The 103950-nt window shown below is 72.6% G+C and carries 87 protein-coding genes and 6 pseudogenes (1 of these 93 running past the window's edge); 41 read left to right on the top strand and 52 right to left on the bottom strand.

Features of this window, described 5'->3' with window-relative positions:
* The 6 genes in view from ACFZDK_RS42210 to ACFZDK_RS42235 are tightly spaced (at most 3 nt apart) and all read left to right on the top strand, a layout consistent with a single transcriptional unit that may run on beyond the window.
* On the top strand, positions 1-5784 hold the 3' portion of the coding sequence (locus ACFZDK_RS42210) for an SDR family oxidoreductase (protein WP_390980900.1). It extends 1038 nt beyond the left edge of the window; the window shows 5784 of its 6822 coding nt (coding positions 1039-6822); its start codon lies off the left edge, out of view; the stop codon is at positions 5782-5784.
* 1 nt (position 5785) lies between these two features.
* Positions 5786-10438 carry a beta-ketoacyl synthase N-terminal-like domain-containing protein gene (locus tag ACFZDK_RS42215; protein ID WP_390980902.1) on the top strand — a complete coding sequence of 1551 codons (4653 nt, stop codon included), beginning with the start codon at positions 5786-5788 and terminating at the stop codon, positions 10436-10438.
* Positions 10435-10752, top strand: a complete 318-nt coding sequence (locus ACFZDK_RS42220) for an acyl carrier protein (RefSeq protein WP_359226744.1) — start codon at positions 10435-10437, stop codon at positions 10750-10752. The genes ACFZDK_RS42215 and ACFZDK_RS42220 overlap by 4 nt, the downstream gene beginning before the upstream one ends.
* Positions 10753-10755: 3 nt before the next feature.
* Positions 10756-11571, top strand: coding sequence for an alpha/beta fold hydrolase (locus tag ACFZDK_RS42225; protein WP_390980905.1), 816 nt, complete (start codon positions 10756-10758; stop codon positions 11569-11571).
* A complete protein-coding gene (locus ACFZDK_RS42230) occupies positions 11568-12734 on the top strand; it encodes a nucleotide disphospho-sugar-binding domain-containing protein (protein ID WP_390980907.1) in 1167 nt (388 codons plus the stop codon). The genes ACFZDK_RS42225 and ACFZDK_RS42230 overlap by 4 nt, the downstream gene beginning before the upstream one ends.
* The gene (locus ACFZDK_RS42235; RefSeq protein WP_390980909.1) at positions 12731-13786 is read left to right on the top strand and encodes a methyltransferase domain-containing protein; all 1056 of its coding nucleotides are present in this window, start codon (positions 12731-12733) and stop codon (positions 13784-13786) included. Before ACFZDK_RS42230 ends, ACFZDK_RS42235 begins: the two co-directional genes overlap by 4 nt.
* A 7-nt stretch (positions 13787-13793) precedes the next feature.
* Here the strand turns inward: ACFZDK_RS42235 and ACFZDK_RS42240 are convergent, their stop codons facing one another.
* Complete coding sequence (locus tag ACFZDK_RS42240; protein WP_390980911.1) at positions 13794-14786, bottom strand: lysylphosphatidylglycerol synthase domain-containing protein; 993 nt, start codon at positions 14784-14786, stop codon at positions 13794-13796.
* Between the two features lie 202 nt (positions 14787-14988).
* On the opposite strand from ACFZDK_RS42240, the gene ACFZDK_RS42245 reads away from it, so the two are divergent.
* Entirely contained in the window at positions 14989-15633 is a 645-nt protein-coding gene (locus tag ACFZDK_RS42245; protein ID WP_390981061.1) for a VTT domain-containing protein, read from the top strand.
* 90 nt (positions 15634-15723) lie between these two features.
* Here ACFZDK_RS42245 and ACFZDK_RS42250 read toward each other — a convergent pair whose 3' ends face one another.
* Positions 15724-16251 (bottom strand): DapH/DapD/GlmU-related protein, encoded by a 528-nt coding sequence (locus ACFZDK_RS42250; protein WP_390980913.1) that lies wholly within the window; start codon positions 16249-16251, stop codon positions 15724-15726.
* 109 nt (positions 16252-16360) lie between these two features.
* Here ACFZDK_RS42250 and ACFZDK_RS42255 point away from each other — a divergent pair, with 109 nt between their 5' ends.
* Positions 16361-17125, top strand: a complete 765-nt coding sequence (locus tag ACFZDK_RS42255) for a DapH/DapD/GlmU-related protein (RefSeq protein ID WP_390980915.1) — start codon at positions 16361-16363, stop codon at positions 17123-17125.
* A 1-nt stretch (position 17126) separates the two neighbouring features.
* Here the strand turns inward: ACFZDK_RS42255 and ACFZDK_RS42260 are convergent, their stop codons facing one another.
* Positions 17127-17984, bottom strand: a complete 858-nt coding sequence (locus ACFZDK_RS42260) for an EamA family transporter (protein WP_390980917.1) — start codon at positions 17982-17984, stop codon at positions 17127-17129.
* Positions 17985-18099: 115 nt separating this feature from the next.
* Between ACFZDK_RS42260 and ACFZDK_RS42265 the strand changes: the two genes are divergently transcribed.
* Together ACFZDK_RS42265 and ACFZDK_RS42270 are read left to right on the top strand one after the other, a co-directional pair.
* A complete protein-coding gene (locus tag ACFZDK_RS42265) occupies positions 18100-18672 on the top strand; it encodes a cupin domain-containing protein (RefSeq protein WP_390980919.1) in 573 nt (190 codons plus the stop codon).
* 30 nt (positions 18673-18702) lie between these two features.
* A complete protein-coding gene (locus ACFZDK_RS42270) occupies positions 18703-19257 on the top strand; it encodes a YbaK/EbsC family protein (RefSeq protein ID WP_390981063.1) in 555 nt (184 codons plus the stop codon).
* Here ACFZDK_RS42270 and ACFZDK_RS42275 read toward each other — a convergent pair.
* A complete protein-coding gene (locus ACFZDK_RS42275) occupies positions 19254-20381 on the bottom strand; it encodes a cation diffusion facilitator family transporter (RefSeq protein ID WP_390980921.1) in 1128 nt (375 codons plus the stop codon). The two genes, ACFZDK_RS42270 and ACFZDK_RS42275, sit on opposite strands and share 4 nt — an antisense overlap.
* A gap of 62 nt (positions 20382-20443) precedes the next feature.
* Between ACFZDK_RS42275 and ACFZDK_RS42280 the strand changes: the two genes are divergently transcribed.
* Positions 20444-20821 (top strand): metalloregulator ArsR/SmtB family transcription factor, encoded by a 378-nt coding sequence (locus tag ACFZDK_RS42280; protein ID WP_390980923.1) that lies wholly within the window; start codon positions 20444-20446, stop codon positions 20819-20821.
* 136 nt (positions 20822-20957) lie between these two features.
* On the opposite strand, the pseudogene ACFZDK_RS42285 reads toward ACFZDK_RS42280, so the two are convergent.
* A pseudogene (locus tag ACFZDK_RS42285) lies at positions 20958-21272 on the bottom strand (MarR family transcriptional regulator); the annotation flags it as partial.
* Between ACFZDK_RS42285 and ACFZDK_RS42290 the strand changes: the two are divergent.
* A complete protein-coding gene (locus tag ACFZDK_RS42290) occupies positions 21256-21483 on the top strand; it encodes a hypothetical protein (RefSeq protein WP_390980925.1) in 228 nt (75 codons plus the stop codon). The pseudogene ACFZDK_RS42285 and the gene ACFZDK_RS42290 sit on opposite strands and share 17 nt — an antisense overlap.
* Complete coding sequence (locus ACFZDK_RS42295; RefSeq protein WP_390980927.1) at positions 21453-21851, top strand: MFS transporter; 399 nt, start codon at positions 21453-21455, stop codon at positions 21849-21851. Before ACFZDK_RS42290 ends, ACFZDK_RS42295 begins: the two co-directional genes overlap by 31 nt.
* Before the next feature lie 4 nt (positions 21852-21855).
* Here ACFZDK_RS42295 and ACFZDK_RS42300 read toward each other — a convergent pair whose 3' ends face one another.
* From ACFZDK_RS42300 to ACFZDK_RS42310, 3 genes are all read right to left on the bottom strand, one after another.
* Positions 21856-23079 carry a 4-hydroxybenzoate 3-monooxygenase gene (locus ACFZDK_RS42300; protein ID WP_390980929.1) on the bottom strand — a complete coding sequence of 408 codons (1224 nt, stop codon included), beginning with the start codon at positions 23077-23079 and terminating at the stop codon, positions 21856-21858.
* 75 nt (positions 23080-23154) lie between these two features.
* The gene (locus ACFZDK_RS42305; RefSeq protein ID WP_390980931.1) at positions 23155-24792 is read right to left on the bottom strand and encodes an amino acid permease; all 1638 of its coding nucleotides are present in this window, start codon (positions 24790-24792) and stop codon (positions 23155-23157) included.
* Between the two features lie 218 nt (positions 24793-25010).
* Complete coding sequence (locus ACFZDK_RS42310) at positions 25011-25424, bottom strand: CoA-binding protein (protein ID WP_390980933.1); 414 nt, start codon at positions 25422-25424, stop codon at positions 25011-25013.
* A 166-nt stretch (positions 25425-25590) separates the two neighbouring features.
* Here ACFZDK_RS42310 and ACFZDK_RS42315 point away from each other — a divergent pair, with 166 nt between their 5' ends.
* The 5 genes from ACFZDK_RS42315 (at position 25591) to ACFZDK_RS42335 (ending at position 31774) form a co-directional block, all read left to right on the top strand.
* Entirely contained in the window at positions 25591-26322 is a 732-nt protein-coding gene (locus ACFZDK_RS42315) for a hypothetical protein (RefSeq protein ID WP_390980935.1), read from the top strand.
* Complete coding sequence (locus ACFZDK_RS42320) at positions 26319-26858, top strand: histidine phosphatase family protein (protein ID WP_390980937.1); 540 nt, start codon at positions 26319-26321, stop codon at positions 26856-26858. The genes ACFZDK_RS42315 and ACFZDK_RS42320 overlap by 4 nt, the downstream gene beginning before the upstream one ends.
* Before the next feature lie 26 nt (positions 26859-26884).
* Positions 26885-27511, top strand: coding sequence for a YigZ family protein (locus ACFZDK_RS42325; RefSeq protein WP_390980939.1), 627 nt, complete (start codon positions 26885-26887; stop codon positions 27509-27511).
* Positions 27512-27641: 130 nt separating this feature from the next.
* Entirely contained in the window at positions 27642-28787 is a 1146-nt protein-coding gene (locus ACFZDK_RS42330; protein WP_390980941.1) for an exonuclease SbcCD subunit D C-terminal domain-containing protein, read from the top strand.
* Positions 28784-31774 carry an AAA family ATPase gene (locus ACFZDK_RS42335; RefSeq protein ID WP_390980943.1) on the top strand — a complete coding sequence of 997 codons (2991 nt, stop codon included), beginning with the start codon at positions 28784-28786 and terminating at the stop codon, positions 31772-31774. The genes ACFZDK_RS42330 and ACFZDK_RS42335 overlap by 4 nt, the downstream gene beginning before the upstream one ends.
* Before the next feature lie 43 nt (positions 31775-31817).
* Here the strand turns inward: ACFZDK_RS42335 and ACFZDK_RS42340 are convergent, their stop codons facing one another.
* The gene (locus ACFZDK_RS42340; protein ID WP_390980945.1) at positions 31818-32264 is read right to left on the bottom strand and encodes a winged helix-turn-helix transcriptional regulator; all 447 of its coding nucleotides are present in this window, start codon (positions 32262-32264) and stop codon (positions 31818-31820) included.
* Positions 32265-32400: 136 nt separating this feature from the next.
* On the opposite strand from ACFZDK_RS42340, the gene ACFZDK_RS42345 reads away from it, so the two are divergent.
* Both ACFZDK_RS42345 and ACFZDK_RS42350 read left to right on the top strand, forming a co-directional pair.
* On the top strand, positions 32401-32874 hold the full coding sequence (locus ACFZDK_RS42345; RefSeq protein ID WP_390980947.1) for a rhodanese-like domain-containing protein: 474 nt from the start codon (positions 32401-32403) through the stop codon (positions 32872-32874).
* 47 nt (positions 32875-32921) lie between these two features.
* Positions 32922-33437: an Imm21 family immunity protein gene (locus tag ACFZDK_RS42350; RefSeq protein ID WP_390980949.1), complete on the top strand. Its 516-nt coding sequence runs from the start codon at positions 32922-32924 to the stop codon at positions 33435-33437.
* 7 nt (positions 33438-33444) lie between these two features.
* On the opposite strand, the gene ACFZDK_RS42355 is transcribed toward ACFZDK_RS42350, so the two are convergent.
* The 4 genes from ACFZDK_RS42355 to ACFZDK_RS42370 all read right to left on the bottom strand — a co-directional run bounded on the left by ACFZDK_RS42355 (position 33445) and on the right by ACFZDK_RS42370 (position 37209).
* Positions 33445-34674 carry a cytochrome P450 gene (locus ACFZDK_RS42355; protein ID WP_390980951.1) on the bottom strand — a complete coding sequence of 410 codons (1230 nt, stop codon included), beginning with the start codon at positions 34672-34674 and terminating at the stop codon, positions 33445-33447.
* Between the two features lie 33 nt (positions 34675-34707).
* Complete coding sequence (locus ACFZDK_RS42360) at positions 34708-36102, bottom strand: FAD-dependent oxidoreductase (RefSeq protein ID WP_390980953.1); 1395 nt, start codon at positions 36100-36102, stop codon at positions 34708-34710.
* Positions 36089-36316, bottom strand: coding sequence for a ferredoxin (locus ACFZDK_RS42365; RefSeq protein ID WP_359219634.1), 228 nt, complete (start codon positions 36314-36316; stop codon positions 36089-36091). The genes ACFZDK_RS42360 and ACFZDK_RS42365 overlap by 14 nt, the downstream gene beginning before the upstream one ends.
* A 212-nt stretch (positions 36317-36528) precedes the next feature.
* Positions 36529-37209, bottom strand: coding sequence for a hypothetical protein (locus ACFZDK_RS42370; RefSeq protein ID WP_390980955.1), 681 nt, complete (start codon positions 37207-37209; stop codon positions 36529-36531).
* A gap of 204 nt (positions 37210-37413) precedes the next feature.
* Between ACFZDK_RS42370 and ACFZDK_RS42375 the strand changes: the two genes are divergently transcribed.
* On the top strand, positions 37414-38220 hold the full coding sequence (locus ACFZDK_RS42375) for an SDR family oxidoreductase (protein WP_390980957.1): 807 nt from the start codon (positions 37414-37416) through the stop codon (positions 38218-38220).
* A 15-nt stretch (positions 38221-38235) separates the two neighbouring features.
* Here the strand turns inward: ACFZDK_RS42375 and ACFZDK_RS42380 are convergent, their stop codons facing one another.
* Both ACFZDK_RS42380 and ACFZDK_RS42385 read right to left on the bottom strand, forming a co-directional pair.
* Entirely contained in the window at positions 38236-39924 is a 1689-nt protein-coding gene (locus ACFZDK_RS42380; protein ID WP_390980959.1) for a DUF885 family protein, read from the bottom strand.
* A 33-nt stretch (positions 39925-39957) separates the two neighbouring features.
* Positions 39958-40449, bottom strand: a complete 492-nt coding sequence (locus ACFZDK_RS42385; protein ID WP_390980961.1) for an AsnC family transcriptional regulator — start codon at positions 40447-40449, stop codon at positions 39958-39960.
* A 59-nt stretch (positions 40450-40508) separates the two neighbouring features.
* Between ACFZDK_RS42385 and ACFZDK_RS42390 the strand changes: the two genes are divergently transcribed.
* Positions 40509-41666: a PLP-dependent transferase gene (locus ACFZDK_RS42390; protein ID WP_390980963.1), complete on the top strand. Its 1158-nt coding sequence runs from the start codon at positions 40509-40511 to the stop codon at positions 41664-41666.
* Positions 41667-41766: 100 nt separating this feature from the next.
* On the opposite strand, the gene ACFZDK_RS42395 is transcribed toward ACFZDK_RS42390, so the two are convergent.
* From ACFZDK_RS42395 to ACFZDK_RS42415, 5 genes are all read right to left on the bottom strand, one after another.
* On the bottom strand, positions 41767-43137 hold the full coding sequence (locus tag ACFZDK_RS42395; protein WP_390981065.1) for a GNAT family N-acetyltransferase: 1371 nt from the start codon (positions 43135-43137) through the stop codon (positions 41767-41769).
* Between the two features lie 150 nt (positions 43138-43287).
* Positions 43288-45951 carry a DUF6493 family protein gene (locus ACFZDK_RS42400; protein WP_390980965.1) on the bottom strand — a complete coding sequence of 888 codons (2664 nt, stop codon included), beginning with the start codon at positions 45949-45951 and terminating at the stop codon, positions 43288-43290.
* Positions 45948-47381, bottom strand: a complete 1434-nt coding sequence (locus tag ACFZDK_RS42405) for an SWIM zinc finger family protein (RefSeq protein WP_390980967.1) — start codon at positions 47379-47381, stop codon at positions 45948-45950. The genes ACFZDK_RS42400 and ACFZDK_RS42405 overlap by 4 nt, the downstream gene beginning before the upstream one ends.
* Positions 47382-47522: 141 nt before the next feature.
* Complete coding sequence (locus tag ACFZDK_RS42410; protein WP_390980969.1) at positions 47523-49103, bottom strand: alkaline phosphatase D family protein; 1581 nt, start codon at positions 49101-49103, stop codon at positions 47523-47525.
* 106 nt (positions 49104-49209) lie between these two features.
* Entirely contained in the window at positions 49210-50640 is a 1431-nt protein-coding gene (locus ACFZDK_RS42415) for an aminotransferase class I/II-fold pyridoxal phosphate-dependent enzyme (protein ID WP_390980971.1), read from the bottom strand.
* Between the two features lie 47 nt (positions 50641-50687).
* Here ACFZDK_RS42415 and ACFZDK_RS42420 point away from each other — a divergent pair.
* Positions 50688-51587, top strand: a pseudogene (locus tag ACFZDK_RS42420) (EamA family transporter); the annotation flags it as partial.
* 441 nt (positions 51588-52028) lie between these two features.
* Here the strand turns inward: ACFZDK_RS42420 and ACFZDK_RS42425 are convergent.
* Together ACFZDK_RS42425 and ACFZDK_RS42430 are read right to left on the bottom strand one after the other, a co-directional pair.
* Entirely contained in the window at positions 52029-52859 is an 831-nt protein-coding gene (locus ACFZDK_RS42425; RefSeq protein ID WP_390980973.1) for an alpha/beta fold hydrolase, read from the bottom strand.
* A 133-nt stretch (positions 52860-52992) separates the two neighbouring features.
* Positions 52993-53640, bottom strand: coding sequence for an NAD(P)-binding domain-containing protein (locus tag ACFZDK_RS42430; RefSeq protein WP_390980975.1), 648 nt, complete (start codon positions 53638-53640; stop codon positions 52993-52995).
* A gap of 121 nt (positions 53641-53761) precedes the next feature.
* On the opposite strand from ACFZDK_RS42430, the gene ACFZDK_RS42435 reads away from it, so the two are divergent.
* Positions 53762-54646 carry an RNA polymerase sigma-70 factor gene (locus ACFZDK_RS42435; protein WP_390980977.1) on the top strand — a complete coding sequence of 295 codons (885 nt, stop codon included), beginning with the start codon at positions 53762-53764 and terminating at the stop codon, positions 54644-54646.
* A 240-nt stretch (positions 54647-54886) separates the two neighbouring features.
* Complete coding sequence (locus tag ACFZDK_RS42440) at positions 54887-55648, top strand: UTRA domain-containing protein (RefSeq protein WP_390980979.1); 762 nt, start codon at positions 54887-54889, stop codon at positions 55646-55648.
* Between the two features lie 171 nt (positions 55649-55819).
* Here the strand turns inward: ACFZDK_RS42440 and ACFZDK_RS42445 are convergent, their stop codons facing one another.
* From ACFZDK_RS42445 to ACFZDK_RS42455, 3 genes are all read right to left on the bottom strand, one after another.
* On the bottom strand, positions 55820-56977 hold the full coding sequence (locus tag ACFZDK_RS42445; RefSeq protein ID WP_390981067.1) for an ROK family protein: 1158 nt from the start codon (positions 56975-56977) through the stop codon (positions 55820-55822).
* 101 nt (positions 56978-57078) lie between these two features.
* The gene (locus ACFZDK_RS42450) at positions 57079-57729 is read right to left on the bottom strand and encodes a response regulator (protein ID WP_390980981.1); all 651 of its coding nucleotides are present in this window, start codon (positions 57727-57729) and stop codon (positions 57079-57081) included.
* A gap of 14 nt (positions 57730-57743) precedes the next feature.
* The gene (locus ACFZDK_RS42455; protein ID WP_390980983.1) at positions 57744-58898 is read right to left on the bottom strand and encodes a histidine kinase; all 1155 of its coding nucleotides are present in this window, start codon (positions 58896-58898) and stop codon (positions 57744-57746) included.
* 109 nt (positions 58899-59007) lie between these two features.
* Between ACFZDK_RS42455 and ACFZDK_RS42460 the strand changes: the two genes are divergently transcribed.
* Positions 59008-59931 carry an ATP-binding cassette domain-containing protein gene (locus ACFZDK_RS42460; protein ID WP_390980985.1) on the top strand — a complete coding sequence of 308 codons (924 nt, stop codon included), beginning with the start codon at positions 59008-59010 and terminating at the stop codon, positions 59929-59931.
* Positions 59932-59933: 2 nt separating this feature from the next.
* Complete coding sequence (locus ACFZDK_RS42465) at positions 59934-60647, top strand: ABC transporter permease (protein WP_390980987.1); 714 nt, start codon at positions 59934-59936, stop codon at positions 60645-60647.
* 33 nt (positions 60648-60680) lie between these two features.
* Here ACFZDK_RS42465 and mug read toward each other — a convergent pair whose 3' ends face one another.
* The 8 genes from mug to ACFZDK_RS42505 form a co-directional block, all read right to left on the bottom strand.
* Positions 60681-61226 (bottom strand): G/U mismatch-specific DNA glycosylase, encoded by a 546-nt coding sequence (gene mug / locus ACFZDK_RS42470; protein ID WP_359219632.1) that lies wholly within the window; start codon positions 61224-61226, stop codon positions 60681-60683.
* Positions 61223-62665 carry an adenylosuccinate lyase gene (purB, locus tag ACFZDK_RS42475; RefSeq protein ID WP_390980989.1) on the bottom strand — a complete coding sequence of 481 codons (1443 nt, stop codon included), beginning with the start codon at positions 62663-62665 and terminating at the stop codon, positions 61223-61225. Before purB ends, mug begins: the two co-directional genes overlap by 4 nt.
* An 82-nt stretch (positions 62666-62747) precedes the next feature.
* A complete protein-coding gene (locus tag ACFZDK_RS42480) occupies positions 62748-63479 on the bottom strand; it encodes an FCD domain-containing protein (RefSeq protein WP_390980991.1) in 732 nt (243 codons plus the stop codon).
* An 80-nt stretch (positions 63480-63559) separates the two neighbouring features.
* On the bottom strand, positions 63560-65047 hold the full coding sequence (locus ACFZDK_RS42485) for an aldehyde dehydrogenase family protein (RefSeq protein ID WP_390980993.1): 1488 nt from the start codon (positions 65045-65047) through the stop codon (positions 63560-63562).
* 86 nt (positions 65048-65133) lie between these two features.
* Positions 65134-65904: an alpha/beta fold hydrolase gene (locus tag ACFZDK_RS42490; protein WP_390980995.1), complete on the bottom strand. Its 771-nt coding sequence runs from the start codon at positions 65902-65904 to the stop codon at positions 65134-65136.
* Position 65905: 1 nt separating this feature from the next.
* Positions 65906-66457, bottom strand: a complete 552-nt coding sequence (locus tag ACFZDK_RS42495; RefSeq protein ID WP_390980997.1) for an amino acid synthesis family protein — start codon at positions 66455-66457, stop codon at positions 65906-65908.
* Positions 66454-67056 (bottom strand): amino acid synthesis family protein, encoded by a 603-nt coding sequence (locus ACFZDK_RS42500; protein ID WP_390980999.1) that lies wholly within the window; start codon positions 67054-67056, stop codon positions 66454-66456. The genes ACFZDK_RS42495 and ACFZDK_RS42500 overlap by 4 nt, the downstream gene beginning before the upstream one ends.
* The gene (locus ACFZDK_RS42505; protein ID WP_390981001.1) at positions 67053-68177 is read right to left on the bottom strand and encodes an LLM class flavin-dependent oxidoreductase; all 1125 of its coding nucleotides are present in this window, start codon (positions 68175-68177) and stop codon (positions 67053-67055) included. Before ACFZDK_RS42505 ends, ACFZDK_RS42500 begins: the two co-directional genes overlap by 4 nt.
* 210 nt (positions 68178-68387) lie before the next feature.
* On the opposite strand from ACFZDK_RS42505, the gene ACFZDK_RS42510 reads away from it, so the two are divergent.
* The 8 genes from ACFZDK_RS42510 (at position 68388) to ACFZDK_RS42545 (ending at position 76937) form a co-directional block, all read left to right on the top strand.
* Positions 68388-69305: a flavin reductase gene (locus ACFZDK_RS42510; protein WP_390981003.1), complete on the top strand. Its 918-nt coding sequence runs from the start codon at positions 68388-68390 to the stop codon at positions 69303-69305.
* A 32-nt stretch (positions 69306-69337) separates the two neighbouring features.
* Positions 69338-70762 (top strand): cytosine permease, encoded by a 1425-nt coding sequence (locus ACFZDK_RS42515; protein WP_390981005.1) that lies wholly within the window; start codon positions 69338-69340, stop codon positions 70760-70762.
* Positions 70763-70918: 156 nt separating this feature from the next.
* Entirely contained in the window at positions 70919-72226 is a 1308-nt protein-coding gene (gene glnT / locus ACFZDK_RS42520; protein ID WP_390981007.1) for a type III glutamate--ammonia ligase, read from the top strand.
* 11 nt (positions 72227-72237) lie between these two features.
* Positions 72238-73095, top strand: coding sequence for a glutamine amidotransferase (locus ACFZDK_RS42525; RefSeq protein ID WP_390981009.1), 858 nt, complete (start codon positions 72238-72240; stop codon positions 73093-73095).
* Positions 73083-73757, top strand: a complete 675-nt coding sequence (locus tag ACFZDK_RS42530) for a glutamate synthase (RefSeq protein WP_390981011.1) — start codon at positions 73083-73085, stop codon at positions 73755-73757. Before ACFZDK_RS42525 ends, ACFZDK_RS42530 begins: the two co-directional genes overlap by 13 nt.
* A gap of 121 nt (positions 73758-73878) precedes the next feature.
* The gene (locus tag ACFZDK_RS42535) at positions 73879-75198 is read left to right on the top strand and encodes a glutamate synthase-related protein (RefSeq protein WP_390981013.1); all 1320 of its coding nucleotides are present in this window, start codon (positions 73879-73881) and stop codon (positions 75196-75198) included.
* Positions 75195-76286: an FAD-dependent oxidoreductase gene (locus ACFZDK_RS42540; protein ID WP_390981015.1), complete on the top strand. Its 1092-nt coding sequence runs from the start codon at positions 75195-75197 to the stop codon at positions 76284-76286. Before ACFZDK_RS42535 ends, ACFZDK_RS42540 begins: the two co-directional genes overlap by 4 nt.
* Positions 76287-76367: 81 nt before the next feature.
* Positions 76368-76937 (top strand): helix-turn-helix domain-containing protein, encoded by a 570-nt coding sequence (locus ACFZDK_RS42545; RefSeq protein WP_390981070.1) that lies wholly within the window; start codon positions 76368-76370, stop codon positions 76935-76937.
* Positions 76938-77010: 73 nt separating this feature from the next.
* Here ACFZDK_RS42545 and ACFZDK_RS42550 read toward each other — a convergent pair whose 3' ends face one another.
* Both ACFZDK_RS42550 and ACFZDK_RS42555 read right to left on the bottom strand, forming a co-directional pair.
* Entirely contained in the window at positions 77011-77589 is a 579-nt protein-coding gene (locus ACFZDK_RS42550; RefSeq protein WP_390981017.1) for a hypothetical protein, read from the bottom strand.
* Positions 77590-78506: 917 nt separating this feature from the next.
* Positions 78507-78713: pseudogene (locus ACFZDK_RS42555) on the bottom strand (IS256 family transposase); the annotation flags it as partial.
* A 723-nt stretch (positions 78714-79436) separates the two neighbouring features.
* Here ACFZDK_RS42555 and ACFZDK_RS42560 point away from each other — a divergent pair.
* A complete protein-coding gene (locus tag ACFZDK_RS42560; RefSeq protein WP_390981019.1) occupies positions 79437-80756 on the top strand; it encodes a S8 family serine peptidase in 1320 nt (439 codons plus the stop codon).
* Complete coding sequence (locus tag ACFZDK_RS42565) at positions 80753-81001, top strand: hypothetical protein (protein WP_390981021.1); 249 nt, start codon at positions 80753-80755, stop codon at positions 80999-81001. The genes ACFZDK_RS42560 and ACFZDK_RS42565 overlap by 4 nt, the downstream gene beginning before the upstream one ends.
* A 265-nt stretch (positions 81002-81266) precedes the next feature.
* Here ACFZDK_RS42565 and ACFZDK_RS42570 read toward each other — a convergent pair whose 3' ends face one another.
* The 7 genes from ACFZDK_RS42570 to ACFZDK_RS42600 all read right to left on the bottom strand — a co-directional run bounded on the left by ACFZDK_RS42570 (position 81267) and on the right by ACFZDK_RS42600 (position 89683).
* Positions 81267-82115, bottom strand: coding sequence for an SGNH/GDSL hydrolase family protein (locus tag ACFZDK_RS42570; protein ID WP_390981023.1), 849 nt, complete (start codon positions 82113-82115; stop codon positions 81267-81269).
* A gap of 319 nt (positions 82116-82434) precedes the next feature.
* Positions 82435-83448, bottom strand: a complete 1014-nt coding sequence (locus tag ACFZDK_RS42575) for a CNNM domain-containing protein (RefSeq protein WP_390981025.1) — start codon at positions 83446-83448, stop codon at positions 82435-82437.
* Positions 83445-84779: a CNNM domain-containing protein gene (locus ACFZDK_RS42580; RefSeq protein ID WP_390981027.1), complete on the bottom strand. Its 1335-nt coding sequence runs from the start codon at positions 84777-84779 to the stop codon at positions 83445-83447. The genes ACFZDK_RS42575 and ACFZDK_RS42580 overlap by 4 nt, the downstream gene beginning before the upstream one ends.
* A 163-nt stretch (positions 84780-84942) precedes the next feature.
* Entirely contained in the window at positions 84943-85377 is a 435-nt protein-coding gene (locus ACFZDK_RS42585) for a GNAT family N-acetyltransferase (protein ID WP_390981029.1), read from the bottom strand.
* A 44-nt stretch (positions 85378-85421) separates the two neighbouring features.
* Positions 85422-86276 carry a TIGR03621 family F420-dependent LLM class oxidoreductase gene (locus ACFZDK_RS42590; protein ID WP_390981031.1) on the bottom strand — a complete coding sequence of 285 codons (855 nt, stop codon included), beginning with the start codon at positions 86274-86276 and terminating at the stop codon, positions 85422-85424.
* A gap of 46 nt (positions 86277-86322) precedes the next feature.
* Entirely contained in the window at positions 86323-88890 is a 2568-nt protein-coding gene (locus ACFZDK_RS42595; protein ID WP_390981033.1) for an FtsX-like permease family protein, read from the bottom strand.
* 4 nt (positions 88891-88894) lie between these two features.
* Positions 88895-89683: an ATP-binding cassette domain-containing protein gene (locus tag ACFZDK_RS42600; RefSeq protein ID WP_390981035.1), complete on the bottom strand. Its 789-nt coding sequence runs from the start codon at positions 89681-89683 to the stop codon at positions 88895-88897.
* Between the two features lie 129 nt (positions 89684-89812).
* Here ACFZDK_RS42600 and ACFZDK_RS42605 point away from each other — a divergent pair, with 129 nt between their 5' ends.
* Positions 89813-90064 (top strand): toxin-antitoxin system HicB family antitoxin, encoded by a 252-nt coding sequence (locus ACFZDK_RS42605; RefSeq protein WP_390981037.1) that lies wholly within the window; start codon positions 89813-89815, stop codon positions 90062-90064.
* A gap of 4 nt (positions 90065-90068) precedes the next feature.
* Complete coding sequence (locus ACFZDK_RS42610) at positions 90069-90443, top strand: fic family toxin-antitoxin system, toxin component (RefSeq protein WP_390981039.1); 375 nt, start codon at positions 90069-90071, stop codon at positions 90441-90443.
* Here ACFZDK_RS42610 and ACFZDK_RS42615 read toward each other — a convergent pair whose 3' ends face one another.
* Together ACFZDK_RS42615 and ACFZDK_RS42620 are read right to left on the bottom strand one after the other, a co-directional pair.
* Positions 90444-91127: a methyltransferase domain-containing protein gene (locus ACFZDK_RS42615; RefSeq protein ID WP_390981041.1), complete on the bottom strand. Its 684-nt coding sequence runs from the start codon at positions 91125-91127 to the stop codon at positions 90444-90446.
* Positions 91128-91208: 81 nt separating this feature from the next.
* Complete coding sequence (locus ACFZDK_RS42620) at positions 91209-91895, bottom strand: triacylglycerol lipase (protein WP_359219533.1); 687 nt, start codon at positions 91893-91895, stop codon at positions 91209-91211.
* Between the two features lie 116 nt (positions 91896-92011).
* Between ACFZDK_RS42620 and ACFZDK_RS42625 the strand changes: the two genes are divergently transcribed.
* A complete protein-coding gene (locus ACFZDK_RS42625; RefSeq protein WP_390981044.1) occupies positions 92012-94186 on the top strand; it encodes a LuxR C-terminal-related transcriptional regulator in 2175 nt (724 codons plus the stop codon).
* A gap of 106 nt (positions 94187-94292) precedes the next feature.
* Here the strand turns inward: ACFZDK_RS42625 and bioD are convergent, their stop codons facing one another.
* From bioD to ACFZDK_RS42660, 7 genes and pseudogenes are all read right to left on the bottom strand, one after another.
* Positions 94293-95009, bottom strand: a complete 717-nt coding sequence (bioD, locus tag ACFZDK_RS42630; RefSeq protein ID WP_390981072.1) for a dethiobiotin synthase — start codon at positions 95007-95009, stop codon at positions 94293-94295.
* Positions 95010-95011: 2 nt separating this feature from the next.
* The gene (locus ACFZDK_RS42635) at positions 95012-96292 is read right to left on the bottom strand and encodes an adenosylmethionine--8-amino-7-oxononanoate transaminase (RefSeq protein ID WP_390981046.1); all 1281 of its coding nucleotides are present in this window, start codon (positions 96290-96292) and stop codon (positions 95012-95014) included.
* A complete protein-coding gene (bioB, locus tag ACFZDK_RS42640; RefSeq protein ID WP_390981048.1) occupies positions 96285-97466 on the bottom strand; it encodes a biotin synthase BioB in 1182 nt (393 codons plus the stop codon). Before bioB ends, ACFZDK_RS42635 begins: the two co-directional genes overlap by 8 nt.
* A 452-nt stretch (positions 97467-97918) precedes the next feature.
* Complete coding sequence (locus ACFZDK_RS42645) at positions 97919-98839, bottom strand: IS3 family transposase (protein ID WP_390981050.1); 921 nt, start codon at positions 98837-98839, stop codon at positions 97919-97921.
* A complete protein-coding gene (locus ACFZDK_RS42650; protein WP_390981052.1) occupies positions 98836-99144 on the bottom strand; it encodes a transposase in 309 nt (102 codons plus the stop codon). The genes ACFZDK_RS42645 and ACFZDK_RS42650 overlap by 4 nt, the downstream gene beginning before the upstream one ends.
* Positions 99145-99216: 72 nt before the next feature.
* Positions 99217-99498, bottom strand: a pseudogene (locus tag ACFZDK_RS42655) (IS1380 family transposase); the annotation flags it as partial.
* Between the two features lie 215 nt (positions 99499-99713).
* Positions 99714-102404 (bottom strand): RICIN domain-containing protein, encoded by a 2691-nt coding sequence (locus ACFZDK_RS42660; protein WP_390981055.1) that lies wholly within the window; start codon positions 102402-102404, stop codon positions 99714-99716.
* 375 nt (positions 102405-102779) lie between these two features.
* Here ACFZDK_RS42660 and ACFZDK_RS42665 point away from each other — a divergent pair.
* Positions 102780-103430, top strand: a pseudogene (locus ACFZDK_RS42665) (IS5 family transposase); the annotation flags it as partial.
* A gap of 282 nt (positions 103431-103712) precedes the next feature.
* On the opposite strand, the pseudogene ACFZDK_RS42670 reads toward ACFZDK_RS42665, so the two are convergent.
* Positions 103713-103950: pseudogene (locus ACFZDK_RS42670) on the bottom strand (hypothetical protein); the annotation flags it as partial.

Here is a 103950-nt window from a genome sequence, read left to right on the forward strand (position 1 = left end):
CTGACCGAGGCCGAGGCCGTGCTCGACGGCCGGCCCTGGGGCGTCGGCGTGCTCGGCTTCGCCCCCGAAGAGCTCAGGAACGCCCAGCTCGACGCCGTACGGGAACTGCGGCCCAGCCACGCGATCGTCGCGGGCGGCCGGCCCGCCCAGGCCGAGGCGCTGGAGCAGGCAGGGATCAGCACCTTCCTGCACGTGCCCTCGCCGGGCCTGCTGCGGCAGTTCCTGGAGGCCGGGGCCCGGAAGTTCGTCTTCGAGGGCTCCGAGTGCGGCGGCCACGTCGGACCGCGCGCGAGCTTCCCGCTCTGGGAGGCCCAGCTCGCCGTCCTGGAGGACTTCCCGGACGTCGAGAGCCTGGAGGTGTTCTTCGCGGGCGGCGTCCACGACGCACGCTCGGCCGCCATGGTCGCCGCGCTCGCCGCGCCCCTCACCGCCCGGGGCGCGGCCGTCGGCCTGCTCATGGGCACCGCCTACCTCTTCACCGAGGAGGCGGTGGACCAGGGGGCCATCCAGCCCCTCTTCCAGCGCCAGGTCCAGGCGGCCTCCGCCACCGCGCTCCTGGAGACCGCGCCCGGCCACGCCACCCGCTGTGTGCCCAGCCCGTTCACCCTCGACTACCACAAGCGGGAAGCCGAGTTGCGGGCCGCCGGAGTGCCCGACCGGCGGCTGTGGGAGGAACTGGAGCGGCTCAACGTCGGCCGGCTGCGCATCGCCAGCAAGGGCGTCGAGCGCACCGACGGCGGCGAGTTGGCGCGCGTTGATGAGGAACGCCAGCTCGACGAAGGGATGTTCATGGCCGGAGAGGTCGCCGTGCTGCGCTCGGCGACCACCACGGTGGCGGCCCTGCACCGCGCGGTGACCGACGGCGCGGCCGACTTCCTGGCGGAGCGGTCTGCGGTGGAGCAGCGGCCGGAACCGCCCGCGCCCGCCCCGCTGGACATCGCCGTCGTCGGCATGGCCTGCATGTTCCCGCAGGCCCCCGACCTCGCCACCTTCTGGGCGAACGTGGTCGCAGGGCACGACGCGGTCACCGAGGTCCCGCCCGAGCGCTGGGACCCGGCCGTCCACCACGCCGACGGCAGCACCACCTCCAAGTGGGGCGGCTTCCTGCCGCCGATCCCCTTCGACCCGCTGAGCTACGGCATCCCGCCCGCCTCCCTCGGCCATATCGAACCCGTCCAGCTGCTCGCCCTGGAGGCGGCGCGACGGGCGCTCGACGACGCCGGATACGGCGAGCGGGGACGGCGGTTCGACCGCTCGCGCACCTCCGTGGTCTTCGGCGCCGAGGCGGGCAGCGACCTCTCCAACGCGGGCACGCTGCGGGCCGTGCTGCCCTCCTACTACGGCAAGGTGCCCGAGGGGCTGGAGGAGCAGCTGCCCCGGCTCACCGAGGACTCGTTCCCGGGCATGCTCGCCAACGTCATCTCGGGGCGGATCGCCAACCGCCTGGACCTGGGTGGCGCCAACTTCACCGTGGACGCGGCCTGCGCCTCCTCGCTGGCCGCCGTCGACGTCGCCTGCAAGGAACTCACCGCCGGCACCAGCGACGTGGTGCTGTGCGGCGGCGCCGACCTGCACAACGGCATCAACGACTACGTCCTGTTCTCCTCGGTGCACGCCCTCTCACCCACCGGCCGCTCCCGCGCCTTCGACGGCTCCGCCGACGGCATCGCGCTCGGCGAGGGCGTGGCCTGTGTCGTCCTCAAGCGCCTGGCCGACGCCGAACGCGACGGCGACCGAATCTACGGTGTGATCAAGGGCCTCGGCTCGTCCAGCGACGGCCGCTCCCTGGGCCTGACCGCGCCCCGCCCCGAGGGCCAGCGTGCCGCGCTGCTCCGCGCGTACCGCAACGCCGGCATCTCCCCGGCGCGGGTCGGCCTGGTCGAGGCGCACGGCACCGGGACCGTCGTCGGCGACCGCACCGAACTCACCATTCTCAGCGAGGTGTTCGCGGAGGCGGGCGCGGAGAACGGCAGTTGCGCGCTGGGCTCGGTGAAGTCCCAGATCGGGCACACCAAATGCGCCGCCGGACTCGCCGGACTGATCAAGACCACCCTGGCCCTGCACACCGGCGTCAAGCCGCCCACCCTGCACCTGGAGCGGCCCAACCCGGCCTGGACCGAGGACGACAGCCCGTTCGCCTTCCACACCGAGGCCCGCCCCTGGGCGGCCCCGGCCGCCGAACGGGTCGCCGGGGTCAGCGCGTTCGGCTTCGGCGGCACCAACTTCCACGTGGTCCTGGAGGCGTACGACGGCGCCGTACCGACCGAACAGGGTCTGGACACCTGGCCCGCCGAGCTGTTCCTGTTCCGGGGCCGCGACGAGAAGGCCGCCCACCGGGGCGTCGAGGAGATCCTGCGGGCGGCCGAGTCCGGCTCCTGGCGGTTGCGCGACCTGGCGCTGGCCGCGGCCCGTCGTTCGGACGCCTCACCCGAGCCGGTGCGGGCCGCGGTGGTGGCGGAGGACGTGGCCGGGCTGGCCGGGCAGTTGCGGCGGGTCCTGGCGGGGGAGCGGGACCCGCGCGCCGGGATCCACCTGGCCGGTGCGGAGCAGGACGTGCACGCCAAGGTCGCGTTCCTCTTTCCCGGCCAGGGCAGCCAGCGGCCCGGCATGCTCGCCGACGTCCTCATCGCCTTCCCCGAACTCCAGCACTACCTGCAGCTCGGCCGGGCCCACGCCGACGCCCTCTACCCGCCCACCGCCTTCGACGACACCACCCGCGAGCGCCACCGGGCCGCCCTCACCGACACCCGGGCCGCCCAGCCCGCCCTCGGCATCACCGGCCTCGCCGCGCACGCCCTGCTCACGGCGGCCGGCATCCGCCCCGACATGGCCGCCGGACACAGCTACGGCGAACTCGTCGCCCTCAGCGCGGCCGGCGCCCTCACCCCCGAGACCCTCCTGGACCTCAGCGCCGAACGCGCGGCCGCGATCCTGGCCGCCGCGGGCGACGAACCCGGCACCATGGCCGCCGTGTCCGCCGGAGCGCGGGACGTCGAGCGGGCGCTGCGCGCGGCCGGAGCCCCGGACGCCGTGGTCCTCGCCAACCACAACTCGCCGCAACAGACGGTGATCTCGGGCCCGACCGAGGAAGTCACCGAAGCGGTACGGCTGTTGCGCGAGGCCGGACTCGGCGCCAAGCGGATCCCGGTGGCCTGCGCCTTCCACAGCCCGGTCGTGGCCGGGGCGGGCGACCGGTTCGCGGAGGTCCTGGCGGACACGGCCGTACGACCGCCCGAATTCCCGGTGTGGTCCAACCGCACGGCCGCCCCCTACCGGCCGGACGCCGACGAGGTGCGTGCCGAACTCGCCGCCCAGATCGGCTCGCCCGTCGCCTTCGCCGCCCAGATCGAGGCGATGTACGAGGCCGGGGCCCGGGTCTTCGTCGAGGCCGGACCCGGCACCGTCCTCACCCGGCTCGTCGGGCAGATCCTCGGCGACCGCCCGCACACCACCGTGGCCTGCGAGCCCCGCGCCGACAGCGGACTGCGCGGCTGGCTCGACGCGTTCGCCCGGCTGGCCGTGGCCGGCATGCCGGTACGCACCGCCTGGCTGCTGCACGGCCGCGACGCCGTGGACGCGCTCCGGACCCCGGCGCCGAAACGGCCCGGCTGGACGGTCGACGGACAGCTCGTGCGCACCGCCGCCGGAGACCTCCTGCCCGGTGCCCTGGCACCGGCCCGACGAGTCGTGGAGACGACGACTGTGACGAACCAGCCGCACGGCGCCCCGGCCGACCGGGACGCGCTGATCTCCGAGTTCCTGCGCACCAGCCGGGAGATGATCGCCGCCCAGCGCGATGTGCTGCTCACCTACTTCGGGGCGACCCAGGTGCCGGCGGCTCCGGTGCTGCTGCAGCAGCTGCCGCCCGCCGAGGTGGTCGTACCGCAGCCGCAGCCGCAGCCGCAGCCGCAGCCGCTGCCTGCCGCCCCCGTGGCGGAGGCCGGGCCCGAACCCGAGGAGACCACCGACGTCGAGCGGGTCGTCCTGGAGATCATCAGCGAACGCACCGGATACCCCGTCGACATGATCGAGCCCGACCTCGATCTGGAGGCGGACCTGAGCATCGACTCGATCAAACGGGCCGAGATCGCGGGGGAGCTGGCCAAACGGCTCGGGATCGCGGGCGGGGCGGAGACCCTGGACGACAGCGAGCTGGAGGAGCTGGCCAAGGCGCGGACGGCGGCCGCCGTGACGGGGTGGCTGACGGCGCGGGTCGGCGGGCCCGCCACCGAACCGGAGAAGCCCGTCACCGGTGCGGCTCCGGTCGCGGCGGAGCCCCTGGGCGCTGCGGCCCCCGTCGCGGCGGAGGAACCCCGCACCGGAGTGGCCCCCAAGCGCTTCGAGTTGCGGCCCGTCGCCCTGGCGCAGCCGGACCCGGCGGCCGATCCGGCCGCCGTCCTGTCCGGGAAGCGGTTCCTGCTCCTCGGGGAGAACGCACGGCTGGCGGAACGGCTCGCCGGGTACGGGGCCGAGGCCGTGACCGTCGACGCGGACCAGCTGCTCGGCGCGGCGGACGGGACCGTGGACGGGGTGCTGTACCTGGGCGCCCTGTCCGGCGGCGACACCTCCGTGCTGCCGGACGCCTTCCCCGTGCTGCGGGCGGCCCTGGCCAGCGGTCCGCGCTGGCTGCTGGCCGCCCGGCCCGCCGACGGCGAGGACGCGGCGCGCTCCGCCGGGCTGCACGGCCTGTTCCGTACCGTCGCCCGGGAGTACCCGGACACGGTCGCCCGGGTGGTGACCCTCGGGGACGTGGCACCGGACGCCGTCGCCGACGCGCTGATCGCGGAACTGCTCGCCCCGGAACCGGTCCCCGTCGTGCTGCGCACGGCCGCCGGACGGCAGGGGCTCGAACTGGCCGAGGTCCCGCTGGGCGCGCTCGCCGGCACCGGTGCCGGACCGGCCGGGGAGGGGGCCGCCGAGGCCGCCGCGCTCGGCCTGGACCGGGACTCGGTGGTGCTGCTGGTCGGCGGGGCGCGGGGCATCACCGCGACGTTCGCGGCCGGTCTCGCCGCCGCCTGCCGCTGCCGGATCGAGCTGCTCGGCCGGACCCCCGCGCCCACCGGCCCGGAGGCCCCGGACACCGCCCCCGCCCGCACCCCCGCCGAACTCCGCGCGGCCCTCGCCGCCCGCGGTGGACTCAAGCCCGCCGAGGTGGGCCGCGAGGCCGAACTGATCCTCGCTCAGCGGGAGATCACCGCCACCCTGGACGAACTCGCCGCCCTCGGCAGCGAGGCCCGCTACCACGCCGTGGACTTCCGTGACCGGGACGCCGCGCTCCAGGCGGTCAAGGAGATCCATGCCGACCACGGACGCCTGGACGGGGTCGTGTTCGCGGCCGGGGTGATCGAGGACCGGCTGATCGCCGAGAAGACCCCGGAGTCCTTCCAGCGGGTGTACGGGACCAAGACGGCCGGTGCCACGACTCTGCTCGCCGCGCTGGAGGAACTCCCCAACGGCCCCGGTTTCGCCGTGCTGTTCGGCAGCATCTCGGCCGTCCTCGGCAACCGCGGGCAGGCCGACTACGCCGCCGCCAACGACGCCCTGGAGAGCCTCGGCGCCGGCTGGGCGGAGCGCACCGGCAACCGGGCGCTGACCGTGCACTGGGGGCCCTGGGCACCCACCGGCGGCCACACCGGCATGGTCAGCCCCGAGCTCGGGCGCGAGTACGCGCGCCGCGGGGTCAGGCTGATCGACCCGGAGGAGGGCACCGCCGCGCTGCTGCGGGAGCTCGCCTGGGGCGAGCCGTCCGCGCGGGCCGTCGTCTACACCGCCTCGGGCTGGTGACATGACCGACGACCGTCAGACACCGGTCGCGATCGTGGGCATGGCGGTGCTGCTCCCCGGCGCCGCGGGCCTCGACGCGTACTGGAGAAATCTGCGCGACGGCGTGGACGCCATCGGCGAGGTGCCGGAAGGGCGCTGGGACGCGGACTACTACCGGCCGGGCTCCGCGACCGGGCCCGCCGTCCCCGACCAGGTCTACTGCCGGCGTGGCGGCTTCGTGGACGGCCTCGCCGAGGTCGAGGTCACCCGGTACGGGATCATGCCGAACTCCGTCGACGGCACCGAACCCGACCAGCTGATCGCCCTCGACGTGGCCGCCGCCGCGATCGCCGACGCCGGCGGCGAGGAACGGCTGCCCGAACGGCACCGGATCGGCGTGGTGCTGGGCCGGGGCGGCTACCTCACCCCCGGCCTGGTCCGGCTCGACCAGCGGGTCCGGACCGCCGGACAACTCGTGCGCACCCTGGGCGAGTTGGTGCCCGACCTCACCCCCGGCCAACTGGCCCGGGTCCGGGAGGCGTTCACCGAGCGGCTCGGCCCGGCCAGCCCCGAGTCGGCGATCGGCCTGGTGCCCAACCTCGCCGCCTCCCGCATCGCCAACCGCCTCGACCTGCGCGGCCCCGCCTACACCGTGGACGCGGCCTGCGCCTCCTCGCTCGTCGCCGTCGACCAGGCCGTCACCGAACTCACCGCCGGGCGGTGCGACCTGATGCTCGCCGGGGGAGTGCACCACTGCCACGACATCACCCTGTGGAGCGTGTTCTCCCAGCTGCGCGCCCTCTCCCCGAGTGAGCGCATCCGCCCCTTCCACCGCGACGCCGACGGCATCCTGATCGGCGAGGGCACCGGAGTCGTCGTCCTCAAGCGCCTCGCCGACGCCGAACGGGACGGCGACCGCGTCTACGCCGTGATCCGGGGCACCGGGGTGGCCAGCGACGGCCGCAGGGCCGGACTCGTCAACCCCGACCCCGGCGGCCAGGCCCATGCCGTACGCCAGGCCTGGCGGGCCGCCGGACTCGACCCCGCCGCACCGCACTCGGTCGGCCTCCTGGAGGCGCACGGCACCGCGACCCCGGCCGGCGACACGGCCGAACTCACCACCCTCGCGGAGGTGTTCGGGCCCAGCGGATCCAACGGGCTCAGTGACGAGCGCGCCGTACTGGGCTCGGTGAAGTCGATGATCGGCCACACCATGCCGGCCGCCGGAGTCGCGGGCCTGGTGAAGGCGGCCCTCGCCCTGCACCACGCCACCCTGCTGCCCACCCTGCACTGCGACGACCCGCACCCGGCCCTCGCCGCCACCCGCTTCCGCACCCTGGACCGGGCCGAACCCTGGGAGACCACCCCCGAACGGCCGGTCCGCAGGGCCGGGGTGAACGCCTTCGGGTTCGGCGGGATCAACGCGCACGTGGTGCTGGAGGAGGCACCGCGCGGGCAGCAGGCCACCCGTCCCGCCCGCGTCCAGGCCACCGAGCCCGAGCGCATCCTGCTGCTCGCCGCCGACAGCGCCGACGGCCTCGCCGAGCTGCTGGACACCTCCGACTCCGCCCTCCTCGCCGCCGGTCTCGACCCCGTCGGCACCCACCCGGAGGCGGGCCCGGTCCGGCTCGGCGTCGTCGACCCCACCGGCCGACGGCTCGCCCTCGCCCGCCGCGCCGTCGGCAAGGGCCGGGCCTGGCAGGGCCGCAACGACGTGTGGTTCCGGCCCGTCCCGCTGCTGCGCACCGGCGGACTGGCCTTCGTCTTCCCGGGTCTGGAAGGCGAGTTCACTCCCCGCGTCGACGACATCGCCGCGCATTTCGGCCTCCCCACCGTCGCCGGGCCCGTCGCACAGGGCGTGCGGGTCGGTGACGTAGGCCGTCATGGGTTCGGTGTCGTCGGCGTGGGGCGGCTGCTCGACAAGGCGCTCCGCCGGATGGGCGTGGTCCCGGACGCCGTCGCCGGGCACAGCGTCGGCGAGTGGACGGCGATGGCGGTCGCCGGGCTCTACTCGGGCGAGCAGGTCGACGCGTTCATGGGCGAGTTCGACCCCGACGCGGTCACCGTCCCCGGCCTCGCCTTCGCCGCGATCGGCGCCCCCGCCGACCGGGTCCTCGCCGCACTCGACGACGACTGGGCGGACGCCGGGATCGTCCTCTCCCACGACAACGCGCCGGGCCAGTCCATGGTCTGTGGCCCCGACCGGGCCGTGGAGGGCTTCGTCCGCGCCTTCCGCGCCGACGGTGTCCTGTGCCAGGTGCTGCCGTTCCGGTCCGGCTTCCACACGCCGATGCTGGAGCCGTACCTGACCCCCATCAAGGAGGCCGCCGAGCGCTTCCGGCTGCACCGGCCGACCGTCCCGGTCTGGTCCGGCACCACCGCGGCGCCCTTCCCGGAGGCCGAGTCGGCGGTGCGGGAGCTGTTCGTCCGGCACCTGCTGGAGCCCGTCCGCTTCCGGCAGCTGGTCGAGGCCCTCTACACCGCCGGGCACCGCACCTTCGTGCAGACCGGCCCCGGCCAACTGGCCTCCCTCATCGGCGACATCCTCGGCGACCGCGACCACCTGGCCGTCGCCGCCAACTCCCCGCACCGCTCCGGCATGGCCCAACTCCGGCGCGTGGCCACCGCGTTGTGGACGGCGGGCGGCACGGTGGCCCCGGCGGTGCCGGTGGCGGCGAGCGGCGCGACCACGGCCGTACGACACCGCCCGCCCGTCCGTCTGGACCTCGGCGGCGCGCTGGTGTCCCTGGACGGGCCGGTTCTCGCCGCACTCCGTGCCGAGCTGGGCGGCGGAGCGCGGGGCACGGCGACGCCGGTCCCCCGGCACGCCGCCGCGGGCTCGTCCCCGCTCGACGACCTCGCCGTACGCATCCCGGCCGCCGCCGAACTGAGCGCGCTCCTGCGCGACACCGCCGACACGGCGGCCGCCGTACTCGGCGCGATGCGCACGACATCCGCGGCTCCGGCCAGGACTCCCGTGCCGTCGGCCGCGATTCCCGTGCCGCCGGACACGGCACCCGTGCCGTCGGCCGTGAGATCCGGGCCTCCGGCCACGTCGTCCCGCACCCCCACCCCGCCCCCCGGCCCCCGCCCCCACGTCCCGGCCGCCGCAGCCCCACCATCCCGCGCCGGCACCCTGCGGGTGTCCCCCGAGGCGATGCCCCACCTCCTCGACCACTGCTTCTTCCCGCAGCGCCCCGACTGGCCGGACGTCGAGGACCGTTGGCCGGTGGTCCCCGCCACCACGATCGTCCGGCACATGACGGACGCGGCGGAGGAGGCCACCGGTCTGCGGGCGGTGGCCGTGCACCGGGCCCGCTTCGACCGCTGGCTCACCGCCACCCCCGCCGTCGACGTCCCGGTCACCGTCACCCCCGAGGGACCCGGCCGGGTCTCCGTCACCTTCGGCCCCACCGCCCGTGCGGTCGTCGAACTCGCCCCGGGATACGCGCCACCCTCCGCCGCCCCCGCGCGCCCCCCGGCCCCCGAACGCACCCCCGACCACACCGCCGCCCAGCTCTACTCCGAGCGCTGGATGTTCCACGGCCCGGCGTTCCAGGGCGTCACCGAGCTCACCGCGATCGGCGACCGGCACGTCCGCGGAGTGATCACCACGCCCGCCGCCCCGGGCGCGCTCCTCGACAACGTCGGCCAGATCCTCGGCTACTGGATCATGGCCACCCGCACCGAGCGGACCGTCGTCTTCCCCGTGCAGATGCGGGAGATGCGCTTCCACGGCCCGCACCCGGCCCCCGGCACCGAGGTCGGCTGCCTGGTGCGGATCACCTCGCTCACCGACACCGTCCTCGAGGCGGACGTGGAGCTCACCGTCGACGACCGGCTCTGGGCGAGCATCGGCGGCTGGCAGGACCGCCGCTTCGACAACGACCCGCAGACCCGCCCCGTCGAGCGCTTCCCCGAGCGCAACACCCTCTCCGAGGCCCGGCCCGGCGGCTGGGTACTGCTCCACGAACGCTGGCCGGACCTGGCCTCCCGTGAGCTGATCATGCGCAACTCGCTGGGCGGGGCGGAGCGTTCGGAGTACGCCGAGCGCCCGCCGCGCGGCCGCCGGCAGTGGCTGCTCGGCCGGATCGCCGCCAAGGACGCGGTACGGCAGTGGCTCTGGCAGCACGGCGAGGGCCCCGTCTTCCCGGCCGAACTGCGGGTCCGCAACGACGCGTCGGGCCGCCCGTACGTGGTCGGCGTGCACGGCCGCGCGCTGCCCGCCCTGGACGTCTCCCTCGCCCACCGGGCCGAGGCGGCCGTGGCGATCGTACGGCCGCACACCCCGGGACCCGGCCCGGGCATCGACCTCGAAGAGGTCACCGAACGCGACCCGGCCACCCTGGAGGCGGCGCTCGGCGCGGACGAACTCCGGCTGCTGCGCACGCTCTCCACGGGCGGGACCGGCGCGCTGTGGTTCACCCGGTTCTGGGCCGCCAAGGAGGCCGTCGCCAAGGCGGAGGGCACCGGATTCGACGGCCGGCCCAGGGACTTCGCCGTCCTGGAGGCGGCCCCGGACGGCAGCCTGCTGCTGGTCTCGGGCCGGCTGGAACGCGCCTACCCGGTGCACTGCGCGCCGGTCCGCAATCCCCCCGCACTGCCGGACCGCGACTACGTCGTGGCCTGGACGACCGGACCGGCAGCCGCAGACCCAGAGGAGGACCCGCGATGAACCCCACCGAGCCCGAAGTCCGCGCCGACGAGGAGGCGGTGCTCGCCGATCTCGGCCGGATGCTCCGCACCCTGCTGGAGGAGTACGGCGACGACGACGCCGAGATCGGCATGAGCACCACCTTCAACCGCGACCTGGAGCTGGAGAGCATCGACCTGGTCACCCTCGCCGGGCTGCTCGAGGAGCGGTACGGCAAGCGGGTCAACTTCGCCGAGTTCCTGGCCGGGATGGAGTTCGACGAGATCATCGAGCTGACCGTCGGCCGGCTCGTCGAGTACGTCGTGTGGAGCCTCAAGGCCACGGAGGCGGGCTGAGCCATGGCGATCGTCGACACCGGAGACGTCCGGCTGCACGTGCAGAGAATGGGCCCGGCGGAGGGCCGGGTCCCCGTCGCCACCGTGGTCCTCGTCCACGGACTGCTCACCGACAGCCTGGCCAGCTACTACTTCACCGTGGCCCCCGCCTTCGCCGCCTCCGGCCTCGACGTGGTCATGTACGACCTGCGGGGCCACGGCCGCAGCGGCCGTCCGCCCGGCGGCTACACCCTCGACCACAACATCGACGACCTGGAGGCCCTGCTCGACCACCTGTCGATCACCGGCCCGGTCCACCTCGTCGGCAACTCCTACGGCGGCACCATCGCCTTCGGCTACGCGGCCCGCCACCCCGGGCGCACGGCCAGCCTGACCCTCATCGAGTCCGAACCGGCGACCGCCGCCTGGGCCGCGAAACTCGGCGGCATCCTGCACCGGGTGGTCACCGAGCTCGCCCACAACGAGTCGGACGCGATCGCCTGGATCACCGCCCACCGCAGCCACAACACCGCCCGCCTGGCCAAGGGGGCGGCCCGGCTCGCCCGCGAGACCAGCCTCGGCCGGGACATCCCCGCCAGCCGGGTCCTCACCGAGGAGCAGATCAGCGCCGTTCGCTGCCCGGTCCTCGGGGTGTACGGCGGCGACTCGGACCTCGTGGAGGCGGTGCCGCTGAAGGAGGCGCTGCTGGCGGACTACCGGTCCGTGGTGCTGCCGGGGCACGAGCACTCCGTGCTGGTCGAGGCGTCCGGCACGGTCGGCGGCCACATCCTGGAGCTGATCCACTCGGTCGGCTCGGCGCGGACGGCCGGGGTCCGGTGAGCGGCTTCCTGTTCGTCGTCCCGCCGCTGGTCGGGCACATCAACCCGGCCGTCGGCGTCGCCGCCGAACTCACCGCGCGCGGGCACCGGGTGGCCTGGGTCTGCCCGGACGCCGGCCTGGTGCACCGGCTCGCGGGACCGGAGGCCACGGTGTTCCCGTGCGCGGGCGCCGTGGAGGGCGAACGCCCCGCCGACCTGCGGGGCGCGGAGGCGCTGAGGTTCCTGTGGGAGTGGTTCCTGGTGCCGCTCGCCGACGCGATGGCGCCCGGGGTCCGGGACGCCGCCGACGCCTTCCGCCCCGACGTCGTCGTCGCCGACCAGCAGGCCTTCGCCGGCGCCCTGGTGGCCGAGCGGCTCGGCCTGCCCTGGGCGACCTCGGCGACCACGTCCGCCGAGTTCGGCGGGGCGTACGACGGCATCCCCAAGGTCGCCGAGTGGCTCCGGGCCCGCCTGGCCGAACTGCGTGAGCGCATCGGGGACCCGGCGGGCAGCGCCGACCCGCGCTTCTCGCCGCGGCTGACGCTCGCCTTCACCACCCCCGAGCTGGCGGGCAGCACCGACCGTCCGGCGATCCGGTACGTCGGCCCGTCGATCTCCGCCCGCCCGGCCGCCGACGGCTTCCCCTGGGACTGGCTGGACCCGGGCCGGGAGCGGGTCCTCGTCTCCCTGGGCACCGCCAACGCGGACGCGGGCGCGCGGTTCCTGGCCGAGTGCGTGAGCGCCGTACGCGACCGGGCCGACCGGGTCCAGGCGCTGGTCGCCGACCCCGGTGCCACCCTGCCGCCCGCACTCGACGACAAAGACGTCCTCGTGCTCCCCTCGCTGCCCCAACTCCCGCTCCTGGAACGGGTCGACGCGGTCGTCTGCCACGCCGGGCACAACACCGTGTGCGAGGCGCTGTGGCACGGCGTCCCGCTGGTCGTCGCCCCGATCCGCGACGACCAGCCGGTGATCGCCGGGCAGGTCGTCGACGCGGGCGCGGGCATCCGGGTCAGGTTCGGCCGGGTCACCGCCGACCGGCTGGGCGAGGCCCTCGACACCGTCCTGTACGAACCCGCCCACCGCACGGCCGCGGCCCGGATCCGCGCCGCCTTCCGCGCGGCGGGCGGCGCGCCGGCCGCGGCGGCCCACCTGGAAGCCCTGGCAGCCGAGGAGACCCGATGAGCAAGCAGAGTGAGATCGAGGCGCTGCGCTCCGCCTACCAGCGGGCCCTGGCCGAGGGAACCGACCGCTTCTTCGAGCCCCGGCGCACCTCCTGCCCCTGGTGCGGCTCCGACCGGCTCACCACCCGGCTGCGCACCACCGACCTGCTCCAGCACAAGCCCGGCGCCTTCGCCCTCGACCGCTGCCAGGACTGCGGGCACACCTTCCAGAACCCGCGCCTGAACGAGGCCGGCCTGGAGTTCTACTACCGCGACTTCTACGACGGCCTCGGCGAGCAGAAGATGAGCGGCACCTTCGGCGGCCGCACCAAGATGTACCAGGGCCGCGCCGAGTCGATGGTCCCGCACGATCCGACCCCCAAGAACTGGCTCGACGTCGGCACCGGCCACGGCCACTTCTGCGAGGCCGCCCGCGAGGTGCTGCCCGGCACCGCCTTCGACGGCCTCGACTTCACCGACGGCGTCGAACTCGCCGCCCGCGAGGGCCGCGTGGAGCACGCCTACCGCGGTGCCTTCCCCGACCTGGCCGCCGACCTCACCGCCCGCTACGACGTGGTCAGCATGTTCCACTACCTGGAGCACAGCACCGACCCGGACCGCGAACTGCGCGCCGCCCACGAGACGGTACGCCCCGGCGGCCACCTCCTCATCGAGGTCCCGGACCCCGAGAGCCGCTACGCCCGCCTCCTGGGCCGCTGGTGGCTCCCGTGGCTCCAGCCGCAGCACCTGCACTTCGTCCCGGCCGCCAACCTCCGCGCCCGCCTCACCGAACTCGGCTTCACCGTCGTCGCCGAACAGCACGCCGAGGCCCACGACCCCGTCGACCTGCTGGCGGCCGTCTGGCTCGCCCTGGACCACACCGCCCCGCGCGAGGACGCCCCCTGGCTGCCGAAACCGCCCGGCACCCTCCAGAAGACACTCCGCGCCACGCTGCTCATCGCGGGCATCCCGGCCCTGATCGCGGGCACCCTCCTGGACCGCTTCGCGGTCCGGCCCCTCTCACACCGCCTCCGCGTCTCCAACGCCTACCGCATCGTCGCCCGCCGCGACTGAAGCGGCCTCACAGCACCTTCGCCCGGATCATCGCCGACAGCACCAGGGCGCCCGGCAGCAGCGGCACCCAGTCGGTCAGCACGCGGTAGCCGATCACGGTCGCGGTGGCCACCGCCAGCGGGGAGCCGAACGCGGCCAGCGTGAACACCAGCGCCGCGTCCACCGCGACCCCGCCGGGCACCGGCACGGCACCGCCGGCCGTGCCCGCCGCCAGATACGCCAGCGTCACGTCCGTCCACGACAGCCCCAGCCCCAGCGCCTCCCCGGTGCAGGCCAGCACGCTCGCCTGCACCAGCGGCATCGCCGTGGCCCCGCCCCACAGGGCCAGCACCCGGGCGGGCCGCGCGTGCACCGTCCGCGCGTCGGTGAACGCCGACCGCACCAGCCCGGTCACCGGCCGCCGCAGCGGTCGCACGACGGCCATCGCCACGCCCGTCAGGGTGAGCACCGCGGCGACGGGGATCAGCACCACACCGTCCGGGAGCAGCTCGCCCAGCCGCCGCCAGGCGGACGAGGACAGCAGGAACACGATCAGCACGACCGCCTTCGCGCCCGACTTGGCCACCGAGTACAGCGCGACCGAGGCGGTGGCCCGCTCCAGGGGGACACCCCGGGTACGCAGGAACCGCACGGTGACGGCGTGCGCGCCGAGCCCGGCGGGCAGCGCGTGGTTGGCGGCGCCGGCGGCGAACTGCGAGGCCAGCAGCAGCCCGGGTGGCAGCCGGTCGGACACGGCGCCCTGCCGCATGCAGGCGGCCACCACCCAGGTCAGGCAGGTGAAGGCGCCCGCGGCCAGCAGCCACGCCGGTTCGGCGTGCGCGAGCCGGGTGACGCCCTCGTACAACAGCGACTGGTTGGTCAGCCCCCAGATCGCCGCGATGAGCAGCGGGGACAGACACAGGGCGAGCCGGAGCGGCCGGCCCGCCATCGAGGGCGCCCGCAGCGGACGCACGGGCGGCGCGTCGGGGCAGGGCGGGGACAGTGAGGACAGTGAGGACACGGGGACGTTGTCCTTCCACAGGGGGCCCGTGGTGGGGAGCCACGAGCGAGCGAGACCGCCGGGGAGCCTTCCCGTCCCGTATGACACCCGGATGTCCGAAAACCGAAGGCGGGAGGGCGGGTGGGTGCCACGGGCGCTGTGGTACCCCGCCGACCCGGTAGCCTTCCTGGGGAAGGAGCACGCGACAGGGGAGGAACCGGCGGTGCACGTCCAGGAATGGCTCGACTCGGTACCGGCGGTCGCCGTCTACGCAGTGGTGGCGCTGGTCATCGGGCTGGAGAGCCTGGGCATCCCGCTGCCCGGCGAGATCGTCCTGGTCTCCGCCGCGCTGCTCTCCTCCCAGCACTCGGGCGTCAACCCGTTCGTCCTCGGCGCCTGCGCCACCGCGGGCGCGGTGATCGGCGACTCCATCGGCTACGCGATCGGCCGCAAGGGCGGCCGGCCCCTCCTCGCCTGGCTCGGCGCGAAGTTCCCGAGACACTTCAGCGAGGGCCACGTGGCCACCGCCGAGCGCTCCTTCGAGAAGTGGGGCATGTGGGCCGTCTTCTTCGGCCGCTTCATCGCCCTCCTCCGCATCTTCGCGGGCCCCCTGGCAGGCGTCCTCCACATGCCCTACTGGAAGTTCCTCACCGCCAACCTCCTCGGCGGCATCTGCTGGGCCGGCGGCACGACAGCGGTCGTCTACTACGTCGGTATCGTCGCCGAGGACTGGCTGAAGAGGTTCTCGTACGTGGGCCTGGCAGCAGCCGTCCTCTTCGGCCTGGCCTCCATGCTGATCGTCCGCCGCAAGGCCAAGAAGGTCCAGGTCACGGAGAAGGAAGCCGAACCTGTAAGCGCCGGTGAGTAGACCCACCCAAGGGGCGCGGGGCGGTATCGATGTGCGGCTACCGCCGCGTGGGCGCGACAAGCCCCCACGCACCCGCACCCGCCACCCCGCCTACTCATGCACCCCGCGATGCGCCTTACCCAACTCCGCATACAAGGTCCCGTTGAGGGTCACCCCCTGCCGTTCCTCCTCGCTCAACTCCCGCCGCACCTTCGCCGGCACCCCCGCCACCAACGACCCCGCCGGCACCACCATCCCCTGCGGCACCAACGCCTGCGCCGCCACCAGCGATCCCGCCCCGATCACCGCCCCGTTCAACACGGTCGCCCCCATCCCGATGAGGCAGTCGTCCTCCACCGTCGCCCCGTGCACCACGGCGTTGTGCCCGATCGACACCCGCTCCCCGATCCGCACCGGAAACCCCGGATCCGCATGCAGCGTGGCGTTGTCCTGCACATTCGCCTGCGCCCCCACGGTGATCGTCTCGACATCCCCCCGGATCACCGCGCCGTACCAGACACTCGCCCCGGCCTTCAGCGTCACGTCCCCGATCACCGACGCGGTCGGCGCCACGAACACCTCGTCCTCGATCCTCGGCTCGCGCCCGCCGATCCCCACGATCAGCGCCTTGTGCGTCATCACGGTCTCCCGTCGTCGTCGATGTCCCCGCAACCTACGCCACCGGCTGGGGCGAAGATCACAGCGGCCCGCCCTCTCGCCGACGGCCCCCGCTGAGTACCGTGACCCCGTGCCGAAGCCCAAGAACACGTTCTCGTCCTGGCGCCGCCGCCTCGCCCAACGCGCGGTGCACGCGGCCTGGTCCTGGGCCCAGCGCGCCGGTTCGGTCACGGCCGAGCACCCGGCAGGGCTCCGTTTCGGCGCCCTCGGCGAAGCCACCCGCCTCGCCTTCCCGCTCGGCACGGTCTTCGGCGAGCCGTGGATCCACCTCGGCTCGCACTGCATCGTCGGCGAGCAGGTCACCCTCACCGCGGGCCTGATGCCCGACCTCGACCTCGGCCCCGACCCGATCCTGCGCATCGGCGACGGGGTGGTCCTCGGCCGCGGCAGCCACGTCATCGCGGACACCACGGTCACCATCGGCAGCGACTGCTACTTCGGCCCGTACGTCTACGTCACCTCCACCAACCACTCCTACGACGACCCGCACGAGCCCATCGGCCGGCAGTGGCCCCGCATGGAGCCCGTGGAGATCGGCCCGGGCTGCTGGATCGGCACCGGCGCGGTGATCTTGCCGGGCGCGCGGATCGGCCGCAACGTGGTGGTGGCGGCCGGCGCGGTGGTCCGGGGCACGGTGCCCGACCACGCCGTGGTGGCGGGCGCCCCGGCCCGGGTCGTACGGCGCTGGACCCCCGAGACCGGCTGGCAGCCGCCGCTGCGCACCCCCGCGCCGGTGCCGATCCCGGACGGCACGACGCCGGAGCAGCTCCGTGCGCTGGCCGAGCTGGACGAGGAGGGTGTGGCGAGGCTCGCCGCGCTGGAGCCCGAGGGCTGACTCAGCCGGTGGCCAGCAGCAGGGTTCCCACCAGCGCCAGCCCCGCCCCCGCCGCCTGGACGGCCCGCAGGCGCTCGCTGAGGAAGCCGCGGGCGGCGAGCGCGGTGACCACGGGGTAGAGCGAGGCGAGCACCGCGGCGACGGTGACCGGGCCGTGCTGGGCGGCGACCGAGTACGTGCCGTTGGCCGCGACGTCGGCGAGACCGACGAAGCCCAGCGCCGGGAGCGTGGACCGGTCGAAGCCGCCCGCCGGCAGCGCGGGCGTGCCCTTGCGCACGGACAGCCACAGGGCCGCGCCGCCCGTCGCGACGCTCGTCAGGCGCTGGACGAACAGGGCCAGGAAGAGGCCGGTGACGTTGGTCGACGCCTCCGTGATCAGCGCGAAGACCGTGCCGAAGCCGCCCGCCGAGACCAGGGTGAGCAGGATCGTCCGGCGCTGGACGGGCGCACCGCGCAACTGCGGGCCGCCCGCGAGCACGACCCCGCTGACGGCGACCGCGATGCCCGCGACCTGTATCAGCCCCGGACGCTCGCCGAGAAACAGCCCGACGCCGACCGGTACCGCGACGCTCAGCGTGGCCAGCGGGGAGACCACGCCCATCGGGCCCAGGGCGAGGGCCTTGTAGAAGGAGAACAGCGCCACCGGCCCCACCAGCCCCGCCGCGAACGCGAACCACAGCCGGGGCCCGGCCTCGCTCCAGCCGCCGGTGGCGAGAACGATCACGCCGAGGACCACCGCCGCGATGCCCTGCGACACCACGACCACCGTGAGCGCCGGGGCACGTCGTGTCAGCAGCCCGCCGCCGAAGTCGGCCAGTCCCCACAGGAGACTGGTGGTCAGGGCGAAGAATGCTGTCACGGCCCGCCTCGCAGTACAGTTCGGTGAACGATCAGGTGCACCCCACCGTAGTTCACCAAGCTGAACTCTGTCATTCAGAATATTGGACCGCGATGCTCTCGACGATGGACGGAACGTGTCGGACCTCGACCTGCTGACCCAGTCCCTGGCCCGCAATGTCAAGCACTGGCGCTCGGTGCGCGGCTTCACCCTCGACGTGCTCGCGGCCCGGGCCGGGGTCAGCCGGGGCATGCTCATCCAGATCGAGCAGGCCCGCACCAACCCGAGCATCGGCACGGTCGTCAAGATCGGCGACGCGCTCGGCATCAGCATCACGACGCTGCTCGACTACGAGCAGGGCCCGAAGGTCCAGATCGTCCCCGTCGAGAAGGCCGTGCGGCTCTGGCACACCGAGGCGGGCAGCTTCAACCGGCTGCTCGCGGGCACCGAGGCGCCCGGCCCGCTGGAGATGTGGGACTGGCGTCTGATGCCGGGCGAGAGCAGCCCCTCGGAGCCGCACCCCACCGGCACGGTGGAGATCGTCCATGTCACCGCCGGTGAACTGACCCTCACCGTCGACGGGGTCGACTACCGGGTGCCGACGGGCGCCAGCGCCTCCTTCGAGGCGAACACGGCCCATGTGTACGGCAACACCGGGGACGTGCCGATGGAGATGGTGATGACCGTCTCCGTCCCGCCCGTGCCCTGAGCCGCCCGTGCCGGGCTGTTAGCGTGCGGACTGCGCGCCCCCATCGGAGACTTCGACACCGCCACCCCCGCCCCCGACTGCCTCGACGAGCTGACGGCCCCGGTCGCCGACGCCGTCCGCCACTGGAGTGGTGCCGTCCCCGCCGACCAGATCGTCTACGTCGAGACGGACCCGCAGTGGGCGGACACCGCGGTCTTCGTCGAGCACTACGGGCGCGAGCTGCTGGAGCAGTCCGCGAACTGCGTGGTCGTGGCCGGCAAGCGCGGCGGCGAGAGCACGCTCGCCGCCTGCCTGGTGCTGTCCACGACCAAGGTCGACGTCAACGGCGTCGTACGCCGCCAACTCGGCGCCCGCAAGGCCTCGTTCGCCCCGATGGACCTGGCGACCGGCGAGACCGGCATGGAGTACGGCGGCATCACCCCGATCGGACTCCCGCGCGACTGGCCCCTGTTGGTCGATTCGGCCGTCGTCGACCTGCCCTGGGCCCTGGTCGGCAGCGGCCGCCGCCGCGGCAAACTCCTGGTCCCCGGCAAGGCGTTCGCCCAGCTTCCCGGCGCGGTGGTGCTCGACGGGCTGGGTGCCTAGGACGACACGAGGTGGTGCGCCAGCGCCAGGTGCGGGTCCGCCTCGCCCGGCGCCGGTGTCGGATCCGCGTGCACCAGGGCCGCCGTCAGCCGCGGTACGGCGTGCAGCAGCGCGTGTTCCGCCTCGACGGCGATGGCGTGTGCCTGCCGTACGGTCGCCTCGCCGTCGACCACGACCGCGACCTCGGCGCGCAGCCGGTGCCCGATCCAGCGCAGCCGCAGCTCGCCCACCGCGCGCACCCCGGGCACCTCGCCCAGCGCCCGCTCGGCCCGGTCCACCAGCTCCGGGTCCACGGCGTCCATCACCCGCCGGAACACCTCGCGGGCCGCGTCCCGCAGCACCAGCGCGATCGCGGCCGTGATCGCCAACCCCACGATCGGGTCGGCGAGTTGCCAGCCGAGGGCCGCGCCGCCGGCCCCCAGCAGCACGGCCAGCGAGGTGAATCCGTCGGTGCGGGCGTGCAGTCCGTCGGCCACCAGCGCGGCCGAGCCGATCTCCCGGCCCACCCTGATCCGGTACCGGGCCACCCACTCGTTCCCGGCGAACCCGACCAGCGCGGCCACCGCCACCGCCGGGACGTGGGTGACGGGCCGCGGATCCAGCAGCCGGTCCACCGCCGTCCACGCGGCGAAGAGCGCCGACGCGGTGATCGTCAGCACGATCGCGATCCCGGCGAGGTCCTCGGCCCGCCCGTAGCCGTAGGTGAAGCGGCGGTTGGCGGCCCGCCGCCCGAGCGCGAAGGCGATGCCCAGCGGTACGGCGGTCAGCGCGTCGGCCGCGTTGTGCACCGTGTCCCCGAGCAGCGCGACCGAGCCGGACAGCACCACGACCACCGCCTGGACGAGCGCCGTGGCCCCGAGCACGGCCAGCGAGACCCAGAGCGCCCGCATGCCCCGTGCCGAGGCCTCAAGGGCGGGGTCGAGCTTGTCGGCCGTCTCGTGGGAGTGGGGCGTGAGGAGGTGGGTGAGGCGATGGCGCAGGCCGCCGGACGGGGAGCGGGGGTGTCCGTGCCCGTGCCCGTGCCGGCGTCCGTGGTCGTGCTGGTGGCCGTGGTCATGGCCGTGGGCGGGCTCACCGTGCCGGTCGTCCGCGTGTGCGTGTTCGTGATGGTGCCGGTCGCTCATGCGGCTCCCCTCTCCGTGCGCGGGACGTGGACATGCGACGCCCTCCACGCCATTATGTGCGTATGAGCGCACGCATGCACCTATCACCTGCGCATCATGCGCATCCGCGCACCCCGGGCGAGGAACAGTTCGCGCTCGCCGCCGAACTCCTCGCCCTGCTCGGCGACCGCACCCGGCTGACCCTGCTGCACGCCCTGACCACGGGGGAGGCCGACGTCAGCACCCTCACCGAGGTGTGCGGAGCCGCGCGGCCCGCCGTCAGCCAGCACCTGGCCCGGCTGCGGCTCGCGGGTCTGGTGGGCACGCGCAAGGAGGGGCGCCGGGTGGTCTACTCGCTGCGCCACGGCCATCTGCGCCTGCTGGTCGAGGAGGCGCTGAAGGTGGCGGACCACCGGCTGACCGAGACCGCCGCCGACAGGCCCACCGAAGCAGGGAGTTGAGCTTCTCCAGCAGGGCGAGCAGCTCGTCGGGATCACCGGTCGCCGCCGCGAGGGCCGGTCCCAAGGGCGCCTCCCGGACGGCCTTCATCCGCCCGGACGGCTCGCCGGCCGGGCTCAGCAGGGTGCGGCGGCCGTCGCGCGGGTCGGGTTCGGCCACGGCCGCTTGGGCGCTGCGCAGCCGGGCCACGCAGTTGGAGACCTGGCTCTGTGCCAGACCGGTGCGCTTGGCGATCTCGGTGACGGTGGTCCGGGGGTGGTCCCGCAGGTCGGCGGTCACGATCAGCACCGTGCCCGTGCTGGTCGGGTGCTCGCCGATGCCGTCGGTGGGGACGGCGGACTCCGCGAGCTTCTGGAGCCGGTGGCCCAGCAGGTAGGGCAACCCCTGGGCCGTCCTGGCCACCCTCTCCTTCGGGTTCTTCATGACCTTGCTCGACATGACGATCGTCAACATCGCGATCCCGGACGTGATGAGCGATCTGCGCACCGGACTCGACCAGGTGATGTGGACCGTCGGCGGCTACACCCTCGTCCTGACGGCGCTGCTGGTGACGGCCGCCCGGCTCGGGGACACGCGGGGGCAGCGGACGCCGTTCCCCGTCGGGGTCGCGGTGTTCACCGCGGCGAGCGCGGTGTGCGGGCCGGCCGGCGGGACGGGGTGCTGATCGCCGCGCGGCTGGTGCAGGGGCTCGGGGCGGCGCTGCTCACCCCGCAGACCATGGCCCTGGTGATGGCCGTCTTCCCGGCCGAGCGGCGCGGCACCGCACTCGGCGTCCGGGGCTCGGTCGCCGGGGTGGCGACCCTGTCCGGACCGACCCTCGGCGGGCCGCTGGTCAGCACGGTCGGCTGGCGCCGGGTCTCCTTCGTGAACGTCCCGATCGGGCTGCTGGTCCTCGCCCTGACCTTCCTGCTGGTGCACGACCTGCGCACCGGCCGCGCCCACCGGCTCGACCTGCCCGGCGTCCTGCTCGCCCTCGCCGGTACGGCCCTCTTCGCGACCCGCACCGCGACCCCGGCCGCCGTGCCGGCGTGACCGGTCAGAACGCGGCGGCCGAACCGAGGTACTGCTCGGCGAAGGCCGTCGCCGCCGCGGGGGAGGTGAACAGCCTGCGCAGCCGGGCCAGGCTGGTGCCCGCGAGGAACGGGTCGCCGGAAGCGGTGCCGTGGTAGATGCCGGACAGGAACTGGGAGAACTCCTGGTAGTCCCAGACCCGGCGCAGCGAGGCGTGGGAGTAGCCGTCCAGTCCGGAGTCGTCGTCCTTCGTGACGTGCGCGGCGAGCGCGTCGCCCAGCAGGAAGGCGTCGTGCAGGGCGAGGTTCATGCCCTTGGCGGCGATCGGCGCCGTCAGGTGCCCGGCGTCGCCGGCCAGGAAGAGACGGCCGAACACCAGGGGTTCGACCACGTAGTCGTGCATGTCCAGCACGCGCTTCTCGATCAGCCGCCCCTCGTGCAGCGGGGGTGCGTCGGTCGCGCCGAGGCGGGCGCGCAGCTCGGTCCAGACCCGGTCGTGCGGCCAGTTCTCCGGGTCGTCGCCCGGCGGGCACTGCAGGTAGTAGCGGGTGACCTCGGGGCTGCGCGCCATGTGCCCGGCGAAACCGTTCGGATGGACGCCGAACAGTACACAGTCCGAGGACGGCGGCGCCTCGGCGAGCAGCGCCAGCCACCCGATGCCGTAGTCCTGCCGCGACACCCGCACCCGCCCCTCGGGGATCGCGTCCCGGGTCACCCCGCGCGCCCCGTCGCAGCCCGCGACGAACTCGCAGCGCAGGACGTGCCGCTCGCCGGTGTCGGGGTCGGTGTACGACACGGCGGGCCGGTCGCTCTCCACGTCGTGCAGCGTGACGTCCCGCACCCCGAACCTGATGTCCCCGCCGCGGACGTCGGCGTACTCCCGGACCAGGTCCGTCACCAGCAACGGCTGCGGATAGACGTAGTGGTGACGATCCGTCAGTTCGTGGTAGTCGAACCGGAAGCGCTCGCCGGCGAAGCGGAACTCGCACACGGAGTGCGTCTGCGCCCGGGCCAGCAGGTTCTCGGCCAGCCCGCGCTGCTCCAGGCCGCGCACCGCCCATTCCTCGATCACCCCGGCGCGCGGCCGGGTCTCGATGAACTGCCTGCTCTCGGTCTCCAGGACCACACAGTCGACGGCGGCGGCCCGCAGGATGTTCCCGACGGTCAGCCCGGCGGGTCCGGCGCCCACGACGACGACCGTACGGCGTTCCTCGGGACCGGAGTTGAGGTGGAGGGAGGGGTGAGTCACCCCCGCATTATGACGGTGTCCCGTCAGCCACGGCAGTGCCGACGTGGCTGACGGGACGTAGGGGGGAGGAGCGGGTCAGTGCGCGGGGGCGTCGGTGACCACGACCTCGTCGATGCTGCGCTCGATGTCCTCGGCCGAGGACGAGGTCGCCTTGGCCCAGTAGTAGACGACCGTCGAGAAGACGGCGATGACCGCGATGTCCCACCACAGCGGGAGGTTGCCCTGGCCGCCGAAGCCGCCCTGCCAGGAGATCACGCCCATGCCCAGCAGGTAGACGGGCAGCCACTGCGCGGCCCTGAAGTCCAGCCGGGGCGCGTCCGGCAGGTTCTTGCCGTGCGCGTAGACGGCGTAGCCGCCGAGCAGCAGGTAGCCGAGCACGATCGCCAGGCCGAGCCGCCACAGGGTGTCCCACCCGGCCCAGTAGATGATCAGGTTGGCGACCACGAACGACAGCGGCGAGATCACCTTGCCGCCGGGCAGCCGGTACGGGCGCTCCAGGCGCGGCAGCTTGTCGGCGAAGACGCCGTACGCCAGCGGGGCACCCGCGTACATCAGCACGCTCGCGGAGGTGATGAAGCCGACCAGCTTGTGCCAGCTCGGGAACGGCAGGAAGCAGATCACGCCGGTCACGAACGACATGATGAGGCCGAACCACGGCACACCGCGCGCGTCGGTCTTCGTGAAGATCTTCGGCGCGTAGCCGTTCTTCGCCAGACCGTAGGAGACGCGTGAGGTGGCGGTGGTGTAGATCAGGCCGGTGCCGCCGGGGGAGATGATCGCGTCGAGATAGAGGATCCACGCCAGCCAGCCGAGACCCACCAGGGTCGCGAGACCGGCCCACGGGCCGTCGTCGCCCGTGTAGTGCAGGTGACCCCAGCCGTGCGCGAAGGAGCTGTGCGGCAGCGCGGCGATGAACACCACCTGGAGCAGGACGTAGATGACGGCGCCGATCGCCACCGAACCGAGCGTGGCGCGCGGCAGGTCCCGCTTGGGGTTGCGGCTCTCGCCCGCCAGCTGGATGGCCTGCTCGAAACCGAGCAGCGCGAAGATGATGCCGCTGGTGCTGATCGCGGCCAGCACGCCCTTGGCGCCGAACGGCGCGAAGCCCTCCGAGTGGAAGTTGGCGGGGTGGAAGTTGGTCGCGGCCATGACGAAGATCGCGCCCAGTGGGACGGCGATCTTCCACCAGGTCGCGGCGCTGTTGGTGTGCGCGAGCGCCCGTACGCCGAAGAAGTTCACCCCGACGAAGACCGCCATGAGCACGATCGCCACCAGCAGGCCGCTGGTCGTCAGGGTCTTGTCGGCGTGCTGGAAGTGCCGGGCCCACGACCAGTGGCCGGCGTAGCCGATCATCGCCTCGACCTCGATCGGCGCCACGGTCGCGGCCTGCAGCCAGGAGAACCAGCCGAAGGACATGCCGGCCAGGCCGCCGAACGCGTAGTGCGGGTAGCGGGCCGTACCGCCCGCCACCGGGAACATGCCGCCGAGCTCGGCGTGCACCAGGGCCAGCAGCACGATCGCCACCGCGCCGATCACCCACGAGATGATCGCCGAAGGGCCTGCCTGCATGACCGCGTCGTGCGCGCCGTACAGCCAGCCGGACCCGATGATCGAGCCCACCGAAGCCCACATCAGGCCGATCAGCCCGACGTTCCGCCTCAGACCGCCCGAAGGTGTGATGTCCTCCGTCGCGGCTTTCTCGACACTCACCATGTCAAGTGGCCTCTCATTTTCTGAACGCAGATTTAACGAGCAAGAGGCCATAAGTTAAGGGCGAGTGCCGGACGGACTGAAGCGTGTTGCCCAAAACTTGACCCTCGATCTTTCCTGTCTTGGCCAAAGCTTTTACACAGGTCAGTGAGGGTCACAGAATGTCCGTATTCAGTTGAGAAATGTGAGAAGAGGGTAAGACAGGCAAGCTCAAATAAAGCTCAAATCCGCTTCAGTCCCGGAATTTCGATCGCCGGGCACCGGTCCATCACCATGTCCAGCCCCGCCGCCCGCACCCGCTCGTACGCCGCCTCGTCGACCACCCCGAGCTGGAACCACACCGCCTTCGCACCCTTCGCCACCGCCTCGTCCGCGACCGGACCGGCCAGCTCGCCGTTGACGAAGACGTCCACCACGTCGACGTCGAAGGGGATGTCCGCCAGTGAGGCGTAGCCCTGCTCGCCGTGTACCGTCTCCGCCCTGGGGTGCACCGGCACGATCCGCTTGCCGAACCGCTGCAGCACCTGCGCCACCCCGTACGCCGCACGTCCCCGGTTGGATGACAGTCCGACCACCGCCCAGGTGTCACCCGTCTCGGTCAGGATCCTGCGGACCGTCGCTTCGTCGCCGTACACCGTCGGCCTCCTTGACTGGGGGGGGGAACGTCCGCCCTCGCCAACAGCACCCGCCGGACCCTGATTCCCCGGCCCGCGCGGCAGGGGGTGTCGCATGTCCCGCCACGGTGACCGGAATCGTCGCAAGGTGCCTGCGTACGGCTCTCCGCGCGCCTACGCTCAGCTCGTGCTGCGCATCCTCGACGCCAAGACCGGTGAGACCGTCCCCGCCGCCCCCGCCCGCCGTGCCCTGACCCGGGTCGAGGCACACGTCTCCGGGCACGACCTGACGGCGTTGCGGGTCCTGCTCACCACCGACCTGCTCCTGCGCGCCCTGGAGATCGGCGGCACCCCGGTCCTGCCCCTGCTCACCGCCGCTCACCACCAGGCGGAGCTGCACGCCGCCGCCACCGCCCTCGGCATCCGCCCCTTCGAGGACGGCCGGGACCTCGCCTCGGGACTGGGCGAGGCCCAGGTCGTCCACGTGGCGGCGGAGGGCGTCACCGTGTCCGGCGCCGGGGTGGCCGTCGCCGTCGCCCCGGCGAGCGGCCCCGACGCCGACGTCCTGGGCGGGCTCGCCGACCCCGCCGCCCTCCGGCTCGCCCTGCTCGACGCCCCGCGCGGCACGGCCGTGCACCTCGGCGCCGGAGCCCTGGACGCGGCCGCCGGGCGGCTCGGCCGGCTGCGCCAGTCGGTGGCCCACTGGGCGCGCAGCCCCTCGCGGCCGGTGCCCGAGAAGGTGCGGGGACGCCTGCGGGAGGCCTGGGAGGACGACCTCGACGTGCCCGCGGTGCTCGGCGTCCTGCACTGGATGGAGAGCCAGCCCGAGATCCCCGACGGCGCCCGCTTCGAGACCTGCGCCCACGCCGACCGGCTGCTCGCCCTCGAACTCACCCGCGAGCTCGGGAGGCTCGGGTGATCGCCCAGGCGGGCGCCGGCCCGCTGCGCCGTCTGGTCGTCCTGCGGCACGCCAAGTCCGCCTGGCCCGAGGGCGTCCCCGACCGGCTGCGCCCGCTCGCGGCCCGTGGCCGCCGCGACGCGCCCGCCGCCGGCCGCGCCCTCGCCGAGTCCGACTGCCTGCCCGACCTCGCCGTGTGCTCCACCGCCGTCCGCGCCCGCCAGACCTGGGAGCTCGCCTCCGGCCAGTGGGGCACCCCGCCCCCGGTCCGCTACGACTCGCGGGTCTACGCCGCCGATGTCCCCGACCTGCTGGAGGTCGTCCACGAGGTCCCGGCCGAGGTGGAGACCCTGCTGCTGGTCGGGCACAACCCGGGTCTGGAAGAACTGGTCCTGGACCTGGCCGGCGACGGCCTCGACGACACACTGGAGCAGGTGCGGAAGAAGTTCCCGACCTCGGCGATCGCGGTACTGGCCTGGCACGGGACGGAGTGGGCGGCACTGGCACCGGGGACGGCGCTGCTGACGGAGGTGACGGTGGCCAGGGGGAAGGAGTAGCCCACGGGTGCGCATAGGCTGGGCGGATGCAGGACGAGTACCGCACAGTCGCCCGCGCGGGCACGCACGAGACCGAGGTCAACCGCTCCCGCTTCCTGTGCACCCTCGCCCCCGCGGCCACCGAGCAGGAGGCCCAGGACTTCGTCGCCGCGGTCCGCAAGGAGTACGCCGACGCCACCCACAACTGCTGGGCCTACGTCATCGGCGCCGACGCCTCCACCCAGAAGGCCGGCGACGACGGCGAACCCGGCGGCACCGCCGGCGCCCCCATGCTCCAGATGCTGCTCCGCCGTGACATGCGCTACGTCGTCGCCGTCGTCACCCGCTACTACGGAGGCGTCAAGCTCGGCGCCGGCGGCCTCATCCGCGCCTACGGCGGGGCGGTCGGCGAAGCCCTCGACACCCTCGGCACCCTCACCCGCCGCCGCTTCCGGCTGGCCACGGTCACCGTCGACCACCAGCGGGCCGGCAAGCTCCAGAACGACCTCCGCGCCACCGGCCGCGAGGTGCGCGACGTCCGCTACACCGAGGCGGTCACCATCGAGATCGCCCTCCCCGACGCCGACGTGGACACCTTCCGCACCTGGCTCGCCGACACGACGGCGGGCACCGCACGCCTCGAACTGGGCGGGGAGGCCTACGGGGACGCGTGACGATCCGAGGTACGTGATGGTTCAGAGGGCGATATGCGTTAGCGTGGCAGGCGTTGACCACGGGCCCTGTGCTGGTTCGTGCCGGTGATACAGGTGCAATAGGGGCAAACGTGCAGGACAGGGTGATCTCATGAAAATCCTGCACACCTCCGACTGGCATCTCGGCCGGGCCTTCCACCGCGTGAGTATGCTCGGCGCCCAGGCCGAGTTCATCGGCCACCTCGTGACGACCGTGCGGGAGCACGCCGTCGACGCCGTGGTCGTGGCGGGGGACGTGTACGACCGTGCGGTCCCGCCGCTGGCCGCGGTCGAGCTCTTCGACGACGCGCTGCACCGGCTGGCCGACCTGGGCGTGCCCACGGTGATGATCTCCGGCAACCACGACTCGGCGCGGCGCCTCGGGGTCGGCGCCGGGCTCATCGACCGCGCGGGCATCCACCTGCGTACCGAACCGTCGGCGGTGGCCATGCCGGTCGTGCTCGCCGACGCCCACGGCGACGTGGCCTTCTACGGTCTGCCGTATCTCGAACCCGCCCTGGTGAAGGACGAGTTCGCGGTCGAGAAGGCCGGTCACGAGGCGGTGCTGGCCGCGGCCATGGACCGGGTCCGCGCCGACCTCGCCGCCCGCGCCCCCGGCACCCGCTCCGTGGTCCTCGCGCACGCCTTCGTCACCGGCGGCGAGGCCAGCGACAGCGAGCGGGACATCACCGTCGGCGGGGTGGCCGCCGTCCCGGCCGGTGTCTTCGACGGCGTCGACTACACGGCCCTGGGCCATCTGCACGGCTGCCAGACCATCACCGAGCGCGTCCGCTACTCCGGCTCCCCGCTGGCGTATTCCTTCTCCGAGACCGACCACCGCAAGAGCATGTGGCTCGTCGACCTCGCCGCCGACGGCGCCGTCACCGCCGAGCGCCTCGACTGCCCGGTGCCGCGCCCGCTGGCCCGCGTCCGCGGCACCCTGGAGGAGCTGCTCGCCGACCCCGCGCTGACCCGGCACGAGGACGCCTGGATCGAGGCCACCCTCACCGACGGGGTCCGGCCCGCCGACCCCATGGCCCGCCTCACCGAGCGCTTCCCGCACACGCTCAGCCTGGTCTTCGCCCCCGACCCCGCCTCGGACGACCCCGACGTCTCCTACGCCCGCCGCCTGGCCGGCCGTACCGACCGGCAGATCGCCGAGGACTTCGTCGCCCATGTCCGCGGCGCGGGCCCCGACGAACGCGAACTGACCGTGCTGGGCGAGGCGTTCGACGCGGTGCGGGAGGTCGCCCAGTGAGGCTCCACCGGCTCGACGTCACCGCCTTCGGACCCTTCGGCGGCACCCAGAGCGTCGACTTCGACGCCCTCTCCGCCGCCGGGCTCTTCCTCCTGCACGGCCCGACCGGCGCCGGGAAGACCTCCGTCCTGGACGCCGTCTGCTACGCGCTCTACGGCACCGTCCCCGGCGCCCGCCAGACCGGCCAGGGACTCACCCTGCGCAGCGATCACGCCGAGGCGACCGCCCGCACCGAGGTCCGCCTCGAACTCACCGTCGCCGGACGCCGGTTGGAGATCACCCGGCAGCCGCCCTGGGAGCGGCCCAAGAAACGGGGCGCGGGTACCACCCTCGACAAGGCCCAGACCTGGCTGCGCGAGTACGACGCGACGGCGGGCGTCTGGAAGGACCTCAGCCGGTCGCACCAGGAGGTCGGCGAGGAGATCACCCAGCTGCTCGGCATGAGCCGGGAGCAGTTCTGCCAGGTCGTCCTCCTGCCCCAGGGCGACTTCGCCCGCTTCCTGCGCGCCGACGCCGGGGCCCGAGGCCAGCTGCTCGGGCGGCTCTTCGACACCCAGCGCTTCGCCGAGGTCGAGAAGCGCCTCGCGGAGCGCCGCCGGGCGACCGAGGCCCGGGTGCGGGACGGGGACTCCGCGCTGCTGGCCGACGCGCACCGGATGCAGCAGGAAGCCGGCGACGCGATGGAGCTGCCGGAACTGACCCCGGGCGAACCGGGGCTGGCCGAGGCCGTGCTCGGTGCCGCCGCCGTCGCCCGCAGCACCGCGCGCGAGCGCCTCACCGTCGCCCACTGCCGCCTCACCGCCGCCGAGTCCGCCCAGTTCGCCGCCGACCGGGCGCTGGCCGACGTACGCGAACTGGCGCGACTGCAGGGCCGGTTCGACGAGGCGCGGCAGCGGGCCGTACGGCTGGAGGAGCGGGCCGGCGCGCACCGTGAGGCGCAGGCGCGGATGGAGCGGGGGCGGAAGGCGGCGGCGGTGGCGCCGGCGCTGGAGCTGCGGGAGGCCGCCGAGGCGGGGCATCGCAGGGCGGCGGCCGCCGAGGCACGCGCGCGGGCGCTGCTGCCGGAGACCTTCGCGGGTGCCGGTGCGGCAGGGCTTGCCACCGCAGCCCGCCGGGTCACCGAGGAGCTGGGCGGGCTGGAGTCCGCGCGCCGGGCCGAGCGACGGCTCGCCGAGGTCGTCGAGGAGCGCGGCCGGCTCGACCGGCAGGAGCGGGACGACGAGGACGTGCTGCGCGAGGCCGACGGCTGGCTCGCCGGCTGGGACGCCACCCGGGCCGAGCTCCAGTCCCGTATCGACTCCGCCCAGGAGGCCGCGACCCGGGCCGAGCAGCTCGCCGTCCAGCGCGAACCCGCGCGCCGGCGGCTGGCGGCGGCCCGGCTCCGGGACGAGCTGGGCCAGGACACGGACGAGGCCCAGCGCACCGCCCTCGCCTCCGCGAGGCGGGCCGCCGACGCGCGCGAGCACTGGCTCGACCTCAAGGAACAGCGGCTGACCGGCATCGCCGCCGAGCTGGCCGCGCAGCTGACCGCGGGCGAGCCGTGCGCCGTCTGCGGAGCCACCGAACACCCCGCGCCCGCCGAGAAGTTCGCCGGCCATGTCGACGGCGAAGCCGAACAGCGCGCGGAAGCCGCCTTCCAGCGCGCCGACGCACAGCGCGCCCAGGACGAGCGGCGCCTGGCCACCGTACGCGAGGCCCTGGCCGCCGCCACCGCAGAGGCGGGTGACGCGTCGACCGCGCAACTCGCCGCCGAGGCCGATGAGTTGGAGCAGGAGTACGCACGGGTCCGGCGGGCCGCCTCCGCCCTGCACCCGGCGCACGAGGAGCTGCGGCTGGCCGAGCAGGAGCGCGAGCGCCGGCTGGCCGGCCGGCAGCAGGCCGAGGTGCGGGCCGCCGCGCGGCTGACCCGGCGCGAGGGCCTCGACGCCGAACAGGCCTCCCTGGAGAAGGAGTTGGCCGCGGTCCGGGGGAGCGCCTCCAGTGTCGCCGTGCGGGCCGGGCAGCTGGAGCGGCAGGTCGCGCTGCTCACCGACGCCGCCGACACCGCCCGCGCCGCCGAGGACACCGCCCAGCACCTCAAGGACGCCGACGCCCGGCTCGCCGACGCCGCCTACCGGGCCGGTTTCGACACCCCGCAGGCCGCGGCGGCCGCTCACCTCGACGACGCCGCCCACCGCGAGCTCCAACGGCGCCTGGACGACTGGCAGTCCGAGGAGGCGGCGGTGCGCGCGGTGCTGGCCGAGGCCGACACCGCGGCCGCCGCCCAGCAGCCGCCCGCCGACCTCGACACGGCCGAGCGCACCGCCACCGCCGCGGACCGTCGGCTGCGCGACGCCGCCTCCGCCCGGGACCGGGCCGCCCGCTCCTGCGCCGAACTCGACCGGCTGTCCGCCCATGCGAGTGCGGGAGTGCGTCAACTCGCCCCGCTGCGCGAGGAGTACGACCGGGTCGCCCGGCTCGCCGGGCTCACCGCCGGCACCTCCGCCGACAACGAGCGCAAGATGCGCCTGGAGTCGTACGTGCTGGCGGCGCGGCTGGAACAGGTCGCCGCCGCCGCGACCGTACGCCTGCGGCGCATGTCCTCCGGCCGCTACACCCTCGTCCACTCCGACGACCGCAGCGGACGCGGCCGCAGCGGCCTCGGGCTGCATGTCGTCGACGCCTGGACCGGACGCGAACGCGACACCGCCACCCTGTCCGGCGGCGAGACCTTCTTCGCCTCCCTCGCGCTCGCCCTCGGCCTCGCGGACGTGGTCACCGACGAGGCCGGCGGGGTCCGGCTCGACACCCTCTTCATCGACGAGGGCTTCGGCAGCCTCGACGACCAGACCCTGGACGAGGTCCTCGACGTCCTCGACTCCCTCCGGGAACGCGACCGCAGCGTCGGCATCGTCAGCCATGTCGCCGACCTGCGCCGCCGGATCCACGCCCAACTGGAGGTCGTGAAGGGGAGATCGGGCTCGGCGCTGCGGCAGCGCGGGGTCTGATTCCCGGGTTCCCGGGTTCCCGGGTTCCCGGGTTCCTGTGTTCCTAGGTGCCGACGGCGCGGCGGGGGAGGGGCGAGGAGTAGACGACGCTCGTGGTCACCGAGCCCAGGGCGCCGATCCGGCCGGCGACCTCCTCCAGGTGGCGCATCGAGCGGGCCGTGACCTTGATGACGAAGCAGTCGTCGCCCGTGACGTGATGCGCCTCCAGGATCTCCGGGGTGGCGGCGACCAGGTCGTGGAACGGCTTGTAGTTGCCGTTCGGGTAGCGCAGCCGGACGAAGGCGAGGATCGGAAGGCCCAGCCGCTCCGGGTCCACCACCGCCGCGTACCCCTGGATCACCCCCGCCTCCTCCAGGCGGCGCACGCGCTCGGTCACCGCGCTCGGGGACATTGCCACGGCCCGCGCCAGCTCGGCGAAGCTGGCCCGGCCCGCACGCTGGAGGACGTCGAGGATGCGCCAGTCGGTGGCGTCCGGGGAAAACACGGTCATGGGGGATGGATAACAGGGAATCCCCGGCCGGACAAGACCCGGGCCGGGGATCACGCCTTCAAAGCGGCAGGTCACCGGCCGTAGATTTCCGGTCATGGAGATCCGCTGCCCCGGCAGCCAGTGAAAGGCCGACGAGATGACCGCCACCACCGCGAACCCCGTGCTCCGTGTCGCCCCCGCCGCCCCCGCCGAGGCCGCCGCCCACTTCCGGGCCAGTCTCGCCTTCCATGCCGACGTCTCCGACGTGGCCGCCGCCCTCGCGGCGGACGGCGACCCCGGCTTCGTCGTCCTTGACTCCCGGTCCACCGAGTCCTGGGACCAGGGACACATCCCCGGTGCCGTCCATCTCCCCACCGCGCTCATCGCGGAGCAGGCGGCCGGACTCCTCGACCGGGAGGTGCCCGTGGTGACGTACTGCTGGGGTCCCGGGTGCAACGGCGCGACGCGTGCCGCGCTCGCGCTCGCCGAACTCGGCTACCGGGTCAAGGAGATGCTCGGCGGATTCGAGTACTGGGTGCGTGAGGGCTTCGAGTTCGAGACCTGGCAGGGCAGCGAGCGCCGGGATCCGGACCCGCTGACCGCCCCCGTCGACGGCGACTGCGGTTGCTGATTCCCGGAGGTGAACCTGTGTCGTCGCTGTACGTGTAGGTTCACCCCATGACTCGTTACGCGGATCCAGGCGCGCTGGAGTGGGTGGAGTCGGGCGGCGGCCCGCTGGTGGCGGTCCCGGAGACGGTCCTGCCGTTCTGGGCCGGCGCCGACAGCGAGGACCTGGCCACCGACTACGACCGGGCCTGCGAGGTCGACGGCTACGTCGGACTGCTCCCGGTCGGCGACAGCGCGGCCCTGGTCCTCGGCGACGAACCCGCCTCGACGTCCTTCCTGCCGGACCACGGCACCTTCGTCCGCTGGTCCGCCGCGAACTCCGAGGCCGAGCTCCTGGCCCAGGTCCCCGCAGCTCTCGACAACGCCGTGTGGGAGAACGAGCTCCGCTGGCAGGTCCCGGGCCCCGTGGTCCTGTTCGACTCCGCCTGGCCGGGCGGCGAGGCGGCGGGCGGAGAGCATCTGCGGGTCCCGCTGGAGCCCGGTACGTACGCGGTGCGCGCCGCCTACACCCGACCCGGCCCGGAAACCTGGCTGGGCCTGGTGCAGTTGCGCAGGCTGTCGTCCTGACCGTTCGTCACTTCAGGCCGTCGATCGCGATGTTGAGGTGGCGCGGACCGCGCAGCACCGCGTTCTGCCGGTAGGGCGGCGGGTCCGCGACCAGGCGCGGGTTGTCGAGCCGGCGGGCCAGCTGGGAGAGCGCGATCTGGGCCTCCAGACGGGCCAGCGGGGCGCCGAAGCAGCTGTGGATGCCGCTGCCGAAGCCGAGGTGCTGGATGTCCTGGCGGTCCGGGTCGAAGCGGTCCGGGTCCGTGAACCGGTGCGGGTCCCGGTTGCCGGCGGCAAGGACCAGCCAGATCCGTGAGCCCTTGGGGATGGTCACCCCGTGCACCTCGATGTCGGCGATGCAGGTGCGCTGCGGCACGAGCTGCACCGGCGGCTCGTAGCGCAGCAGTTCCTCCACGATCCGCACCGACAGTGCCGGGTCGTTGCGCAGCCGCTCCAGGACCTCCGGGTGCCGCAGCAGCGTCAGCATGCCGTTGGTGATGAGGTTGACGGTCGTCTCATGGCCGGCGATGAGCAGCAGCACCGAGGTGCTGAGCACCTCCATGGTCGTCATGGCGCCGTCCGGGCCACTGCTGTGCGCCAGGTCGGACAGCATGTCCTCGCGAGGTTCCTTGGCGCGCTGCTCCACCAGCCCGTTCAGGTACATACCGAGCTGCAGCCGGGCCTCCTGCGCGGCGCGCTGGGAGTCGGCGGCCGTACGCGTGTCGGGGTCCAGGCCGGCCACGATCGGGTCGACCCAGGCCCGGAAGCGCGGCTCGTCCTCGCGTGGCACACCGAGCAGCCGGCAGATCGCGGTGACTGGGAAGGGGTACGCGATCTGGTCGACCAGGTCGATCTCCCGCGCGTCCCCGAGGCCGTCGATCAACCCGGTGACGATCTCCTCCAACTGGGGCCGCATGTCGTCGATCCGGCGCGGCCGGTGCGGCGGCCCGAAGGAGCTGTTGGCGATCCTGCGCAGCCGGTCGTGCTCCGGCGGGTCGAGCCGGATGAAGCTCGGCGGCAGCCCCGTCGCCTCAGGGCCGGACAGCTCGTCGTCCCGGCCGATGAGCACGTTGGACTCGTCGGAGCTGATCCGCGGATCGTGGAGCAGCGCCTCGATGTCGTGGTAGGTGCTGACGATGTAGGGGCCGTCCTCCTCCTCGTGCAGCACCGGCGTCTTGCGGAGTTCCTCGTACAGCGGGTACGGGTTGGCGCGGTTCGCGAAGTCGGTGATCTGGCGCAACATCGAGGTCTGCGTCATGACAGTTCCTTGGAGCGTCGGGCCGGGCGGCGGTCAGTGGCGGGCGGGGTGGAAGACCAGCTGCTGGTCGGTCGGCGAGTAGCCGCTGAGGGTCACCATCGGGCCGTGCGTCGGCAGCGCCGGGTCCGGGAAGGCGGCGTCGACGGGCGACCGGCCCTCGGGACGGCGGTCCACGGTCGGGAACTCCACCGGGAACGGGGCGCCCTTCTCGATCTGCCGCTGGTAGAACTCCAGCCACCGGGTGTTGTCGAAGCTCACCGCGGCGATCGTGCGGCCCTTGTAGCCGTACACCCCGACGAACCGGCGTTCTGCCAGCGAACCCTGGGTGATCATGATCTGCTCGCCCATCGGCGGCACCCCGACCGACTTGATGTTCACACCGAACTGCGAGGACCAGAACGCCGGCACCCACAGATGCGGCCGCCGCTCCGCGCTCGCGCTGATCATGTTGTGCGCGGCGATCTCGGCCTGCGCGACCGCGTTGCCCCAGTGCTCCAGGGACAGGAACTGGTAGCCGAACAGCGCGTGCGGGGACCGGGCGACATCGCCGGCGACGAAGATGTCGTCCGTGACGATGCCCCGGAAGTCGAAGGCACGGCAGCCCGCGTCACAGGCGATGCCCCGGGGGCCCGACCCGAGACCGGAGCCGGTCAGCCACTCGGTGTTCCGCGTCGCGCCGAGCCCCACGACCACCACGTCCGCCTCGACGACGGACTCGTCGGACAGATGGACCGCCCGCACCCGCCCGGCCGGGTCGCCCTCCAGCGCCGTGACCATCACGCCGGTGCGCAGATCCACCCCGTTCTCCCGGTGCATCTCCGCCGCGACCGCGCCGATCACCCCGCCCAGGGCGCCCACCAACGGGGCGCCCGCGCGTTCCGCCACGGTGACCGCGATGCCCTGCTCACGGCAGGCCGAGGCGATCTCCGAACCGGTGAACCCGGCGCCGATCACGAACACCCGGCGCGGCCCGGCCTTCAGCCGCCGCAGCAGCGCCGCCCCGTCGTCCCGGGTGCGCAGCGTGAACACCCCGTCCAGCCGGGCCTCTTCCTCCTTGGGCCACGGCCGGGCCCGTACCCCGGTCGCGATCAGCAGCCGGTCGTACTCGACCTCGTCGCCGTCCGCCAGCCGTACCCGGCGCGCCTCCATGTCGAGACCGGTCGCCGCCACGCCGAGCCGCCACTTCGCGTCGATCTCCCGGCGGTGCGGCAGCCCCGTGTGGTGCGGGGCCGCCCTGCCGAGCAGCACCGCCTTGGACAGCGGCGGGCGGTCGTACGGCTCGTACGGCTCATCGCCGATCATGGTGAGTTCGCCGGTGAAGCCCTCGGCGCGCAGCGTCTCGGCGCCCCGCAGACCGGCCAGCGAGGCGCCGACGACCACGATCCGGCCCTCGCGCCGCAGCCAGTCGAGATAGTCAGTGGGCGGCATCGGACATCCCTCCCGCCACCCCGTCCAGTCCGTCGGCGGTGATCGCCTGCACGGGGCAGGCGGCGACCGCGCGGGCCACCCGCTCCCGCTGCTCCTCCTCCGCCTGCGGGTTGTAGACGAGGGATTCCTCGCCGTGCATCGCGAAGACGTCCGGAGCGAGGAACGCGCACTGCGCATACCCCTGACATCTGTTGAGGTCGACGACAAGGCGCATCATGGCTCCGCCCTTCCGGTGGCCAGGTCCGGTGCGTACCGCCGGCCCGACATCGCAGTCCCGGACGGCGGAGAACTCCCCGCACGCCAGCATGGGAGCTCGCGCCCGCCACCGCGCGCCGAGGCCATCCGATCGGGTGAGCCCCCAGGCCCCCCAGGCCCCCAGGCCCCCCAGGCCCCCAGGCCCCCCAGGCCCCCCAGCCCTCCAGGGCCTCAGGTCGCCGGGGCCGCCGGGGCCGCGGCGGAGCGGCGGAAACTCTCCGCGACGATGTACACGCTCAGCAGCAGCGACCAGCCCGGGAACACCAGCTCCGACCAAGGCACACCGGGCGAGACGAACAGCAGGACCAGGGTGACGAGCAGGCCCAGCACCGTGAGCCAGCGCGGCATGATGCCCAGCCGGTGCCCGATCACCGACGCGGAGCAGGTGAACACGGCCGCCATCCGCATCGCGTACCCGATCATCAGCGTGTACGCCAGGTGCTGACCGAAGTCCCAGGCGGGCCGGGAGGGCGAGGTACCCGCCGGATGCGCGGTGTCGAGCACGGCCGCGGCCGCCGCGGCGCCGCCGAACATCGTGGCCGTGAAGACCAGGCCGCTGCCGAGGAACACGGTGGCCATGAACCGGTCCTCGGCGTCGCCGACGTGCGAGCGGACGGCGCCGATGAACCACAGGAAGAAGATGCCGGCGAACGGCACCAGCATGAGGGCCGCGTGCACGGCGCTGCGCCGGGTGGGATCCGGCGCCTGAGTGGTGACCGCGTCGGCGCCCTGCGGCACCCCCAGCCGGATCAGCACCATGGCGGCGGCGAGCAGCAGCGCGAAGACGATCCCGGCCACCCCGGCGGCCCGTGGGGTCTGCAACGGCTGCCCTGGCGGCGTCGAGGTCTGCATGCGCGGCTCGCTTCCTGTCTCCGGTGGCCCCCGCCACCAGCAAGCCGTCTGCGCCCCGCCCCCGCCACCGGAGCAGACCCGAACGGCAGACGGCGCTTGGCCGGAAGGCCGTCTCGTTCGGATCCTTCGGTTCCTTCGGTTCCTTCGGTTCCTCGGGTTTATTGGGTCGCCGCCCGGACCGCGGCCTCCCTAGCATGATCCGCCATGCCGTCCGAAGAGCTCCGCCGTGACCCCCTGCCCCTGCGCGGCCGCAGCGCCCTCGTCACCGGCGCGAGCCGCCGGGCCGGTATCGGGCATGCCGTCGCCCGGCGGCTCGCCGCGTACGGGGCGAGCGTCTATCTGCACCATCACGTTCCGCACGACTCCGCGATGCCCTGGGGCAACGACCGTGTCGAGGACGTCGTCGCCTCGGTGCGCGAGGCGCTCGGCGATCCCCGCGCGCGGGTCGTGGCGGGACCCGGTGACCTGGCCGATCCGGCCGAACCCGCCCGGCTGGTCGAGCGGGTGGTCCGGGAGTTCGGCGGTCTCGACATCCTGGTCGCCAACCACGCCCTCAGCGGCTCCGACGGCACCCTCGACGCGATCGACGCGGCCATGCTGGACGCCCACTGGGCGGTGGACACCCGCTCGGTGCTGCTGCTGGTCCAGGCGTACGCCCGGCAGGCCCGGCCCGGTGGGCGGGTCGTGATGATGACCTCGGGGCAGGACCAGGGCGACGGGATGCCGGACGAGCTCGCGTACGCGCTCCAGAAGGGCGCCCTCGCCTCCGTCACCCGGTCCCTCGCCACCGCTCTCGCCGGACGCGGGGTCACGGTGAACACGGTCAACCCCGGTCCCGTGGACACGGGTTACGCGACCGGTGAGGTCCACGCGGCCGTGGCGGCGCGGTTCCCGGGCGGGCGCTGGGGCCGGCCCGACGACCCGGCGCGGCTCATCGCGTGGCTGGCCACGGACGAGGGGCGCTGGGTCACCGGGCAGGTCGTCAACTCCGAGGGCGGCTTCCGGCACTGACGTGCCGTCGGCCCGTCACAGCTGGGCCAGCTCCGCCACCAGGTCGTCCAGGCCCAGCGAACCCTGGGACAGGGCCGCCATGTGCCAGGCCTTGAGGTCGAAGCCGGCGCCCCGCCGCTCCCTGGCCTGCTCCCGGCCCAGCAGCCAGGCCCGCTCGCCCAGCTTGTAGCCGATCGCCTGGCCCGGCATGGACAGGTAGCGGGTCAGCTCGCTCTCCACGAAGTCCGCCGGACGGCTGCTGTGCGCGCCGAAGAACTCCTGCGCCAGCTCCGGCGTCCAGCGCTCCCCGGGGTGGAAGGGCGAGTCGTCCGGGATCGTCAGCTCCAGGTGCATGCCGATGTCGATGATGACCCGCGCGGCCCGCATCATCTGCGCGTCCAGGTAACCCAGGCGGCGCTCCGGGTCGGTGAGGAACCCCAGTTCGTCCATCAGCCGCTCCGCGTACAGCGCCCAGCCCTCGGCGTTGGCGCTGACCATGCCCACGCTCGCCTGGTAGCGGGAGAGGTTCTCGGCGATGTGCTTCCACTGCGCCAGCTGGAGGTGGTGGCCGGGCACCCCCTCGTGGTACCAGGTCGACACCAGGTCGTAGACCGGGAACCGGGTCTGGCCCATGGTCGGCAGCCAGGTGCAGCCCGGCCGGGAGAAATCGTCCGACGGCGGCGTGTAGTACGGCGCCGCCGCGCTGCCGGGCGGAGCGATCCGGGACTCGACCCGGCGGACCCGCTCGGCCAGATCGAAGTGGGTGCCGTCCAGCTTCTCGATGGCTTCGTCCATCACGGACTGCAGCCAGCGCTGCACCTCGTCGACGCCCTCGATGTGGGTGCCGTGCGCGTCCAGGTGCGCCAGCGCCACCCACGGCGTGGCCGCGCCGGGCAGGATCTTCTCGGCCTCGGTCTTCATCTCGCCGAGCAGCCGGTGGTACTCGGACCAGCCGTACGCGTACGCCTCGTCCAGGTCGAGGTCGGTGCCGTTGAAGTAGCGGACCCAGCGGGCGTACCGCTCGCGCCCGACCACGTCCGGCGCGCCCTCGATCGCCGGCGCGTACACGTCCCGCATCCAGTCGCGCAGCGCCACCACGGCCTCGGTGGCGGCCCCGGCCGCCTCGTCCAGCCCGGCGCGCAGCGCCTCGGGCCCGGACGCCGCGAACTGCTCGAACCAGCCCTTGCCGTCGCCCGTGTCGGCCCACTCGCCGAGCTGTCCCACGAAGGTGGCGGTGGCCCGCGGACCCGCGTACAGCTTCCGGTCCAGGCCGAGTTCGAGGGACTGCCGGTAGCCCTCCAGCGCGGTCGGCACCGCGCGCAGCCGCTCGACGACCGCCCCCCAGTCCTCCTCGGTGGCGGTGGGCGTCACCGTGAACACCTGGCGCACCGCGTGCGCGACCGAGCTCAGGTTGCTGACGGACCGCAGGCTCTCGTCCGCCTCGTGCACGGCGAGGGAGGCGGTGAGCCGCTCGCGCAGCAGGCGTGCGCAGCGACGCTCGATGTCACTGTCGGCACCGGGCTGCCGCTCGGCCTCCGCTAGCTTGGCGAGCGTGTCGCGCTGGAGCCGGGCGACCGCTTCGTCACCCGCCGGCGAGGTGTCGGGCAGCCGGCTCGAACTCTCTTTGACGCCGAGGAACGTACCGGTGATCGGATCGAGGGCGATGAGTTCGTCGACGAAGGCGTCGGCGACCTGACGGGGCAGCGGGTTACTGGTCTGTGACATGCGGTCCATCCTCGTACGACGGACCGCCGCGCGTCACGGGGATTGAGCCGACGACACGGGCGGGAGCAGCGGTCCGCACTCCCACTGCTGGAAGATCAGCCGGGTCTCCACCCGGGCCACCTCGCGCTGCGAGGTGAACTCGTCCAGGACCAGCCGCTGCAGGTCCGTCATGTCCGCCACGGCCACATGCACCAGGTAGTCGTCGGGACCGGTCAGATGGAAGACCGTCCGCGACTCCGGCAGCGCCCGGATCCGCTCCACGAACGGCCCCACCAACTCCCGCCGGTGCGGCCGCACCTGCACCGACAGCAGCGCTTCCAGACCCCGCCCGAGCTTGGCCGGATCGAGCTCCAGCCGGTGCCCGAGGATCACCCCGGACCGCCGGAGCCGGGTCACCCGGTCCAGACACGTCGACGGCGCCACGCCCACCTGGGCGGCGAGCTCGCGGTAGGTGCTCCGGGCGTCGTTCTGCAGCAGCCGCAGCAAGTGCAGATCCACCGGATCCAGTACGACGGAATCGGCCATGGCCCGAACGTAACACGGTGTGGTGCCCGCATGGCCCGCCCGATGTTCACCCTTCCGCCATGGACTCCGTGAGCATCCGTGACCACGTATCCGGCGCCCCGCGCGCCCTGGCCACCGAGGCCGTGCACGCCGGCCGTGACGACCTCGCCCGCCAGGGCCTGCACACCCCGCCGATCGACCTGTCGACCACCTACCCGTCGTACGACAGCCGCGCCGAGGCCGCCCGCATCGACGCCTTCGCCACCGACGGCGCGGACCCCACGGGACCCCCGGTCTACGGCCGGCTCGGCAACCCGACGGTCGCCCGCTTCGAGACCGCCCTCGCCCGCCTCGAGGGCACCGAGTCCGCCGTCGCCTTCGCCAGCGGTATGGCCGCCCTGTCCGCCGTCCTCCTCGCCCGGGCCGCGACCGGCCTGCGCCATGTCGTCGCCGTACGGCCCCTGTACGGCTGCAGCGACCACCTCCTCACCGCCGGTCTCCTGGGCACCGAGGTCACCTGGACCGACCCGGCCGGCATCACCGACGCGCTGCGCCCCGACACCGGCCTGGTGCTGGTCGAGTCCCCGGCCAACCCGACCCTCGCCGAACTCGACCTGCGGGCCGTCGCCCACGCCTGCGGCACGGTCCCGCTGCTCGCCGACAACACCTTCGCCACGCCCGTGCTGCAACGCCCCGCCGCACACGGCGCACGTCTCGTCCTGCACAGCGCCACCAAGTACCTCGGCGGCCACGGCGACGTCCTGGCCGGGGTGGTCGCGTGCGACGAGGAGTTCGCCGGGCAGCTCCGGAAGATACGGTTCGCTACCGGCGGCGTCCTGCACCCGCTCGCCGGCTACCTCCTGCTGCGCGGCCTGGCCACCCTCCCCGTCCGGGTCCGCGCCGCCTCCGCCACCGCCGCCGAACTCGCCCGCCGCCTCACCGCCGACCCACGCGTCGCCCGCGTCCGCTACCCGCGCCTGGGCGGCGCGATGATCGCCTTCGAGGTGTACGACGACCCGCACGAGGTCGTCTCCCGGGTACGGCTGATCACCCCCGCCGTCAGCCTCGGCAGCGTCGACACCCTCATCCAGCACCCGGCGTCCATCAGCCACCGCATCGTCGACGCCGACGACCGCCGCAGCGCCGGCGTGAGCGACCGGCTGCTGCGGCTGTCGGTGGGTCTTGAGGACGTGGACGATCTGTGGGCGGACCTGGACTGGGCACTAGGGGCGCTCTAGCGTGCCCCCTTGGGGGCGCGGGGCTGCATTCATGTGCGGCTACCGCCGCGCGGGCGCGACCAGCCACAACACACCCGCAGCCGTCGCGCAGCCCCACCCCCTACGGCGCTTCGGTCCTCCCCACCGTCCCCATCGCTCCCACCGCATCCCCCGGCTCCACCGGAACCGGCGCCAGCCGCGCGGTGATGACGAGCGTGCCCTCCTCGATCTGATAGTCGAGCGGCAACCCCAGCGCCCGCATCGCCGCCACCATCCCGGTGTTGGACGCCTGCGTCACCGCGTACACGCTCTCGCAGCCCGCCTCGACGGCCATCCCGACCAGCCGGCCCAGCAGTTCACCGCCGATACCGCGCCGCTGCCAGTCGTCCTCCACGAGCAGCGCGACCTCCGTCTCGTCGCCGTCCCACAGCAGATGGCCGAGGCCGACGATCCGGCCCGACGCGGTCTGCACCGCCAGGGTCCGGCCGAACCGCGGGCTGAGCAGGTGGTTCAGATAACGGTCCGCGTCCCCGACCGGCCCGTGGTAGCGCAGCCCGAGCGTGCGCGTCGAGCACCGCTCGTGCATGGCCTTGGCCGCCTCCAGGTCACCGGTGTCGGCCCGGCGCACGGTGATCGCGTTGCCCTCGGGCAGCGTCAGCACGTCCTGGCTGCGCGGGATGCGCGGGCCGAGCCGGGCATCCAGCTCCACCAGTGCCCGCGCCCGCGCGAACTCGGTGGGCGTGAACGGCAGATACGGCCGCTCCACGGTGATCACTCCGCCTTCCGGTGCGCGCAGCCGCATCACGGTGTCCTCCAGGACCCCTTCGACGGGTACCGTCTCGGGGCTCCGGGCCCCGCCGACCGGATGGGCGGGGAGTGAACGGATGGTGCACCGTCCCAACAACTGCCGGAGGGCCAGCGGAAGTTCCGCCGCGTCCAGCGCGGTACGGGTCGCCAGGCCGAGGACCCTGGTCGGGGCGTCCACCAGATCGTGCGCGTCGGCCCGCTCGATCCAGGTGTCCGTGCCCCCGGCCAGCGCGACCGCCCGGGTGATCTCACCTGCGGTCAGCTCACCCGGGGCCCGCAGCAGGAACTCGTCCACCGTGCCGTCGCCCAGCGGATGCGTCTGCAGGCTGAGGATGTCCACCCGGTGCCCGGCGAGCCCGGTGCACAGGGCGGCCAGCGATCCCGGCTCGTCACGCACCGTCGTCCGCAGCCGCCACAGCGTGGTGTCCCCGCCGGCCCCGGCCTGTCCCGTCGTGGAGACGGTCGGCCGGGTGCCGGTATCGGTATCCGTCACCGGCGGTGCGTGACCTGGGCGCCTCGCCCACCAGACGTGGAAGCCCGCGGTCGCCGCCAGCACCAGCGCCGAGATCACCAGCAGGGCCGGACCGCCGGGTCCGTGGCCGATCAGGTTCGCCGCCGCGTCCGCCACCGCGACGGCCGTGAACAGGGCGGCGAGTTCGACGACGTCCCGCCGCCAGTGGTGCACGGGCCGTCCGTGCCGTGCGCGTGTCACATCAGACATGTCTCGAGTCATGCATCCACTGTGAAGGAAGGGTGTTGCGTGATCACGAACGCTCTGTGACCGATGGGTAAAGCATGCTTATGTTCTTTTTGCGTACTTTTTTGCTGCTCCTCGTCAGGCAGCCGTCTCCTCGGTCAGCGCCTCCCGGAGCCGACGGGCCTGGACCACCAGCCGGGAGGAGCCGCGCCGGGCCGCCGCCTGAGCGAGATGGGGCAGCACACCGCGTGCCCCGGACCGCTCGGCGCACTCGGCGGCGACCGAGAGCAGCTCCCCGAGCCCGCGCGCCGAGGCCGGCACGGTCGTGCCCGCCGTCGCGAGGTCGGCGAGCTGCACCGGCAGGGTGTGCCGGAGCATCTCCCATATCGTCGTGTTCGCCCCGGTGGCCGCCGCCGTCCGCGCCGACTCGGCCAGCCGCAGCGGCTTCACCGCACCCCGCCGGACCAGTTGGCCCAGGTCGGACCCGAGCCGCTCCGCGTCGAGCTGTCCGCGCGCGGCGAGCACCAGCAGCGCGTCCACCGCGGTCAGCCGGTCCTCCGCATGCCGGGCGCCCAGCCCGTACGCCAGGCACAGATGCGTGCTCTCGCCCGCCGGGCCGCCGGACTCGGCGAGCAGCGGGAGGGCGGCGGCCATGCCCCGCTGGTCGTAGAGGGCGGCATGGGACAGGTCGTGCACCAGCCGCACGGCGACCAGCTCGCGCCGCTCCGGGAGGGTGGCCAGCCAGTGCCGGTGGTTCTCCTGGCCCGAGTGGTGGCAGTACCGGTGCGTGCCGAACACCTTGACCGGCCAGCCCAGCCGCCGGAACTCCTCGGGGAAGTCCGCCTGGAGTTCCGGGATGTCACTCGGCTCGACCGGGATCCGCGGCTCCTCGGTGAGGCGCTGTGACGTGGGCAGGACGCGTTCCTCGGCGGACAGCCAGCGCGCGAGCCTCCTGCCTTCCCGCGTACCGAGTCCGGCCGCCCGCTCGGCCGCCGCCCGCGCCGCCGCACGGTCCTCGCGGCGCACTCGGAACAGCGCCTGCGCGAAGTCGGCGTCACCGACCCGGGCACCCAGGCGTCGGTAGACGTCGAGCCGGTCGACCAGGTCGCCCGGTTCGAGGAGCCCTGTGTTCCACGTGGGCGTGGCCAGCAGCAGCGGCTGCGGATCCGTCCGTATCCGGTGGGCGAGTTCGCGGAGCCGGACGTCGAACACCCGGGAGAACTCGCTGTGCGGGCACTTGCGCTCGGCCGGACCGCGCTGCAGAGCGGCGAGCAGGGTGTGGGTGCCCACGACCCCGTACAGCGTGGCCATCAGCAGTTCCAGGCCGTCCCGGGCGGCGAGCAGTCCGTAGCGGGTGTTGCCGAAGTACTCCTCGGTCTGCCACCGGTCGCGGGACTCGGGCTGCTTCCACCAGCGGGTGGCCGCCACCGGTTCCAGCGCCTCCCGCAGCGCGTCCTGGTCGCGGTGGGCGTGCCGGGCCAGACCGTCCAGCGCCCGCTCGAACGCGGCCACGTCCCCGTCGGACGCCAGCAGGGCCGAGACCTCCTCCGCGAGTTCCACCACCGAGTCCGGTGCCGACGCGAGCCGGAACGGCTCCGGAGCCGGCGGCAGCACCTCCGCGTACGCCTGGGGAGCCGATGCGGGCGCGATCCCGAGGGCAGCGGCGGCACGGACGCGGAGAGCCGGGCTCAACTGCTCGGCCGCGCCCGCGATCTCGACCTGGGCCGCCGAGCCGTCGGTGAGCCTCTTCGCATGCCGCTCCACCAGCTTCAGCGCCCGCTCCTGCACCTGGGTGTCCTCGTGCCCGAATGCCTGGGCCACGGCCGGCAGCAGCTCCGGCGCCGCGGACGCGTCGCGGGTGAGCACCTTGCCGAGCAGTACCAGCTGGGCGCGCACCAGTTTCTTCTCGGCCCGGAACAGCAGCCCTTCGGAGGCCTCGGCCAGCTGTCGCGCGGTGAGCTCGTCGTCGAGCGCGAGTGCGGCGAGGACCGACTGGGCGTGGGCGGCCACGGGGGAGGCGGCGTCGCGTGCGAGGGCGGACCAGTCGGCGACGCGCTCGCGCTCCTCGTCCCGGGTGAGGGCCAGCTGGACCAGGAGCGGAAGGAAGACCCGGTGGTCCGTCGGGCCACCGCCGCGCAGCAGACGGGCGACACAGGCGTCGACGACCGCCTTGCGGTCCAGCGTGCCGGCCTGGGTGAGCTCCGCGAGGCAGCTCTGCCACGACCCCTGCCCGTTGCCGAACAGCCACCGGACGTTGCTGAGATCGGTCAGTTCGAACAGACCCGCCACCAGTGGCGCCAGATCCGGTTCCGCGCGCAGTCGGTCGACGAGGGGGACGCGCCCCCAACTGTGGCCGATGTGCCTGACCCAGCCGACCACATAGGCGTCCGTCACCGGCACCTCACACCCCGAGGTGCGTACCAGCCCCGCCATCAGCTCGAACGACACGTCCGCCGAGACCGGCCGGGCGGCCAGCCGCCGGGCCACATCCGCCAGCCAGCCGGTGTCCCGGTCCGCCAGCGCCTTCAGCAGCGTCTCCGCCGGCGTCTGCCGCCAGCGCATGTCCGCACCCGCGATCCAGGTCGCGGCGGCCGCGGCCCCCGAGTGGCACATCGCGCCGGCCACCTGGAGGGCCGGGTACACCCGGTCGTTCCGCTCGGTCCAGGGCGTGGCCCGCAGCTCCTTGCGCAGGTTCTGCAACTCCGGCAGGAGCTTGCGCCGTTCGGCATCCGTCATCCTCTTCAGCAGGAGCTCCGTCAGTCCCGTCCGACCCGCCCGCACCGCTTCCAGCACCTCGCTCATCGCGCACCCCCGCCGATCTCCGCCATGTCCTGTCCGAAGTCCTGCCCCGCGTCCTGCTCTGCCGTGGCGCCCCGCCGCACCATCCGCACCGCCAGCGCGTGCTTGCACGGCCCGCGCCCGCCCCGGTACTTCGCCCACCACAGACAGCTGCAGCTCAGCACCCCCGCCGCGTCCCGCACCCGGTGCACATGACCGTCCTCGGCCGTCACCGTCCCCAGATCGCCGTCCACGGCCACCGCGCCCGCGGCCACCAGCGCCCGGGCCGAGCGCAGCCGCGGGTTGTGCCGCTCCACGCGCCCCGCGTCGTAGGGCAGTTCGCGGTGGAAGTAGGCGGCCTCGGCCGTGTCGTAGCCGACCCGTCCCGAGGTGCCGAGGCGGACCAGGGCCGCGCGGACCCGCTCCGGGGCGAGGCCCGAGGAGGCGGCCAGGTCGGCGACGTCCACGCGGGGCTCCCAGGCCAGCAGCACCGCGATCAGCTCCGCGTCCTCGGCGGCCTCGTCGGTGGCGAGCGCGTCCAGCACGCCGCCCTCGCCGGAGAACCCGCGGGCCGCGTCCGGCGACAGCGTCAGGGTGAGCCGCATGCCGGGCAGCACGACCTCCCAGGCGGCGGCGGTACCGGAGGCGGCGAGGGCGCCCTGCGGGCCGTACACCCGCAGCGCCGTCGCATGGCGCAGGACCTGCTGCAGTGCCGCGAGCCGCTCCGGGCCCGGCAGGCACACCGCGCCCGGCACCGGGCGGGTCGTCGGCCGCAGCCCCCGGCCCGTCGGCACCACCCAGCGGGGACCGGCCGCGCCCCGGCGTCCCGTGCCGCCGCGGGGGAGCGAGCGCAGGAAGCGCACCGCCTCGTCCGCCGGGAGTTCGGCGCGCAGGTCGAACCCGGCCGCTATGACCTGTGCCTCCGCGAAGCCGCGCAGCCAGCGGTCCGGGAGCGGCACCTTCTTCTCCACCACCGGGCCGTCCAGTGTGGTGACCGCCAGTTCCTCGGGCCCGACCCGCAGATGGAGCGGGTCGTCCGTGCCGAGCCGGGAAAGCGCCTCCCGCAGCGGGTTGTTGACGTCGACGTTCGTCGTGCCGTGCCCGACCTCGCCGCCGTCCAGGCCCGGACGGAGGACGTCCAGCCGGGCGTACACCCCGCCGCAGCCGGAGAAGGACTCGAAGCGCAGCCGGTCGCCGTTGCCGGTCACCACCGGGTCCAGCGAGGCGCGCAACTGCGGCTGGTAGTAGCGCGCGGCCGCCACGTCGGCCACCGCGAGCAGCCCGGCGGCGGCCACCTGAGGCGAGGTCAGAAAGCCCGCGAAGAACCGCGGGTGCTCCGCCGTCCCGGTGGGTGTCGCACCCCGGGAGGTCTCAAGACCGAGACGGTGTCCGTCGGCGGCGGAGCGCAGCACGGAGGGTTGGCGATAGGCCACGGCCTGTGAAGATCGCGTCATGGGAAAAACCGTAGAGGCGACCACTGACAATCGGCTCTGACCTGCGAAAACACCCTGTTCCAGGGTGAGTTCGGGGGATGCGGCAGGGCCGCGCACCGGGGGATGACGCCGGGGCGCGGCCCTGTGCAGAGCGTACGGGAGTTACTGGCCGACCCGGCCCGGCTGCAGGGTCTGGGTGAACAGCACGGTGCCGTCGTACTCGCGCAGACGCACCGTCAGTTCGCCGCTGTCGCCGTCGATGTCGACCTCGCCGAAGAACTGGTAGCCCTCCGCGGGTGACACGTTCGAGGCGGTCGGCGCCTTGACGAACACCCGGTCGGGGCCGAACGTGCCGTCCAGCGCGTTGGCCGGGAAGGCGCCGGCGTTCAGCGGGCCGGAGACGAACTCCCAGAACGGCGCGAAGTCCTTGAACGCGGCCCGCGACGGGTCGTAGTGCTGGGCCGAGGTGTGGTGGACGTCGGCCGTCAGCCACACCGTGCCGGTGATCTTCCGGTGCTTGATGTACCGCAGCAGCTCGGCGATCTGCAGCTCACGGCCGAGCGGCGCGCCCGGGTCGCCCTGGGCGACGGCCTCGAAGTTCGCCTTGCCCTCCACCGGGTCGGGCACGACCAGGCCGAGCGGCATGTCCGCGGCGATCACCTTCCACACCGCCCGCGACCGGGACAGCTCGCGCTTGAGCCACTCCAGCTGCTCGGCGCCGAGGATGCCCTGCGGGTCGGTCGTCTGGTTGTCGGGCGAGTTGGCGTTGCGGTAGGTCCGCATGTCGAGCACGAACACGTCGAGGAGCGGGCCGTGGTGGTGGACGCGGTAGATCCGGCCGTCGGGACGGCCGCTGATCGTGGAGATCGGGAAGTACTCGGAGAACGCCTGCCGGGACCGCAGCGCCATGTCGTCCAGCTTGGTGCCGGCCGGGTAGGCGGTGCCGGTGCCGATGACCTCGCCCGGGTACCAGTTGTTGCGGACCTCGTGGTCGTCCCACTGGATGACGTTCGGCACCTGGGCGTTGAACCGGCGCAGCGCCTGGTCCAGCAGGTTGTAGCGGAAGTTGCCGCGGAAGTCGTCCAGCGTGACCGCGACGTGCGACTTCTCCTCCGAGGTGACGTTGCGGTACAGGCTGCCGTCGGGCAGCGCCTGGGTCGCCGAGATCACGCCGTCGGCGTAGATGTTGTCACCGCTGCACAGGAAGAAGTCGGGGTCCAGCTTCGCCATCGCGTCGAAGATGCGGTAGCCGCCGATGGACTCGTTGATGCCCCAGCCCTGTCCGGCCAGGTCGCCCGACCACACGAACTTCACGCCCTGACGGCGGCGCGCGGAGGCCGTCCGGAAGGTGCCGCCGACCGGCTCGCCGGTGCGGCGCGGGTCGTCGGGGTCGGCGAGCAGTACGCGGTAGTGGATCTGCTCGCCGGACGGCAGCCCGTGCAGCCGGGTGGTGCCGGTGAAGTCGCTGTCGGATCCGAGCAGCGGACCGTGCCACCTGCGGGCGTCGCGGAACGACTCGGTGGCCGAGGTCTCCACGATCATCCGGGCCGGCCGGTCCGAACGGACCCACACCAGGCCGGAGCCGGCGGTCACGTCGCCCGCCTGTACGCCCCAGTCCGCGCGGGGCCGCCCGGACAGTGCGAGCGCCGGCGCCGAACCGAGCGCCGTGGGCAGGGTCAGGGCCGCCGACGCGGCGAGCGAGCCGCGCAGCACGCTGCGGCGGCCGGGGAGCGAAAGGGACATGGAAGGGCCTCCAGGGCGGGATCCGGCCAGTTGTGCACCGCCACAACTACTGGGGCGCCGCAGCGCGCACGGAAACCGCAAGTGAACAACTGATCGGCCGGGAAGGTCACCCGGCAACCGCTTCCGCCATCAGCCGCACGCCCTCCCGGATCCGCGCCGGCGGCAGATGCGCGTACCCGAGCACCAGCCGTACGGTGGAATCGTCGCTCCTCGCGTGCGCGCACTCGCCGAGCGGACGCACCGCCACCCCCGCGGCCGCCACCCGCCGTACGAAACGGCTCTCCGGCCCGTAGCCCTCCGGCAGTTCGGCGATCGCGTGCAGCCCCGCCGCGATCCCCGACACGCGCGCGTGCGGGAAGTGCTCGGCCAGCGCGGCGACCAGGGCGTCCCGCCGCTCGCGGTAGGCGCGCTGGCAGCGGCGCAGCTGCCGGTCGTAGTCGCCGCGTGCCACGAACCGGGCGAACGCCGCCTGGTCGAGGGAGGGATGCCCGAGGTCCATGGTCCGTTTGCGGTCGACGACCTCGTCCGCCAGGGACTCCGGCACCAGCAGCCAGCCCAGCCGCAGGCCGGGGGCGAGGGACTTGCTGACCGATCCCGCGTAGGCCACCCGTTCCGGGTCCAGGCCCTGCAGGGCGCCGACCGGGGCGCGGTCGTAGCGGAAGTCGCCGTCGTAGTCGTCCTCCAGCAGCAGGCCGTCCACCGAACGGGCCCAGTCGAGCAACCGGGCGCGGCGGTCGGCGGAGTAGGCGATCCCGGTCGGGTACTGGTGGGCGGGCGTCGTCACCACCGCGCGCACGCCCGACGCGCGCAGCGGGCGCAGGGCGAGGCCCTCGTCGTCCAGGGGCAGCGGTACGGCGCGTGTCCCGGCGGCTTCGTAGAGACCGTCGTGCTGCGGGCTGCCGGGGTCCTCCACCCCGATCTCGCGCAGCCCGCGCGCGTGCAGCACGGATCCGAGCAGGGCCGCCGCCTGTGCCACTCCGGAGACGACCACGATCCGCTCCGGGTCGGCGGCCACGCCCCGGCGCCGGGCCAGCAGTTCGGCCAGGGCCGAGCGCAGCCGGGGCAGCCCGCGCGGGTCCGGGTAGCCGAGGTCGCGGTGCGGGAGTTCCGCCAGCACCTCGCGCTGGGCGGCGGCCCACGCGGCGCGCGGGAACAGCGACAGGTCCGGCGACCCCGGTACGAAGTCCACCCGTACGCCCGCCGGGCGTGGCGCGAGGTCCCGCGCGCGGGGCGACGCCGCCCGTACGGCACCGCCCACCCAGGTGCCCGCACCCCGGTCGCTGCGCAGATAGCCCTCCGCCGTCAACTGCTCGTACGCCTCCGTGACGAGCCCCCGGGACACGCCGAGGTCCCTGGCGAGGTCCCGGCTCGACGGCAGCCGGGTGCCGGGTGCGAGCCGTCCCGCGCGGATCGCCTCGCGCAGCGCCGCCTGGAGGGAACGGCCACGCGCGCGTGCCGGTGCCGAGGCGGCCGGGAGCAGCAGTTCCCACGCGGCCGAGCCGGGCAGGCCGTCCGGATTGGTCCCCGATGACGTCATGGAAGTGGACCTTAAACCGGACCGCCCGCGTTCCTAGCGTCGTCCTCATGAACGCGACCACCACACGCGGCGCCGCTCTGACCGCGCTCGCCTACGTCCTCGTCGGAGGTTCCTTCACCGCCAACAGCGTGCTGGGCCGTTATCCCTACGCGGGCGGCCAGTTCGTCCGCTACGCGCTGGCCTGTCTGCTGCTCCTGCCGTTCGTCGGGCCCGGTGCGGCAGAGCGGCTGCGCGGCCTGGGCGTACGTGCCTGGCTCCGGCTGTCCCTCCTCGCCGCCGTCGGGATGGTCGGCTTCAACCTGGCGATCCTCGCCGCCGAGCGCACCGCGGAACCGGCGGTCCCGGGCGTCTTCGTGGGCTGCGCGCCGGTGGTGGTCGCGGTCCTGGTCCCGCTCCTCGACGCGCGCCGGCCCCAGCACCAGGTGTTCCGCGGGGCGTTGCTCGTCGCGGTCGGCGCCTTCGCCGTCCAGGGCTGGGGACGGACGGACGCGCGGGGCATCGCCTTCTCGATCTGCGCGCTCGCCGGTGAGGTCGGGTTCGCGGTGCTGGCCGGGCCGGTGCTGCGGGCGCTCGGGCCACGGCTGCTGACCGCCACGGTGTGCGCCCTCGCCGCGGCCGAGGCGGCGGTGGCCGGGGTGGCCGGGGTGGTCCTCGACGGCGGGGCGTGGCTGCGCAGGCCCGACGCCACGGAGACGGCCGCGCTGCTGTGGCAGGCCGCGGTCGTCACCGTCGTCGGCTTCGTCTGCTGGTACATGGGCGTTCAGCGGATCGGCACGGAACGCGCCACCCTCTTCACCGGCCTCGTCCCCCTCGCCGCCGTCTGCACCGCCCCCCTCGTCGGCACCGGCTCCTACGGCCCCGCCCAGGCCGTCGGCAGCGCCCTGGTGGGCGCGGGCGTCGCCCTGGGCACGGGAACGCTGCCGCGCCCGGGCGCCCGGTCGGCGGCCGAGGGAGCCGTGTGCCGCGCTGACGATCGGTCGGTGGCCGAGGGAGCCGTGCGCCGCCCGGGCGACCGGTCGGCGGGTCCGGGAGCCGCGCGCCGCTTTCGCCCGTGGTCGGTGGCCGCGGATCTGTGGCGCCGTCCGCGCGACCGGTCGGTGGTCGCGGGCGTCGGGCGCCGTCCTGCTCACCGGTCGGCGGTCGCGGGAGTTCTGGGTCGCCTCGGTCGTCGGTCGGCGGCGGGAGCCGTGCCCCGCCGCACCCGTGAACCGGTCCCCGCGGGGACCTCGCCCTCTCCGAGCCCCCGGACGGTGGCTCCCGGAGTCGTGGCCCGATTCGGTGGCCGGGCAGCGGCTGCCGGGGGCTTGCGTCGGTCTCGGACGGCGGGAGTCGGCCGATCTTCGCAGGGTCCCGAGGGCGCCGGTGGCCGGTCCCGTGCCGGTCGGCCGTCAGCGGCTGCCGTCGAGGATGACACGGGCGACGAGGGCCGGGTCGTCGTTCATCGGGCAGTGGCCGCAGCCGGGGAGCCGGACCAGGCGGGCCTTGGGGATGATCAGCTTGGCCCGGACGCCCTGGCGGCGTACGAGCAGCATGTCCCGGGTGCCCCAGCCCACGGTGACGGGGATGCCGGGGATGTCGTCGCTGAACTGGACGGCGGCGCCCGCCCGCAGGGTGTCGGCGAAGCCGGTGGCCTGCGCGAGCGCGAGCGTCTCGGCGACCACCGCCTCGGGTGAACGGCGCGCCGGGCGGGCGTAGATGGTGCTCGTCAGGGCCGTCCGCCCGGCGGCCGACCGGGACAGCCGCTCGACCAGCGGCAGCGGCAGCCGTTCGGCGATCCGCCGCATGGAGATGAGCACACCGAAGGCGTAGCGCCGTTCGGCCTGCGACCAGAACCCGGCCGGGGAGAGGGCGGTGACGGACCGGACGAGCTTCTCGCGGCCCAGCTCCAGCGCCAGCAGTCCGCCGAGCGAGTTGCCCGCCACATGCGGCCGTTCCAGCTCCAGCGTCTCGAACAGCGCGGCGAGCACGGCGTTGGTCGTCGGGAGGTCGTAGGCGAGGCCCGCGGGCAGACCGGGGGAGGCGCCGAAGCCGGGCAGGTCCACGGCGATCACGTCCCGCTCGGTCGCGAGGATGTCCACCACCGGGTCCCAGGCCTGCCGGTGATGCCCTATGCCGTGGATCAGGACCAGCGGCTCGCCCCGGCCCACGCGCGCGTAGGAGACGGTCACGTCCTGCTGGCCGTGCGCGGCCGGGACCTTGAAGGAGACGGTGGCGGACATGGGGGCTCCTCGTCTGGGACTGCGGCGGGATGCCTGGGACTTCGGTGGACGCCGTGCCGTAGACAGCTTGTCAGCAATTGCTACTCACGGGTAGTCCCCGGCGGGGTGTGTCGTGCGCCGCCCGCGCGGGCCGTCAACGCGCCCCGCGCAGCTCCAGGTTGAAATCGGGGTGCCCGAAGCGCTGCATGAGGGAGACCCACAGCGGCAGCCACATCTCCACCGCCCGCGAGGCCTCGATCCCGCCCAGGTCCAGCACCCGCTCGGCGGGCCAGCCGAACTCCCCGAGCAGCGCGGTCACCTGGGCCTTGGCATCGGCGTCCGCGCCGCACACGAACAGGTTGTGCGCACCGGGCACCCGCGCCGGATCCACCATCACCTGGCAGTTGACCGTGTTCAGCGTCTTCACCACGCGCGCGTGCGGGAACGCCCGCTGGATCTGCTCGCCCACGCTGTCCGACCCGACGGGATCCAGCCGTATTCCGCCGTCCTCGATCGCCAGCGGATTGGAGACGTCGATGAGGACCTTCCCGGCGAGATGCTCCGCGCCCGCCGCCTCCAGCGCCGCGAGCGACACCCGGCCGCCCACCGCGTTGACGACCACCTCGGCGGCGGCCGCGGCATCCGCGAACGTACCGGCGCCCCCGCCCGTCGCCCGGGCCCACTCCAGGGCGGCCGGATTGCCCTCGCTGCGCGAGCCGAGCGTCACCTCGTGCCCCAGCTCCACCAGCTTCCCGCCCAGCGTGCGGCCTACCTCGCCCGTGCCCAGCACCGCGTACCGCATCGGTGACCTCCCGTGTCCCCCGCCGGCCGTCGGCGGTCCGCCGATCATTCTGGGCCGGGCGCGCGGGGGACGGAGCGATTCCGCCTGGACACGGGGAAACGTGTCGGGATGGGATGGGGCCGTGACCGCCGACACCCTGACCGACGTCTTCGAGGAACACCGTCCCGCGCTCATGGGGGTCGCCTACCGCATGCTCGGCCGCGTGGCCGACGCGGAGGACGTGGTCCAGGACGCCTGGCTGCGCTGGTCCGGCGCGGACCGCGGCGACGTACGCGAACCGCTCGGCTACCTGGTGCGCATCACCACCCGGCTCGCCATCGACCGGCTCCGCCAGATCCAGGCCCGCGGCGAGACCTACGTCGGCCCCTGGCTCCCCGAGCCCTACGTCACCGACTTCGGCACCACCGCCCCCGACGCCGCCGACCGCGCCGAACTGGCCGACTCCGTCTCGCTCGCCGTCCTCGTCGTCCTGGAGTCGCTGTCGCCCCTGGAGCGCGCCGTGTTCGTGCTGCGCGAGGCCTTCGGGTACCCGCACGCCGAGATCGCCGCGATGCTCGACCGGGGCGAGGCCGCGGTGCGGCAGCTGGCCGGCCGCGCCCGCCGGCACGTCGACGAGCGGCGCACCCGCTACGAGGTCGACCCGGCCCGGCGCAGGGACCTGACCGAACGGTTCCTCGCCGCCGCGGCCGGCGGCGACCTGGAGGGGCTGATGGCCCTGCTCGCCCCCGACGTGCGCCTGGTGAGCGACGGCGGCGGCAAGGCGTCGGCGGCGCTGCGCGTCATCGTCACCCCCGGCAAGGTCGGCCGGTTCCTGCTCGGCGTCGCCCGCAAGGAGGGTGCCGGGATGTCCTTCCGCTTCCTGGAGGTCAACGGCGGCCCGGCGGTGCTCCTGCTCGCCGACGGCAGGCCCGACAGCGTGTTCCAGCTGGACGTCGACGGGAGCGCCGTCCGGGCCGTCTACATCATCCGCAACCCCGACAAGCTGCGGTCCCTCTCCGGCCTCTGACCCCCTGCGCCCGGCGGCTCCCGCACCGCGACGGGAGCTTTGCCGCCATGTCACGAAAACGCCCCCGTGCGAACGCCTCATGAACGGTGCATGGCACCGCTTTCTATGCGTTGCCCCAGGGATCGAGGATTGGTCTTGACCAAGGGTGTGCGCCGCCCTATGGTCGCAGATAAGTACAACAACCTTTAATAAACAAGGGCGCTAAAACGCCGCCGGACCACGGCGATTGCGGAGGACAGGGTGGGGACCACGCAGCTGGAATCGGTGCCGGAACCGAAGTACTGGCATCTCAAGACCGTGCTCAGTGAGGCACTGGACTCGGAGTTCTCGGTCGGCGAGATCCTGCCCAACGAGCGCGACCTCGCCGCCCGCTTCGGGGTGGCCCGCGCCACGCTCCGTCAGGCCCTCGAACAGCTCGAACTGGAAGGCCGCCTGCAGCGCCGCCGCGGTGTCGGTACGACGGTCGCGCCCCCGCGCATGGGCGTGGCCGTGGGCACCGGCCAGCACGCCTGGCCCGGCGCCCCCGAGGACGCCTGGCAGCCCGTCGACTGCACCCTCGCGGTGCCGCCAGCCGCCGCCGCGGCCGCCTTGGAGACCGGCGCGGAGGAGCCCGTGCACATCGTGCGCCGCTCCCGCGTCTCGCACGGCCAGCCCGTCGCCGCCGAGCTGCTCTACGTCCCGGCCGCCTCGGTCCCGGACCTGACGGCGATCGACGCGCCCTCCGGAGCGGCACGCGCGCGGGCGGTGCTGCGCGAGCTGCAGCGCCTGGAGCTGGACGGCCAGAACCGCGCTGTGGAGCTCGGCTCGGCCCGCGCGGACGATGCCAAGGAACTCGACCGCCTCCCCGGCGCCCCGGTCCTCGTCGTCACGACCCGCTTCCTCGCGGCCGGCCGCGTCGCCGCGCTCTCCAGCGCCACGTACCGCGCCGACACCTGCCGGCTGACCTTCGGCGACTCCGGCGGCGTCGAGATCCACCACGGCCCCGAGCAGCAGGCCTCGTAGCCACCGCGCCGGAACCGGCCGCACGGGATCCGAACGCGCCGGAGCGGACCGCGCGGGGACCCCGAGCACGCGGACCGAACGCGCGGGGACAGTGCGTACGGCAACCGAACACGCGGTATCAGCACGCGCCCCGGATTTCCTCCGGGGCGCCTCGCATGCCGGGGCGGGCGCTCAGCGGCGTGCGGTGACCGTGCCGTCCACCGCGAACAGCTGCTCCTCCACATGGTCGAGGGCCAGCCGCAGCGCCCCCGTCGCCACCGCCGCCTCGCCGAGGAGCGACAGGGCGACCCGGGGCGGACGCAGGCAGTAACGGGCCAGTTCGCGGCGGAGCGGCTCCAGGACGCCGTCGAGTCCCGCCGCCCAGCCGCCGATCACCACCAGCTCCGGGTCCAGGGCCAGCACCAGCGCGGCCACGTCGTGGACCAGCCGCTGGATGAACCGGTCGACGGCGGCCCGCGCCCGCGCGTCCCCCTTGCGGGCCAGCGCGAACACCTCGGCGACCGCCTGCTCGTCCAGCGGGTGCAGCGGCTCGTCGGTCGTGGACAGCAGCGTCTCCGGAGTCACCTCCCGGCCCAGCAGATGCAGCGCGCCGATCTCCCCGGCCGCCCCGCCGTAGCCCCGGTGCAGCCGCCCGCCGATCAGCGAACCGGCGCCCGGACTGAGTCCGGCCAGCACCATCACCACGTCGTCGGACTCGGTGGCGGCCCCCTTCCAGTGCTCGGCCACGGCCGCCGCGTTGGCGTCGTTCTCCACCAGCACCGGGCACTTGAAGGACCGGCTGAGCCGCTCGCCGAGGCGCAGCCCCGTCCACTCGGGCAGCGCGGTGCCCAGCCGTACCGTGCCGTCCGCCTCGACGATGCCCGGCGTACCGACCCCGACGGCCCGCAGCGAACTGCGCGCCACCCCGGCCCGGCGCAGCAGTTCGGCGACCGCGGTCCGCAGCCGCTCCAGCCGCTCGTCCGCGTCCGCCGTCTCGTCGACGTCCTTGGCCTGCGCCCCCAGCATCCGGCCGTCCAGATCGGCCAGCAGCGCGGCGACGCGGTGCGGGCCGATCTCCAGGCCCAGCAGATGCCCGGCCTCGGCCCGGAACCGGAACCGCCGGGCCGGCCGCCCCTGCCGCCGGGCCGCGCCCTCCTCGGCCGCCGTCTCGACGACCAGACCCCCCTCTATGAGCCCCTCGACGACCCCCTCGACCGTCGGCCGGGACAGCCCCGTCACGCGGGTGATCTCCGTGAGCGTCGCGCAGTCCGTGGCACGCAGCGCGTGCAGCACCACTGCGGAATTGATCCTTCGCAACAGAGACGGATCACCGCCGGTCAGCCCCGCCAACGTCCGTCCTCCCAGCTTGCCGAGCGTGTTGGCCGGATCGTACTTCCCCACCGACTTCCCCGGCGAGTGTCCGGCGCTCCCTACCTGCCGAGGAATAGCGATCAGCGCGGCGCGACGAACCCCGACTCGTACGCCGCGATCACCGCCTGGGTGCGGTCCCGCGCCCCGAGCTTCGCCAGCACGGCCCCCACATGGGACTTCACGGTCTCGGTCCCGACGAACAGCCGCCCGGCGATCTCGGCGTTGGACAGCCCCTGGGCCATGAGCCGCAGCACCTCGGCCTCCCGCTCGGTCAGCCGTGCCCACCCCAGCCCGTCCCGCCCGCCGCCCTCGCCGTACCGGGCGGCGAGCTGCCGTACCGAGGCGGGGAAGAGCAGTGACTCGCCCTCGGCGACCAGCCGTACCGCGTGCACGATCTCGGCGGGCCGGGCCCGCTTCAGCAGAAACCCGTCCGCCCCCGCGCGCAGCGCCTCGTACACGTACTCGTCGTCCTCGAACGTCGTCACCACGAGGATCTTCGGCGGCTCGGCGACCGTGCGCAGCACCGCGCGCGTGGCCTCGATCCCGTCCAGCAACGGCATCCGTACGTCCATCGCGACCACGTCCGGCCGCAGCTGCCGCACCAGCGGGATCACCGCCGCCCCGTCCGCCGCCTCGCCGACCACCTCGATGTCGGGCTGAGCCTCCAGCACGGCCCGCAGACCGGCGCGTACGAGGGGTTCGTCGTCGACGAGGAGAACGGTGACCGGCATCCGGCCAGCGTAGATCAGCGCACCGGCAGCTCGGCGTGCACCTGCCAGTCGCCCCCGTCCGGTCCGGTCCGCGCGCTGCCCCCGAGCAGGGCCGCGCGCTCGCGTATCCCGCGCAGCCCGCTGCCCCGCCCGGGCCCGGGTATCGGGCCGGGGAGCGGATTGCGCACCTCCAGGCCGAGCACCCCGGCGGTCACGGTCACCCGGACCCGCACCGGCACCGGCCCCGCGTGCCGCAGCACATTGGTCAGCGCCTCCTGGAGGATCCGGTAGCCCTCCCGGGAGACCGGGCCCGGCACCGTCTCCAGCGGGCCGGTGACCTCCGCGTCCACCTTCGCCCCCGAGGCCCGCGCGGACTCCAGGAGCCGGTCGGCGTCGGTGAGCGTGGGCCGGCCGCTCACCGGCCGCCGCTCCTCGCGCAGCACGCCCAGCACCCGCTCCAGGTCCTCCAGCGCGCCGCGGCCGGTGTCCTCGATGGCGGCCAGCGCCCGGTCGGTGAACTCCGGATCACCCGCCGCCCGGGCCGCGCCCGCCTGCACCACCGCCACCGTCAGCGCATGCCCGATGGAGTCGTGCAACTCGCGCGCGATACGGGTGCGTTCCAGCAGTTGCTCGGTGCGCTCCTCCAGGGCCGCGAGCCGTTCGGCGGCGGACGGGCCGAGCAGCCGCCGGGCGATCGCCGTGATCAGCTCCCCGAAACCGACGACCGCACCGTAGAGGGCGATCAACGGGAGCGGGACCAGCAGGGCGAACGCCCAGTGCGGCCGGGCCGCGTCGAGCAGGGGGAGGCCGCCGGGCGCCCGGCCCGCCGCGAGCCGGGCGAGGTCGAACGCGATCGCCGGCAGCCACACCGAGACCAGCGCGCCCGCCGAGCCGAGGAGCATCCGCGCCTCCAGCCACAGCACCGTGCGCCCCCGGTCCCGCCAGGTCGCCGACGGCGTCTCCGAGATCCCCGAGTCCGCCTCGCCCGGCGTGAGCAGCAGCCGCGCCTGCACGCCCTCGCCCCGGCGCACGGCGGGGATCAGCCCGACCGGGACCAGTACCAGGGCCGGCACCCACGGGGTGGACGGGTCGACGAACAGCCAGAGGCCGACGACGAGCAACGGCACCCACAGGTGCAGCAGTCGTGTGTACGTCGTCCCCCGCAGCAGCGGGCGCAGAAAGCGGGCCATGCGGACAGCGTGACAGGCGCCACTGACAACGGGCCTCCCCCGGGCGGGGGAGACGATCTCCACCGGCGGGGGAGGAGCCCAACCCTCCCCACCGGCCAGAGTGTTGGCCATGACCAGCATCGACGTGCACGACCTCACCAAGGAGTACGGCGGCCGACGGGCCGTGTACCACCTCACCTTCACCGTCCGGCCCGGCCGGGTCACCGGCTTCCTCGGCCCCAACGGCGCCGGCAAGTCCACCACCCTGCGTCTCGTCCTCGGCCTCGACCGCCCCACCTCCGGAACCGCCACGGTCGGCGGCCGCCCGTACCCCGAACTCGACGAGCCCCTGCGCCGGGTGGGTGCCCTGCTCGACGCCGACGCCGCGCACCACTCCCGCACCGGACGCGACCACCTGCGCGCCCTCGCCGCGAGCAACCGCATCCAGGACCGCCGGGTCGACGAGGTGCTGGAGGAGACGGGCCTCGCTCCCGCCGCCCGGCGCCGGGTACGGACGTACTCCCTGGGCATGCGCCAGCGGCTCGGCATCGCCGCCGCTCTGCTCGGCGATCCCGAGGTGGTCCTCCTCGACGAGCCCGCCAACGGCCTGGACCCCGAAGGCATCGTCTGGATCCGCCGGTTGCTGCGCCGACTGGCGGCGGAGGGCCGCACCGTACTGGTCTCCAGCCATCTGATGAACGAGACGGCCTCCTTCGCGGACCACCTGATCGTCCTGGGCCGCGGCCGTCTGCTGGCCGACACCCCGCTCCGGGACTTCATCCACGCGCGCGTGCGGCCCGCGGCCAGGGTCCGCACCACCGACGACGCACGACTCGACCACTTGCTCGCCCGGCACGGATTCGAAGCGCAGCACGGCGCGGACGGCGCCTGGACCGTGCGGCACGCGCGCGTGGCGGACATCGGGCGGGTCCTGGCCGACGCCGGCGTCCCCGTCCTCGAACTCGCCCAGGAGGAGGCCACCCTGGAGCAGGCCTACCTCGATCTGACGTCGGCGGAAGCCGAGTTCACCGCACACCACCACCAGGAGGCCTGACCATGCCGTTCCAGCCCGTCCTGCACGCCGAGTGGCTCAAGATCCGGACCCTGCGCCCGCTCGTCGGCGGCCTGGGCGCGCTCCTGGCCGTCACCGTCGCCTTCTCCGGACTCGTGGCGGCCGGCACCGACGACGGCTCCGACCCGCTCTTCACGGTGTTCTTCGGCGTCTCCTTCGGGCAGATCGCGGCGATCGCCTTCGGCGCCACCGCCGTCTCGTCCGACCTCCGGGGCGGCGCGCTGCGGCTGGCCCTGTCCGCCGTACCCGACCGGCGACGGTGGTTCGCCGCCAAGGCCACGGCGATCGCCCTGCCCGTGCTCGCCGTGGGCCTGGTCACCGGCCTCGCCACGCTGGCGCTGGGGAAGTACCTGCTCGGAGCGGCCGGTCCCACGTGGGCAGTGGGGCTGCGCGGAGCAGTGGCCTGCGGTTTCTACCTGACGCTGATGGCCCTGTTCGCGGCGGGACTCACCGCCGTACTGCGCAGCGGCACCGCGACGCTGTCCGTCCTGATCCCGTTCCTGCTGACCGTGTCCTTCGTGATCGGCGACCTCTCCGGAGGCATCGCCGACCTGCTGCCCGACCGCGCCGGTCAGGTGGCGCTCCACAGCACCTGGGACGGCTCCGTCGGCCCGTGGACCGGACTCGCGGTCACCGCACTGTGGACGGCGGCCGCACTGCTCGCCGGCGCCCGGAGCCTGCACCGACGGGACGCCTGACCTCGCCGGTCCCCCCTGGTGGGACCCCGGTGGTCAGCCCCGCGCCGCCTCCCGCAACCGCCCGAACTCCTCCGCCATCGTGGCCGCCGTCCAGTGCGCGTTCAGTCCGCTCGGGTTCGGCAGCACCCACACCCGGGTGTCGCCGATCGTCCGCTCCTGCGGCCCCATCCGGGCCTTGCGGTCGTCGAAGGCGGCCCGGTAGGCCGTGATGCCCACCACCGCCAGCCATCGCGGCCGGACCCGCTCCACCTTCGCCGTCAGCAGGCGTCCGCCCTCGGTGTACTCGGCGGCCGTCAGTTCGTCGGCCCGCGCGGTCGCCCGCGCCACCACGTTGGTGATGCCGAGCCCGTACGACGGCAACTCGCCCTGTTCCGCGGGCTTGAGCAGCCTCGGTGTGAAGCCGGACAGGTGCAGCACCGGCCAGAAGCGGTTGCCGGGGCGGGCGAAGTGGTGTCCGGTGGCCGCCGTCATCAGGCCGGGGTTGATCCCGCAGAACAGGACGTGCAGGCCGTCCGCGATCACGTCCGGGACGAGACGGTCGCGGGCGGCCTCCAGCTCCGCCGCAGTGAAGCGGGTCAGAGGATCGCTCCGGGCGTGTAGCCGGCCGCCTCCGGGTGCTGCTTGGCGATCTCCTCGATCCGGCCGACGACGACACCGACCTGGGCGGCCGCCGCGCCCGTGAAGGACAGCTTGTCGGCCATCAGGGCGGCGAGCTGCTCGCGGTCGAGCGGCAGCCGCTCGTCGGCCGCCAGCTTGTCCAGCAGGTCGTTGCGCTCGGCGCCCTGCTCGCGCATCGCGAGCGCGGTGGCGACGGCGTTCTCCTTGATCGCCTCGTGCGCGACCTCACGGCCGACGCCCGCCCGCACCGCGCCCATCAGTACCTTGGTGGTGGCGAGGAAGGGGAGGTAGCGGTCCAGCTCGCGGGCGATGACGGCGGGGAACGCGCCGAACTCGTCGAGGACCGTCAGGAAGGTCTCCAGCAGACCGTCGAGCGCGAAGAAGGCGTCCGGCAGAGCCACCCGGCGCACCACCGAGCAGGACACGTCGCCCTCGTTCCACTGGTCGCCCGCCAGCTCGCCGGTCATCGAGGCGTAGCCGCGCAGGATGACCATCAGGCCGTTGACGCGCTCGCAGGACCGCGTGTTCATCTTGTGCGGCATCGCCGAGGAGCCGACCTGGCCCGGCTTGAAGCCCTCGGTCACCAGCTCGTGCCCGGCCATCAGGCGGATCGTCTTGGCCAGCGAGGACGGCGCCGCCGCCAGCTGCACCAGCGCGGTCACCACCTCGTAGTCCAGCGAGCGCGGGTAGACCTGGCCGACCGAGGTGAACGCCTGCGAGAAACCGAGGTGCCCGGCGATCCGGTCCTCCAGCTCGGCCAGCTTCGCCGCGTCCCCGCCCAGCAGGTCCAGCATGTCCTGGGCGGTGCCGACCGGACCCTTGATGCCACGCAGCGGGTAGCGGCCGAGCAGCTCCTCGACCCGGCCGTAGGCCACGAGCAGCTCGTCGGCGGCGGTCGCGAAGCGCTTGCCGAGGGTGGTGGCCTGCGCGGCCACGTTGTGCGAGCGGCCCGCCATCACCAGCTCGGCGTACTCGCCGGCCAGCTTGCCCAGACGCGCCAGGACGGCCACCGTACGGTCGCGCACCAGCTCCAGCGAGAGCCGGATCTGCAGCTGCTCGACGTTCTCCGTCAGGTCACGGGAGGTCATGCCCTTGTGCACGTGCTCGTGCCCGGCGAGGTCGTTGAACTCCTCGATCCGCGCCTTCACGTCGTGCCGGGTGACCTTCTCGCGCTCGGCGATGGAGGCCAGGTCGACGGTGTCGAGGACCCGCTCGTAGTCGGCGATCGCCGCGTCCGGCACCTCGATCCCGAGGTCCTTCTGGGCCCGCAGCACGGCGAGCCAGAGCTGCCGCTCCAGCTTCACCTTCTGCTCGGGCGACCAGAGCGTGGCGAGCTCGGCGGAGGCGTAGCGTCCGGCGAGGACGTTCGGGATGCGGGGCTTGGCGGGTGCGGAAGTCACGTGGAGGGAGTTTACCCGGCGCCCGGCACCGCCTCCGGAGCGTCCACGGAGCAGACGCGCAGGTGGGGCCGGGACCGGACCGTCACCTCGGGGAACCGGCCCCTCCCGGGTCCCGGTCCCCCTCCGCCCGCTCCCGTTCGTCCATCCCGGCCAGCAGCGCCTGATGGCTGCGCCGGACGTGCTCGCGCATGACCCGCTCGGCGCCGTCGCCGTCCTTGGCGAGGACGAGGTCCAGCACCCGGTGGTGCTCGTGGTCGGACTCGGTCAGGCGGCCCGGCTGGGCCAGCGAGGTGCGCACCAGCCGGGCGTAGGCGAGCTGGTTCATCAGGGTGCGGTAGTGCGCCTCCAGCTTGGTGTTGTCGGCGCCGACGACGATCAGGTCGTGGAACTCGTGCACCAGCCGCGCGTACCCCTCCGCGTCACCCGCCCGCACCGCCTCGTCGGCCTCGCGCATGATGTCGCGCAGGCGGGTCACCTCGGGCACGTTGCCACGGAAGGCGAGCAGCCGGGCCGCGGCGCCCTCCAGCAGCTCCTTCATCTGGAACAGCTCGGTGATCTCGCGCCGCGAGGGCACCGCGACGAAGGTGCCGACCCGCGGCCGTACCTCCACCAGCCCCTCGATCTGCAACTGCTTCAGGGCCTCACGGATGGGGGTACGGCTGACCCCGAAGGTCTCCGACAGCGCCATCTCGGACAGGCTGGAGCGCGGCGGCAGCTCACCGGTGATGATCATCTGCCGCAGCTCCTCGGCGACGCGCGCCTGCATGCTCGTCTGCTGGAGCGGCTTCCGCGCCCGGCCACTGGGTTCTTGCATGGTACGTGAACGTAGTGCGGGACTCCTTACGACGTCAACAGGCCGCGACGGTGCCACCGGATCTGCCATACAAGGATCGCTCATGACCGCAGGATGAACGGATCGCCGGCCGGTTCCTCGCTCGTGTTGACCCACACGCTCTTCAGTCGCGTGTACTCGCGGATCACCTCCGTGCCGTGCTCGACACCCGTACCGCTGCTCTTGAAACCGGACCGCGGGGACATCGGCGACATGGACCGGTAGGTGTTGGCCCACACGGTGCCCGCCTCCAGCCGCGCCGCCATCCGGTGCACCCGGTTCACGTCCCGGGCCCACACGCCCGCGGCCAGGCCGTACGACGAGTCGTTGGCGATGGCCAGGGCTTCCTCCTCGGACGCGAACGGCATGACGGTGGCGACCGGGCCGAAGATCTCCTCCCGGCAGATCCGCATCGCGTTGTCCGTGCCGGTGAAGACCGTGGGGGAGTAGAACCAGCCGTCGAGACCGGTGTCGGGCCGGGCCCCGCCGCAGACCACCTTGCCGCCCTCGGCCAGCCCGAGTCCGACGTACGACTCGACCTTGGCCAGCTGGTCGGCGAGGGCCAGCGGGCCGAGCTCGGTGGAGTCCTCCAGCGGGTCGCCGATCCGGATGGTGGCGGCCCGCGCGGTCACCCGCTCCAGGACCTCGTCGTACACGTCCTGATGCACCAGGACCCGGCTGCCGGCCACACAGGTCTGGCCCGCCGCCGCGAAGACGCCCGCGATCACGCCCATCGACGCCGACGCCAGGTCGGCGTCCGGGAAGACGATGTTCGGTGACTTCCCGCCGAGTTCGAGCGTGCAGCGGACGAAGCGGTCGGCGCAGGTGCGGGCGATACGGCGGCCGGTCTCGGTGGAACCGGTGAAGGTCACCTTGGCGACGTCCGGGTGCTCGGTGAGGGGGCCGCCGGCACTCGGGCCGAAGCCGGTGACCACGTTGACGACACCCGGCGGGAAGCCGGCCTCCTCGAAGAGCGGGGCCAGGGCGAGGAGGGAGGCCGAGGTGTGCTCGGACGGCTTGACGACCACGGTGTTGCCCGCGGCGAGGGCCGGGGCGAGCTTGGTCGCGGTGAGGAGGAGGGGGGAGTTCCAGGGGGTGATCGCGCCGACCACGCCGACGGGTTCGCGCAGCGTGTAGTTGAGCAGGTCGCGGCTCGCGCCGGGGATGACCTCGCCGTGGATCTTGTCGGCCAGGCCGGCGTAGTAGTGGAAGTACTCGGGGAGACCGGCGAGTTGGGCGCGCATCTCGCGCAGGAGCTTGCCGTTGTCGAGGGTTTCGGTGCGGGCGAGTTCCTCGGCGTGCTCACCGATGAGGTCGGCGAGGTTACGGAGCAGGCGGCCTCGGCGGGTCTGGCTGAGGTCGCGCCAGCGGGGGTCCTCGAAGGCGGTGCGGGCGGCGCGGACGGCGCGGTCGACGTCCTCGGCGGTGCCGCTCGCGGCCTCGTACCAGGGCTGGGCCGTGGTGGGGTTGAGGCTGGGGAAGTACTCGCCGGAGGCGGGTGCGCTCCATTCGCCGGCTATGTAGTGCTGGTGACGGGGGAGTGCGGGCATGCGGTGGGCTCCTCGGGTGCGGGTTGAGTGTGGTTGCTCGCGCAGTTCGGTCCCCCAGCCGTCGGCCGGGGGTACCCCCAGCGCCCCTAAAGGGGCGCCAAGGGCGCCGTGTGTGTGAGGACCACCTCGGTCAGCTCGGCCGGGCGTTCCAGAGGAAGCAGGTGACGGGCTCCAGGAATCATGCGCACGTATGCATCCGGGATCCGCGCGGCCAGCCGTCGACTCATCTCCGGAGTGGAGCCCGGATCGTCCGCCCCCGTCACCGCCAGCGTCGGGGCCGCGATGTCCGGCAGCAGTGGCCACAGGCCCGCGTCCGCCGTCGCGAAGACGTCGTAACAGGCCAGGTACGACGTTCGGTCGTTGGCCAACAGCGTGGTGAGGAGCTCACCTGCCAACTCGGGCTCACGCGCACGCCATTCGGCAGAGAACCATCGCTCCACCGCCGCCCGCGCCGACGCCTTGAAGTCCGCTCGGGCTCGCTCCCGTCGGCCGGCCACGGCCGCTCGCTCCTCCTGAGACCGACCGGCGACCGAGCTGACCAGAGTCAGGCTGGCCGTCAACTCAGGGAGTACAACAGCGAGTTGCTGTGCCACCAACGCGCCCAGCGAGAACCCGACCACATGCGCAGGCCCGTCCAGCAACTCCGCGACATCCGTCGCAAGCTCCGCCAGCGACACGCCCTCCTCGGCCCGCGGCGAGGCGCCATGGCCGCGCAGGTCGACCAGGGTCACCCGGTGCCGTGCCGCCAGCGGCGGCAGGCAGCGTGCCCACATGCTCCGGTCGAGGCCGACACCGTGCAGCAGCACGAGGTCCGGGCCGTCCCCGTGGATCTCGTGGCTCAGGGCCGCCGCCGTCATGTCACTGTTCCGTCGCCAGCGGAGCCAGCCGCGCCTGGGGCCTGCCCTGGGCCGCCGCCGCGAGGCCGATGACGATCTCGTCGGCGCGGGGGCCGTCCGGGACCCGGACCTCGATGCTCTGGTGGTGGGAGCGGATCGTCGCGTCGGTGACGTGCTTGAGCGGGATGTCGAAGACCGTGCCGGCCGCCGCCCGCTTCTCCACCGCCGGCAGCAGGGTCGTCGCGTCGGCCGCCTTGCGGAAGTGGTCGCCGAACTTCAGGGTGTGGATCAGTCCTGAGCCGTGCTCGATCTCGCCGTCCAGGCCCACGATCGCCGCCTTGCCGTACGCCTCCACCGGCGCGCCGAGCGCGGCGACCACCCGGGGTGCCAGCAACTCGCCCAGCTTCGGGGCGACTTCGTCGATGCCCGGCAGCAGGTCGGCCACGAAGCCCTGGCCCGCCCACGGGTTCTCGATCACCGCGAGCACCACCGCCGTCCGGGCGGGCGGGTCGACCGGGCGGCCGCCCTCGGTGTGGATGTCCTCCGTGTACGTGATGATCTTCCGGACGTTCATCGGGCGCTCTCCAGTTTCTCCAGGTCCGCGAGGCGGACGACGGGGTCGGTACGGCGGTCCCCGATACGGGCGTTGGGGCGGGGCCCGGACGCGGCGGCGGCGATCACGACGATCTCGTCGGGACGGGGCGCGTCGGGGATCCTGATCTGCACGGTCTGGTAGTGCGAGCGGGTCGCGGCGGCCGTCTTGTGCCACAGCGGCACGGTCAGCGGTTCGCCCGCCGGCAGCCGGTCGTCGTTGAAGACGATGATGGAGGTGCCCTCCGTCAGCTCCCGCAGGACGTTGCCGAAGTACGGGGTGTGGATCAGGGCGCCGCCGTGTTCCGTCTCCCCGTCCAGGCCGACCACGGCGGCCTTGCCGAAGGCCTCGACGTGCTCCTCGCCGCCCAGTTCGGAGAGCAGGCGGCCGGTGAGGAGCCGGGCCAGTCCCGGTGCCACCGCCTCCACCTGGGGCTGGAGGTCGGCGACGAAGCCGCGGCCGGCCCACGGGTTGCGGATCACGGCGGCGGCCGCGACCCGCCGTACCGGAGCGGCCACCGGGCGGCCCAGTTCCAGCAGCACCTCGTCGACGACGGTCACGACCTTCCGGATGTCCGTCATGCGGCGAACTCCGGCATGACCTTGTCCGCGAACAGCTCCAGGCTGCGCATCGCCTTGCGGTGCTCAAGGCCCGGGTGCGTGGTCCACAGGAGCAGGTGCTCAAGACCGACCTCGTCGCGGAGTTCGGCGATCTTCTCCGCGACGTACTCGGGGGTGCCGACCAGCAGGTTGCGGCCGTGCAGGAAGTCGTACGACAGCTGGTGCGCGTCGGTGAGCTCCTCGTCCGCCTCCATCAGGTTGGCCAGGCCCCGCCAGTGCATGATCCAGCGGTACGTCGTCATCAGCGCCTCCTCGAAGTCGGCGCGGGCCTGCTCCATGGTGTCGGCGACGTACACGTCACGGACCAGGCCGATGCCCTCGCCGAGCGCGTACTCGCGGCCGGCCGCCTCGCTCGCCGTGGACCGGTACAGCTCGAAGCGTTCCTTCAGAGCGGAGACCGGCGGCAGCCAGAACATGCCCTGGACGCCGTCGGCCGCGGCGGCCCGGATGGAGCGGGGGCTGTCGATGACCTGCCAGAGGGGCGGGTGCGGGCGCTGCAGCGGGAAGGGTGTGACCTGCATCTTCGTAATGGCGCCGGCGGTCGTGTAGGCGTCGGTGGCGGGGGAGAGGGGGTGGTTCCACTTCACGCCCGGGGCCGGGAACTCGTAGAAGCGGCCCTGGTGGGAGAAGAAATCGCCGCTCCACGCCTTGCGCAGGATCTCGACCGTCTCGTCGTACAGCGCCCGGTTCTGCTCCTGGTCGCGCGGGTCGGCGAGCGCGTTGAGGTTGAGCGCCTCGCGGCCGTACAGGCCCCGGCCGAGGCCGACCTCGACGCGGCCGCCGGAGAGCTGGTCGAGCATCGCGATGTCCTCGGCGAGGCGCAGCGGATGCCAGAAGGTGGCGATGGAGGCCGCCTGGCCGATCCGGATGCGCGAGGTACGGGCGGCGATGTCGGCACCCATGAGGACCGGGTTCGGGGTGATCTCGATGGCCTCGTGGCCGAAGTGGTGCTCCGTGTACCAGGTGGACCAGAACCCGGCCTCTTCGGCCACTACGGCGAACTCGCGTGCCTCGTCCATGACTTGGGCGTACTCGCCGAGCCGGCCGGGCGCTCCGAGGTTGTGGAATATCGAGAACCGCATCAAGTGTCCTTTCCACTTCGGCTGTGCCATGCAAGCGAGGCTAGGAGTGCGGATGGGGCGAGTCAAGGGTTCACCTCGCCGAAACAAGCATGACCTGTGTATTTGACGTGTCTACCAGGGCGGATCGAGCTTTTGCGTCGGGGGTGTTGACACGGTTGTGCGGCGTACTTACCGTCCTCTGCCATACAAGAGCTGACCGATGGGACCGCCATGACCCACACTCTTGACCGCACCTCCCTCCTCCGCTCCGCCTGGCGGGCCGCCTGGGACCAGGGGAGGGTCGACGCCCTGGACGACCTGCTCAGTCCCTCCTACGTCCGCCGCCGCGGACCTGCCGGCGCCACCCAGAACCGCGACCAGTTCAAGGACTCCATCCGCGCGGTGCGGGAGGCGTTTCCCGATCTGCGCACCGAGATCGAGGACGTCGTCGAGGACGGCGACCGGCTGGCGGTCCGCTGGCGCAGCACCGGCCGGCACACCGGCGCCTTCCTCGGTGTGCCGCCCACCGGCAGGCCCGTCGAGGTCTCGGGCGCCACCTTCGCCCGCTTCGAAGGACCGGCCGTGGCCGAGGAGTGGGTGACCTTCGACTCCCGTCAGCTCCTCGAAGCGCTCGGGATCATCACCACCGCGCAGCAGGCCGCCGTCGACCCGGACCTGGTGCGCGGGGTGCACCGCACGTTCATCACCGGCGTCACCGTGGTCACCACGGACGACGACGGCACGCCCCGCGGGCTGGCCTGCAACGCCTTCTCCAGCATCTCCCTCGACCCGCCGATGGTGCTGGTCTGCGTCCAGCACAGCTCCGCCACGCACCCCGCCCTGCACCGGGCGAGCCGCCTCGGCATCAGCATCCTCGCCGCCGACCAGCTCGACGTCGCGAAGACCTTCGCCGCCAAGGGCGACGACAAGTTCGCCCGGATCTCCTGGACGCCCGGTGCCTTCGGCGCGCCGCTGATCGACGGTTCCTGCGCCCAGCTGGAGGTGGAGATCGGGGAACGCCTGGAGGCCGGCAGCCACACCGTGTTCACCGGCCGGGTGGTCTCCGCCCGCCACGACGACCTCGCCCCGCTGGTCTACAGCGGCGGCGGCTTCTTCGACATCTCGCACACGGCGCCGCTGCCGTGGTGACCTTCCTCCCGTAGCAAGAGCAGGAGCACCGCATGACAGAAGGAACACCGGCGCCGGTCTACGGCAGCGCGGTCACCAAGGTCGAGCCCTTCGGCGTCGACCACATCCCCGACAACGAGCGCCACGGCAGGCCCAGTTCGCAGTTCTTCGTCTGGTTCGCGGCCGGCCTCAACTTCCCGATCATCCTGCTCGGCTTCAGCGCGGCCTGGTTCGGGCTGAGCTTCGGCGCCGCGGCCACGGCCATCGTGATCGGCGCCGCGCTGGGCTCCCTGCTGATGGCCGTGATGTCCCGGATGGGCGTACGGCTCGGGGTGCCGCAGCAGATCCAGGCCCGCGGCCCGCTGGGCTTCTTCGGCAACTTCCTGCCGGTGGCCTACATCAACGTCTTCGCGGGGATCGGCTGGGCCTCCGTCACCGTCATCCTCGGCGGCAAGGCCTTCGCCGAGCTGACGCATCTGCCGTTCTGGCTGTGCGCGGCCGTGCTCACGGCGGTCGAGCTGGTGGTGTCGATCTACGGCTACAACATGATCAACTACCTCCAGCGGGTGCTCACCTACGTCCTGACCCCGCTGTTCCTGCTGATCACCGTGGTCGCCGTGGTGCGCGGCGGCAGCTTCTTCCACGCCGACCCGCACGCGTCCGGATACATCGGCGCCACCGGCGGCTGGATCACCTTCGGCGGCTGGTTCCTCTCCTTCCTGGTCGCCTGGGCCCCCTTCGCCTCCGACTACTCGCGCTATCTGCCCGACACCCCCGAGGTCGTCACCCGCACCGCCTGGTACACCGGGCTCGGCAACTTCGTCACCATCTGCTGGCTGGGCATCCTCGGCGTGGTCGTCGGCGCCAGCGCCACCAGCTCCGACTCCATCACCGCCCTGCACGAACTGGCGGGCCCGTTCGCCGTCCCGGCGCTGATCGCCGTCGGCCTGTCCGCGCTCGCGCAGAACTTCCTCAACGTGTACGGCGGCGCGATCTCCGTCCAGACCCTGAAGGTCCCGGTCGGCCGCAGCCAGGCGGTCACCGTGATCTGCCTGCTGGCCTACGCGATCAGCCTGTGGGGCGAGTCGGGCACGGAGGACAAGTTCAAGGTCTTCCTCAATCTCACCGCGTACTTCATCGCCCCGTTCGCGGCCGTGCTGCTGCTCGACTTCTACCTGGGCGGCCGCTCCGACCCGTCCCGGATCGCCGAACTCTACGACCGCCGCCGGGTCCTGGACTGGGGATTCGTCGCCTGGGCGGGCGGGGTCGCCGCATCGGTGCCGTTCTGGCAGTCCAGCTTCTACACCGGGCCGTTCTCGAAGGCCTTTCCTGGCGCCGGCGACCTGAGCATGTTCGTCGCGGCGGGTGCGGGCATGGTCCTCTACCTGCTGACGTACCGGCTGAAGCCGCTGTGGATCGCCGACGGCGGGCCGACACCGGCCATCGTCGCCGACAAGGCCGCCGCCGACCTCTCCTGACGGCTCCTCAGGGCCGGTCACCTCCTCCTCGGAGGCGGTGACCGGCCCTTCGGCTTACGGGGAACTTCCCGGGCGGAAATCCCGCCGTAACGCACCGTCTGTCTACTGGTATGCAACAGTGATTCATGTCAGTGGACACCTCCCGGGAGGCCCCTCATGACGACCGACCTCGCCGAACTGGTCCGGGACGACGGCATCGAGTTCGTGCTCGCCGTCTTCGTCGACCTGACCGGCAAGCCGTGCGCCAAGCTCGTCCCCGCCCAGGCCGTCGAGGAACTCCGGGACGAGGGCGTCGGCTTCGCCGGATACGCCGCCGGCGCGCTCGGCCAGCAGCCCAGCGACCCGGACGTCGTCGCCCGGCCCGACGCCTCCTCGTACACCCCGCTCCCCTTCGTCAAACCCGGCCTCGCGCTCGTCCACTGCGACCCGTACGTCGAGGGAGAGCCCTGGCCGTACGCCCCGCGCGTCATCCTGCGTTCGCTGCTGGAGCGGGCCGCCGCACGGGGACTCTCCCTGGCCGTCGGCGCCGAGGTCGAGTACTTCCTGGTCAACCGCGACGAACACGGCGTGCTCAGCGTCGCCGACGCCAGGGACACCGCCCCACAGCCCTGTTACGACGCCCGCGGCCTGACCCGGATGTACGACCACCTCACCGCCGTCTCCACCGCGATGAACAGCCTCGGCTGGGGCAACTACGCCAACGACCACGAGGACGGCAACGGCCAGTTCGAGCAGAACTTCCGGTACGCCGACGCCCTCACCACCGCCGACCGGGTCATCACCATGCGCTACCTGGTGTCGGTCCTCGCCGAACAGCGCGGTATGACCGCCACGTTCATGCCGAAGCCGTTCACCGACCGCACCGGCACCGGCATGCACCTGCACCTGTCGCTCTGGCGGGACGGCGAACCCGCCTTCCCCGACCCGGCGGACACCCGCGGCCTAGGCCTCTCCCCGCTCGCCTACTCCTTCGTCGCCGGGATCGTCGAGCACGCACGCGCCCTCCAGGCCGTCATCGCGCCCACCGTCAACTCCTACAAGCGCACCGGCGCCGTCTCCACCCGCTCGGGCGCCACCTGGTCGCCCCGGGTCGCGGGCTACGGCGGCAACGACCGCACCCACTTCGTGCGCGTCCCCGACGGCAACCGCGTCGAACTGCGCGGCGGCGACGGCGCCGCCAACCCCTACCTCGCCGCCGCCGGTGCGCTGGCCGCCGGCCTCGACGGCATCGAACGCGGCCTCGACCCGGGCGAGCCGGGCGCCGGGGGCAAGGGGCCGGAACTCCCGCCGACCCTGCTGCACGCCGTCGAGGCCCTCCAGGCCGACGACGTCATCAGCGGCACCCTCGACGCGGCCGGGCCGGGCGTGAGCCGGTACTTCGCCGACCTCAAGCGCGAGGAGTTCTTCGACTGGCACTCCACGGTCGGCGCCTGGGAGCTGGACCGCTATCTCACCGCCTTCTGAAGGGACTCGGTATGTGCGGAATCGTCGGGCTCCATCTGCGGGAGCCCGCCCTCGAACCCCGGCTCGGCGAACTGCTCGCCGCGATGCTGGGACAGGTCGTCGAACGGGGACCGGACTCGGCGGGCGTCGCCGTCTACGGCGACCCACGGTTGTCCCCGCCCGGCCAGAGCGTGGTGTCGCTGCTCGGCACCTCCAAGGCCGAGGTCGAGACGGTGCTGCCGGGTGCGGTGGCCTACGACGCCGACGCCACGACCGTCGTGCACGCGGAGGTTGCCCGGCTGGCCGCGCTGCTGCCCCACGCCCGGGTGATCGGCTCCGGCGAGGGGTGCGCCGTACTGAAAGGCACCGGAAACCCGGTGCGGCTGGCCGAGTCCTTCGGGCTCGCCGGCGTCACCGGCTGGCAGGGCGTCGGACACACCCGGATGGCCACCGAGTCGGCGGTCACCCCCGAGGGCGCCCACCCCTTCTCGGTGGGGCCAGGACAGTGCCTGGTGCACAACGGCTCCTTCGCCAACCACGCCACGATCCGCCGTGAACTGCGCTCCCAGGGCGTCGAGTTCGACAGCGAGAACGACTCCGAGGTCGGCGCCCGGTTCGTCGCGCACCAACTCGCCCAGGGCGCCGACCTGGAGAAGGCGCTGAAGCTGCTGTGCGAGCGGTTCGACGGCTTCTACACGCTGCTGGTCTCCACCGGTGACTCCTTCGCCGTGGTCCGCGACGCCATCGCCTGCAAGCCGGCGCTGGTCGCCGAGACCGCCGACTGGGTGGCGATGGCCTCCGAATACCGGGCGCTGGACGTCCTGCCGGGCATCGAGAACGCCCGCATCTTCGAACCCGAGCCGGAAGAGGTGTACGTATGGCGACGCTGATCGACCTGGCGACGACCCCGGTGCGGGAACTCAACGGGGCGTTGCACGCGGCCGGGGCCGACGACTGGCGGGTGCTGAACCCGCGCGGCGCGCACGCCGTCGCCTGCGGCATCCGGGACGCTCTCACCGTCGACATCGAGGGCCACGTCGGCTACTACTGCGCCGGCATGAACCAGCACGCCACGGTCACCGTGCACGGCAACGCGGGGACCGGGGTCGCCGAGAACATGATGTCCGGGACGGTCCGGGTGCGGGGGAGCGCTTCGCAGTCGGCGGGGGCCACGGCTCACGGGGGGCTGCTGGTGATCGACGGGGACGCGTCGGCCCGGTGCGGGATCTCCATGAAGGGCGTGGACATCGTGGTCGGCGGAAACGTCGGTCATACGAGTGCGTTCATGGGGCAGGCCGGGCGGCTGGTCGTCTGCGGGGACGCGGGGGAGGCGCTGGGGGACTCGCTGTACGAGGCGCGGATCTATGTACGGGGTGGGGTCAAATCGCTGGGCGCCGACTGCGTGGAGAAGGAGATGAGGGACGAACACTTCGCCGAGCTGGCCGAGTTGTTGAAGGCGGCGGAGCGGGATGAGGATCCGGGGGAATTTCGCCGGTACGGATCGGCTCGGGAGCTGTATCACTTCAAGATCGACAACTCGGGTGCGTATTAGCGCCGTTGTCGGCTGCGGGCTGGATGTGGCTGGTCGCGCCCACGCGGCGGTAGCCGCAAATCGATAACGCCCCGCGCCCCTGAAGGGGCGCTTCACCGCACCCTGTTTGGAGTTGTGAACCTTGGAACCCGCATCCCATGGTCTGCGTGAGTCGGCCACCTTTGATCGCGCCACCATCCATGCCATCCAGCGTGCCGCCGACACCGGGATCTACGACATCCGGGGCTGGGGGGCCAAGCGCAGGCTTCCGCACTTCGACGACCTGCTGCTGCTCGGCGCCTCCATGTCCCGCTATCCGCTGGAGGGTTACCGGGAGCGGTGTGACACGGACGTCGTGCTCGGTGCCCGGCACGCCAAGAACCCGCTGCGGCTCGCCACGCCCGTCACCATCGCCGGCATGAGCTTCGGAGCTCTCTCCGCCCAGGCCAAGGAGGCGCTCGGGCGGGGGGCGAGTGAGGTCGGTACGTCGACGACCACGGGGGACGGCGGGATGACGCCCGAGGAGCGCGGGCACTCCAAGCACCTCGTGTACCAGTACCTGCCGTCCCGGTACGGCATGAACCCCGACGACCTGCGGGCCGCCGACGCCATCGAGGTCGTCCTCGGGCAGGGTGCCAAGCCGGGGGGCGGGGGCATGCTGCTCGGGCAGAAGGTCACCGAACGGGTGGCGGGGATGCGGACGTTGCCGGTCGGGATCGACCAGCGCAGCGCCTGCCGGCATCCCGACTGGACCGGCCCCGACGACCTCGCCATCAAGATCCTCGAACTGCGCGAGGTCACCGACTGGGAGAAGCCGGTCTATGTGAAGGTCGGCGCGACCCGGACGTACTACGACGTGAAGCTGGCCGTGCACGCGGGTGCCGACGTCGTGGTGGTGGACGGCATGCAGGGCGGTACGGCGGCCACCCAGGACGTCTTCATCGAACACGTCGGCATCCCGACGCTCGCCGCCCTGCCGCAGGCGGTGCGGGCGCTCCAGGAGCTGGGCGTGCACCGGGAGGTCCAGCTGGTGGTGTCGGGCGGCATCCGCTCCGGTGCCGACATGGCCAAGGCGCTGGCACTGGGGGCGGACGCGGTCGCCATCGGTACGGCGGCGCTCATCGCGCTCGGCGACAACCACCCCCGGTACGAGGAGGAGTACCGGCGGCTGGGGTCGGCGGCGGGCTACTTCGACGACTACCAGGACGGCCGCGACCCGGCCGGCATCTCCACCCAGGACCCGGAACTCGCCGCCCGGCTCGACCCGGTCGAGGGCGGCCGGCGGCTCGCCAACTTCCTGCGGGTGATGACCATGGAGGCCCAGACCCTGGCCCGCGCCTGCGGCAAGGCCCACCTGCTGCACCTCGAACCCGAGGACCTGGTCGCGCTCACCATCGAGTCCGCCGCCATGGCCCGGGTCCCGCTGGCGGGCACGGACTGGATCCCGGGGGCGGGGCTGTGATCGCGGTCGTCGGCGCCGGGCTGATGGGCGCGGCCACCGCCTGGCAGCTCGCCCGGCGCGGCCACCCGGTCACCCTGATCGAGGCGTACGACATCGGGCACAAGCGGGGCAGCTCCCACGGCAGTTCGCGCATCTTCCGGCACGCCTACGCCGACCCCTTCTACGTCCGGCTGACCGGGCGGGCGCTCGAGGAGTGGCGGGTGCTGGAGGAGGACACCTCGACTCTCCTGCTGCGGACCACCGGTGGGCTCGACCTGGGGGAGGGGCGGGACCCGGAGGGCCTCGCCGAGGTGCTGGCGGCGGCCGGAGTGCCGTACGAACTCCTCGTCGCCGAGGCCGCCCGCGAACGCTGGCCGTCCATCCGGTTCACCGGCCCGGCGCTGTACCACCCGGGCGCGGGGGTGCTGGACGCGGACGAGACCGTCGCCGCCTGTGTGCGCGGGGCGGTCGAGCACGGGGCGGACGCGCTGATCGGCGTGCGCGTCGTGGGCCTGGAGGCACTCGCGGGCGGCGAGGTGCTGCTGCGCACCGACGACGGCCGGGATCTCACCGCCGACACCGTGGTGATCGCGGCCGGCGCCTGGCTGCCCGAACTCGAACTGCCTCTCGCGCTCCCGCCGTTGAGGGTCACCCAGCAACAGGTCTTCCACTTCCGGCAGCGGGACCCGCGCGAGCGCTGGCCGATCCTGGTCACCAAGGACGCGGACCTGCAGATCTTCGGGCTGCCGTCGGGCAGCGACGGGGGCTTCCTCCCGGCGATGAAGGTGGCCGAGCACGACCGGGGCACGCCCACGACGGCCGGCACCCGCAGCGGGGTGGTCGACCCCGCGTCCCGGACCCGGGTGAGCGGCTTCGTCCGTGACCGGCTGCCGGGGCTCGACCCCGCCCCGGTCGCCGAGGCGACCTGCCTCTACACCACCACCCCCGACGAGGACTTCGTCCTCGACCGGCACGGGCCGTTCGTGATCGTCTCGCCGTGCTCCGGGCACGGCGCGAAGTTCGCCCCGCTCATCGGGGCGATGGCGGCCGACCTGGCGACCGGCCGGGCCGAGCCCCAGCCGCGGTTCCGGCTCGAACGTGCGGGCTAGGATGCGCCGGTGACCGAGCAGCACGCAGACGGCGACGACCTCGACGACTCCGACGACTTCGACGACTTCGACGACAAGGCACTGGAGCGGATCATCGCGGTCCGCACCCGTGAATACCGGCAGGCGGCAGGGGTCTCGGTCGGGGAGATGGCGCAGCGCGTCGGGATCTCCAAGGCCATGCTGTCGAAGATCGAGAACGCCCAGACGGCGTGCAGCCTCACCACCCTCGCGCGCCTCGCCCGCGGCCTCGACGTCCCCGTCACCGCCCTGTTCCGGGGCATGGACGACGACCGGGAGGCGGTCTTCGTGCCGGCCGGCCACGGTGCCCGGATCGTCCGGCGCGGCAGCCGCGTCGGACACGAGTACGCCCAGCTGGGCTCGTTGCGGGGCGCCCACAAGCGGATGGACGCCCTGCTGGTCACCCTCACCGAGCAGAGCGAGGTCTTCCCGCTCTTCCAGCACGGTGGCACCGAGTTGCTCTACATGCTCGAGGGCGAGATGGTCTACGGCCACGGCAAGGCCAGTTACACCCTGCGCCCCGGCGACGCGCTCCAGTTCGACGGCGAGGCCCCGCACGGCCCCGAACGCCTCGTCGCACTGCCGATCCGCTTCCTCACGGTGACGGCCTTCGGGGACAGCCCCCAGCACTGAGCCGGGAACCGGCCCGCGCCGCTACGCCTCGTACGGCAGCGGCTCCGGCTGCTGCCGCACGAGGCTGTCGCCGTCAGTACTTGGCGGCCAGACTGACCTGAGTGTCGCCTCCGGCGCCTTCGAGCCGCCACCGCAGCCACTTACGGTCGGGCGCGTTCGTGTTCACGGAGAGCCAGTGTCCCGGAACAACCACGCCCTGCCAGTTCTGGACCCAGAAGCACTCCTGGCCGTTGCACTGCCACATGTCGACGTAGAAGGTGGCGTTGCGCGACCCCTCGCGACCTACCATCGCGATCCCTGTTCCGAAACCCACAGCACGATCCGTCCCGCAGGTCGCCCAGTCCCAACCCTGCAGACACACCTGGGCGCCAGTGCAGAAGTTGTTCCGGAACCAGGTCTGCTCGTCCGTGGTGAGCACCGACGGATCGCCGTAGCCGGCCCGTTCGCCACTCGCCTGCTCCCCGGCGTCGGGCGGTGCCTCGACCTCGCCCAGAGTGGAGGGAACCTGATCGACCGCGCGACCGCTCTCCACGATCGCCTTCGTACCGTCGGAGAGGTCGATGATCTGGATGGCGTGGTCGTCTCCAAGCGCCATCGTTGCCTGAAGGCGCGGAGGCAATGCCTGCTTGATGTCGGTGGTCGTCGTTGCCATCTCGGACTTCCTCTCTCCGGCAAGGGACGCGCGGTGGCGTGCCCTGCCAAGACGAGTCTGCTGAAGCGGGATTGAGGGTCGCCGGTGCGTCCGTCACGGACTTCCACCCGTACGACCCCGCTCGTTCTCAGATGGATAGTGCTGTTTCGACTGCCCTACCTGGCCCTGTCGAGTGTGTTCGCCTTCATACGGCTGCTGCCGATGAGCACTGCGGACAAGGGCAATATGGGGCCTTTGTGTGCATTCTATCAGCGCATCTGGTCGCGGCGCGGCATCCAGGTCGCGATCGTCGCCACCGCCCAGCCCGGCCGCCTTCAAACGGCGCAAGCTGGAGGCCTGCGCCGAACGTCGGGTCGCCCGCCGCGGTCTGGGCTACGAGTACAACGACAAGGCGTTGCGCCGCCACGCGGCCAACCACACCGAAGAACACAACGTGAACGCGCCGTGACGCTTCCCGATGTCATCCGTGGTGCAGACGACATGCCGTATCTCGGTGTCGAACCGCAGGAACGGCACGCAAGCGCCTGCTGCGGACACCGATCACGGACGCGGCCATGCCGCACGTCGATGACACTCGCGCTCGCATCGGGGTGCGCCGGCATACGTCGACATCGTGCGCGACCTGCTGGACAGCCGCAGCGACGCCGAGATGGCCGACTACCTCAACAGCCTCGGCTCCAAGCGCAACGACCCCACCGGGTCCGGGTATCACCGTGCTCGAGGCCGTCGCATCCTCGGCGTCCACGCAGGCGCAATCCACCCCTGGATCCGCAGTGGTGAGATGGCCGCCCGCCAGGCCCGCCACCGCCGCTGGTGCATCGCCTGGGACAGCGACATCGAGGCGTACCGGACACAGGGCGTGTCCACCTCTTGGCACCCCATTCTTCCTGGAAGTCCAGGAAGCGGTCCTCGGCCGTCTTCGCGTAGCCGAGGTGGTCGGTGATCTCGCCCTCCAGGGCGGATTCCAGCACCCGCTTGGTCAGTTGCTGCAGCAGTCCGCCCTCGCCGGTCAACTGAAGCCCCCTCGCGCGAGCCCGATCGACCGGCTGTCCTGTCAACTGGTCATCCAGAACGTCCGCCGACAACTCGACCGGCCGGACCTCGTCAACCGGCTGACCGGACACAGTCACGTCGCTCAATAGGTGTTCTTCCTTGATCGGGAGTTACACCGGAGACCGCCGTACAGGCCCTTCCACCTTGTCCCGTCAACGGCCGGTACGTCGCCTTCGTGCACATCTTCAGCGTTCAACAGCCGGCCCCAACGGCACGGGCTCGTGGTGGTCCGGCAAGCACAAGCGCCACGGAGGGAACATGCAAGTCATCGACACCCCCCGCGCCCCCACGGCCTCGTCGACGCCCTCAACCGGCTCGCCGCCACACTGGGCCATCCCCACCCTGACCGGCCTCGGCCACGAGAACGCCGGAAACGGCTTCCGCCACCCGGTCAAGAGGCCCGAGGGCGGTGAACTCGTCAACTGCGACGAGACGTTGAACACCGTGATCCAGGACAAGGCCCTGCGCCGAGTCAGCCTCCACCACCGCCTGAACGAAAACCGCCAACCGTCACGAGACGTCACCGACGAGGGGTCATTCGGTCGACAGGCGGGGCGCCGCCTTCCGCCGTGGGTGGCAGCGCTGAGTTGCGGGCCTCCATGCCCGATGCCACGGTCTGAACAGGGGGATGCCGACGACCTGGCATTGGACGGCGTTGCAGGCCACGGCACTGGGCGTCGCGGCACGAATGAACCGCGCGTCCCCACCCGTGGCGCCTGTCAATCCGTGAATCGTCGCGCGTCTACAAACCGGGAAGCACACAGAAAGCGGGAAATTCAATGGTGAACGGACCCATGGGCAGGCGTGTCTTCAAGGGGCAACCCGATCAGCCCAATGGCCCCGTCACGGGCCAGGGTGCGGAGTACACCGGTCGGTACGTGGTCCTGCTCGACCCGAGCAACCAGGAGAGCGGCCTGAACGCCCTGAGTTCCGCCGCCGACATCGCGCCTGTCCAACGCGTCCGGGGCACCGAGGTCGCGAACGTCGCCGAACTCCTCGAACGCCCCGATGTTTCGGTGCACTTCGAGGAACTCGGAGTCGCCGTCGTCGAGGTACGGCCCGATCAGCGCCACACGCTGGTGACGACGGCCGAGGCAGAGCCGTCGATCATCGCGGCGGAACCGGAGCGCATGGTGTACGCCATGCCGATCACCGCCCCGCAGCAGGCACCGACCGAGTTCTTCCCGGCCTACCGCAGCGACGAGGACGTGGTCACCCGCCACACCAGAGCCGAAATCGCCGCCGCCCAGGGCCCAGCCTTGGACGAGCAGACGTTCACCTGGGGCCTGCAGGCGATCCGGGCCAACCTGTCCCACCTGACCGGACGCGGTGTGAAGGTCGCTGTCCTTGACACCGGCGTGGACATCACCCACCCGGACCTGGTCCGGTGTGTCGAGGACACGATGTCCTTCGTGGTCGGCGAGGCAGTCGAGGATGGCCATGGCCATGGCACCCACTGCATCGGTACTGTTGCCGGCCCGAAAGACCCCCAGCAGAAACCCCGTTACGGCGTGGCCTGCGACGCGCGGATCCTCGCCGGGAAGGTCCTCAGCAACCAGGGCAGCGGCGCCGACGGCCAGATCCTGGCGGGTATGGTCTGGGCCATCGCCCGGGGCGCGCGGGTGATCTCCTTGTCGCTCGGCTCTCGGGTCCAACCCGGTGAGCTGTTCCCGCAGACGTACGAGATTCTGGCCCAGCGCGCGCTCGAGCGCGGGACGGTGATCGTCGCCGCCGCGGGCAACGACAGCAGCCGGCCCTCGAACATTCTGCCGGTCAGCCGACCCGCCAACTGTCCCTCCGTCCTCGCGGTAGCCGCGCTCGACAAGTCGATCACGCCGTCGTTCTTCTCCAACGGCGAAATCAACGGCCAGGGCGGTGAGATCAACATCGCCGCGCCCGGCAGGGACGTGCGCTCGGCCGCTCCGGGCGGCGGGTACCAGACCATGAGCGGCACGAGCATGGCCACGCCGCACGTCGCGGGTGTCCTCGCCCTGCTCGCCGAGGCCGGCCCCAACGCTTCCGCGGCCGATCTCGTGGCGAGCCTGAAATCAGGCGCGTTCCCACTGACACAGCCCGTCCGGGACGTCGGCGCGGGCCTGCTGCAGGCCCCGTGAGTGAGTCAACCCAGTCCGCGCCGGTCGGGGTCATCCTCGCGGTGGACCCCGACCGGTTCGCGGAGGTGGTAGAGGCCCTGCGGCGGGCCGGGCTCACGGTCACGGGCGAGCAACCGGTCCTCGGTACGCTCTCCGGCACCGTCGCGGAGGACCGTATACCGGCCCTGGAGGTGGTCGACGGCGTCGCATCCGTCGATCGGGAGCGCACCGTCCAGCTCCCCCCGCCCGACACCCCGATCCAGTGAGCTCGGTGACGGCCCTCCTCCGTGCATCTGATCAGCCGTACGACGGTGCTGCTCGATCTGGACGGGGGTCTCCGTCGTGCAAGTCGAACGGCCGGCGGACGGCGGGCGCAGGGTCCTCCTGGTCACTGCCGACCAGACAGCCAGGGCCTGCCCGGCCTGCGGGGTGTTCGCCACCCGGGTGAAGGGCTCGGTGGCGACCCGGCCGCGCAATCTCTCCTACGTCGAGCTGCTCCATCGGTGCACGGCAGCCGGGCGGGGCGCCGGGTCAGGGCCCAACCCGTCGCCAGTCCGTCACAGGGCCGGGATTTGTGTCGTCCGTAGGGGTGACCCAGAAGGCTTTGCCCAGCTCAGCGCTGAACTGGGCGCCTGTCCGGCCGTCGCCCGAGGAGCGGCCGGTCAGGCGGCGGCCTATCCACGGCAGCAGGTACTGCTTGGTGAAGCGGGCGTCCGCGATCCGGCGCGCGGCCCAGCCGGGCGGCGGGGTGGCCGGCAGCGGCGTCCGCCACTCGGGGTCCTCGGCCTCGTGGCCGAGGGTCTGCCAGACCGCCTCGGCGACCCGGCGGTGCCCCTCGTCCGTCAGGTGCAGCCGGTCCACGTCCCACATCCGCGGGTCGGCCAGCGAGGGCGCGCCGTACAGGTCGACCACGAGGGCGCCGTGCCGTCCGGCCAGCTCGTCGACGCAGGCGAACAGCTCCTCCATACGTGGCCGGAACCGCTCCAGGACCGGGCCCTGGCGGCCGGGGCTGCGCATCAGCACCAGCTGCTCGCAGGCCGGCGTCAGCCGCTCCACCGCCTCGGTGAGCAGATCCCGGACCCGGCCCATGTCGCACTTGGGCCGGAGTGTGTCGTTGAGGCCGCCGACCAGCGTGATCACGTCGGGCCGCATCGCGGCCGCCACGTCCACCTGCTCCTCGACGATCTGCGCGATCAGCTTGCCGCGCACCGCGAGGTTCGCGTAGCGGAAGCCGGGGGTGCGGGCGGCCATCCGTCCGGCGAGGACGTCGGCCCAGCCGCGGTAGGAGCCGTCGGGGTTCAGGTCCGACATGCCCTCGGTGAAGGAGTCGCCGATCGCGACCAGACTGGAGTGTGCGGGAGGCACCGGGTTCTTGTGCATGGCGACGCAAATGGTATCCCGAGGCTCATACCCGCCGGTCGGTCACTCCCCCTCCGCCCTGCACCCGTCTCACGCGCAGCCTGCTCCCGCCCGGTTGCGGCCCGCTCGCGTTCTGCTCCCGCCCGGTCGCGGCCCACCTGCGGCCCACCCGCGCCCCACCCGCGTTCTGCTCCCGCCCGGTCGTGGCCCGCTCGTGCTCTGCTCCCGTCCGGTCGTGGCCCGCTCGTGCTCTGCTCCCGCCCGGTCGCGGCCCGCTCGCCCGCCGATTCGCGCTCCGCTCCCGCCCGGGCGTGGTTCCAGCCGCGCCCGGGACCGGGGTCTACGCGTGCTGCCCGAAGAGCTCGCGCAGGACGTCCTCCATCGTCACCAGCCCGGCCAGTCGCTCGTCGTCGCCGAGGACACCCGCCAGGTGGGTGCGGCTGCCGCGCATGGCGGTGAGTACGTCGTCGAGCGGGGTGTCCGCGCGGACGCGGGCGATCGGGCGCATGTCGCGCAGCCGGAAGGCGTCGGTGCGGGGTGAGGCGTCCAGCGCGTCCTTGACGTGGAGGTAGCCGACGATGCGCCGCCCCTCGTCCACGACCGGGAAGCGGGAGAGGCCGGACTCCGCCGAGAGGCGCTCCAGCTCCTCCGGGGTGACGCCGACGCGCGCGTAGACGACGCGTTCCAGCGGCACGACCACGTCCCGTACCGGGCGGCGGCCCAGTTCCAGGGCGTCGTGCAGCCGCTCCCGCGCCCGGTCGTCGATGAGGCCCGCCTCGCCGGCGTCCTTGACGATCTCGGCGAGCTCGGTGTCCGTGAAGGTCGCCGAGACCTCGTCCTTCGTCTCCACCCGGAGCAGCTTGAGCAGGGCGTTGGCGAAGGCGTTGATGGTGAAGATCACCGGGCGCAGCGCCCGGGACAGGGCCACCAGCGGCGGGCCGAGCAGCAGCGCGCTGCGCACCGGCTCGGCCAGCGCCACGTTCTTCGGCACCATCTCGCCGAGCAGCATGTGCAGATAGGTGGCGAGGGCCAGCGCGATCACGAAGGACACGACATGGCCCGCGCTCTCGGGCACGCCGACCGCGTGGAACACCGGCTCCAGCAGGTGTTCGATCGCCGGTTCCGCGACCACGCCCAGCACCAGCGTGCACAGCGTGATGCCGAGCTGGGCGGCGGCGAGCAGCGCGGACACGTGTTCCAGCCCCCACAGCACGCTCTTGGCCCGCCGGTCGCCCGCCTCGGCGTGCGGCTCGATCTGGGAGCGGCGCACGGAGATCAACGCGAACTCGGCACCCACGAAGAAGGCGTTCACGACCAGCGTCGCGAACCCGATCAGCAGTTGTACGGCGGTCACCGCTGCTCCTCCTGCTCCGACTCGTCGGCGAGCGGCGCGTGCAGCAGCACCCGGGCCGCCCGCCGCCCCGACGCGTCCACCACGTCCAGCCGCCACCCGGCGACCTCGACCCCGTCCCCGGTCTCGGGTATCCGGCCCAGCTCGGCGGCGACCAGCCCGGCGAGCGTCTCGTACGGCCCCTCGGGCGCCCGCAGGCCCACCCGGGCGAGCTGGTCCATCCGGGCCGCGCCGTCCGCCGAGTAGAGCGCGCGGCCCGACTCGTCGGCGCCGGCGGGGGCGAGGTCGGGGGTCTCGTGCGGGTCGTGCTCGTCGCGGACCTCGCCGACGACCTCCTCGACGATGTCCTCCAGGGTGGCGACCCCGGCCGTACCGCCGTACTCGTCGATGACGACGGCCATGGTGCGCCTGCCGCCGAGGCGGTCCAGGAGGCGGTCGACGGTGAGGGACTCGGGCACCAGGAGCGGTTCGCGCATCACCTGGGCGACCCGGGTCCGGGACCGCTCGTCGGTGGGCAGGGCGAGGATGTCCTTGATGTGGGCGGTGCCGACGACCGAGTCCAGGCTGTCCCGGTAGACGGGGAAGCGGGACAGGCCGGTCGCACGGGTGGCGTTGGCCACGTCCTCGCAGGTCGCCCGGACCTCCAGGGCGACGACCTGGACGCGCGGGGTCATCACGTTCTCCGCGGTGAGGTCCGCGAGGTTCAGGGTGCGCACGAACAGCTCGGCGGTGTCCGCCTCCAGCGCGCCCTGCCGGGCGGAGTGCCGGGCCAGCGCGGCCAGCTCCTGGGGCCCGCGCGCGGAGGCCAGCTCCTCGGCGGGCTCGATGCCCAGGCGCCGGACCAGCCGGTTCGCGGTGTTGTTCAGATGGGTGATGAAGGGCCGGAAGGCCGCGCTGAACCAGCGCTGGGCGTTGCCCACCCGCCTGGCCACGGCCAGCGGCGAGGAGATCGCCCAGTTCTTGGGCACCAGCTCGCCGACGACCATCAGGAACACCGTGGACAGCGCGGTGCCGATCACCAGCGCCAGCGAGCTCGCCGCCGACGCCCCGAGGCCCACGGCCTCCAGCGGACCGGCGAGCAGCTTGGCGATCGAGGGCTCGGCGAGCATGCCGACCACCAGGTTGGTGACCGTGATGCCGAGCTGGGCCCCCGAGAGCTGGAACGTGAGGTTCCGTACGGCCTTGAGGGCGCCGGCCGCCCCGCGCTCGCCGCGCGCCACGGCCCGCTCCAGCTCGCCGCGCTCGACCGTGGTCAGCGAGAACTCGGCCGCGACGAAGGCACCGCAGGCGAGCGACAGCAGGATCGCCACCAGCAGGAGGAGCACTTCGGTCATCGGGTCACCTCCGTCCCATGGTCGGACAGGGCGGACGGGACCGCGCGGTGTTGTCGGTACGGAGAACTGGGAGGCTCGCCCATGGGCGGACGCTCACACACCTTTCATCGAGGAGACCGGGACACGGAATGACTCCTCAATGGTAAAGGATCGGCAAAGCGGGTCACTCGGTGGTCTCCGTCAGCGGCTTCACCCACCGCCGCCACTTCTCCTCCGGCTCGTACCCCGCCGCCCGCCAGGCATGGTGCGCGGTCTCGTTGCGCACCAGCACCATCGCGTCCCCGCGCCGGCCGCCGAGTCGTACGAAGCGCTCCTCGGCGGCCGCCAGCAGCGCCGACCCGATGCCCCGGCGGCGCCGCTCCGGGTGCACCGCCAGCCGGTACAGATGGCAGCGCCAGCCGTCGAAGCCGGCGATCACCGTGCCCACCAGCTCACCGTCCAGCTCGGCGAGGAGCAGCGCCTCGGGGTCCCGGGCGACCAGGCGGTCCACCCCGCCGCGGTCGTCGCTGATGCTGGTGCCCTCGGCCGCCGCCTTCCAGAAGGCGAGCACCGCGTCCAGGTCGTCGGGCGTCGCGGCCCGTATGCGCAGGTCGGTCATACGGCGATCCCATCACGACCGCCCGCGCGGAATCCGCGTTTCCACTATGCGGACAGTGCGGCCAGCACCGGGGCGAACGCCTCCATGTACGGCTCCAGGACGGTCAGATAGGAGATGCCGTACCGCTTGCGCAGCCCCCGCACCCGCCCGGTGACCTCCTCCAGGGTGCCGACGAGGATGACGGGCAGGTCCAGGGCCTGCTCCAGGGTGAGCTGGGGCTGCCGGTCGAGCAGCGGGCCGAGCACGGACGCCGGGTCGTCGGTGACGGCCACCGTCTGGAGGAGCAGGTTCCGTTCCGCGGGTTCCGCGCGGCCCGCCGCCCACTCCGCGTAGCGCGCCACCCGTGCGTCGAGTTCCTCCGCCGCGACCGGCTCCAGCCGGCCCTCCGTGTTCCCCGGGACCAGACGGGCCCCGGCGAAGGCCGCGATGTCCGCGTGCTCGGCGGCCAGCCGCAGCATCCGGTCGCCGTTGCCCCCGATCAGCAGGGGCACCCGGTACTCGTCCGACTTCAGCAGTTCCTCGACCGTGCGCCGCAGGTGGTCCACCCGCTCGCGCGGCGAGCCGAACGGCAGCCCGGCCCGGTCGTGCTCGGCCTGCACGTAGCCGGTGCCGAGCCCGAGTTCGAGACGGCCGCCGGTCAGCGCCGCGGTCGTCGCCGCCTCGCGGGCCAGCAACACCGGGTTCCAGAAGCCCGCGTTGAGCACGAACGTGCCGAGGCGCGGCCGTTCGGTCGCCCCGGCCGCCGCCACCAGCGCCGGGAAGGGCGCCGGCATGCCGAGATGGTCGGGGACGAGGATCACGTCGTACCCGAGCTCCTCGGCACGCCGGCACTTCGCGCGCCACTCCTCGGCCGGCGCGGGCGTGAGCAGGTTGACCCCGAAGCGGAACGGACGCGGCATGAACTCTCCTCGGCAACCGGCGGCTTGAGCCTTCCGCCGGATTCCATCACTCGTGCGCGATGGCCGCCAGCACATTCATGCGCGATGCACGCAGTGCCGGCAGCAGGGCCGCCACGATGCCGACGACCGCCGAGCCGATCACCACGGCGACGATCGTGCCCCAGGGGACGGCGAGGGCCTTCATGCCCTGGAGAGCCAGGACCTGCTGGGTGCACACGCCCCACACCAGGCCGAGCGCGAGCCCCAGCACCGCGCCGAACACCGCGATCACCACCGACTCCAGCCGGATCATCCGGCGCAGCTGCCGCCGGGCCAGCCCGATCGCGCGCAGCAGCCCGATCTCCCGGGTGCGCTCCACGACCGACAGGGCGAGGGTGTTGACCACGCCGAGCACCGCGATCACGATCGCGAGACCGAGCAGCGCGTACACGAGGTACAGCAGCACGGCGATCTGGTCGTGGACCAGTTTCTTGTAGTCGGCCTGGTCACGGACCTGGACCTGCGGGAAGGGGGCGAGGGTCTGCTCCAGGTTCGCGCGGAGCCGGTCCGCGCTCGTGCCCGCGGTCCGGTTGACGTACAGCGAGGAGTCCTGGCCGCCGGGGACGTACTTCTCCACGGTGGCGATCCCGAAGAACAGTCCGCCCTGGGTGCCGAAGCCGCTGCCACCGTCCTGGTCGGTGAGGGCGCCCACCTTCATCTCGGCGGTCTTCCCGCCCTGGAACTCCACCGGGAGCACACTGCCCAGCCGGACCTTGTGGTCCTCGGCGAAGGTGGCGTCCATGCCGAGGCTGCCGGCGGCCAGCGCGGCGGCGGTGTCACCGCCCTTGTAGGCGACATGGGCGACGTCGTCGACCTGCGGGTCGTACCCGGCGGCGGTCGTGGTGATCCGTTTGCCGTCCGGCAGCCGTATCGCCACGGGCGCGAACCGCTGCCGTACGACGAGACCCACGCCGTCGGTGGAGCGCACCTTGTCGGTGATCTCCTGGGTGAACGGCAGGAAGTTGCTGTTCTGGACGACGAAGTCGGCGCCCAGCGTCTTGTCGATCTGCTGGTCGAAGGACTTGGACATGGAGGCGCTGGCCACCGACATCCCGCCGACCAGGGCGAGGCCCACCATGAGCGCGGCGGCGGTGGCACCGGTACGGCGCGGGTTGCGCAGGGCGTTGCGCTGGCTCATCCGGCCGACCGAGCCGAAGAGGGCGGGGAAGGCCCCGCCGAGGACCCGGATCACGGGCCGGACCAGCAGCGGTCCGGCGATGACGGTCGCGATCAGGGTCAGGACGACGCCGAGGCCCAGCAGCGAGGCGGCGGAGGCGGTCTTCGTGGCCGTCGCACAGCCGGCCAGGGCCGCCGCCCCGAGCGCGCCGACGACCGCGCCCACGATCGCCCGCACCTTCAACGGCTTGCCCACACCGGCGATCTCGGCGTCGGCGAGCGCCGCCATCGGGGAGACGGTGGCCGCGCGCCGGGCGGGCAGGTACGCGGCGACGAAGGTGACCCCGACCCCCACCACGTACGCGGCGACGGGCGTGCCCCAGCCGATGACCATCTCGGTGGCCTTGAGGTTCATCCCGAACGCGCTCATCAGCTTGATCAGCCCGAACGCCAGCCCGATCCCGGCGCCCAGACCCAGTGTCGAACCGACCAGCCCGAGCAGCGTCGCCTCGGTGAGCACGGACCGCCGCACCTGCCGGCGGTCGGCGCCCAGGGCCCGCAACAGGCCCAGTTCACGGGTGCGTTGGGCGATGAGCATGGAGAAGGTGTTGACGATCAGGAAGACGCCCACGAGCGTGGCGATGCCCGCGAATCCCAGCATCACGTACTTGATGACGTCGAGGAAACCGCCCAGATCCGCGGCCGAGGACTTGGCCTGCTCGTCGGCGGTCTTCAGGTCGTAGGCGCCGGTCCCGATCGCCGCCCCGATGCGGCTCTTGAGCTCGGCGTCGGTGACACCCCGCGCCGCGTCCACCGAGATGCTGGTGGCCCTGGCGGCGGAGCCCAGCAGTTCCTTCGCGGCGACCGACGGGTCGAGGAAGACCAGGGCGGCGCCCGGGTTGGTGGTGGTGAAGGTGGCGATGCCGACGATCTCCACCTCGAAGGTGCCCGGCTGGGCCTGCACGGTCAGCGTGTCGCCGATCCGCACGTGCTTCTTGTCGGCGGTGTCCGCGTCGAGCAGCGCCTGGCCGGCACCCTGCGGGGCGTGCCCCGAGGTCAGCTTCACGGGGCTGCGCGGGGTGAGGTACCAGTCGGTGGCGATGGTCGGGGCGCCGGTGGTGGGGCCGACCGACTTGTTGTGGCTGTCGACGACCACGATGTTCTGCACGGACACGTCCGCGTGCGTGTCGGCGACCCCGTCGACCTTGGCGACCTGGTCCTTCAGCGCGGCCGGCACGGTCTGGACGGCGCCGGTCGGCACCGACGACTTGAGGTCCTCCTTCGGCTCCACCGTCACATCGGCGGAGGTGGAGGCGAACAGCCGGTCGAAGGTGCGGGTGACGGTGTCGGAGAAGATCAGGCTGCCCGCGACGAACGCCACGGACAGGACGATGGCCAGCGCGGACAGCAGCAGCCGTCCCTTGTGCGCCAGGAAGCTGCGCAGGGTCGCCTTGAGCACCGGGTCAGTCCTCCTCGGGTCCCGTGGACCCGCGTCCCACGTCGAACCGCTTCATGCGTTCCAGTACGGCGTCCGCCGTCGGACTCTCCATCCGGTCCACGATCCGGCCGTCCGCGAGGAAGAGCACCAGGTCGGAGTGGGCGGCGGCGCCCGGGTCATGGGTCACCATGACGACCGTCTGGCCGAGTTGGTCGACCGCGTCCCGCAGGAAGCCGAGCACCTCCAGACCGGCCCGGGAGTCCAGGTTGCCGGTCGGCTCGTCGGCGAAGATCAGCTCGGGGCGGGAGGCCAGCGCCCGCGCGCAGGCCACGCGCTGCTGCTGGCCGCCGGAGAGCTGGGCGGGCCGGTGTTTGAGCCGGTCCCGCAGCCCCAGGGTGTCGATGACCTGGTCCAGCCACTTCTCGTCGGGTTTGCGGCCCGCGATATCCATGGGCAGGGTGATGTTCTCGGCCGCGTTCAGCGTCGGGATCAGGTTGAACGACTGGAACATGAACCCGATCCGGTCCCGGCGCAGCCGCGTCAGCTCGCGCTCCTTCAGGCCGGTGATCTCGGTGCTGCCGAGCCAGACCTGGCCGGCCGACACGGTGTCCAGCCCCGCCAGGCAGTGCATCAACGTGGACTTCCCGGAGCCGGACGGGCCCATGACCGCGGTGAAGCGGCCGCGCGCGATGTCCACGTCCACCGAGTCCAGGGCCAGCACCGCCGTCTCGCCCGCGCCGTACGCCTTGGTCAGCCCGCGGGCGCGGGCCGCGCTCCCCTCGGCGGCGGGCGCCTCCGCAGCTGCTGTGGACACGACTGCCTCCCCGTTAGCACGACCTCTATGTCCGGGTCGAGCGTAGTGTGACCCGTCGCACAGGCGGTATCACTTTTCGATTCCGATGCGCGCTTGCCGTCGCTAGCGTTCCGGCGCTAGCTTCGGTATATGGCGAAGACCCAGCTGAACGTGCGCGTGGACGAGGGCACCGCCAAGGCGGCCCGGGAGCGCGCTCTCGCGCGTGGTGTGAGCGTCAACCGCTACATAGAGGAACTGGTCATGCAGGACACGGGTGAAGCGGGCCGTACGTTCGTCGAGGCCGCCGCCGATTTCATGAGGCAGTACGAGTCCGTGTTCGCCGAGGAGTTCGGCGAGACGCACGGTACCGACACGTCTGACAAGACCGAAGGCCGTCACTGATCCCTTGAGCGACCTGACCATCGATCTCGCCTGGCTCCTCATGCTCGCCGAACAGAAGACCCCCGGGGACCCGCAGGTCACCGACTGGGGCGCGCTGATCGCGGCGGTCGCGCGGCACCGGGCCGAGATATTCGACGTCCCCGTCTACGACACCCCGCAGGCCCGCGCCGCCGCCCTGCTGCAACTCCTCATCCACGTCCCGGCCCTGGAGCGCTCGAACGCCCTGTTCGCGGCCTCGGTCGCCTACGCCTACCTGGTCGCCAGCGGCCTCAAGGTCGCCACCTCGCCCGAGCAGGTCCGCGATCTGGCCCGGCTGGTCAAGAACGGTCAGGCGAGCGTGGCCGACATCGCCGAGGAACTGCGCGGCTGGAGCCTGTGATCAGGACTCCGGGGGCTTGCGCGCGACCCCGAGCACACAGTACGAGGACGGCAGCCGGGGCCCGTGCTCCGGCAGGAACACCCGCCGGTAAGGGCCGAGTTCGAATCCGGCCGCGCGCAGTTCGGAGACCGGCTCCCGGGACAGATGGCAGTCGCCGCTCAGCAGCGGCCACACCGTCCGGTCCAGCGCCCGCTGGGTGAACCGCATCGCCGGGCCGCCGCCCGAGCCGTGCTCGAAGAACCGCAGCTCACCGCCCGGCCGCAGCACCCGCCGCACCTCCGCGAGCGCCCGTGACACGTCCCGGACACTGCACAGCACCAGCGAGAGCACGGCCGCGTCGTAGGCCTCGCTCTTCACCGGCAGCGCCTCCGCCGCGCCCGGCACCACGTCCACCGGGACCTCGGCGCGCACGGCGGCGTCGGCCGCCAACTGCCGCAGGGTGCGCTCCGGTTCGATCGCGACGACCTCCGCGACCGCACCGGGATACCGCGCGAAATTGAGCCCGTTGCCCGCACCGATCTCGATCACGCGCCCGGACAGCCCGGAGAGCAGCCGCTCCCGGATCGCCGCCATGCCGAGTCCGGTCTCGGCGGCGACGCTGCAGCGGGCGTAGAAACGGGCGAACAGCGGGTGGTGGACGGGATCCCGCACCGGTTCCCCGGAACCGAGGGACATCAGCCGCATGACGACCTCCAGACCTCCAGACGGAAGCAGGTCTACGGTGATTGTCCCCCGCACGGGCCCGTCGCACCCCCGCGACAGGTTTTACGCGATGAAGTCGCGCACCTGCTGGTACACGCCGTAGTCGTTGTTCATGTCGGTGTGCGAGATGCAGCCGACGCCGACATTGGTCGCCCCGCTCAGCAGCGCCGAGCTGTCCGGGTCGATCGCCGAGTCGCAGTTCGACCAGTACGCCGCGTACGTGACGCTGCCGGGCGTCTCGTCACCGGAGTTCAGGGCGGTCAGGAAGGAGCTGCCGGTGGTCATCTCCTTGCAGGAGGTGTACAGCCACCCGCACAGCGAGGCGACGCTCGTCCCGTGGTTCACCCCGGCGACCGACACGAAGTCGTCCACGTAGGCGGTCCCGCCGAGGTTCTTGAGGTAGTAGCGGCTGTTGAGCGCGCCCATGGAGTGGACCACCAGGTCCACCTTCGAGGCGCCGGTCGTCGAGAGGACGGACTGGATGTAGGTGGACAGCTGCGAGGCGGTGGTGACGTTCGACTTCGTCCAGTCGTACGACCAGGCGTACAGCTCCGACGAGGTGTACCCGTCGGCCTTGAAGTCCGCGATCCAGTCGTCCCAGCTGCTGGAGTCGCTGCTCAGACCGTGCACGAACACGATCGGGTTGTGGCCGGCCGCGTGCGCGGGAGTGGTGGCCAGGGGGAGAGACAGAAGGAGCGAACCGGCTATCGCCGACAGAGCCGTTGCGATGCGACGCTTTGCGCGTTGCATGATGCCTCCTGAAACGGGTGGGGTTGTTCAGGAGTGTCGGGACAGGTCTACGCGCGCCGCATCGGTGAAGTCGCCAGTCTTTACGAGTCAACTAACTCGCCAGTAACGTCTTTGGTGTGGTGATACCGGTGAACCCCCCACCTCTTGACCGCACTTCGCCACCGCAGACCACCGACGCGGGGCCGTGCCCGGCTTCGGCGCTCCCCGAGGGCGTCCGCGCCCGGGTGCTCCGTGTCGTATACGAGGACCAGCGCGCCGCGGCCGAACTCGTGCCGCGCCTCACCGCACGGCAGGCCTCGGGCGTCGACCCGCTGCCCGTCGAACCGGCCGAACTCGCACCGCGGTTGCTCCACGCCCTGCGCCGGGAGAACCGCGCCCTGCCCGACGACACCCGGCTGCTGCTGCTCCTGGCCGCCGCCGACCAGTACCCGGTCGCCACCCACGCCTTCCTGCGCGCGGTCACGGCCGCCCGGATCGACACCCGCCCGCTGGACGCGGCCGAGACCGCCGGGGTCGCCCACGCCAGCGCCGGCGGGGTGTTCTTCCGCGACGCGTGGACCCGGATCGCCGCCTACGAGACCGCTTCCCCGGCCGACCGGCGCGCGGCCCACCAGCTGCTCGCCCGGGTGCTCGGCGGCAAGGGCGAGACCGCCCGCCGCTCCTGGCACCGGGGCGCCGCCGCGCTCGGCCCCAGCGCCCGGCTCGCCGCCGAACTCCGCGTCGCCGCCGACCGGGCCCGCGCCGAGGGCCGGCCCGTGCTGGCCCGGGCGCTCGCCGAACGTTCCGCCCAGCTCTGCCCGGACCCGGTAGCCCAGGCCCGGCTGCTGGCCCGGGCCGCCGCCGACGCCTGGCGCTCCGGGGAGCCCGACCGGGCCAGACACCTCGCCGCCCGCACCGACAACGCCGCCCTCAACGGCGTCCTCGCCCTCCGAGCCGGCAACGCCTCCGAGGCCTTCGACGCCCTGCTCACCGCCGCCGTCCGGCAGGAACGTTCCGCCGACGCGGCCGAACTGCTCGCCCTCGCCACCGAGGCCGCCGTCTACACCGGCGACCTGAGACGCTGCCGGGAGGCCCATGTCCTCGCCCGGTGGCTGGACCTCCCCGCGTCCGGCGTCCTCGCCGGACTCGCCGCCGCCGTCGAAGGCCGCTACGAGGACGCCCGGGTCCTCCTTCGGGGCGCCGCGGGCCGCTCCGGACCCGGCGGCGACCCCGTGCTGCTGATCCACTCCGGCATGGCCGCCCTGATGCTCGGCGACCACACCCGTGCCGCGACCGCCACCCTCCGCGCCGCCGCCTCGGCCCGCGCCCGGGGCCTCCTGGCGACGGCGGCCCAGGCCATGGAGTTCCGCGCCTACGCCGACTTCTGGACCGGCCGCACCCGGGCCGCCGAGGCCGCCGTCCACGAGGCCCTGAGCCAGGCCCACGCCACCGGGCAGGACAACGGGGCCTGCCATCTCCAGGCCGCGCTCGCCATGTTCGCCGCCGTCACCGGCGACGAGGAGGCCTGCCGGGAGCGCGCGGCGGCCGTCCGCTCCTACGCCCTGGCGCACGGGCTCGGCCTGCCCGCCGCCCTCGCCCAGTGGGCGCTCGCCTTCCTCGACCTGACCAACGGCCGCTTCCCGGCCGCCGCCGCCCGGCTGCGCGCCCTCGCCGGGTTCGGACCCGGACACGGCCACCGGGCCATCCGGCACCTGGCCACCCCGCACTACGTGGAGGCCGCCGTCCGCACCGGCGACACCCGGGTGGCCCGCGCCGCCCACGCCGACTACCACCGCTGGGCCACCGCCGTCCGCAGCACCGACGACCTCGCCCTCAGCGCCCGCTGCCGGGCCCTGCTCGCCCCCGGCGCCGAGGCGGTCCCGCACTACCGCGCCGCGCTCGACCTGCACGCCCGGGGCACCCGCGACTTCGAACGCGCCCGCACCGAGCTGCTGTTCGCCGGCGCCCTGCGCCGGCTGCGGCACCGCACCGAGGCCCGGGACCGGCTGCACAGCGCCCTGGAGGCCTTCGAGTCCTTCGGCGCCCCGCACTGTGCCGCCCAGGCCCGCGCCGAACTCCGCGCCCTCGGCACGCCGTCCATCCCGAACTCCGCCGCCGACCCGGCGGCCGTCCTCACCGCCCAGCAGCACATGGTCGCCCGGATGGCCGCCGACGGCGCCACCAACCGCGAGATCGCCGACCGCCTCAACCTCAGCCCACGCACCATCGACCACCACCTGCGGGGCGTCTTCAGCCGGTTGGGGATCCGGTCCAGGATCGAACTGGTACGGCTGCTCGGCGAGTCGTCCTAGGGAGCAGTTCCGTGATGCGGGCAGGCCGTCGGTCGGGTGCGGCTGTGTGGGGGTTGGTCGCGCGACCAGCCGCGATGGCGCCGCACCCGACCCACGGCCTACCGGACTACGGCGCTTCCCGCACCCGGAACGCCTTCGCGTCCCAGCTGCCGTCCAGCCGGGACGACAGCCAACTCGGAGCCACGGCACGGAAGTCGGCGGGGGCCAACGCCCCGGCCCCGGCGGGCAGGGCACCGAGCAGCGGCGCCCCCGCCACGTCCGGCAGATCGGCCACATTGCACCGTGAGGCCAGATCCGGGGAGTCCGGCCAGCTGCCGATCACCACCCCCAGCAACTCCAGCTCACGGAAACGCAGTTCACGGGCGGTCAGCTCGGTGGTGTTCAGGGTGCCGAGCCCGGCCGACGCCACCAGCAGCACCGGCGCGTTCAGCAGCCGGGCCACGTCCGCCAGGGTGCCGCCCGTCGCGTCGAAGCGGACGAGCAGCCCGCCGGCGCCCTCCACCAGCACCAGATCGTGCTCGGTGGCCAGCTTGGCGGCGGCCTCCGCCACGTCCTGCGGATGCACGGGGGACATGCCCGCCCGACGGGCCGCCGTGCCCGGCGCCAACGGCTCGGGGAAACGGGCGACTTCGGCAGCCGTCACGGCACCCGCGAGCCGCGCGACCTCGTCGGCGTCCCCGCGCTCGTCCGGTCGTACCCCGGTCTGCGCGGCCTTGAGGACCGCGACCGAGCGGCCCGCTGCCACGGCCGCGGCGGCGACCGCGGCCGTGGTGACCGTCTTGCCGACCTCCGTGCCCGTCCCCGTGATCACCAGGATCGGCATGCTCATCCCTCCCGCGCCGCGGCGCACACCGCGCGCGCGATCCGTGCCACGTCCGCGTCACCCGTGACGTACGGCGGCATCGTGTAGACCAGGTCGCGGAAGGGCCGCAGCCACACGCCCTCGCGCACCGCGGCGGCCGTCGCAGCCAACATGTCGACCTCGTGGTCGAGCTGGACGACCCCGATGGCGCCGAGGACCCGGACGTCCCGGACGCCGGGCAGGTCCCGCGCGGGCGCGAGCCCGTCGCGCAGGCCGGACTCGATCCGCTTGACCTCGCCGAGCCAGTCCTGACCGAGCAGCAGCCCGAGCGAGGCACAGGCCACGGAGGCGGCGAGCGGGTTGCCCATGAACGTCGGCCCGTGGGCCAGCACCGGCACGTCGCCCCGCGAGATGCCCTCGGCCACCCGGGGCGTGCACAGCGTCGCCGCCATCGTCAGATAACCGCCGGTCAGCGCCTTGCCCACGCACATCACATCCGGCCTGACGGCCGCGTGGTCCGCCGCGAACAGCGCGCCCGTGCGCCCGAAGCCGGTCGCGATCTCGTCGAACACCAGCAGCACGTCGTGCGCTTCGCAGGCCTCGCGCAGCACCCGCAGATAGGCGGGGGAGTGGAACCGCATGCCGCCCGCGCCCTGCACCACCGGCTCCACGATCACCGCGGCCAGTTCGTGCGCGTGCCGCTCGATCACGGAGCGCAGGTGGTCCGCGTACGACTCCTCGTACTCCGCAGGCGGCGCGTCCGCGAAGACCTGGCGCGGCAGTACCCCGGACCACAGGTCGTGCATCCCGCCCTCGGGGTCGCACACCGACATCGGCTGCCAGGTGTCGCCGTGGTAGCCGCCGCGCCAGGTCAGCAGGCGCTGCTTGGCGGGGCGGCCGAGGGAGCGCCAGTACTGCAGGCACATCTTCACCGCGACCTCGACCGACACCGAGCCGGAGTCGGCGAGGAAGACATGCTCCAGACCGTCGGGAGACATGTCGACAAGGAGCTTCGCCAGCCGGACGGCGGGCTCGTGGGTGAGCCCGCCGAACATCACATGACTCATCCGGCCGAGCTGCTCGCGCGCGGCCTCGTTGAGCACCGGGTGGTTGTAGCCGTGGATCGCCGACCACCAGGACGACATGCCGTCGACCAGCTCGCCCGAGCCGTCCGCGAGCCGCAGCCGGACCCCGCTCGCCGACTCCACGACGAGCGGTTCGGCCCGGCCGGGCATCGGACCGTACGGGTGCCAGACGTGCCGGCGGTCCAGGTCCAGCAGCTCGGGGACGCTCAGGTCAGGCATTGGGCGCGAGATCCGTTCCGGCACCCCGGCGGCGGACGGCGACCAGGTCGGTACGCGGCTCGTTGACCGGAGCGGTACCGCAGACGTCCTCGTGGGAGCCGCAGCCCCCCGATCCGCACCCGGCGTCGGCCTGCCCGGCGTGCGATCCACAGCCGGCACCCTGGACCTCGGCCCGGTGCTGCGGCAGCGTCACCTCGTCGGCGCCCTCCACCACGAAACCGGCGTCCGCGATCATCTCCAGGTCGGCCTGCCCGGCCTGACCCTCGGTGGTGAGGTAGTCGCCGAGGAAGATCGAGTTGGCCAGGTGCAGCGCGAGCGGCTGCATGGTGCGCAGATGGACCTCGCGGCCGCCCGCGATGCGGACCTCCACGTCGGGGCAGACGAACCGCACCATCGCGAGGATCCGCAGACAGCGCTGCGGGGTGAGGTTCCACTCCTTGGCCAGCGGGGTGCCCTCGACCGGGATCAGGAAGTTGACCGGCACCGAGTCCGGGTCCAGCTCGCGCAGCGAGAAGACCACGTCGACCAGGTCCTCGTCGCTCTCGCCCATACCGGCGATCAGACCGGAACAGGCGGACAGACCGGCCGCGTGCGCCTTGTTGACCGTGTCCACCCGATCGGCGTACGTGTGGGTGGTCGTGATGTCCCCGTACGTCCCCTCGGACGTGTTGAGGTTGTGGTTGTAGGCGTCGGCGCCCGCCTCGCGCAGCCGCTCCGCCTGGCCGTCGGAGAGCAGCCCGAGACAGGCGCAGACCTCGACGCCCTCGTTCTGCTCCTTGATGGCCTTGATGGTGCCGGCGACCCGGTCCACGTCCCGGTCGGTCGGACCGCGCCCGGACGCCACCAGACAGACCCGCTTGGCGCCCCCGGCGAGGCCCGCGGCGGCCGCCTTGGAGGCCTCGTCGGGTTTCAGCCAGGAGTACTTCAGGATCCCGGTCGTGGAGCCGAGGCGCTGCGAGCAGTAGGAGCAGTCCTCCGGGCACAGACCGGACTTGAGGTTGACCAGGTAGTTGAGTTTCACGCGCCGGCCGAACCACTGCCGGCGCACCTTGCCGGCCGCGGCCACCACATCGAGCACCTCGTCGTCGGAGGTCGCCAGTACGGCGAGCGCTTCCTCGCGGGTCGGCAGCTCGCGCCGAAGCCCCTTGTCCACCAGCGTGTTCAGCAGGTCCATGAGAGCCGATCCTGTACTAAGAGGCTGCTCCGGGCCAAGGAGAGTTTGCACAACCCTGTCAGTTCGACGTGTGGGGTATGTAACATGACCACCCCAGTACGTAGGGTCCACAGAGAGCACGGAAGACCAGGTCAGAGGCGCCAAGTCCGCATCCCGCCGCCGATTTGGTGAGAGTCGTGAGTGAGACGCAAGTGCCAGTGGATCAGTATGGAGGGTTCCTACAACACCCCCGAAGAGGCTGTTCCCTCAAGCGCCGCGCGTGACTGGGTGCGGGCTGTTCTGGAAGCTCTCGACATCCCCCACCCTGCGACCGTAGGGGACCGCGAGGCGCACGACCGGATCTTGAGCGAACGGGCCACGCCACAGAGGCTCTGTACGGCCCTCTGAGACGCAAAGGAACCCCAGCGTTGTCCACTGGGATCCTGTCTGTGTGAAGCCCCAGCAGGGGCCCTCTAGGCCTGAAATGACCCCTCGCGTCCCGACACTTCCGTTTTGTGCCGCGAGGTCCAGCCGTTGGTGACAGCGGGTCTCGCCTGGTACGGCGTGATGTAGCCGATGGTCGAGTGGATCCGCTCCCGGTTGTCATGTTCCGCGATCCACCGGAACACGTCCTGCCGATGCTGCGTACGGGTCGCCCAGACCGTGGTTCCGATCTCCGCTTTCAGGACGGCGAAGGAGCTCTCCGCGGCGGCGTCGAAACACGGGCCGGTACGGCCGGTGCTTTGCCGGATGTCCAAGTCGCCCAGGAGAGCGCGGAATTGGTGAGAGGTGTATTGCGATCCGCGATCCGAGTGAAAGATGGCGTTGCCAGCCGTATGCCCGCCCGCATGGGCCATCCGGATTGCGTCTGCGACGAGTTCCGTACGCATATGGTCGGCCATCGACCAGCCCACGACCTCCCGTGTCCACAGATCGATCACCGTAGCCAGGTACAGCCATCCCTCGGCCGTCGGGAAACAGGTGATGTCCCCGACGAATTTCAGGCCCGGCATCGGCGTGGTGAAGTCCCTTTGGACGAGATCCGGCGCAGGCGGCGCCGTGCGGTCCTGCTTCGTCAGCGACCGCGGCTTCCGGCGTGTTATCCCGACGATCTCGCGCTCCCGCATGATCCGCGCGACGCGTTTGCGGTTCACCAGGTTCCCCTGGTTACGCAGCGCCTGAGTGATCCTGCGGGCGCCGTACGCTCCCCGGGAATCGGTGTGGACCGCCCGGATGCCGCAGGCCAGGGCCTCTTCCGCGTCGGCCTTCTCCTGCCGTGCGCCCCTGTTCTGGTGCCAGGCGTAGTAGCCGGAGCGGTCCCAGCCGAGAACATCGCACATCCGCTTGACCCTGTGGGCGCTCCGGTGCTCGTCAACGAAACGGAAGCGGATCACCGTGTCGTCTCCCGCGCGAAATAGGCGGCAGCTTTCCGAAGGATCTCGTTGTCCTCCTTCAGCCGGGCATTATCCCGCCGCAGACGCTTGAGTTCTTCCTTCTCGTCGGGGGTCATACCGGCATCACCCCCGCCGTCCGCCACCTGGGTGCGGGCCTTGTCGACGCGGACCCACTTCCGCAGGGTCTCCAGATGGATGCCCAGACCGTGGGCGATGTCGGTGAGGGAGCGGTCCGTCGAGGAGCGCACCAGATCCACCGCGTCCCGCTTGAACTCTCCGGGATAGTTCTTCCGCTTTGCCACCATGGATCACTTCCCCTGGATGACGAAACATCCAGCGTCCAGGTGTCGGAATTTCGGGGGTCACTCCACCTTGCCCTGGTCCCGCAGCACGGCCAGATCCGCGATCGCCTCACCGCCGTCGGCGAGCATCACCGCGAGATCGGTGGCGACCCGGCCCGGGTCGTGCCCGGTCCCGCGCGGCCGAAGCGGCCTGAGAGCGGCGGAGTACGCGGCGGTCAGCCCGGTGGCATCAGCAAGATTCGCCAGCAACCGTGCCCCGGCATGCCCGACCACCCCCGAACCATCGGCACTGACACGGACCTTGGGACGCAACCCGATAGCCTGCACGTAGAAAGTGCCCTCCGCCTGGACCGACAGAACCCCTCAGCAAGGTTCATCGTCCCAGGTCAGGAAGGCACTTTCGCGTTTCCGCCTCAAAGCCAGCCGTACCCAAGTGAAACGGCGAGGTCAGGGGGTCGCAGATATATCCCAGGTACCGCCCGCCGTGCGGCGTGGCCGGTGCATGGGGACGGTGGGGCAGGGAGGCCGTCGCCCCCTGCCCCACCGTCGGCAGTCCTGCGTCGGTCACCCTGTCACTGGATCGTCCAAGCCTGGTTGGACTGATTCAGGGGCATGTACTGATCGATGGTGGCCCCGTTCGCGGTCGAGCCGTTGCTCACCTCCAGGATCTGCCTGCTCTCAAAGTTGCGGATCAGGTATCCACCGCTGGTCGGCTCGAAGTACCACAGCTGGTTGTTGCTGCCGTTGTAGGTGCTCTGCTGCAGCGCGGTGCCCCTCCAGTGGCTGGCCCAGCCAAGGTCGAGGACCTTGCCGCTGTTCCTGTTCACGATCTTGTTGAGCTGCCCGCTGACCGGAACGATGGTCCACTGCTGGTTGGCGTTGCCCGAGTTCGGCCACTGGATGACGCTCGCGCCGTCGGCGGTGGACGCGCCGTTGACGTCCATCACCAGGCCGCTGTTGACGTTCTTGATCGAGTAGTAGGTCGACGGGTTGGTGTTCGGCGTGCCGGTCGAGTCCTCCAGCGCCCCGCCCGCCCGCTGCACAGCGAAGTCCGTGATGAAGAAGTACGCCCCGTCGGTCTTGGCGACGCGGACGTAGCGGAAGGCCTGGCGGACGTCGATGTCGCCGGTGAGGGTGGCGGCGAGCGGCAGGGTGCTGGTCTGGCGTCCCACGACGGTGTACGTGGCGAAGGACGGGTCGTTGGACACCCGGACCTCGAAGTTGCCCCGGGTCGAGGACTGGTCCAGGTCCTGGCGGGTGGTCAGGGAGAACTGTCCGAGCTGGTAGGCCTGCCCCAGGTCGACCTGCCACCAGGCCGAGGTGTCGCTGCCGGTCGGCGACCAGCCGGTCGTACCGTCGTTGTCGACGGCCTTGGACGCCGGCGTGTTCGAACCGTAGACCGACGACGCGGTCGCCGGCTTGTTGTAGGCGAGGTTGAGCTTCGCCGCCAGCCCCTGGTAGGCGGACTCGAGACCGGAGGCCTTGATGACCGAGTCGCCGGACGTCGTGTTGTTGGTGAGTGTGACGTTGGAGCCGTTGGCGTTCTGGTTGATGAAACCGTCCGTCTGCGACAGCACGTTGTTCGAAAGGGTCATGTTGTTCGACCCCTCGTCCGTGTAGAGGCCGGCCACGGCCGAGGCGCAGGCGGCCGGCGTTCTCAGCACGTCGTGGATGTAGTTGCCGTTGATGACGGTGCCCGGGTCGTTGGAGAGGTGGTAGATGGCGGCGGAGTCGCAGAGCCGGTTCATCACGTTGCCGATCCGGTTGTAGCTGACGCTGTTGTTGCCTTCGGCGTTGGCCGCCGACTGCCAGCCCCAGCCCAGCGAGATCCCGGCCCATGGAGCGTCGGAGATGTCGTTGTGGTCGATGGTGGTGCTGTTGACGAAGCCCGCGTCGATGCCCGCGGTTCCCGGATAGTCCTCACCGATCTGGGTGATCAGGTTGTCCTTCACCGTGACGTTCTTGACCACCTCCCGGGCGTCCTCACCTGCCGGTGAGGTGGGCGGGTTGTAGATGGTGTGCATCTCCACGGTCGGGTCGGAGAACTTGCCGACCATGATCCCGTTGCCGGCGATGTCGTAGACGAGGTTGCCCGTCACGGTGCTGTCGTGAACGCCGTGGGACAGGTCGAGGGCGGTGGCCCCCATCTGCGTGAAGGTGTTCCCGGTGAAGGAGACACGGTCGGCGTCCGCCGCCTGGACCCCGGCCGGAGGGCGGCCCACGTACTGGTGGTTGGACGTGTCGGCGGAGAGGTTGTAGTTGCCGCCCTGGCCGTTGAGGTAGCCGTTGTCGGTCGCTTCCATCCAGGTGGTCCCGGTGAAGGTGATCCCCGAGAAGCGCAGGTCATGGACGGGACTGTCGAGGTTGGTGCCCTTGATGTCGAAGAGTGTCTTGATCGTGGGCGCCTGCACGGAGGCCGTGGACATGTCCTCGCCGGGGCGGGGCTTGTAGTAGACGGTCTGCGCGGCCGTGTCGACGTAGAACTCGCCCGGTTCGTTGAGGAACTCGTGGGCGTTCTCGAAGTGCAGGGGGGAGCCGTCGGAGAGCTGGGGCCAGGGACGCGGGAAGAGGATGCCCGCCTCGTGGTCCTGGACCGACACGTTGGCGATGCCGTTGGCGGAGGTGAACGACTTCAGCCGCAGGTAGCTCTCGCCCCACTGCGTTTCCAGCATCATCTCGACCTGGCTGAGGTGGTCCCAGTTGGAGACCTGAGAGCTGAGCACCTTCAGCAGCTTGTTGGGCTTGTCGCTGCCCTGGAGCTGGAAGTCCGTGCCGACGTCGGGGAAGCGGGCCCGGGTGGCGCGGACCCCGTTGACGTACAGCTGCCGGAAGTTGAGGCTGCCCACGGACGCCTTGTACTCGCCGTTGGCCGACGCGGTCCACCCAGTGATCGCCTTGCCGCCGGTGATGACGGGTGTCTCCCCGTTGTAGGCCTGGTAGACGACCGTGTGGCCGTTCGTGCCCGAGTCGCTGGTGTCGAAGGCGATGGGGGCCGTGAGGGAGTAGGTGCCGCCGCGCAGGTTCACGACGATGTCGTCGGACATGTTCGCGTTGACGGCCCGGACCGCGGCCTGGGCGGCCTGTACGGTCCTGAACGCTGCGGCTGTGCTGGTTCCCGAGTTGCTGTCGCTGCCGTTGACCGGGTCGACGTAGAAGTTCGTCGTCGCCGCGTAGGCAGGTTGGGCAGGCAGTACGGCCGCGAAGACGACAGCCGCCGCTGCGAGCGCCTTCACTGCTCCCGCTCCGATGCGTAGGGGTCTCATCTGTGGTGTTCCTCCTCCGAACCCCGCTACTTATAAGTGGTATTTATCGATGCAAGAAGGCGTACACGTCAAGGTGATAGGCATACTTATTTTTCTCAGCCGCAACACTGTCGACACAAGGAATCGCCAGGTCTCGCCACGCAGGGCCCGATCACCGCAGCTAGAGCGATTACCCACCTTCGATCAACGATCACTGAACGGTGTGCGATCCGCCAAGCCTGGCGAGCCGCCCTCAGTAAATGAGTAGTACTTATCGCTCGATCCTGTACCCGTGGTCCGTCGCCCGGACCGACGCCGGCGCCGTCTTTAGAATTCCTAACAGAATGCGACAACTCACCTTGGAATGTCGGCGTCTGATGGGTTGTTAGCCTGCGCATGAGAAAGGGTGAGCAGCCGCCGTGGATCGTGCCGGATGGGCTGTGGGCGCGCATCGAGCTGTTGCTGCCGGTTGTGCCGCGCCGAAAGGATCACCCTGGCCGCAAGCGTCTGGACGACCGGAAGGTGCTGTCAGGCATCCTGTTCGTGCTGTACACCGGCGTTCCGTGGGAGTTCCTGCCCCAGGAGCTGGGCTTCGGCTCCGGCATGACCTGCTGGCGGCGTCTGCGTGACTGGAACGACGCGGGAGTCTGGCAGGTCTGCACGAGTCACTCCTGGCCGAGCTGAACGCCGCCGGCGCGCTGGACGGGTCGAGGGCGGTGATCGACGGCTCGCACGTCAGGGCGCTCAAAGGCGGCCCCAAACAGGGCCGAGCCCAGTCGACCGTGCCCGAACAGGCTCCAAGCACCATTTGATCACTGAAGGGCACGGCATCCCGCTGGCGGTATCGCTGACCGGCGGAAACCGCAACGACGTCACCCAGCTCATCCCCTGATCCAGGCCGTCCCGCCCGTACGCGGCCGGCGCGGACGACCCCGACAACGACCGGTCGCGCTCTACGCCGACCGTGGCTACGACCAGGACAAGTACCGCAAGCAGGTGCGGGCCCTGACCCCGGTCATCGCGCGGCGCGGCGTCGAGCACGGTTCCGTGGTGCCGGCGTTGGAGTCGTCACCGTTGGGGGCGACGTAGTGGGTCGCCTGAGTGGCGGCCGCGGCCGGAGTCGGTGTCGTGAGGGAGGTGAGCAGAGGACGGAGACCGCCGTGGCGAGTGCTGTCGGCAGGAGACGGCGGACATAGGAGGCCGGACGTTTGCCTCTCCTGGTTGTTCTGGTGGTCGGACTGGTGTACATCGGGCGGCTCCAGGGGTGCGGTTTGATGCGGTCCAGGGGTTGTCGGTCCGGACGGTGCGGCTACTTAGCGCGTCGGCTGCTCAGCCTGTTGACTCCGAGGGCTGCGAGGGCTGCGAGGGCAGGCGGCCGTCACCGCTCGGGATGGGCGCATCGGCCCTGATCAGGCCCCGCGTTCGCAGTTCGTCCCACAGGCCGTCGGGGATCCGCTGCTCGTGCAGTCGCGCGTTGCGCTGGACCTGTTCGGGGTCGCGCATGCCGAGGGTGACGTTGATGACGTGGGGGTGGGTGAGGGGGAAGGCGATGGCGGCGGCGGGCAGG

This window comes from Streptomyces sp. NPDC007901 (genome assembly GCF_042959465.1).
Classification (GTDB): domain Bacteria; phylum Actinomycetota; class Actinomycetes; order Streptomycetales; family Streptomycetaceae; genus Streptomyces.

Coding starts and splice junctions, on each gene's coding strand:
- ACFZDK_RS42495 (WP_390980997.1), bottom strand. CDS start 66,457: ATGAACGTCCGGAAGATCATCACGTACACGGAGGACATCCACACCGAG.
- ACFZDK_RS42290 (WP_390980925.1), top strand. CDS start 21,256: ATGACGATCGTCAACATCGCGATCCCGGACGTGATGAGCGATCTGCGC.
- ACFZDK_RS42330 (WP_390980941.1), top strand. CDS start 27,642: ATGAAAATCCTGCACACCTCCGACTGGCATCTCGGCCGGGCCTTCCAC.
- ACFZDK_RS42215 (WP_390980902.1), top strand. CDS start 5,786: ATGACCGACGACCGTCAGACACCGGTCGCGATCGTGGGCATGGCGGTG.
- ACFZDK_RS42340 (WP_390980945.1), bottom strand. CDS start 32,264: ATGACCGTGTTTTCCCCGGACGCCACCGACTGGCGCATCCTCGACGTC.
- ACFZDK_RS42590 (WP_390981031.1), bottom strand. CDS start 86,276: ATGCCGCGTCCGTTCCGCTTCGGGGTCAACCTGCTCACGCCCGCGCCG.
- ACFZDK_RS42360 (WP_390980953.1), bottom strand. CDS start 36,102: ATGCCGCCCACTGACTATCTCGACTGGCTGCGGCGCGAGGGCCGGATC.
- ACFZDK_RS42305 (WP_390980931.1), bottom strand. CDS start 24,792: ATGGTGAGTGTCGAGAAAGCCGCGACGGAGGACATCACACCTTCGGGC.
- ACFZDK_RS42620 (WP_359219533.1), bottom strand. CDS start 91,895: ATGCAACGCGCAAAGCGTCGCATCGCAACGGCTCTGTCGGCGATAGCC.
- ACFZDK_RS42375 (WP_390980957.1), top strand. CDS start 37,414: ATGCCGTCCGAAGAGCTCCGCCGTGACCCCCTGCCCCTGCGCGGCCGC.
- ACFZDK_RS42480 (WP_390980991.1), bottom strand. CDS start 63,479: ATGCAAGAACCCAGTGGCCGGGCGCGGAAGCCGCTCCAGCAGACGAGC.
- ACFZDK_RS42490 (WP_390980995.1), bottom strand. CDS start 65,904: ATGACGGCGGCGGCCCTGAGCCACGAGATCCACGGGGACGGCCCGGAC.
- ACFZDK_RS42235 (WP_390980909.1), top strand. CDS start 12,731: ATGAGCAAGCAGAGTGAGATCGAGGCGCTGCGCTCCGCCTACCAGCGG.
- ACFZDK_RS42465 (WP_390980987.1), top strand. CDS start 59,934: ATGCCGTTCCAGCCCGTCCTGCACGCCGAGTGGCTCAAGATCCGGACC.
- ACFZDK_RS42355 (WP_390980951.1), bottom strand. CDS start 34,674: ATGACGCAGACCTCGATGTTGCGCCAGATCACCGACTTCGCGAACCGC.
- ACFZDK_RS42570 (WP_390981023.1), bottom strand. CDS start 82,115: ATGCACAAGAACCCGGTGCCTCCCGCACACTCCAGTCTGGTCGCGATC.
- ACFZDK_RS42405 (WP_390980967.1), bottom strand. CDS start 47,381: ATGACGCGATCTTCACAGGCCGTGGCCTATCGCCAACCCTCCGTGCTG.
- ACFZDK_RS42280 (WP_390980923.1), top strand. CDS start 20,444: ATGAGCGCACGCATGCACCTATCACCTGCGCATCATGCGCATCCGCGC.
- ACFZDK_RS42500 (WP_390980999.1), bottom strand. CDS start 67,056: ATGACGGACATCCGGAAGGTCGTGACCGTCGTCGACGAGGTGCTGCTG.
- ACFZDK_RS42455 (WP_390980983.1), bottom strand. CDS start 58,898: ATGGCCCGCTTTCTGCGCCCGCTGCTGCGGGGGACGACGTACACACGA.
- ACFZDK_RS42515 (WP_390981005.1), top strand. CDS start 69,338: ATGACAGAAGGAACACCGGCGCCGGTCTACGGCAGCGCGGTCACCAAG.
- ACFZDK_RS42635 (WP_390981046.1), bottom strand. CDS start 96,292: ATGCCTGACCTGAGCGTCCCCGAGCTGCTGGACCTGGACCGCCGGCAC.
- ACFZDK_RS42390 (WP_390980963.1), top strand. CDS start 40,509: ATGGACTCCGTGAGCATCCGTGACCACGTATCCGGCGCCCCGCGCGCC.
- ACFZDK_RS42430 (WP_390980975.1), bottom strand. CDS start 53,640: ATGCGGTACGCGGTGCTGGGCACGGGCGAGGTAGGCCGCACGCTGGGC.
- glnT (WP_390981007.1), top strand. CDS start 70,919: ATGACGACCGACCTCGCCGAACTGGTCCGGGACGACGGCATCGAGTTC.
- ACFZDK_RS42615 (WP_390981041.1), bottom strand. CDS start 91,127: ATGCGGCTGATGTCCCTCGGTTCCGGGGAACCGGTGCGGGATCCCGTC.
- ACFZDK_RS42585 (WP_390981029.1), bottom strand. CDS start 85,377: ATGACCGACCTGCGCATACGGGCCGCGACGCCCGACGACCTGGACGCG.
- ACFZDK_RS42220 (WP_359226744.1), top strand. CDS start 10,435: ATGAACCCCACCGAGCCCGAAGTCCGCGCCGACGAGGAGGCGGTGCTC.
- ACFZDK_RS42380 (WP_390980959.1), bottom strand. CDS start 39,924: ATGTCACAGACCAGTAACCCGCTGCCCCGTCAGGTCGCCGACGCCTTC.
- ACFZDK_RS42450 (WP_390980981.1), bottom strand. CDS start 57,729: ATGCCGGTCACCGTTCTCCTCGTCGACGACGAACCCCTCGTACGCGCC.
- ACFZDK_RS42525 (WP_390981009.1), top strand. CDS start 72,238: ATGTGCGGAATCGTCGGGCTCCATCTGCGGGAGCCCGCCCTCGAACCC.
- ACFZDK_RS42225 (WP_390980905.1), top strand. CDS start 10,756: ATGGCGATCGTCGACACCGGAGACGTCCGGCTGCACGTGCAGAGAATG.
- ACFZDK_RS42580 (WP_390981027.1), bottom strand. CDS start 84,779: ATGACCGAAGTGCTCCTCCTGCTGGTGGCGATCCTGCTGTCGCTCGCC.
- ACFZDK_RS42275 (WP_390980921.1), bottom strand. CDS start 20,381: ATGAGCGACCGGCACCATCACGAACACGCACACGCGGACGACCGGCAC.
- ACFZDK_RS42460 (WP_390980985.1), top strand. CDS start 59,008: ATGACCAGCATCGACGTGCACGACCTCACCAAGGAGTACGGCGGCCGA.
- ACFZDK_RS42400 (WP_390980965.1), bottom strand. CDS start 45,951: ATGAGCGAGGTGCTGGAAGCGGTGCGGGCGGGTCGGACGGGACTGACG.
- ACFZDK_RS42370 (WP_390980955.1), bottom strand. CDS start 37,209: ATGCAGACCTCGACGCCGCCAGGGCAGCCGTTGCAGACCCCACGGGCC.
- ACFZDK_RS42415 (WP_390980971.1), bottom strand. CDS start 50,640: ATGACGTCATCGGGGACCAATCCGGACGGCCTGCCCGGCTCGGCCGCG.
- ACFZDK_RS42660 (WP_390981055.1), bottom strand. CDS start 102,404: ATGAGACCCCTACGCATCGGAGCGGGAGCAGTGAAGGCGCTCGCAGCG.
- ACFZDK_RS42530 (WP_390981011.1), top strand. CDS start 73,083: ATGGCGACGCTGATCGACCTGGCGACGACCCCGGTGCGGGAACTCAAC.
- ACFZDK_RS42650 (WP_390981052.1), bottom strand. CDS start 99,144: ATGGTGGCAAAGCGGAAGAACTATCCCGGAGAGTTCAAGCGGGACGCG.
- ACFZDK_RS42485 (WP_390980993.1), bottom strand. CDS start 65,047: ATGCCCGCACTCCCCCGTCACCAGCACTACATAGCCGGCGAATGGAGC.
- ACFZDK_RS42385 (WP_390980961.1), bottom strand. CDS start 40,449: ATGGCCGATTCCGTCGTACTGGATCCGGTGGATCTGCACTTGCTGCGG.
- ACFZDK_RS42550 (WP_390981017.1), bottom strand. CDS start 77,589: ATGGCAACGACGACCACCGACATCAAGCAGGCATTGCCTCCGCGCCTT.
- ACFZDK_RS42350 (WP_390980949.1), top strand. CDS start 32,922: ATGACTCGTTACGCGGATCCAGGCGCGCTGGAGTGGGTGGAGTCGGGC.
- ACFZDK_RS42365 (WP_359219634.1), bottom strand. CDS start 36,316: ATGCGCCTTGTCGTCGACCTCAACAGATGTCAGGGGTATGCGCAGTGC.
- ACFZDK_RS42560 (WP_390981019.1), top strand. CDS start 79,437: ATGGGCAGGCGTGTCTTCAAGGGGCAACCCGATCAGCCCAATGGCCCC.
- ACFZDK_RS42605 (WP_390981037.1), top strand. CDS start 89,813: ATGGCGAAGACCCAGCTGAACGTGCGCGTGGACGAGGGCACCGCCAAG.
- ACFZDK_RS42410 (WP_390980969.1), bottom strand. CDS start 49,103: ATGTCCCTTTCGCTCCCCGGCCGCCGCAGCGTGCTGCGCGGCTCGCTC.
- ACFZDK_RS42505 (WP_390981001.1), bottom strand. CDS start 68,177: ATGCGGTTCTCGATATTCCACAACCTCGGAGCGCCCGGCCGGCTCGGC.
- ACFZDK_RS42325 (WP_390980939.1), top strand. CDS start 26,885: ATGCAGGACGAGTACCGCACAGTCGCCCGCGCGGGCACGCACGAGACC.
- bioB (WP_390981048.1), bottom strand. CDS start 97,466: ATGGACCTGCTGAACACGCTGGTGGACAAGGGGCTTCGGCGCGAGCTG.
- bioD (WP_390981072.1), bottom strand. CDS start 95,009: ATGCCGATCCTGGTGATCACGGGGACGGGCACGGAGGTCGGCAAGACG.
- ACFZDK_RS42510 (WP_390981003.1), top strand. CDS start 68,388: ATGACCCACACTCTTGACCGCACCTCCCTCCTCCGCTCCGCCTGGCGG.
- ACFZDK_RS42250 (WP_390980913.1), bottom strand. CDS start 16,251: ATGACGCACAAGGCGCTGATCGTGGGGATCGGCGGGCGCGAGCCGAGG.
- ACFZDK_RS42345 (WP_390980947.1), top strand. CDS start 32,401: ATGACCGCCACCACCGCGAACCCCGTGCTCCGTGTCGCCCCCGCCGCC.
- ACFZDK_RS42425 (WP_390980973.1), bottom strand. CDS start 52,859: ATGTCCGCCACCGTCTCCTTCAAGGTCCCGGCCGCGCACGGCCAGCAG.